Origin of the sequence: Micromonospora sp. NPDC051925, assembly GCF_044548625.1 — a bacterium.
Taxonomy (GTDB): Bacteria; Actinomycetota; Actinomycetes; order Mycobacteriales; family Micromonosporaceae; genus Micromonospora.
The window spans coordinates 1-114,872 of sequence record NZ_JBIUCH010000020.1 but is presented as its reverse complement, the minus strand read 5'-3'; the positions used below and the strand labels follow the sequence as shown (position 1 = coordinate 114,872).

General features: G+C 72.0%; 99 protein-coding genes, 7 pseudogenes and 1 riboswitch (1 of these 107 running past the window's edge). Of the genes and pseudogenes, 66 read left to right on the top strand and 40 right to left on the bottom strand.

The features are described from left to right. Both ACIG87_RS25200 and ACIG87_RS25195 read right to left on the bottom strand, forming a co-directional pair. On the bottom strand, positions 1-169 hold the 5' end (the start) of the coding sequence (locus ACIG87_RS25200; RefSeq protein ID WP_396853718.1) for a futalosine hydrolase. Its footprint begins 482 nt before the window's first position; the window shows 169 of its 651 coding nt (coding positions 1-169); its start codon is at positions 167-169; its stop codon lies beyond the left edge, outside the window. Continuing rightward, positions 166-1,884, bottom strand: coding sequence for an MFS transporter (locus tag ACIG87_RS25195; RefSeq protein ID WP_396853716.1), 1,719 nt, complete (start codon positions 1,882-1,884; stop codon positions 166-168). Before ACIG87_RS25195 ends, ACIG87_RS25200 begins: the two co-directional genes overlap by 4 nt. An 86-nt stretch (positions 1,885-1,970) precedes the next feature. Between ACIG87_RS25195 and ACIG87_RS25190 the strand changes: the two genes are divergently transcribed. Further along, positions 1,971-2,810 carry a DUF3027 domain-containing protein gene (locus ACIG87_RS25190; protein ID WP_396853714.1) on the top strand — a complete coding sequence of 280 codons (840 nt, stop codon included), beginning with the start codon at positions 1,971-1,973 and terminating at the stop codon, positions 2,808-2,810. Between the two features lie 27 nt (positions 2,811-2,837). Here the strand turns inward: ACIG87_RS25190 and ACIG87_RS25185 are convergent, their stop codons facing one another. Then, positions 2,838-3,095: a DUF2530 domain-containing protein gene (locus ACIG87_RS25185; RefSeq protein WP_396853713.1), complete on the bottom strand. Its 258-nt coding sequence runs from the start codon at positions 3,093-3,095 to the stop codon at positions 2,838-2,840. Positions 3,096-3,184: 89 nt separating this feature from the next. Between ACIG87_RS25185 and ACIG87_RS25180 the strand changes: the two genes are divergently transcribed. The 5 genes from ACIG87_RS25180 to thpR all read left to right on the top strand — a co-directional run bounded on the left by ACIG87_RS25180 (position 3,185) and on the right by thpR (position 7,783). Continuing rightward, complete coding sequence (locus ACIG87_RS25180; protein ID WP_396853712.1) at positions 3,185-4,663, top strand: NCS2 family permease; 1,479 nt, start codon at positions 3,185-3,187, stop codon at positions 4,661-4,663. A 121-nt stretch (positions 4,664-4,784) separates the two neighbouring features. Continuing rightward, a complete protein-coding gene (locus ACIG87_RS25175; RefSeq protein ID WP_396853710.1) occupies positions 4,785-5,234 on the top strand; it encodes a MarR family winged helix-turn-helix transcriptional regulator in 450 nt (149 codons plus the stop codon). 66 nt (positions 5,235-5,300) lie between these two features. Next, complete coding sequence (locus ACIG87_RS25170) at positions 5,301-6,605, top strand: MFS transporter (protein WP_396853709.1); 1,305 nt, start codon at positions 5,301-5,303, stop codon at positions 6,603-6,605. 93 nt (positions 6,606-6,698) lie between these two features. Further along, positions 6,699-7,214 (top strand): hypothetical protein, encoded by a 516-nt coding sequence (locus tag ACIG87_RS25165; RefSeq protein ID WP_396853708.1) that lies wholly within the window; start codon positions 6,699-6,701, stop codon positions 7,212-7,214. After that, the gene (gene thpR, locus ACIG87_RS25160; RefSeq protein ID WP_396853707.1) at positions 7,211-7,783 is read left to right on the top strand and encodes an RNA 2',3'-cyclic phosphodiesterase; all 573 of its coding nucleotides are present in this window, start codon (positions 7,211-7,213) and stop codon (positions 7,781-7,783) included. Before ACIG87_RS25165 ends, thpR begins: the two co-directional genes overlap by 4 nt. A gap of 151 nt (positions 7,784-7,934) precedes the next feature. On the opposite strand, the gene ACIG87_RS25155 is transcribed toward thpR, so the two are convergent. The 4 genes from ACIG87_RS25155 to ACIG87_RS25140 all read right to left on the bottom strand — a co-directional run bounded on the left by ACIG87_RS25155 (position 7,935) and on the right by ACIG87_RS25140 (position 12,889). Further along, positions 7,935-8,921: an aldo/keto reductase gene (locus ACIG87_RS25155; protein WP_396853706.1), complete on the bottom strand. Its 987-nt coding sequence runs from the start codon at positions 8,919-8,921 to the stop codon at positions 7,935-7,937. A 59-nt stretch (positions 8,922-8,980) separates the two neighbouring features. Beyond that, on the bottom strand, positions 8,981-10,060 hold the full coding sequence (gene sepH / locus ACIG87_RS25150; protein WP_396853704.1) for a septation protein SepH: 1,080 nt from the start codon (positions 10,058-10,060) through the stop codon (positions 8,981-8,983). A gap of 189 nt (positions 10,061-10,249) precedes the next feature. Next, complete coding sequence (gene serC / locus ACIG87_RS25145; RefSeq protein ID WP_396853702.1) at positions 10,250-11,377, bottom strand: phosphoserine transaminase; 1,128 nt, start codon at positions 11,375-11,377, stop codon at positions 10,250-10,252. A gap of 405 nt (positions 11,378-11,782) precedes the next feature. After that, entirely contained in the window at positions 11,783-12,889 is a 1,107-nt protein-coding gene (locus tag ACIG87_RS25140; RefSeq protein ID WP_396853701.1) for a citrate synthase 2, read from the bottom strand. A gap of 219 nt (positions 12,890-13,108) precedes the next feature. On the opposite strand from ACIG87_RS25140, the gene pdxH reads away from it, so the two are divergent. From pdxH to ACIG87_RS25105, 7 genes are all read left to right on the top strand, one after another. Then, a complete protein-coding gene (gene pdxH / locus ACIG87_RS25135) occupies positions 13,109-13,792 on the top strand; it encodes a pyridoxamine 5'-phosphate oxidase (RefSeq protein WP_396853700.1) in 684 nt (227 codons plus the stop codon). Next, entirely contained in the window at positions 13,789-15,084 is a 1,296-nt protein-coding gene (locus tag ACIG87_RS25130) for an MFS transporter (protein ID WP_396853698.1), read from the top strand. The genes pdxH and ACIG87_RS25130 overlap by 4 nt, the downstream gene beginning before the upstream one ends. Positions 15,085-15,236: 152 nt before the next feature. Beyond that, the gene (locus ACIG87_RS25125; protein ID WP_396853697.1) at positions 15,237-16,166 is read left to right on the top strand and encodes an aldose 1-epimerase family protein; all 930 of its coding nucleotides are present in this window, start codon (positions 15,237-15,239) and stop codon (positions 16,164-16,166) included. A gap of 2 nt (positions 16,167-16,168) precedes the next feature. Continuing rightward, positions 16,169-16,771 (top strand): nitroreductase family protein, encoded by a 603-nt coding sequence (locus tag ACIG87_RS25120; RefSeq protein WP_396853696.1) that lies wholly within the window; start codon positions 16,169-16,171, stop codon positions 16,769-16,771. A gap of 174 nt (positions 16,772-16,945) precedes the next feature. Continuing rightward, positions 16,946-17,251, top strand: coding sequence for a type II toxin-antitoxin system VapB family antitoxin (locus ACIG87_RS25115; protein WP_396853695.1), 306 nt, complete (start codon positions 16,946-16,948; stop codon positions 17,249-17,251). A gap of 32 nt (positions 17,252-17,283) precedes the next feature. Further along, positions 17,284-18,447, top strand: a complete 1,164-nt coding sequence (locus tag ACIG87_RS25110) for an acyl-CoA dehydrogenase family protein (RefSeq protein ID WP_396853694.1) — start codon at positions 17,284-17,286, stop codon at positions 18,445-18,447. A gap of 100 nt (positions 18,448-18,547) precedes the next feature. Next, positions 18,548-19,315, top strand: coding sequence for a DUF4230 domain-containing protein (locus tag ACIG87_RS25105; RefSeq protein ID WP_396853692.1), 768 nt, complete (start codon positions 18,548-18,550; stop codon positions 19,313-19,315). A 104-nt stretch (positions 19,316-19,419) separates the two neighbouring features. Here ACIG87_RS25105 and ACIG87_RS25100 read toward each other — a convergent pair whose 3' ends face one another. Next, the gene (locus tag ACIG87_RS25100; RefSeq protein ID WP_396853691.1) at positions 19,420-19,623 is read right to left on the bottom strand and encodes a PspC domain-containing protein; all 204 of its coding nucleotides are present in this window, start codon (positions 19,621-19,623) and stop codon (positions 19,420-19,422) included. A gap of 297 nt (positions 19,624-19,920) precedes the next feature. Here ACIG87_RS25100 and ACIG87_RS25095 point away from each other — a divergent pair, with 297 nt between their 5' ends. The 9 genes and pseudogenes from ACIG87_RS25095 (at position 19,921) to ACIG87_RS25055 (ending at position 32,211) form a co-directional block, all read left to right on the top strand. Further along, positions 19,921-21,291 carry an L-serine ammonia-lyase gene (locus ACIG87_RS25095; RefSeq protein ID WP_396853690.1) on the top strand — a complete coding sequence of 457 codons (1,371 nt, stop codon included), beginning with the start codon at positions 19,921-19,923 and terminating at the stop codon, positions 21,289-21,291. 59 nt (positions 21,292-21,350) lie between these two features. Next, positions 21,351-22,178 carry an ABC transporter permease gene (locus ACIG87_RS25090; RefSeq protein WP_396853689.1) on the top strand — a complete coding sequence of 276 codons (828 nt, stop codon included), beginning with the start codon at positions 21,351-21,353 and terminating at the stop codon, positions 22,176-22,178. Further along, the gene (locus ACIG87_RS25085) at positions 22,179-22,919 is read left to right on the top strand and encodes an ABC transporter ATP-binding protein (RefSeq protein ID WP_396853688.1); all 741 of its coding nucleotides are present in this window, start codon (positions 22,179-22,181) and stop codon (positions 22,917-22,919) included. Next, on the top strand, positions 22,916-25,003 hold the full coding sequence (locus tag ACIG87_RS25080) for a DUF5941 domain-containing protein (RefSeq protein ID WP_396853687.1): 2,088 nt from the start codon (positions 22,916-22,918) through the stop codon (positions 25,001-25,003). The genes ACIG87_RS25085 and ACIG87_RS25080 overlap by 4 nt, the downstream gene beginning before the upstream one ends. Before the next feature lie 16 nt (positions 25,004-25,019). Next, complete coding sequence (locus tag ACIG87_RS25075) at positions 25,020-27,194, top strand: CDP-glycerol glycerophosphotransferase family protein (protein ID WP_396853686.1); 2,175 nt, start codon at positions 25,020-25,022, stop codon at positions 27,192-27,194. 130 nt (positions 27,195-27,324) lie between these two features. Further along, a complete protein-coding gene (locus ACIG87_RS25070) occupies positions 27,325-28,629 on the top strand; it encodes an ABC transporter ATP-binding protein (RefSeq protein WP_396853684.1) in 1,305 nt (434 codons plus the stop codon). 29 nt (positions 28,630-28,658) lie between these two features. Next, a pseudogene (locus ACIG87_RS25065) lies at positions 28,659-29,009 on the top strand (DUF4442 domain-containing protein); the annotation flags it as partial. Positions 29,010-29,092: 83 nt separating this feature from the next. After that, on the top strand, positions 29,093-29,842 hold the full coding sequence (locus ACIG87_RS25060) for an HAD family hydrolase (RefSeq protein WP_396853682.1): 750 nt from the start codon (positions 29,093-29,095) through the stop codon (positions 29,840-29,842). Continuing rightward, positions 29,839-32,211: a glycoside hydrolase family 65 protein gene (locus tag ACIG87_RS25055; protein ID WP_396853680.1), complete on the top strand. Its 2,373-nt coding sequence runs from the start codon at positions 29,839-29,841 to the stop codon at positions 32,209-32,211. The genes ACIG87_RS25060 and ACIG87_RS25055 overlap by 4 nt, the downstream gene beginning before the upstream one ends. Before the next feature lie 88 nt (positions 32,212-32,299). Here ACIG87_RS25055 and ACIG87_RS25050 read toward each other — a convergent pair whose 3' ends face one another. The 3 genes from ACIG87_RS25050 to ACIG87_RS25040 all read right to left on the bottom strand — a co-directional run bounded on the left by ACIG87_RS25050 (position 32,300) and on the right by ACIG87_RS25040 (position 33,283). Continuing rightward, positions 32,300-32,479, bottom strand: coding sequence for a hypothetical protein (locus tag ACIG87_RS25050; protein ID WP_396853678.1), 180 nt, complete (start codon positions 32,477-32,479; stop codon positions 32,300-32,302). A 94-nt stretch (positions 32,480-32,573) separates the two neighbouring features. Further along, complete coding sequence (locus ACIG87_RS25045) at positions 32,574-32,921, bottom strand: thioredoxin family protein (protein ID WP_396853677.1); 348 nt, start codon at positions 32,919-32,921, stop codon at positions 32,574-32,576. After that, entirely contained in the window at positions 32,891-33,283 is a 393-nt protein-coding gene (locus ACIG87_RS25040) for a MerR family transcriptional regulator (RefSeq protein ID WP_396853676.1), read from the bottom strand. The genes ACIG87_RS25045 and ACIG87_RS25040 overlap by 31 nt, the downstream gene beginning before the upstream one ends. Before the next feature lie 122 nt (positions 33,284-33,405). Here ACIG87_RS25040 and ACIG87_RS25035 point away from each other — a divergent pair, with 122 nt between their 5' ends. Next, complete coding sequence (locus tag ACIG87_RS25035; RefSeq protein WP_396853674.1) at positions 33,406-34,062, top strand: dienelactone hydrolase family protein; 657 nt, start codon at positions 33,406-33,408, stop codon at positions 34,060-34,062. A gap of 138 nt (positions 34,063-34,200) precedes the next feature. Here ACIG87_RS25035 and ACIG87_RS25030 read toward each other — a convergent pair whose 3' ends face one another. Next, on the bottom strand, positions 34,201-35,367 hold the full coding sequence (locus tag ACIG87_RS25030; protein WP_396853673.1) for an AI-2E family transporter: 1,167 nt from the start codon (positions 35,365-35,367) through the stop codon (positions 34,201-34,203). A gap of 254 nt (positions 35,368-35,621) precedes the next feature. On the opposite strand from ACIG87_RS25030, the gene ACIG87_RS25025 reads away from it, so the two are divergent. Together ACIG87_RS25025 and ACIG87_RS25020 are read left to right on the top strand one after the other, a co-directional pair. Next, positions 35,622-36,830: a cytochrome P450 gene (locus ACIG87_RS25025; RefSeq protein ID WP_396853671.1), complete on the top strand. Its 1,209-nt coding sequence runs from the start codon at positions 35,622-35,624 to the stop codon at positions 36,828-36,830. A 19-nt stretch (positions 36,831-36,849) separates the two neighbouring features. Continuing rightward, entirely contained in the window at positions 36,850-37,080 is a 231-nt protein-coding gene (locus tag ACIG87_RS25020) for a ferredoxin (RefSeq protein WP_396853795.1), read from the top strand. A 51-nt stretch (positions 37,081-37,131) separates the two neighbouring features. Here ACIG87_RS25020 and ACIG87_RS25015 read toward each other — a convergent pair whose 3' ends face one another. The 6 genes from ACIG87_RS25015 to ACIG87_RS24990 form a co-directional block, all read right to left on the bottom strand. Then, positions 37,132-37,734, bottom strand: a complete 603-nt coding sequence (locus ACIG87_RS25015) for a hemerythrin domain-containing protein (RefSeq protein ID WP_396853670.1) — start codon at positions 37,732-37,734, stop codon at positions 37,132-37,134. A gap of 199 nt (positions 37,735-37,933) precedes the next feature. Beyond that, positions 37,934-38,359: a pyridoxamine 5'-phosphate oxidase family protein gene (locus tag ACIG87_RS25010; RefSeq protein ID WP_396853668.1), complete on the bottom strand. Its 426-nt coding sequence runs from the start codon at positions 38,357-38,359 to the stop codon at positions 37,934-37,936. 46 nt (positions 38,360-38,405) lie between these two features. Further along, positions 38,406-38,747 (bottom strand): YkvA family protein, encoded by a 342-nt coding sequence (locus ACIG87_RS25005; RefSeq protein ID WP_396853667.1) that lies wholly within the window; start codon positions 38,745-38,747, stop codon positions 38,406-38,408. Positions 38,748-38,873: 126 nt separating this feature from the next. Next, the gene (locus ACIG87_RS25000; RefSeq protein ID WP_396853666.1) at positions 38,874-39,668 is read right to left on the bottom strand and encodes a hypothetical protein; all 795 of its coding nucleotides are present in this window, start codon (positions 39,666-39,668) and stop codon (positions 38,874-38,876) included. A 321-nt stretch (positions 39,669-39,989) separates the two neighbouring features. Beyond that, complete coding sequence (locus tag ACIG87_RS24995) at positions 39,990-40,337, bottom strand: hypothetical protein (protein ID WP_396853665.1); 348 nt, start codon at positions 40,335-40,337, stop codon at positions 39,990-39,992. A 171-nt stretch (positions 40,338-40,508) separates the two neighbouring features. Next, positions 40,509-40,868, bottom strand: coding sequence for a helix-turn-helix transcriptional regulator (locus tag ACIG87_RS24990; protein ID WP_396853663.1), 360 nt, complete (start codon positions 40,866-40,868; stop codon positions 40,509-40,511). 348 nt (positions 40,869-41,216) lie between these two features. Here ACIG87_RS24990 and ACIG87_RS24985 point away from each other — a divergent pair. Beyond that, positions 41,217-41,849: pseudogene (locus ACIG87_RS24985) on the top strand (carbonic anhydrase); the annotation flags it as partial. 362 nt (positions 41,850-42,211) lie between these two features. Here ACIG87_RS24985 and ACIG87_RS24980 read toward each other — a convergent pair. Together ACIG87_RS24980 and ACIG87_RS24975 are read right to left on the bottom strand one after the other, a co-directional pair. Then, on the bottom strand, positions 42,212-43,228 hold the full coding sequence (locus ACIG87_RS24980; RefSeq protein ID WP_396853661.1) for a coiled-coil domain-containing protein: 1,017 nt from the start codon (positions 43,226-43,228) through the stop codon (positions 42,212-42,214). 3 nt (positions 43,229-43,231) lie between these two features. After that, a riboswitch (cyclic di-AMP (ydaO/yuaA leader) is annotated at positions 43,232-43,363 on the bottom strand. 166 nt (positions 43,364-43,529) lie between these two features. After that, positions 43,530-44,873 carry a YibE/F family protein gene (locus ACIG87_RS24975; protein ID WP_396853660.1) on the bottom strand — a complete coding sequence of 448 codons (1,344 nt, stop codon included), beginning with the start codon at positions 44,871-44,873 and terminating at the stop codon, positions 43,530-43,532. A 161-nt stretch (positions 44,874-45,034) separates the two neighbouring features. On the opposite strand from ACIG87_RS24975, the gene ACIG87_RS24970 reads away from it, so the two are divergent. The 3 genes from ACIG87_RS24970 (at position 45,035) to ACIG87_RS24960 (ending at position 48,378) form a co-directional block, all read left to right on the top strand. Further along, positions 45,035-47,200 carry a copper-translocating P-type ATPase gene (locus ACIG87_RS24970; protein WP_396853658.1) on the top strand — a complete coding sequence of 722 codons (2,166 nt, stop codon included), beginning with the start codon at positions 45,035-45,037 and terminating at the stop codon, positions 47,198-47,200. Continuing rightward, positions 47,188-47,670, top strand: a complete 483-nt coding sequence (locus ACIG87_RS24965) for a hypothetical protein (protein ID WP_396853657.1) — start codon at positions 47,188-47,190, stop codon at positions 47,668-47,670. Before ACIG87_RS24970 ends, ACIG87_RS24965 begins: the two co-directional genes overlap by 13 nt. Positions 47,671-47,739: 69 nt before the next feature. After that, positions 47,740-48,378 carry a DUF305 domain-containing protein gene (locus tag ACIG87_RS24960; protein WP_396853655.1) on the top strand — a complete coding sequence of 213 codons (639 nt, stop codon included), beginning with the start codon at positions 47,740-47,742 and terminating at the stop codon, positions 48,376-48,378. Between the two features lie 54 nt (positions 48,379-48,432). On the opposite strand, the gene ACIG87_RS24955 is transcribed toward ACIG87_RS24960, so the two are convergent. Next, entirely contained in the window at positions 48,433-48,732 is a 300-nt protein-coding gene (locus ACIG87_RS24955; protein ID WP_396853653.1) for a metal-sensitive transcriptional regulator, read from the bottom strand. Between the two features lie 96 nt (positions 48,733-48,828). Between ACIG87_RS24955 and ACIG87_RS24950 the strand changes: the two genes are divergently transcribed. The 5 genes from ACIG87_RS24950 to ACIG87_RS24930 all read left to right on the top strand — a co-directional run bounded on the left by ACIG87_RS24950 (position 48,829) and on the right by ACIG87_RS24930 (position 52,631). Continuing rightward, entirely contained in the window at positions 48,829-49,035 is a 207-nt protein-coding gene (locus ACIG87_RS24950) for a heavy-metal-associated domain-containing protein (protein WP_396853652.1), read from the top strand. Between the two features lie 34 nt (positions 49,036-49,069). Next, the gene (locus ACIG87_RS24945; protein WP_396853651.1) at positions 49,070-49,288 is read left to right on the top strand and encodes a hypothetical protein; all 219 of its coding nucleotides are present in this window, start codon (positions 49,070-49,072) and stop codon (positions 49,286-49,288) included. A gap of 14 nt (positions 49,289-49,302) precedes the next feature. Continuing rightward, on the top strand, positions 49,303-51,558 hold the full coding sequence (locus ACIG87_RS24940) for a heavy metal translocating P-type ATPase (protein WP_396853650.1): 2,256 nt from the start codon (positions 49,303-49,305) through the stop codon (positions 51,556-51,558). A 190-nt stretch (positions 51,559-51,748) separates the two neighbouring features. Then, positions 51,749-51,922: a CsbD family protein gene (locus tag ACIG87_RS24935; protein WP_396853648.1), complete on the top strand. Its 174-nt coding sequence runs from the start codon at positions 51,749-51,751 to the stop codon at positions 51,920-51,922. A 196-nt stretch (positions 51,923-52,118) separates the two neighbouring features. Continuing rightward, complete coding sequence (locus ACIG87_RS24930; RefSeq protein ID WP_396853647.1) at positions 52,119-52,631, top strand: hypothetical protein; 513 nt, start codon at positions 52,119-52,121, stop codon at positions 52,629-52,631. A 147-nt stretch (positions 52,632-52,778) separates the two neighbouring features. Here ACIG87_RS24930 and ACIG87_RS24925 read toward each other — a convergent pair whose 3' ends face one another. Continuing rightward, entirely contained in the window at positions 52,779-54,035 is a 1,257-nt protein-coding gene (locus ACIG87_RS24925) for a DUF2786 domain-containing protein (RefSeq protein WP_396853645.1), read from the bottom strand. 168 nt (positions 54,036-54,203) lie between these two features. Between ACIG87_RS24925 and ACIG87_RS24920 the strand changes: the two genes are divergently transcribed. Continuing rightward, complete coding sequence (locus ACIG87_RS24920; protein WP_396853644.1) at positions 54,204-55,079, top strand: DUF3152 domain-containing protein; 876 nt, start codon at positions 54,204-54,206, stop codon at positions 55,077-55,079. 168 nt (positions 55,080-55,247) lie between these two features. Here ACIG87_RS24920 and ACIG87_RS24915 read toward each other — a convergent pair whose 3' ends face one another. Further along, a complete protein-coding gene (locus tag ACIG87_RS24915) occupies positions 55,248-55,676 on the bottom strand; it encodes an ATP-binding protein (protein WP_396853642.1) in 429 nt (142 codons plus the stop codon). Between the two features lie 416 nt (positions 55,677-56,092). On the opposite strand from ACIG87_RS24915, the gene ACIG87_RS24910 reads away from it, so the two are divergent. From ACIG87_RS24910 to ACIG87_RS24880, 7 genes are all read left to right on the top strand, one after another. After that, a complete protein-coding gene (locus ACIG87_RS24910) occupies positions 56,093-57,628 on the top strand; it encodes a glycosyltransferase (RefSeq protein WP_396853641.1) in 1,536 nt (511 codons plus the stop codon). A 381-nt stretch (positions 57,629-58,009) separates the two neighbouring features. Continuing rightward, positions 58,010-58,099, top strand: a complete 90-nt coding sequence (gene kdpF / locus ACIG87_RS24905; RefSeq protein WP_396853639.1) for a K(+)-transporting ATPase subunit F — start codon at positions 58,010-58,012, stop codon at positions 58,097-58,099. Between the two features lie 62 nt (positions 58,100-58,161). Next, positions 58,162-59,817, top strand: a complete 1,656-nt coding sequence (gene kdpA, locus ACIG87_RS24900) for a potassium-transporting ATPase subunit KdpA (protein WP_396853638.1) — start codon at positions 58,162-58,164, stop codon at positions 59,815-59,817. A 20-nt stretch (positions 59,818-59,837) separates the two neighbouring features. Then, a complete protein-coding gene (gene kdpB, locus ACIG87_RS24895; protein WP_396853636.1) occupies positions 59,838-62,075 on the top strand; it encodes a potassium-transporting ATPase subunit KdpB in 2,238 nt (745 codons plus the stop codon). Then, positions 62,075-62,956 (top strand): potassium-transporting ATPase subunit C, encoded by an 882-nt coding sequence (locus ACIG87_RS24890; RefSeq protein ID WP_396853634.1) that lies wholly within the window; start codon positions 62,075-62,077, stop codon positions 62,954-62,956. The genes kdpB and ACIG87_RS24890 overlap by 1 nt, the downstream gene beginning before the upstream one ends. 52 nt (positions 62,957-63,008) lie before the next feature. Beyond that, complete coding sequence (locus tag ACIG87_RS24885) at positions 63,009-65,549, top strand: DUF4118 domain-containing protein (RefSeq protein ID WP_396853632.1); 2,541 nt, start codon at positions 63,009-63,011, stop codon at positions 65,547-65,549. Further along, positions 65,546-66,229, top strand: coding sequence for a response regulator (locus tag ACIG87_RS24880; RefSeq protein ID WP_396853631.1), 684 nt, complete (start codon positions 65,546-65,548; stop codon positions 66,227-66,229). Before ACIG87_RS24885 ends, ACIG87_RS24880 begins: the two co-directional genes overlap by 4 nt. A gap of 63 nt (positions 66,230-66,292) precedes the next feature. Here the strand turns inward: ACIG87_RS24880 and ACIG87_RS24875 are convergent, their stop codons facing one another. After that, on the bottom strand, positions 66,293-66,682 hold the full coding sequence (locus tag ACIG87_RS24875; RefSeq protein WP_396853630.1) for a DUF1304 domain-containing protein: 390 nt from the start codon (positions 66,680-66,682) through the stop codon (positions 66,293-66,295). A gap of 129 nt (positions 66,683-66,811) precedes the next feature. Here ACIG87_RS24875 and ACIG87_RS24870 point away from each other — a divergent pair, with 129 nt between their 5' ends. Next, complete coding sequence (locus ACIG87_RS24870) at positions 66,812-68,023, top strand: PP2C family protein-serine/threonine phosphatase (protein ID WP_396853628.1); 1,212 nt, start codon at positions 66,812-66,814, stop codon at positions 68,021-68,023. 35 nt (positions 68,024-68,058) lie between these two features. Here the strand turns inward: ACIG87_RS24870 and ACIG87_RS24865 are convergent, their stop codons facing one another. Together ACIG87_RS24865 and ACIG87_RS24860 are read right to left on the bottom strand one after the other, a co-directional pair. Then, positions 68,059-68,523, bottom strand: a complete 465-nt coding sequence (locus ACIG87_RS24865; protein ID WP_396853626.1) for a hypothetical protein — start codon at positions 68,521-68,523, stop codon at positions 68,059-68,061. Between the two features lie 492 nt (positions 68,524-69,015). Then, positions 69,016-72,021, bottom strand: coding sequence for a family 16 glycoside hydrolase (locus ACIG87_RS24860; protein WP_396853624.1), 3,006 nt, complete (start codon positions 72,019-72,021; stop codon positions 69,016-69,018). 264 nt (positions 72,022-72,285) lie between these two features. Here ACIG87_RS24860 and ACIG87_RS24855 point away from each other — a divergent pair, with 264 nt between their 5' ends. After that, positions 72,286-72,954, top strand: coding sequence for a DUF305 domain-containing protein (locus ACIG87_RS24855; RefSeq protein ID WP_396853622.1), 669 nt, complete (start codon positions 72,286-72,288; stop codon positions 72,952-72,954). An 82-nt stretch (positions 72,955-73,036) separates the two neighbouring features. Here the strand turns inward: ACIG87_RS24855 and ACIG87_RS24850 are convergent, their stop codons facing one another. Beyond that, entirely contained in the window at positions 73,037-75,514 is a 2,478-nt protein-coding gene (locus ACIG87_RS24850; protein ID WP_396853621.1) for an LVIVD repeat-containing protein, read from the bottom strand. A gap of 395 nt (positions 75,515-75,909) precedes the next feature. Further along, entirely contained in the window at positions 75,910-76,257 is a 348-nt protein-coding gene (locus tag ACIG87_RS24845) for a hypothetical protein (RefSeq protein WP_396853620.1), read from the bottom strand. A 282-nt stretch (positions 76,258-76,539) separates the two neighbouring features. On the opposite strand from ACIG87_RS24845, the gene ACIG87_RS24840 reads away from it, so the two are divergent. Further along, entirely contained in the window at positions 76,540-76,878 is a 339-nt protein-coding gene (locus ACIG87_RS24840) for an STAS domain-containing protein (RefSeq protein WP_396853794.1), read from the top strand. Between the two features lie 7 nt (positions 76,879-76,885). Here the strand turns inward: ACIG87_RS24840 and ACIG87_RS24835 are convergent, their stop codons facing one another. From ACIG87_RS24835 to ACIG87_RS24825, 3 genes and pseudogenes are all read right to left on the bottom strand, one after another. Next, positions 76,886-78,133 (bottom strand): PP2C family protein-serine/threonine phosphatase, encoded by a 1,248-nt coding sequence (locus tag ACIG87_RS24835; protein WP_396853618.1) that lies wholly within the window; start codon positions 78,131-78,133, stop codon positions 76,886-76,888. A 245-nt stretch (positions 78,134-78,378) separates the two neighbouring features. Then, complete coding sequence (locus ACIG87_RS24830; RefSeq protein ID WP_396853617.1) at positions 78,379-78,930, bottom strand: hypothetical protein; 552 nt, start codon at positions 78,928-78,930, stop codon at positions 78,379-78,381. 121 nt (positions 78,931-79,051) lie between these two features. Further along, positions 79,052-79,240 (bottom strand): annotated as a pseudogene (locus ACIG87_RS24825) (sigma-70 family RNA polymerase sigma factor); the annotation flags it as partial. Positions 79,241-79,647: 407 nt separating this feature from the next. On the opposite strand from ACIG87_RS24825, the gene ACIG87_RS24820 reads away from it, so the two are divergent. Both ACIG87_RS24820 and ACIG87_RS24815 read left to right on the top strand, forming a co-directional pair. Continuing rightward, on the top strand, positions 79,648-79,800 hold the full coding sequence (locus ACIG87_RS24820; protein ID WP_396853615.1) for a hypothetical protein: 153 nt from the start codon (positions 79,648-79,650) through the stop codon (positions 79,798-79,800). A 53-nt stretch (positions 79,801-79,853) separates the two neighbouring features. Next, entirely contained in the window at positions 79,854-80,159 is a 306-nt protein-coding gene (locus ACIG87_RS24815) for a MerR family transcriptional regulator (protein ID WP_396853613.1), read from the top strand. 352 nt (positions 80,160-80,511) lie between these two features. On the opposite strand, the gene ACIG87_RS24810 is transcribed toward ACIG87_RS24815, so the two are convergent. Continuing rightward, positions 80,512-83,004, bottom strand: coding sequence for a non-reducing end alpha-L-arabinofuranosidase family hydrolase (locus ACIG87_RS24810; protein ID WP_396853611.1), 2,493 nt, complete (start codon positions 83,002-83,004; stop codon positions 80,512-80,514). A gap of 921 nt (positions 83,005-83,925) precedes the next feature. Between ACIG87_RS24810 and ACIG87_RS24805 the strand changes: the two genes are divergently transcribed. Beyond that, a complete protein-coding gene (locus ACIG87_RS24805) occupies positions 83,926-85,260 on the top strand; it encodes a cellulose binding domain-containing protein (RefSeq protein ID WP_396853610.1) in 1,335 nt (444 codons plus the stop codon). 89 nt (positions 85,261-85,349) lie between these two features. On the opposite strand, the gene ACIG87_RS24800 is transcribed toward ACIG87_RS24805, so the two are convergent. Then, on the bottom strand, positions 85,350-87,644 hold the full coding sequence (locus ACIG87_RS24800) for a xyloglucanase (protein WP_396853609.1): 2,295 nt from the start codon (positions 87,642-87,644) through the stop codon (positions 85,350-85,352). 324 nt (positions 87,645-87,968) lie between these two features. Between ACIG87_RS24800 and ACIG87_RS24795 the strand changes: the two genes are divergently transcribed. From ACIG87_RS24795 to ACIG87_RS24785, 3 genes are all read left to right on the top strand, one after another. Continuing rightward, positions 87,969-88,199 (top strand): nucleotidyltransferase family protein, encoded by a 231-nt coding sequence (locus ACIG87_RS24795; protein ID WP_396853608.1) that lies wholly within the window; start codon positions 87,969-87,971, stop codon positions 88,197-88,199. Positions 88,200-88,252: 53 nt separating this feature from the next. Continuing rightward, positions 88,253-89,152: a GNAT family N-acetyltransferase gene (locus ACIG87_RS24790; protein ID WP_396853607.1), complete on the top strand. Its 900-nt coding sequence runs from the start codon at positions 88,253-88,255 to the stop codon at positions 89,150-89,152. Positions 89,153-89,678: 526 nt separating this feature from the next. Then, positions 89,679-91,100 carry a glycoside hydrolase family 6 protein gene (locus tag ACIG87_RS24785; RefSeq protein WP_396853606.1) on the top strand — a complete coding sequence of 474 codons (1,422 nt, stop codon included), beginning with the start codon at positions 89,679-89,681 and terminating at the stop codon, positions 91,098-91,100. Positions 91,101-91,395: 295 nt separating this feature from the next. Here ACIG87_RS24785 and ACIG87_RS24780 read toward each other — a convergent pair whose 3' ends face one another. Continuing rightward, on the bottom strand, positions 91,396-92,175 hold the full coding sequence (locus ACIG87_RS24780) for an aminoglycoside phosphotransferase family protein (protein ID WP_396853605.1): 780 nt from the start codon (positions 92,173-92,175) through the stop codon (positions 91,396-91,398). 925 nt (positions 92,176-93,100) lie between these two features. Here ACIG87_RS24780 and ACIG87_RS24775 point away from each other — a divergent pair. The 4 genes and pseudogenes from ACIG87_RS24775 to ACIG87_RS24760 all read left to right on the top strand — a co-directional run. Then, positions 93,101-94,276 carry a metallophosphoesterase gene (locus ACIG87_RS24775; protein ID WP_396853604.1) on the top strand — a complete coding sequence of 392 codons (1,176 nt, stop codon included), beginning with the start codon at positions 93,101-93,103 and terminating at the stop codon, positions 94,274-94,276. A gap of 544 nt (positions 94,277-94,820) precedes the next feature. Further along, positions 94,821-95,296 (top strand): annotated as a pseudogene (locus tag ACIG87_RS24770) (ATP-binding cassette domain-containing protein); the annotation flags it as partial. Continuing rightward, a pseudogene (locus tag ACIG87_RS24765) lies at positions 95,293-95,546 on the top strand (hypothetical protein); the annotation flags it as partial. The pseudogenes ACIG87_RS24770 and ACIG87_RS24765, both read left to right, overlap by 4 nt. Positions 95,547-95,557: 11 nt before the next feature. Continuing rightward, a pseudogene (locus tag ACIG87_RS24760) lies at positions 95,558-95,713 on the top strand (IS110 family transposase); the annotation flags it as partial. A gap of 185 nt (positions 95,714-95,898) precedes the next feature. On the opposite strand, the gene ACIG87_RS24755 reads toward ACIG87_RS24760, so the two are convergent. The 3 genes from ACIG87_RS24755 to ACIG87_RS24745 are packed head-to-tail and all read right to left on the bottom strand — an operon-like array spanning position 95,899 to position 99,418. Then, positions 95,899-96,339, bottom strand: a complete 441-nt coding sequence (locus tag ACIG87_RS24755; RefSeq protein WP_396853603.1) for a hypothetical protein — start codon at positions 96,337-96,339, stop codon at positions 95,899-95,901. Beyond that, positions 96,336-97,007: a DUF433 domain-containing protein gene (locus ACIG87_RS24750; protein ID WP_204010765.1), complete on the bottom strand. Its 672-nt coding sequence runs from the start codon at positions 97,005-97,007 to the stop codon at positions 96,336-96,338. Before ACIG87_RS24750 ends, ACIG87_RS24755 begins: the two co-directional genes overlap by 4 nt. 35 nt (positions 97,008-97,042) lie before the next feature. Then, positions 97,043-99,418 carry a TOTE conflict system archaeo-eukaryotic primase domain-containing protein gene (locus tag ACIG87_RS24745; RefSeq protein WP_396853602.1) on the bottom strand — a complete coding sequence of 792 codons (2,376 nt, stop codon included), beginning with the start codon at positions 99,416-99,418 and terminating at the stop codon, positions 97,043-97,045. Between the two features lie 61 nt (positions 99,419-99,479). On the opposite strand from ACIG87_RS24745, the gene ACIG87_RS24740 reads away from it, so the two are divergent. From ACIG87_RS24740 to ACIG87_RS24730, 3 genes are all read left to right on the top strand, one after another. Further along, a complete protein-coding gene (locus tag ACIG87_RS24740; RefSeq protein ID WP_396853600.1) occupies positions 99,480-99,791 on the top strand; it encodes a hypothetical protein in 312 nt (103 codons plus the stop codon). Positions 99,792-99,797: 6 nt separating this feature from the next. Next, positions 99,798-100,943, top strand: coding sequence for a hypothetical protein (locus ACIG87_RS24735; RefSeq protein ID WP_396853599.1), 1,146 nt, complete (start codon positions 99,798-99,800; stop codon positions 100,941-100,943). A gap of 355 nt (positions 100,944-101,298) precedes the next feature. Next, a complete protein-coding gene (locus ACIG87_RS24730; protein ID WP_396853597.1) occupies positions 101,299-102,633 on the top strand; it encodes an IS110 family transposase in 1,335 nt (444 codons plus the stop codon). Between the two features lie 295 nt (positions 102,634-102,928). On the opposite strand, the gene ACIG87_RS24725 is transcribed toward ACIG87_RS24730, so the two are convergent. Beyond that, positions 102,929-104,191, bottom strand: a complete 1,263-nt coding sequence (locus tag ACIG87_RS24725; protein WP_396853595.1) for an ATP-binding protein — start codon at positions 104,189-104,191, stop codon at positions 102,929-102,931. 315 nt (positions 104,192-104,506) lie between these two features. On the opposite strand from ACIG87_RS24725, the gene ACIG87_RS24720 reads away from it, so the two are divergent. Together ACIG87_RS24720 and ACIG87_RS24715 are read left to right on the top strand one after the other, a co-directional pair. Further along, on the top strand, positions 104,507-105,424 hold the full coding sequence (locus ACIG87_RS24720; RefSeq protein ID WP_396853594.1) for an AraC family transcriptional regulator N-terminal domain-containing protein: 918 nt from the start codon (positions 104,507-104,509) through the stop codon (positions 105,422-105,424). A 142-nt stretch (positions 105,425-105,566) separates the two neighbouring features. Next, complete coding sequence (locus ACIG87_RS24715) at positions 105,567-108,332, top strand: ATP-binding protein (RefSeq protein ID WP_396853592.1); 2,766 nt, start codon at positions 105,567-105,569, stop codon at positions 108,330-108,332. On the opposite strand, the gene ACIG87_RS24710 is transcribed toward ACIG87_RS24715, so the two are convergent. After that, the gene (locus ACIG87_RS24710) at positions 108,268-108,870 is read right to left on the bottom strand and encodes a ferritin-like domain-containing protein (RefSeq protein ID WP_396853590.1); all 603 of its coding nucleotides are present in this window, start codon (positions 108,868-108,870) and stop codon (positions 108,268-108,270) included. The two genes, ACIG87_RS24715 and ACIG87_RS24710, sit on opposite strands and share 65 nt — an antisense overlap. 330 nt (positions 108,871-109,200) lie before the next feature. Between ACIG87_RS24710 and ACIG87_RS24705 the strand changes: the two genes are divergently transcribed. Genes ACIG87_RS24705 through ACIG87_RS24690 form a run of 4 tightly spaced genes read left to right on the top strand, consistent with a single transcriptional unit; the run spans position 109,201 to position 112,461 of the window. Beyond that, complete coding sequence (locus ACIG87_RS24705) at positions 109,201-109,506, top strand: putative quinol monooxygenase (RefSeq protein WP_208565702.1); 306 nt, start codon at positions 109,201-109,203, stop codon at positions 109,504-109,506. A gap of 52 nt (positions 109,507-109,558) precedes the next feature. Further along, the gene (locus tag ACIG87_RS24700; RefSeq protein ID WP_396853588.1) at positions 109,559-110,560 is read left to right on the top strand and encodes an alpha/beta hydrolase; all 1,002 of its coding nucleotides are present in this window, start codon (positions 109,559-109,561) and stop codon (positions 110,558-110,560) included. Next, positions 110,560-111,189 (top strand): class I SAM-dependent methyltransferase, encoded by a 630-nt coding sequence (locus ACIG87_RS24695; protein ID WP_396853586.1) that lies wholly within the window; start codon positions 110,560-110,562, stop codon positions 111,187-111,189. Before ACIG87_RS24700 ends, ACIG87_RS24695 begins: the two co-directional genes overlap by 1 nt. 30 nt (positions 111,190-111,219) lie before the next feature. Beyond that, complete coding sequence (locus ACIG87_RS24690) at positions 111,220-112,461, top strand: low temperature requirement protein A (protein WP_396853584.1); 1,242 nt, start codon at positions 111,220-111,222, stop codon at positions 112,459-112,461. Positions 112,462-112,477: 16 nt separating this feature from the next. Here ACIG87_RS24690 and ACIG87_RS24685 read toward each other — a convergent pair. Then, positions 112,478-112,639: pseudogene (locus ACIG87_RS24685) on the bottom strand (IS256 family transposase); the annotation flags it as partial. Between the two features lie 41 nt (positions 112,640-112,680). Between ACIG87_RS24685 and ACIG87_RS24680 the strand changes: the two are divergent. After that, positions 112,681-113,682, top strand: a complete 1,002-nt coding sequence (locus tag ACIG87_RS24680; protein WP_396853582.1) for an XRE family transcriptional regulator — start codon at positions 112,681-112,683, stop codon at positions 113,680-113,682. Then, positions 113,679-114,560 (top strand): PfkB family carbohydrate kinase, encoded by an 882-nt coding sequence (locus tag ACIG87_RS24675; RefSeq protein WP_396853580.1) that lies wholly within the window; start codon positions 113,679-113,681, stop codon positions 114,558-114,560. Before ACIG87_RS24680 ends, ACIG87_RS24675 begins: the two co-directional genes overlap by 4 nt. Positions 114,561-114,872: the final 312 nt, after the last annotated feature.

Here is a 114,872-nt window from a genome sequence, read left to right as displayed (position 1 = left end):
GGTACGGGCGGCCGGCGGCCTCGGCCAGGGCCAGCAGCCGGGCCGTGGTGGCACCGGCCACGGCCGGGCCCACGCCGATCGCCCGGACCGTCACCGTCGGATCGATCAGCCCGGCCCGGACGGCCTCCGCCTCGGCCGGTACGGCGGTCAGCACCAGCAGACCCGTCACGACACCGGCCCCGGTGACTGCCGTCGCTGGTCGTCCTCGGCACCGCTGCCCGGTACCGCCGAGGACGGCCGGTAGATGTGGTAGCCGTGCGGTGCCAGCCCGTCGCCGTGGTGGTGCGGGCCCCCGGCCCCGCTCGGTGCCGGTGAGGTCGGTGCGGCCCGAGCCGCGGCCTCGGCCGCCGCATCGTCCGGATGGTCGGCGGTGGCGTCGGTGTCGGAAGCGGCGTCGGCCGGGTGGTCGGCGGTGGCGTCGCCCCGATCGCCGGCGGTGGGGTCGGCCGGGTGGTCGGCTGCGGCGTCGGCCCGATCCTGGTCGGCCAGTTCCTCGTCGGTGAGGGGCCTGCCCAGCAGTCGCTGGGCGCGGAGCCGGTTGGCGACGACGACACCCCGGGCAGCGGCGAGGACACCCACCCCGGCGGCGACCGCGATGCCGATCCGGCCCTCGAACGGTACGAGACCGAGCCCACCACCGGCGACGAAGGCGAGCATCAGGACGGTCTCCGAGTGGGCGAAGGAACTGGCCCGCAGCCGTTCCGGAATCCGCTCCTGGATCGAGGCGTCGACGGCGAGCTTGGCGATTCCGCTGGACAGGGCTGCGACCAGGCAGAGCAGTGCCACCATCGGCAGCGAGAACTTCAGCACGGCCAGGATTCCCACCCCGGCCACGATGATCATCGTGTTGGACTGGATCGCCGCCGGCCGGTGAATGCGCAGCCGGGTGCCCATCGCGGTGGCCAGGAAGCCGCCGATCGCCAGCGCCCCGCCGATCAGGCCCAGCGCCGCCTGGTCGTTGAGCTGCCGGCCGAAGAGGTCGTTGGTCAGGTCCCCCTTCTTGAGCGCGAAGGCCAGGAAGAGCAGGAGGAAGCCGTAGAGCGCGCGGAGCCCCGCCGCGCCGATCAGGGTGGCGATCACCAGCCGGCCCGCCGGTCGCCCGCGCCCCAACGGTCGGTCGCCACCTCGGCGCAGCGCCCGCAACGGGCGGGGTACCCGCTCGGGTGGGTCGGAGTCCGCCCTGGGCGGCAGCCGCAGCGCGATCACCATGCCGACCAGGAAGATGACCGATGCGACCCGGAGCGGCCACTGCGGCCCGAACCAGAACGCCGCCAGCCCCAGCGGAGCCACCAACGCCCCGGCCACCGTGCCGTAGACGCTGGCCCGCGCCCCCACCTGGGACAGCCCGAGGCCCTCCGGAAGCAGTCGGGGCACGGCGGCGGAGCGGGCCACCCCGTACGCCCGGGAGAGCGCCAGCACCCCGAACGCGGCCGGATAGAGCCCCAGGCTGCCGATGTAGTCGGAGATCAGCCAGGCCAGGAAGGCGCGGCCGAGCATGGTGGTGGCCAGCGCGTACCGGCGGCCGTGCCGGAAGTGGTCGAGCAGCGGGCCGACCACGGGCGCCAGCATCGCGAACGGCACCATCGTGACCAGTAGGTAGAGCGCCACCTTGCTGCGTGCCTCGCCGAGCGGGACGTCGAAGAAGATGGTCCCGGCCAGGCCGATGGCGATCAACGTGTCGCCGGCGCAGGAGACGGCGTGCAGGTCGAAGAGGCGGACCATGCCGGCCTCGCCGCCGGCACCCTTCGCGCGGGCCGACCCGGCCCGCCGGGTCATCCAGCGCCCGCCGTTGACCGAGCCGCGCAGCAACAGGCGGATGGCCCGGATGCCGGTGCCGACGGTCCGTCCCAGCACGGACCGCCCGGAGCGGGAGAACAGCGGCATGTGCACCATCCTTGCCCATCTGCTCCAGGTGCGCCGCACCACGGGGGAAGACTCACTCGGGGAGTGCCTGTCGGCGCGCGTCGTGCATGGGGAACAATGGTTGGGTGACCAGGCCCGCTCCCGCCCGTGCCGCCCGCCTCGACCAGGTCTGCGCCGCCGCCGTCGAGGTGGCCCGCGACGCGATCACCGAGGTGGAACCCTCCGATGTCGGCGACCACCTGCGGGCCGTCGCCGAGGGTGACCGGGTCGTCACCCACTACTTCGAATGCCTGCTCGGTGGTTACCAGGGGTGGCGCTGGGCGGTCACCGTCACCCGGGTTCCGCGCAGCCGGCAGGTCACCGTCTGTGAGACGGTGCTGCTGCCCGGCTCCGACGCGCTGCTCGCCCCCGGCTGGCTGCCCTGGCAGGAACGCCTCAAGCCGGGTGATCTCGGCCCCGGTGACCTGCTCCTCACCCCGTCGGACGACGACCGGCTCGCCCCCGGCTACCTGCTGTCCGACGACCCGGCGGTCGAGGAGACCTCCTGGGAGCTGGGCCTCGGCCGTCCCCGGGTGCTGTCCCGCGAGGGTCGGGCCGAGGCGGCCCAGCGCTGGTACGACGGTGACCACGGCCCGTCCGCGCCGATCTCCGCCGCCGCGCCCGCCTCGGCCCGCTGCGGCACCTGTGGCTTCTACCTGCCGCTGGCCGGCGCGCTCCGGCAGGCATTCGGGGCCTGCGGCAACTTCTACGCCCCGGACGACGGCCGGGTGGTCAGCGCCGACCACGGCTGTGGTGCGCACTCGGAGGCTCTCGTGGAGACCGCCGAGCCGGCGATCGACGAGCTTCCCACGGTGTACGACGACAGCGCGGTCGAGTCGATGACGGTGAGCCGGTCGCCCGGTGCGGTGGAGGCGTCCGAGCCGGTGGAGCCGTACGGCCACTCCTGACCCACGGTCCGGCCCGCCGGGTGGCGGTCAGCCCTGACGGGCGGACTGCCGACGGCGACGGCGGTGGGCGTCGTGCCGCATCATCACGGCCAGACCGGGAAAGCCCCACAGGAACCCGGCCAGGCAGGTCCAGAGCCAGTCCTGGTGACCGTGTTCGGTGAGCCAGTCACGGAAGAAGACCAGCAGCAGCAGGCCGGCCACCGCCCAGGCGATCAGCCCGGCCACCGCGAGCGGGACCATCGGCGGGTCGAGTGGCTCGGGTCGGGGTGGTTGCTCCTGCGGCACGGGCAGAAGCGTACCGCGATCCCCTTTTCCTGCCCGCCGCTGATCTGGGACGATGCGCGCGACAACGGAAGATCACCTGCGAGGACCTGATGGCCATTGCGCCGCCGGACAACGGCATACCCTCCGATCCCGCCCACCCGCGGAACGGTTTCGACCGGTTCTTCGAGATCTCCGCCCGTGGCTCGACGATGAGCCGCGAGGTGCGGGGTGGCCTGGCGACCTTCTTCACGATGGCGTACATCGTGGTGCTGAACCCGCTGATCCTGGGCGGCGCGGCCGACGGCGACGGCAAGAAGCTCTCGATTCCGGCCCTGGCCGCCGCGACCGCGCTGGTGGCCGGCCTGATGACGATCCTGATGGGGGTCGTCGGCCGGTTCCCGATGGCGCTGGCCGCCGGTCTGGGCGTGAACGCGCTCGTCGCGTTCGAGATCGCCCCGGAGATGACCTGGGCGGACGCGATGGGACTGGTGGTGATCGAGGGTGTGATCATCGCGATCCTCGTGCTCACCGGCCTGCGTACGGCGGTGTTCCGTTCGGTCCCGACGCAGCTGAAGACCGCGATCGGGGTCGGCATCGGCCTGTTCCTGACCATCATCGGGCTGGTCGACGCCGGCTTCGTCCGACGGGTGCCGGACGCGGCGAACAGCACCGTGCCGGTGGGGCTCGGCATCAACGGCAAGATCGTCAGCTGGCCGATGCTGGTCTTCGTGGTCGGTCTGCTGGTGACGCTGGTGCTGGTGGTGCGCCGGGTCCGTGGCGCGATCCTGATCGGCATCCTGGCCTCGACCGTGCTGGCGATCATCGTGGAGGCGGTCGCCAAGGTGGGACCGTCGTTCGTCGACGGCAAGCCCAACCCCGAGGGCTGGGCGTTGAACGTCCCGAAGCTGCCCGATCGGCTCGTGGACACTCCTGACCTGTCGCTGCTGGGCAACTTCAACGTGCTCGGCTCGTGGAGCCGCGCCGGTTGGCTGATCCCGCTGATGTTCGTCTTCACCCTGCTGATCACGGACTTCTTCGACACCATGGGCACGATGGTGGCGATCGGCCAGGAGGGCAGCATGCTCGACGAGCAGGGCACCCCACCCCGGACGAGGGAGATCCTGCTGGTCGACTCGATCGCCGCGGCGGCGGGTGGCGCGGCGAGCGTCTCCAGCAACACGTCGTACATCGAGAGTGCCTCGGGGGTCGCGGAGGGGGCCCGGACCGGGGTGGCCAACCTGGTCACCGGCGTCCTGTTCCTGCTGGCGATGTTCCTGTCACCGCTGTCCACGGTGATCCCGTTCGAGGCGGCCTCGACGGCGCTGGTGGTGGTCGGGTTCCTGATGATGACCGCGGTGCGGACCATCGACTGGACCGACTACGAGATCGCCATCCCGGGGTTCCTCACCATCACCCTGATGCCGTTCACCTACTCGATCTCCAACGGCATCGGCGCGGGCATCATCAGCTACGTGCTGCTCAAGCTGGCCAAGGGGAAGGCGCGGGAGATCCACCCGCTGCTCTACGCGGTGGCGGTGCTGTTCGTGCTGTACTTCCTGCGCGGGCCGATCGAGGCCGCGGTGCTGTAGCTCCACCCGTCGGCCTCCGGGCCGGGGCCCGCGCGGACCCCGGCCCGGAGCAGCGGAAAACCCTCGTGAGCATGGTCATATCGCATGTCGTTAGCCAGGCTCATTAGTTAGGCTAACTACTGTGACGGAGCGGACGGTGATGGCGAACCGCATGCCACCGGCGCAGCTGGCACCCCAGCTGCGTGATGCGATCACCCGACTCAACCGGCGGGTCCGGCAGGCCCGCCCGGTCGGCGACCTGACGGTCACCCAGCTCTCCGCGCTCACCAGCCTCAAGCTGGCGGGTGCGCTGACGCCCCGGGAACTGGCCGATGTCGAACGGGTCCAGCCACCGACGATGACCAAGATCGTCGCGAAGCTGGAGGAGCGCGGCCTGGTGCAGCGCACCCCCCACCCGACCGACGGCCGGCAGGTCATCCTGGCGGCCACCGAGGGGGGCCGGGCCGTGCTCGACCAGTTCGAGCGGGTCCGGGACCAGTGGCTGGCCAGCCGGCTGGCCGCGCTCTCGGAGGACGACCGCGACACGCTACGGCGGGCCGCCGAGATCCTCCAGCAGCTCGCCCGCGCCTGACCGCCCCACCGGGTCCGCGCCGTCCGCCGTGGATGACGCGTACCGACCCGAGGAGGCGCACCAAGAGTGCAGGCGAAGCTGAGCACGATGTTCCAGTCCCTGCGAGTCCGCAACTACCGACTCTTCGCCACCGGACAGCTGATCAAACTGATCGGCGTCTGGATGATGTTCATCGCCCAGGACTGGCTCGTCCTTGAGCTTTCGGACAACTCCGCCACCGCGCTGGGCATCGTCACCGCGCTCCAGTTCACCCCGGTGCTGCTGCTCACCCTGCTCTCCGGCCGGCTCGCCGACCGGTACGACAAGCGGATGCTGCTCTTCGTCGCCAACGCCGGCTGGACGGTGCTGGCGCTGGGGATGAGCGTGCTGGTGCTCACCGGCCTGGTCGAGCTCTGGCACGTCTTCGCGTTCGCCGCGCTGCTCGGTACCGCCAACGCGGTGGAGACCCCGGTCCGGCAGGCGTTCGTCAGCGAACTGGTCGGCACCACCCTGCTGCCCAACGCGCTCTCCCTCAACGCGGCGGTGTTCAACTCCGCCCGGATCATCGGCCCGGCCGTCGCCGGCCTGGCCATCGCCGCCTTCGACGTCGGCCCGGTCTTCCTGTTCACCGCCGTCAGCTCCATCGCGCCCCTGGCCAACGTGGTCCGGATGCGCTCGGCCGAGCTGTACCGCAAGGACCTCCTACCGATCGGGGAACGGGACTCGGCGAGGATCGTCGACGGGCTGCGCTACGTGTGGCGTCGTCCCGACCTGCTGCTGCCGATGGTGGTCATGTCGGTCATCGGGATGTCGCTGTTCAACTTCCAACTCACCCTCGCCGCGCTCGCCAAGACGGTCTTCCACACCGGGGCCGCCTCCTTCGGCCTGTTCAGCACCGCGTTGGCGGTCGGCGCGTTGGTCGGGGCGCTGGCCGGCACCGGGCGGCGCAGCCGCCCCTCGGTCTGGCTGGTGCTCGGCGCGGCGGTCGGCTGTGCCGCCTTCGGCACCCTGGTCGGCTTCGCCTCGGCGTACTGGCTGGTGGTGACCCTGCTCCTGCCGACCGGCTTCTTCATGGTCTTCTTCGCCCAGGCGGCCAACCAGCGGGTCCAGCTCGGCGTCGACGCCGCGTTCCGGGGCCGGGTGATGTCCCTGTGGGTGCTGGTGTTCCTCGGCACCAACCCGGTCGGCGCGCCGCTCATCGGCTGGGTCGCCGAGACCTACGGCGCCGGCGCGAGCATCTGGATGGGTGGACTCATCTCGCTGGCCACCGCCCTGCTCGCGCTCACCTGGCAGCTGCGCCGGTCCGGTGCCCGACTGCGCTTCCGGGTCCTGCCGATGCCCCGCTTCTACGTGGTCTCCCGCGCCCGGTTGCTGACCCCGAGTGGACGATGATCATTTACTCACGGTGAGTGAGGTGGCACGGATCGCATCCGAATGGCAACAAAGCGGTGGCGCGCGACCCCTGCCGGGCCTTAGCGTCGAGGTGTGGCAGGCGGGAGCGCGCTGGCGCTGATTCTGGCTTTCCTCGCCGTGGCGTGCCTGCCGTTGGCGTTCGCCCTGCTCTGCTGCCTCGACGAGATAGTCGACCGGGTGGCCTGCGGCTGGTCCGAGTGGCGGGAACGCCACCGGGAACGCCGGACCATCGCCCGCCTAGACCGGGCCATCGAGGCCGACGCGCTCACCCGGGACGTCGACCTGACCGAGCTGGACCGGCCCGACCGCCGGCCCCTCGAACTCCTCGCCGCCGAGCTGCGTCGGCTGGGCCGCCACCGACTGGCCGCCAGCGGTCGCTCGGTGGTCTGGCACAGCTCGGTCATCGAGGCGTACGACGACCGGCTCCGCGCCGCGTGCCGGGCGTTGGGAATCCCCGAGCACCTGGCCGAGCTGACCGGGGTCGACCGGGAGATCGAACGGGTCCGGGTCGAAGGGTTGCTGGCCGGGGCGGGACTCGGGCTGCCCGCCACCCGCGCCGATCGCCGCCCACGCGACCGGCGGGCGTGAAACTCTTCGTCGCGGTCTACCCGCCGCCGTCCGCCGTCGTGGACCTCACCGCCCGGGTGGCCCGGTTGCGGGTCGGGGCGGCCACCGCCGCCGGCCTCGACGTACGCCTGGCCGAGCCGGCGCACCTGCACGTCACGCTGGCTTTCCTCGGCGAGGTCGAGGTGGGCCGGCTGGCCGAGGTGGAGGCGGCCCTCGGATCGGCCGCCGAGACCGCCCGCGCCGGCTGGACGCACCCACCCCGGCTGCGGCTGGGCGGCGGGGGCTGCTTCGGGCAGGACCGGTCCACCGTGCTGTGGGTGGACGTGCACGGGGAGGTGACGGCGCTGCGGACGCTGGCCCGGCTGATCCGCTCCGAGCTACGTCGGGCCGGCCTGCCGTACGACGGGAAGCCGTTCCGCCCACATCTGACGGTGGCCCGCCCCGGCGACCGGCTCGACCCGTCCGACGTGGACGCCGACCGGCTCGCCCTCGACGACCACACCGGCCCGCACTGGCCGGTCACCGACCTGGTGCTGGTCCACAGCCGCCCCGGTCCCCGCCACACCCCCCTCGCCACCTGGCCACTCTGACCCACCCCGACGGTGTGCGCGGTGACGGCGTCGGCGGCTCGGATGCCGCTACCTCGCCCGGACCGGGTGGGTCACCAGAGGGGTGCCGCGGCAGCCGGGCGGGCCAGGTGGGCGGCGGCAGGCCACGCGCCCGGCGCGTTCGCCGGCAGGGTCACCAGGCCCAGGCCTCCGGGCCGGGTCCGCCGTTGCCGACCGGCGGGAACAACTCGTCGAGCCGTTGCTCCGTCGCCCCGTCGATCCGCACGGCGAGCGCGCCCAGGGTGTTGTCGAGCTGTTCGAGGGTGCGTGGGCCGATGATCGGGGCGGTCACCCCGGGCCGGGAGAGCAACCAGGCCAACGCCACGTCCGCCGGGTCGTGACCCAGCTCCGCACAGAACTTCTCGTACGCCTCGATGGTCGGCCGGTGCTCGGCGAGCCCCTCGGCGGCGCGACCGCCGGTGCCCCGCGCGGCACCGCCCTCGGCCATCTTGCGCAGCAACCCGGAGAGCAGCCCGCCGTGCAGCGGCGACCACGGGATGATCCCCAGGCCGTAGTGCTGCGCGGCCGGGATCACCTCCAGCTCGACATGCCGGGTGAGCAGGTTGTAGATGGACTGCTCGGCGACCAGCCCGAGGAAGTTGCGCCTCCCGGCGGCGGCCTGCGCCTGCGCGATGTGCCAACCGGCGAAGTTGGACGACCCGACGTAGATCACCTTGCCCTGGGCGACCAGGGTCTCCATCGCCTGCCAGATCTCCTCCCACGGGGTGGTCCGGGAGACGTGGTGCATCTGGTACAGGTCGATCACGTCGGTCTGCAGCCGGCGCAGCGAATCCTCACAGGCCCGGACGATGTGCCGGGCACTCAGCCCCTGGTCGTTGGGCCATTCGCCCATCTTGCCGTAGACCTTGGTGGCCAGCACGACCCTGTCCCGCCGACCCTCGCCCTGGGCGAACCAGCGACCGATGATCTGCTCGGTGATCCCCTCACCGGTCTGCCAGCCGTACACGTTGGCGGTGTCGAAGAAGTTGATGCCGTGTTCGAGCGCCCGGTCCATGACCGCGAAGCTGTCTGGCTCGGAGGTCTGCATTCCGAAGTTCATCGTGCCGAGGCAGAGCCGGCTCACCGACAGACCGGTGCGTCCCAGATTCGTGTACTCCATGGCACCACCCTGGCATGTGCGGCCCTGGCGTGCCGCACCATGTCAGGGTGGCCCATCGATCAGGATGACTCGCGGGCTGCCGGGCCGCTGCCGAAGAGGACGTCGTCCCAGCTGGGCAGGCGCTTGCGCGGCTTGCCCGAGGCGTCCGTCGACTCGCCGCCCGCAGCCGCCGCCGCACCCGTGCGTCGCGGCCGGAGCACGGCCAGCGAGGGTACGGCCGGGACCTCCTTCGGCGCGTCCGAGTCGTCGTCGAAGGCGGAGCCCTGACCACCGCCGAGCAGTGCGGCGGCCCCACCGCCGACGGCCCGCTGACGGGGTGCGTCGGAGCCGGCCAACGCGGCCGGGGAACGCGGGTCGAGACCCCGCCCCGAGGTGCCGCCGAGTGGACGGTCCAGCGACGCGAGCAGGGCGTCCCGCCCGGCCCGGATCGGATCCCGGCCCGGACGGGCCTGCTCGCTGGCGGCCGGCAGGCCGTGCCCGCCCCGGCTCGGCTCGCCGCGCGACGGGCCGGGCAGCGCGTGGCCGCCCCGTTCCGGCGCCGGCTCCTGGCCGAGGATCGGCGTGGGACGCTCGGCGCACAGGTACTGCGCCATGTCGTCGTGCGGGGTGACGTTCTGCCGGAGCTTGTCGAGATCCCAGACGGCCTGCGCGGTGGCCTTGCCGGACGGCCAGGTGGCGATGATCCGCCAGGTGCCGTCGTCGCGCCGGAAAGCGTCCCAGGAGATCTTCTCGGTGTCGATGCCGTGCTGGGCCAGCCGGCCGTTGACCACCTCGGACAGCGGGGTGGCCTTCTCGGCGCCCTTGAGCCGGGTACGCCGGGCGTGCTGGGCGAGCATGGCCCGCTCCTGGAGCACCGGGCCGGCGTAGCGCAGCACCCGGTCGACCGGGACACCGGCGATCCGGGCGACGTCCTCGGCGGACTCGCCGGAGCGGATCCGGGCCTGGATGTCCCGGGGCGACAGCGACGGGGTCGGGTCGGCCCCGGTGGGGACCACGGCGAGCGGCGGCGCACCGGGCTCCGCGTGCAGCACGGTCGCGATGCGTTCGTCGATGGGGAGGGCGAGCAGGCGCCCGACCTCGTCGGCGAGCACCAGCGCCTGGCCGTCCTCGGAGAGGGCGACGAAGCGTACTGGGCGCATGGCGTAGCCTCCGTCCCGCTTCGCTGGCCGTCACGCCACGAGCCGGCCACCCGGGCGTCCTCGCACCACCGTACGCTCATCTGCCAACAGGTGGGGGATGCGAATCCCGCATGTCGTGACTGAGCTGCGGCGATGATCACGGTGGGTGGTGGCAGCGGCCGCTGCCACCACCCACCGTGACGGCTGTGACTAGAGCCGCTCGACCACGTAGTCGATGGCGGCGGTGAGCGCCTCCACGTCGGCCGGCTCCACCGCCGGGAAGAGCGCGACCCGCAGCTGGTTGCGGCCGAGCTTGCGGTACGGCTCGGTGTCGACGATCCCGTTGGCCCGCAGCACCTTGGCGATCGCGGCGGCGTCCACCCCGTCGGCGAAGTCGATGGTGGCCACCACGTTGGAGCGCAGCGCCGGGTCGGTGACGAACGGGGTGGCGAACCCGGCCCGCTCGGCCCAGCCGTAGACGATCCCGGCGCTCTCGGCGGTGCGCTTGGCCGCCCAGCTCAGGCCGCCCTGCGAGTTCATCCAGTCGGTCTGCTCGGCGGCCAGGAAGATGGTCGCCAGCGCCGGGGTGTTGTACGTCTGCTCCAGCCGCGAGTTGTCGATCGCGGTGACCAGGTCGAGGAAGGCCGGGATGTACCGGCCGGAGCCCTTGATCTCGGTGGCCCGCTCCAGCGCGGCCGGCGACATCAGGGCCAGCCAGAGGCCGCCGTCGGAGCCGAAGCACTTCTGCGGGGCGAAGTAGTAGACGTCGGTCTCGCCGACGTTGACGTCCAGGCCGCCCGCGCCGGAGGTGGCGTCGACCAGCAGCAGCGAGCCCGGGTCGGCGTCGGCGACCCGGCTGATCGGCACCGCGACACCGGTGGAGGTCTCGTTGTGCGGGGTGGCGTAGACGTCCACCCCGGCCTCGGCCTGAAGGCTCGGGGCGCTGCCCGGCGCGGACTTGCGGACCGTCGGCTCGCCGAGGAACGGCGCGTCGGAGACCGACTTGGCGAACTTCGCGCCGAACTCGCCGAAGCTGGCGAACTGGGCCCGGTCGCGGACCAGACCGAAGGTGGCGACCTCCCAGAAGGCGGTGGTGCCACCGTTGCCGATGATCACCTCGTAGCCCTCCGGGAGGGAGAAGAACTCGGCGATGCCCCGGCGCAACCGGGCGACCTCGGCGCGGACGGTCTTCTGCCGGTGCGAGGTGCCCAGGTAGCTGGTCGCCACGTCGGCAAGGGCGGAGACCGCCGCCGGACGGACCTTGGACGGCCCGCAGCCGAACCGCCCGTCGGCGGGCTTGATGTCGTCGGGAATCCGGATGGTCGGTGCGTCAGCCACGGTTTTCTCGATCCTTCCGCATGGGCGAGGGCGGGCCCTTCGACGGGCACGGACCTGTGGTGGACGCGTGCGCGGGTGCACGGCGTGGCCGGGTCCGGGCCCGGTCCGGCGTCACTGCCGGCCTTCATCCTCGCACCCGTAGCGGGCCGGATGCCGGCTGGTCCCAGGCCCGAGCCTGAGGCGTCGGCCACACCGGCCCCCCGCAATGGTGCGGCCCGGACGTGGCCGGACGATGGGGACACCGACGTCCGCGGTGCCGCCGCGCGACCCCGGGCGGGCGCGCCGGTGGCCCCCCTGGGCACGTGCGGGGCCTCGACCGCGACCCGGGCGGGCGGGCCGGTCGACCCCCGGGCACGCGCGAGGGGCGCCGACCGGTCGGTCGACGCCCCTGGACGCGGCGCGGGGTCAGACGCCGTGCGGGATGGCGTCCCAGCCCTCGACCTGCTGCGGCTTGCGGGTGCCCGGCCCGATGTAGCGGGCGGACGGCCGGACCAGTCGCTGGAGCTTCTTCTGCTCCAGGATGTGCGCGGACCAGCCGCCCATCCGGGCGCAGGTGAACATCGAGGTGAACATGTGTGCCGGCACCTCGGCGAAGTCCAGCACCACGGCCGACCAGAACTCGACGTTGGTGGCGAGGACGCGGTCCGGGCGGCGGGCCTGGAGTTCGGCCAGCGCGGCCTTTTCCAGCGCCTCGGCGACCTCGAAGCGCGGTGCGCCCAGCTCCCGGGCGGTGCGCCGGAGCACCCGGGCGCGCGGGTCCTCGGCCCGGTAGACGCGGTGGCCGAAGCCCATCAGCCGCTCGCCGCGGTCGAGGACGCCCTTGACGTACCCCTCGGCGTCGCCGCTGCGCTCGACCGCCTCCAGCATGGTGAGCACCCGGGACGGCGCGCCGCCGTGCAGCGGGCCGGAGAGCGCGCCGATGCCGGAGGAGATGCAGGCCGCGGCGTCGGCGCCGGTGGAGGCGACGATCCGGGCGGTGAAGGTGGAGGCGTTCAGGCCGTGCTCGGCAGCCGAGATGAAGTACGCGTCGACGGCCTTGACGTGCCGGGGGTCGGGCTCGCCCCGCCAGCGCTTCATGAAGCGCTCGACGATCGTCTCGGCCTTGTCGATCTCCTTCTGCGGCACGGCCGGCAGGCCCAGGCCACGGGCGGACTGGGCGACGAAGGAGAGCGCGGTGACCGAGACCCGGGCCAGGTCGGCGCGGGCCTGCTCGTCGGAGATGTCCAGCAGTTGGCTGAGCCCCCAGTACGGGGCGAGCATGGCGACCGCGGACTGCACGTCGACGCGGATGTCGCCGGAGTGCACCGGCACCGGGAACGGCTCGGCGGGCGGCAGGCCGGGGCCGAAGCGCCCGTCGACCAGCAGCGCCCAGACGTTGCCGAAGGAGACCTGACCGATCAGATCCTCGATGTCCACGCCCCGGTAGCGCAGCGCGCCACCCTCGCGGTCCGGCTCGGCGATCTCTGTCTCAAAGGCCACGACGCCTTCGAGGCCCGGTTTGAAGTCGGCCATGTCGTCTCCTGGCTTCTGGCTCGGTGCGCCCCGCCGCGGGCTCGGTCCGGCCCGGTACCTTAGGCGACCCTCAGGGATGTGTTCGTGCCATCTTGCCTGGTGAGTAACCAAGTGCGCGACCCGGTGCGACTGTGCTGCACGCGACATCCCCGCCGCTGGACGCCGGGGCGCTCTCCGTGAGACTGATCAGTGGGCCGACCAGCGTCGCCAGGACGTGGGATGCCCGGCGAGAGGGAGAAAGACGTGACGGGCGACACACCCGCCCTGGCGGCCATGCGTAGTGAGTACGCCGCCGACCTGGGCCTTTCCGAGACGGACCTGGCCGCCGACTGGGCCACCCAGTTCGGCCGCTGGCTCGCCGACGCGCTCGCGGCCGGGCTGCCCGAGCCGAATGCCATGGTCCTCGGCACCGCCGACGCCGCCGGCCGGCCCAGCGGCCGGACCGTGCTGCTCAAGGAGTACGACCGGGAGGGCTTCGTCTTCTACACCAACCACGGGTCGCGCAAGGCCGCCGAGCTGGCCGTCAACCCGTGGGCCAGCCTGGTGTTCCCCTGGTTCGTGATGCAGCGGCAGGTGGTGGTGACCGGCCGGGTCGAGCACGTCGACCGGGCCGAGACCGAGGCGTACTTCGCCGGTCGGCCGCGCGGCTCCCAGCTCGGTGCCTGGGCGAGCACCCAGTCCGAGGTGGTGCCGGACCGGGCCGCCCTGGACGAGGCGTACCGGGCGGTGGCGGAGCGCTTTCCGGCCGGGACGCCGGTACCGGCGCCGCCGCACTGGGGCGGGTTCCGGGTCCGGCCGGAGTCGGTGGAGTTCTGGCAGGGGCGGGCCGGCCGGCTGCACGACCGGCTGCGGTTCCGCCGGGCCGAGGGGGGCGACTGGGTCGTCGAGCGGTTGGCCCCGTGACCGACGTCAGAGCGGCCCGGTCGGGTAGCGCCCGCCGCTGGGCCATCGACCTGCGTCCGCTGCGGGTTCCCGCGTTCCGCCGGATGTGGATCGGCAACACGGTGGCGATGTTCGGGTTCCAGTTCACCGCGGTCGCCGTGCCGGTGGAGATGTACGCGCTGACCCGGGACTCCTTCTGGGTCGGTCTGCTCGGTGTCGCCGGCTTCCTGCCCCTGCTGGTGTTCGGGCTCTGGGGCGGGGCGGTCGCCGACGCCCGGGATCGGCGGCGGGTGCTGCTGGTCGGCTCGGCGCTGCTCTGGGTCTCGATGCTCGGCCTGCTCGGCCACGCGCTGTCCGGGATCGGCAGCCCGGTGCTGCTGCTGGCGCTGGTGACCGTGCACTCGATCGCGTTCGCCATCAGCTCACCGGCCCGGTCCGCGATCCTGCCCCGGCTGCTCCCGCCGGAGCTGGTCCCGGCGGGCAGCACGCTGAACTACACCACCTTCACCGCCGCGTCGGTGGTCGGCCCGCTGGCCGCCGGCCTGATCTTCGCGGCCTTCGGCACCGACTCCGGGCTGCCGATCGCGTACGCGGCCGACGCGCTGCTGTTCACCGCGCTGGTGGTGGCGACGCTGCGGCTACCCGCGATGCCGCCGGCCCCACCCCGCGAGGGCGAGGTGCGGCGGGGCGGCCTGGCCGGCATCCTCGACGGCTTCCGCTACCTCGCCACCACGCCGGTGCTGCTCTCCTCGTTCGCCATCGACCTGATCGCGATGATCCTGGCCATGCCCCGGGCGCTCTTTCCCGAGGTGGCGCAGGAGCGGTTCGGCGGCGGGGCGGCGGTGGGGTGGCTCTACAGCGCCATCGCCATCGGCGCGATGCTGGGCGGCCTGACCTCCGGCTGGATCGGCCGGCTGCGCCGGCAGGGGCTCACCCTGGTGGTGGCGGTGGTCGGCTGGGGGCTGGCCATCGCGGCGGCCGGGCTGGCCCGTCAGCTCTGGCTGGTGGTGCTGCTGCTCGCGGTGGCGGGCGCGGCGGACCTGGTCAGCGCGGTGCTGCGGCAGTCGATGCTGCTGATCTACGCGCCGGACCGGATGCGCGGCCGGCTCCAGGGGGTGAACACGGTGGTGGTCGCCGGTGGACCGCGCCTGGGCGACCTGCGGGCCGGGGCGATGGCCGCCGGGTTCGGCACGGGCGTCGCCTGGGTCGGCGGCGGCCTGCTCGCGGCCGGGCTGGCGGTGCTGCTGGTGGTGAGCTTCCCGGCCCTGCTGCGCTACCGGGCGTCGGCGGCGGCGGAGAACGACCGCGCCTGACCGCCCGCTCGGGCCGCCGGGCGGGGGCCGGTCCGGGTGGGCGACCGCCGGGGTGTGCCCCACCGCCGGGGCGGCCGGTCGGTGGCCGCGCGGACGTGGGACGGGTGCGCCGGGTCCGGTGGGCGGGGGAGGGCACCGACTAAGGTCACGGCATGGACAACGCTGCGCACCGCCCACCCTCGGGGACACAGTGGACCATCGCCGCCGACGGCCACCAGGCCGTCATCGTCGAGGTCGGCGGTGGGGTACGGACGTACCGGCGGGACGGGGTGGACTACCTCGACGGGTACGCCGAGGACGAGATCAGCCCCGGCAGCGCCGGACACGTGCTGGCCCCCTGGCCGAACCGGATCAGGGACGGGAAGTACACCTTCGGCGACCGGTCGTTGCAGCTCGACCTGACCGAACCGGCCCGGGGGGTCGCCCTGCACGGCCTGGTCAACTGGGTGCGGTGGCAGCCGATCGAGGAGTCTCCCGATTCGGTCACGCTCGGTTACGACCTGCCGCCGACCCCCGGCTACCCGTGGCCGCTGCGGCTGCGTACCCGGTGGAGCGTAGGGGCGGACGGGTTGCGGGCCGCGCACGAGGTGACCAACACCGGGGCCGAGACCGCGCCGTTCGGGTTCTCCGTCCACCCGTACCTGCGGCTGGCGGGGGTCGCGGTGGACGACCTCACGATGCGGATGCCGGCCCGGACCCGGCTCCAGGTGGACGCCCGGCTGCTGCCGATCGGGGCGACCCCGGTGGCCGGCACCGAGTTCGACTGGACCAGCCCCCGGCCGATCGGCGACGCGCAGCTCGACCTCTGCTTCGGTGACGTGATCCGGGACGACGACGGCGGCTCGTCGGTCACCCTCGGGGCCCCGGACGGCTCGGACGCCGTGCACCTCTGGGCGGACCGTGAGTTCGGCTGGTGGCAGGTCTTCACCGGCGACGCGCTCACCGGCGAGCGGCACCGCCGTTCGGTGGCGGTGGAGCCGATGACCTGCCCGCCGGACGCGTTCCGATCCGGTCGGGACGTGATCGAGCTGGGCCCGGGGGAGACCTGGCGGGGCACCTGGGGCGTCCGGCCCGGGGTCTGAGCGTGGAGTTCGGCGAGGTGGTCCGGCGACGCCGGATGGTGCGCAACTACGACCCGGACCGCCCGGTGCCGCCGGAGGTGGTGGATCGGCTGCTCGACCACGCGGTCCGGGCCCCGTCGGCCGGCTTCGCCCAGGGCTGGGGTTTCCTGGTGCTGGAGGAGCCGGCGGACCGGGAGCGGTTCTGGACGGCGACCACCCCCGAGGGTGGCGGCCGGGAACGGTGGTTGGCGGGGATGCGCCGGGCGCCGCTGATCGTGGTGCCGCACGCCAACCAGTCGGTCTACCTGGAGCGGTACGCCGAGCCGGACAAGGGCTGGGCGGATCGCTCGGTCGACCGCTGGCCGGTGCCCTACTGGTACGTGGACACCGGCTTCGCCGCGCTGCTGATGCTGCTCACCGCCGTGGACGAGGGGCTGGGGGCGTGCTTCTTCGGGATCCCGCCGCACCGGTTGACGCCGTACCGGGAGGCGTTCGGAGTGCCGGTGGAGTACCACCCGATCGGCGCGATGACGGTAGGTTATCGAGCAATCGACCACCGGTCACCGTCGCTGCGTAGGGGGCGTCGGCCGGTGGACGAGGTGGTCCGGCGCGGCCGATGGAGTTGATGCCGGTTCGTCCGCAGTGGGCGGCGGCGCTGAGGAAACCGACAACGGGGAGCAAAACGCGGTGTGGCAGGGGCGGATAGGCTGGCATCGTCATCGGTGCCGCGCGGTGCGGTGCCTCGGCGTGACCCGGCACCACGCCGAGGGTCGGCCCGGCCACGGGGAGGGGAGCGTGCCGTGATCTTCAGAGCGGTCCGGGACGGGCGTCCCTACCCGGAACACCACCTCACGCTCAAGCAGTGGGCGGAGATCCCTCCGCGCCCGCTGCGGCTGGACCAGCTCATCACCACCAAACGTGAGCTGGCGCTGGACAAGCTCCTCGCCGAGGACTCCACCTTCTACGGCGACCTGTTCCCGCACGTGGTGCAGTGGAACGGCGGCCTCTACCTGGAGGACGGCCTGCACCGGGCGTTGCGGGCGGCGTTGCAGCAGCGCAACCAGATCCACGCCCGGGTGCTGGTCTTCAACGGCCAGCCCGAGTGACGGCTCCCTGAGGAGTCGTTAAGGTGGCGGCCATGGGCACTGCGCTGGACCTGCTGGACGTCGACGCCTCGCTGAGCGAGGAGGAGCGGCAGATCCGGGCCGTGGTCCGCCGGCTCGTCGACGACCGGGTCCGCCCGTACGTCGCCGGCTGGTACGAGGACGGCCAGGTCCCGGCCCGCGAGCTGGCCCGGGAGTTCGGCAAGCTCGGCCTGCTCGGCATGCACCTGACCGGGTACGGCTGCGCCGGTTCCTCGGCCGTGGCGTACGGGCTGGCCTGCCTCGAACTGGAGGCCGGCGACTCCGGCGTCCGGTCCCTGGTGTCGGTGCAGGGTTCGCTGGCCATGTACGCCATCTGGCGCTTCGGCAGCGAGGACCAGAAGCAGCGTTGGTTGCCCGCGATGGCGGCCGGCGAGGCGATCGGCTGCTTCGGCCTGACCGAGCCCGACCACGGCTCCGACCCGGCCTCGATGGTGACCCGGGCCCGCCGCGACGGCGACGACTGGGTTCTCGACGGCGCGAAGATGTGGATCACCAATGCGCCGGTCGCCGACGTCGGGGTGGTCTGGGCGCGTACCGACGAGGGGGTGCGGGGCTTTCTCGTGCCGATGGACGCCCCCGGGGTGGGCCGGCAGGAGATCCGTCGGAAGATGTCGCTGCGGGCCTCACTCACCGGCGAGATCGCCCTCGACGGGGTCCGGCTGCCGGCGGACGCCCGGCTGCCGGAGGCGGTCGGGCTCAGGGCACCGCTGAGCTGCCTGACCGAGGCCCGGCACGGCATCGTCTGGGGCGCGCTCGGCGCGGCCCGCGACTGCCTGGAGACCGCCCTGTCGTACGCCACGACCCGGACCCAGTTCGGCCGCCCGCTGGCCGGGTTCCAGCTCACCCAGGCCAAGCTCGCCGACATGGCCGTCGAGTGGAACAAGGGGCTGCTGCTCGCCCTGCACCTGGGTCGGCTGGCCGACGCGGGGAAGCTCCGGCCGGAACAGGTCAGCGTGGGCAAGCTGAACAACGTCCGGGAGGCGCTGGCGATCGCCCGGCAGTGCCGGACGATCCTCGGCGCGAACGGGGTCTCCGGCGAGTACCCGGTGATGCGGCACGCCAACAACCTGGAGAGCGTGCTCACCTACGAGGGCACCTCCGAGATCCACCAGCTGGTCATCGGGCAGCGGCTCACCGGGTTGTCCGCCTTCGCCTGAGTCCGGCCGTCACCCGTTCGGGTTCCTCGCCGCGCGGGCGTCGCACGGTACCCGTAACGTCATCGACAGGTGCACGTGTCTGACGAGGACGGTGAGGGCGATGGCCCGCGACGGTGAGACCCCCCAGAGTGAGTTCCCCGGCTACCCGACCGCCGACACACTGCCCACCCGGTCGGGCGACCCGACCGACCCCGACGCCCCACCGGCCGGCCCGCCCCGCGCAGCCGGCGGCCCGGCCCGGGGCCTGCTCTGGGTGCTCGGCGCGGCGGCGCTGGTCGTGGTGGTGCTGCTCGGCACCCAGGTGACCGGGATCTTCCCGGACTTCCGCAACCCGTTCGCCAAGGAAGAGACCGACCGCAGCCAGCCGCCGCTGCTCAAGTCGATCCAGGATCTCAGCCGCTACGTCGCGGCGGAGGGCAACTTCCAGGTCGTGGTCGACCTCCAGAACGACCGCAACAACGTGCCGGAGTTCCTGCTCAACCAGCGGACCCTCTTCGTCGGGGCGGGCAGCATCGAGGCGTACGTCGACTTCGGCAAGATCTCCGAGGGGGCGGTGGTGCCGTCCGCCGACGGCAAGTCCGTCGAGGTCAAGCTGCCCGCGCCGCAGCTCGGCCAGACCAACCTCGACCTGGACAAGAGCTACGTCTTCGCGGAGGAGCGCGGCCTGTTCAACCGGATCGGTGAGCTGGTCAAGGGCGACCCCAACCGGCAGCAGCAGGTCTACCGGTTGGCCGAGGAGCGGATCACCGCGGCGGCCCGGGACAGCGGGCTGACCCAGCGCGCCGAGGAGAACACCCGCAAGATGCTGGAGGGCCTGCTCCGCTCGCTCGGCTACGAGAAGGTCACCGTCACCTACACGGCCCCCTGACCCCGGGCGGGCCGGCAGCCGGCTGTGCAGAGTGCCGCCTCCCGATCGGGGAGGCGGCACTCTGGTCGGGATCCGGTTCGGGCGGCCAGGTCCGCCCGCGGGGGTCAGTAGCTGGCGGCGTACCGGTCCTCGTTGGGCATCAGGATCCACAGCACCAGGTAGACGATCACCTGGGTGCCGGGCAGCAGCAGCGACAGCAGGAACAGCAGCCGGACCAGGGTGGCCGAGGTGTTGAACCGGCGGGCCAGGCCGGCACAGACGCCGGCGAGCATGCGCCCCTCGCGGGGTCGGACCAGTTTGCGACTCATCGTCGTACTCCCACTCTGCGGCGATCCGCCGCGCTGCATTCCACGGTAGGAACGGGCGGCCACCCTGCCCTCCGTCCCGAGAGTGATCCGGTGGCCCCGTACCCGTAGGTGGTTACCCGAGTCGGCCTCGGCCGATGCCTCCCGGCGCAGGATGCGGCGGGGCGTGAGCTGGGCGGGTAGGCTCGCCGGTCGACACCGTCCCCACCCTGGACGGGATCAGCAGGTCGCCGGGAACCCCGGGCGGCCACGAACCCGGCCGGACCCGGCACCACCGGGCGACGGCGAGGAAGCGCAGCGATGATCAGTGTCTTCGACCTCTTCAGTGTCGGCATCGGGCCGTCCAGCTCACACACGGTGGGTCCGATGCGGGCCGCGCGCACCTTCGTCGCCGGGCTGAAGGCCGACGGGCTGCTGCACACCGTCACCCGGGTCCGGGCCGAGCTGTTCGGCTCGCTGGGCGCGACCGGCCACGGCCACGGCAGCGACCGGGCGGTGCTGCTCGGGCTGGCCGGCGAGAACCCGGAGACGGTGGACACCGACGGCGTCGGACCCCGGGTCGCCGAGATCCGCGAACAGCGCCGGCTCGCCCTGCTCGGTGGCCAGGAGATCGACTTCGACCCGGACCGGGACCTGGTGCTGCACCGCCGCCGGTCGCTGCCGTACCACCCGAACGGGATGGTCTTCGCGGCCTGGGACGCGGCGGGGGTGGAGGTTCGGGCGCGGACGTACTACTCGGTCGGTGGCGGGTTCGTGGTGGACGAGGCGGCGGCCGGGGCGGACCGGATCAGGCCGGACACCACACCGGTCCGGCACCCCTTTTCCACCGGTGCCGAGTTGCTCGACGTCACCACCGCGACCGGCCTGTCGATCAGCGAGGTGATGCTCGCCAACGAGCGGTCCTGGCGCGGCGAGGCGGACGTGCGGGCCGGGCTGCTGGACATCTGGCGGTTGATGCGCGAGTGCGTGGCCCGGGGTGGCGAGCGGGACGGCGTACTGCCCGGTGGGTTGCGGGTCCGCCGCCGCGCCGCCGAGCTGCGCCGCAGCCTGGAGGCGGACGCCGGCTCCACCGACCCGCTGCGCGCGATGGACTGGGTGACCCTGTTCGCGCTCGCGGTCAACGAGGAGAACGCCGCCGGTGGCCGGGTGGTGACCGCCCCGACGAACGGCGCGGCCGGGATCATCCCGGCGGTGCTGCACTACTACACCCGGTTCGTGCCGGGCGCCTCCGACCAGGGCGTGGTCCGGTTCCTGTTGGCCGCCGGGGCGATCGGGGTGCTGTTCAAGGAGAACGCCTCCATCTCCGGCGCGGAGGTGGGCTGCCAGGGCGAGGTCGGGTCGGCCTGCTCGATGGCCGCCGCCGGGCTGGCCGAGGCGTGGGGCGGCACCCCCGAGCAGGTGGAGAACGCCGCCGAGATCGGCATGGAGCACAACCTCGGGCTGACCTGCGACCCGGTCGGGGGGCTGGTGCAGATCCCCTGCATCGAACGGAACGCGGTGGCTAGCATCAAGGCGATCACGGCGGCCCGGTTGGCGCTGCGCGGCGACGGGGTGCACCACGTCTCGCTCGACAAGGTCATCAAGACCATGCGCGAGACCGGGGCGGACATGAAGGTCAAGTACAAGGAGACGGCACGCGGCGGCCTGGCCGTCAACGTGATCGAGTGCTGAGGGGCGTTCGTTCACCGACTGCTAACCTGTCGTCCGTTGTTGTCAGGCGGGAGGCGACGGTGACCGCAGGCGTCACGACGTTGTGGTCGCACCGCAACTCGCTGCGCATCCTGGTCAAGCGTGATCTCGCGGTGAAGTACCAGCAGTCGGTGCTCGGTTACTTCTGGTCGTTGATCGAGCCGCTGGGGATGGGCGCGATCTACTTCTTCGTCTTCGGGGTGCTCTACTCCGGGCCGACCAACCGGCACCTCGGCGAGGCCGCCGGGTCGTACCCGCTCTTCCTGATCACCGGCATCTTCGCCTGGATGTGGACCAGTTCGGCGCTGAGCGAGGCGACCAACGCGCTGACCGGGCAGTCCCGCCTGATCACCACGATGAACGTGCCCCGGCAGGTCTTCCCGATCGGCCGGGTCACCGGCCGGTTCGCCGAGTACGTCGCCGGCCTGCCGATCCTGCTCGCCGTCGCCGCCGTCTACGCCGCACACGGCCGGATCGACCTCGGTTGGTCGCTGCTGAGCCTGCCGCTGGCCGTGGTCGTGCAGGGCACCCTGCTGGTCGGGCTGTCCCTGCTGCTGTCGGCGGTGAACGTGCTGATGCGCGACGTCGAGCGGTTCATGCGGCTGGTCATCCGGGTGCTCTTCTACGCCACCCCGATCATCTACCCGCTGAGTCTGGTGCGGGAGTCCGGGATGCCGGGCTGGGTGAAGGTGGCGTACGAGCTGAACCCGCTGGTCGGCATCTTCCAGCTCCAGCACGCCATCTGGTACCCGGACGAGTTCCCGGACGCCCGGCTGCTGAGCACCACGGTCGCCGGCAGCCTGCTGGTGCTGGTGGCCGGTTGGTGGGCGTTCCGCCGGCTCGAACCGGCCGTGCTGAAGGAACTGTAGGTGCCGCCGATCATCGAGGCGCAGGGTCTCGGCATCCGCTTCGTCCGCAACCGGCGTCGGCAGCTCCGGCTGCGGGAACTCTTCATCCACCGGGGCCGGGCCGCTGCCGCCGGTCAGTTCTGGCCGCTGCGCGACGTCTCGTTCACCGTCGAGCCGGGCGACACGCTCGGCGTGATCGGGCGCAACGGCACCGGCAAGAGCACCCTGCTGCGGTTGATCGCCGGAGTGCTGATCCCCGACGAGGGGCGGATCAGGGTCTCCGGCGACGTCGCGCCGCTGCTGGAACTCTCCGCCGGCTTCTCCAACGACCTGACCGGGCGGGAGAACCTCTACCTGGTCGGCGGGCTGCACGGGTTGTCCTCGGGCTACCTGAAGCGGCACTTCGACGACATCGTCTCGTTCGCCGGTGAGCAGGTGGAACGGGCCATCGACACCTCGGTCCGGCACTACTCGTCCGGGATGAAGGTGCGGCTCGGGTTCGCGATCATCTCGCACCTGCCGCACCCGATCCTGCTGATGGACGAGGTGACCGCGGTGGGCGACGCGGAGTTCCGCAAGAAGTGCTATTCGACGATCGACCGACTGCTCGCGGAGGGGCGCACCTTGGTGCTGGTGTCACACAACGAGAAGGACCTGACCCGGTTCTGCCGTCGGGGGCTCTACCTCGACGGTGGACGGCTGACCGTGGACGGGACGGTCGCCGAGGCGCTCGACGCGTACCACGCCGTGGTGCCGAGGTGACGCTTGCGATCGTGCTCGCCGCCGGTGCGCCGGCCGGGGGCCTGACCACCGGCACGGGCGAACCCCTCACCGACCGGCTGGCCGACCAGCTGCGCCGCGCCGGGGCGGACCGGGTCACCACCGTCGCCGACCTGGTCGAGCTGGCCGCCCTGGTCGACACCGTCACCGGCCCGGTGCTGGTCACCGGAGCCGACCTGGTCGCGCACACGGCCGTACTGAAGCATCTGGTGACCAGCCCGGTCGGCCCGACGGTGGCCCTGGTGCTCACCGACCCGCCGGCCGCCGGCCGGACGGTGGTCCGCGAGGAGCGCGGGCAGGTGGTCGACGCCGGCCCGACGCTGCCCGACGCCACCGGCGTCTTCGGCGGCGCGCTGCGGGTCGGCGCGGACGACCTGCCGGCCCTGGCGGCGGCGGCCCGCGCCGCGCACGGTGCGGTGCCGGCCCGGACCGCCGGCGTCCTCCCGTCGGCGGGGGGCGCGGCCGGCATCCCGGCCGCCCGGACCGCCGACGACACCCCGGCGGCGGGCGGTGTGGCCGGTACCCCGGTGGCCGGCGGTCGGGCGGCCGGGCCCGCCGTGGACCGGCTCTTCGCCGCGCTCACCGATCTCGGCACGCTGACCTTCGCCCACCGGGTACGCCTGCTCGTGGCGCACCGGGTCGCCGACCCGGCCGGGCTGGCCGAGGCCGAGGCGGCCCTGGCCGGGGTGGACGAGGACCGGGCGGAGCTGCGGCTGTCGGTGAAGGAACGGGACGACTTCTTCACCACCTACTTCGTCAGCACCTGGTCGCCGTACGTGACGAAGGTGTGCGCCCGGCTCGGCCTGACGCCGACCGGGGTCACCATGGTCTCGGTGCTCTTCGCGGTGGTCGCGGCGGTGCTCTTCGGCGTCGGTGGCCGATCCGCCCTGGTGGCCGGCGCGGTCCTGCTCTACCTGGGTTTCGTGCTGGACTGCGTGGACGGGCAGTTGGCCCGCTACACCCGGCACTTCAGCGCGTGGGGCGGCTGGCTGGACACGATGGCCGACCGGGCGAAGGAGTACCTGGTCTACGCGGGTCTGGGCTACGGCGCGACGCACGCCGGGTTCCGCTACGGCTGGGCGCTGGCGATCGCCGCGATGATCCTGCAGACCGTCCGGCACATGACCGACGCCTGGTACGGGGTGCTGCACGACGAGGCGGCCCGGCGACCCCGCCCGGCCACCCCGGCCGCCGGTGGGATCGGCGGGAAGCTGAATGCCGCCTCGACCCGGGTGCAGGCGGACACCGGCTCGGTGTCGTACTGGCTGAAGCGGACGGTGGTCTTCCCGATCGGCGAGCGGTGGGCGTTGATCGCGGTCACCGCCGCGCTGTTCGGGCCGTTGGTCAGCCTGGTCTCGGTGCTGGTGTGGGGGGTGCTGGCGTTCGGGTACACGGGCGCGTTGCGGACCCTGCGGGCGCGCTGGATGTGGGTGCCGGTGCTGGACACCGTCGACGCGACGCTGCACCGCGACGACGGGCCGGTGGCGGCCCGGCTGCCGGTGGTCCGCCCGATGGGTCCGCTGACCCTGGCGGTGATCGGGGTGTTCGGGCCGGCGGTGCTGCTGGTGGCGGGGCTGCTCCGGTCGGCCGGCGACGGCGACCCGGGCGGGCTGCGCTGGTGGTTGCCGGTGGCGCTGGTGGTGCTGCTGGTGGCCGGGCTGGGGGCGGGCGCGGCGCACAACGGTCCGCTGGACTGGCTGGTGCCGGCGGCGCTGCGGGCGGGCGAGTACCTCTTTGCCGCCGTGGTCGGGGTGGTCGGCGGGGTGCCGGCCTGGTTGATCTTCGGGTACGTCTTCGTGCTGACCGTGCACCACTACGACCTGACCGCCCGGTTGGAGAAGCGGCAGGCGGCCCCGCCGCTGCACCCGTGGACGCTGGGCTGGGAGGGGCGTTCGGTGCTGCTGGCGGTGGTGGCGATCGCCGGATTTGCCAGCCTTGCCATGGCTACACTCGGTGCGTACCTTTTTGTGGTTTTCGTGGCGAGTGTCGTCCTGGCCTGGGTCGTCCTGCCGGCCCGCGCCACCCGGGCGGCGGCCGTACCGGCGCGGGGTGGTTCGCCGGGCTGACGACAGGGGCGGCCGGATGACGCTGATCAGCTTCGTCGTACCGGCCTTCCGGGTGCAGGGCTACCTGCGCGAGTGCCTGGACTCGCTGCTCGGACAGCCGTACCGGGACATCGAGGTGATCGGGGTCGACGACGCCTCCCCGGACGCCTGTGGCGACATCCTCGCCGAGTACGTCGCCCGGGATCCCCGGGTCCGGGCGGTACGCCTGCCCGCGAACGCCGGGCTCGGTCCGGCCCGCAACGTCGGGCTGGACCGGGCCACCGGCGAGTACGTCTGGTTCCTCGACGGCGACGACTGGCTCGCCCCCGACTGCCTGCCCGAGGTCGCCGACCGGCTCACCGCCACCCGTCCGGACGTGCTCCTGGTCGACCACGTCCGGGTGCACTGGGACGAGCGCGTCACCGGCAGCGCCCTGCCGGAGGTCTTCCCCGAACCGCCCGGCGCGGCGACCTTCCGGCTGGCGGACCGGCCGCAGACCCTACGGCTGCTGCACACCGCCTGGAACCGGCTGGTCCGCCGGGAGTTCCTGACCGGCCTCGGGCTGCGCTTCGCCCCCGGCTGGTACGAGGACGTCGCGTTCAGCTACCCGGTGCTGCTGGCCGCCGGGCGGATCGGCGTACTCGACCGGGTCTGCGTCAACTACCGGCAGCGCCGGGCCGGCGCGATCACCCGGACCCGGGACGACCGGCACTTCGAGGTCTTCGACCAGTGGCACCGGGTGTTCCGCTTCCTCGACGACCGGCCGGAGCTGGCCGGGCTGCGACCGGTGGTCTTCGAGCGGATGATCTGGCACTACCTGACCGTGCTCGGCAACGGCGACCGGATCGCCCCCGAACTGCGGCCGGCGTTCTTCCACCGGATCACCGCCGACCACCGGCGCTTCCAGCCGGCCGAGGGTTACCCGGTGCCGGACGGGGTGGACGGGCTCAAGCACCGCCTGGTCGCCGCCGGCCGGTGGCGCACCTTCGCTGCGCTGCGCACCGCCCATCAGGCGAAGGAGACCGCGCGGGCGACCCGCCGTCGGGCCCGGCCGGTGGCCCGGCGGACCGCCCGGCTGGCCCGGGACGCGCTGCTGCGCGAGTACTACCGGGCCGAACTGCGTCGGCCGGTCGACCCGACGCTGGCCGTCTACGCCGCCTACTGGTACCGCGGGTACGCCTGCAACCCGGCGGCGATCGCCGCCGCCGCCCGCCGGCTCGCCCCGCAGATACGGGGGGTGTGGATCGTCCGACGGGACCGGATCGACACCCTTCCACCCGGCACCGAGTACGTCGTCGCCGGTACCCGCGACTGTCAGCGGGCGCTGGCGCGGGCCCGTTGGCTGGTCAACAACGTGAACTTCCCGGACTTCGTCCGCAAGCGCCCCGGCCAGGTGCACGTGCAGACCCACCACGGCACCCCGGTCAAGGTGATGGGCCTGGACCAGCAGCGGTACCCGATCGGCGCGGTCGGGACGGACTTCGCCGGGCTGCTGCGCCGGGTGGACCGCTGGGACTACAGCATCACCTCGAACGCCTTCTCCACCCAGATGTGGGACCGCGCCTATCCGGCGGACTACGTCCGGTTGGAGGTGGGCTACCCGCGCAACGACCGGCTGGTCACCGCCACCGCCGAGGAGGTGCGCGCGGTACGGGCCCGGCTCGGGGTCGCACCGGGCGAGCGGGTGGTGCTCTACGCGCCGACCCACCGCGAGCACCTGCCCGGGTACCGACCGCCGTTCGACCCGCACCGGCTGCTGGACGTGCTCGGGCCGGCCGGCCGGCTGCTGGTGCGCAGCCACTACTTCCACGACCGGGACGGTCGGGCCCGTCGGCGTACCGAGGGGCGGGTGCTCGACGTGAGCGACGTCGGTGGTGTCGAGGACCTCTACCTCGCCGCCGACGTGCTGGTCACCGACTACTCGTCGGCGATGTTCGACTACGCGGTGCTGGACCGACCGATCGTGATCTACGCGCCGGACCGGGACGCCTACCGGCTGGCCCGGGGGGTCTACTTCGACGTCACCGTCGAGGCGCCGGGCGCGGTCGCGCTGACCTTCGACGAACTGCTCGAGCTCTTCCGCTGCGGTGCGGTGACCGGGGAGCGGGCCGACCGGGCCCGGCGGGCGTTCCGGGAGCGGTTCTGCCCGTGGGACGACGGGCACGCGGCGGAGCGGGTGGTCCGCCGGGTGTTCCTCGGCGAACCGGAGTGATGCGGCCGGATTGCCGCACTGGCGTAATAGGGCTGTCATCAGCCGAACATGGCACGTTTACCCGATGTGCTAACCCGATGATGCTCGTCACAGTCAACCCCGGGGTTCGGCCAAGCTGGGGGAGGAGACGGTGACCACCGTCGCGCTTAAGGACGTCACAAAGGTTTTCCAGGACGGGACACTCGCCGTCGACAACGTCAGTCTCGACGTCAACGACGGCGAGTTCATGGTGCTGCTCGGCCCGTCCGGTTGTGGGAAGTCGACCGTGTTGCGGATGATCGCGGGTCTGGAGGACCCGACCACCGGGGCGGTGATGCTCGACGGCGAGGTCGCCAACGACCTGCCGCCGCGCGACCGGAAGATCGCCATGGTCTTTCAGGACTTCGCGCTCTATCCGCACATGACGGTCGGCGACAACATCGGCTTCCCGCTGAAGTTGTCCGGCGTCGAGCCGTCACCGCGCGGCGAGCGGGTGCAGGACGTGGCGAGCGCGCTCGGCATCGGCGACGTGCTCGCCCGCAAGCCGAACCAGCTCTCCGGCGGCCAGCGGCAGCGGGTCGCGATGGGCCGGGCGATCGTCCGCCGGCCGGGGCTGTTCCTGATGGACGAGCCGTTGTCCAACCTGGACAGCGGCCTGCGCGCCGAGCTGCGCGCCGAGATCTCCGGGCTCACCCGCGAGCTGGGTGTCACCACCATCTACGTCACCCACGACCAGGCCGAGGCCCTGACCATGGCCGACCGGGTGGCCATCATGCGCAAGGGCGTCCTCCAGGACGTGGGCACCCCCACCCAGGTGTACGGCCGCCCGGCGACCCTCTACGTCGCCGCCTTCCTCGGCAGCCCCCGGATGAACCTGCTGGAGGCGTCGGTCTACGTCCACCTCGACCGGTACGTCACGCTGACCCTCGGTGACCAGGCGCTCTACCTGCCCTGGGACGACATCCGCAGCCGGGCGGTGGCGCACTACCACGGCGAGCGGATCGTGGTCGGGATGCGGGCCGAGGCGCTCACCCCGGTCGCCCCGGACACCCCCGGCGACGTGCTCCAGGGCCGGGTCCGCTACCTGGAGCACCACGGGCACGAGTCGCTTGCCTTCCTCGACATCGGCGCCACCGCCATCATGGTGGACGAGATGAGCGCCCCCGTCGAGGACGCCGCCCCGGGCCAGCGTGGGCTGCGCCGGTTCGGCCAGGTCATGTCCCGGCTCACCGGGCGGGCCGTCGACCCGGAGCAGGCCACCACGACGCCCGGCGGCAACCGGACCAGCGTGCTGAACGACCCCGGCCGGCACCACCGCCGCCCGGCCGAGCTGGCGGTACGGCTGGCCCCGTACCCGGCGATCTCGGCGGGTCACCCGATGGCGGTCGCGGTCCGGATGGACGCCCTGCACTTCTTCGACGAGCGGGGCGACCGGATCGACGTCGGCTGGCGCTGACGGTCCGCCCTGCCGCGGCTCCTGGGCTGGTGGACCGGCTGCCCGACTCGCCGGCCACCCACAACCACGTCGGCGGCCCGCACGCCGGCGCCATGTTCACCCTGGGCGAGACCGCTTCCGGCGCGGTGGTGATGGCCGCGTTCGGGCACGTCCTGGACCGGGTCGTGCCGCTCGCCGTGCGGGCCGGCATCGCGTACCGGAAGCTGGCGATGGGACCGGTGCTCGCCACCGCGCGGCTCGGTCGTACCCCGGCCGAGGTGCTCGCCGAGCTGGCTGCCGGGCAGCGTCCGGAGTTCCCCGTCGAAGTGGAGATCGGCACCCCCGACGGCACCGTCACCGGCACGATGACCGTGCTCTGGACGCTGCGTCCGAACCGCTGACCCGGGTCGCGGCCCGGCCGTCGACCAGGGTGGCGGGTGGGGAAAAGGGTTTGCCCGGCCGGGGCGGTGGATAGATTCGTAGCGTGCTGGGCCTACCTGGTCATGTGACCGCCTGCCTCTTCGACCTCGACGGCGTGCTGACCCAAACCGCCAGGGTCCACAACGCCGCCTGGAAACAGACCTTCGACGACCTGCTGCGCCGGCACGCCGAGGCCAGCGGTGTGCCGTTCCGCCCCTTCGACCCCGGCCCGGACTACCACCGGTACGTCGACGGGAAGCCGCGCGCCGACGGGGTGCGCTCCTTCCTCGCCTCCCGGGGCATCACCCTGCCCGAGGGGAGCCCGGACGACCCGCCGGGCGCGGACACCGTCAACGGTGTCGGCAACCGCAAGAACGTCGTGCTGCTCGACCGGATCCACCACGACGGCGTCGAGGCGTACCCGGGCTCGGTGGCCTATCTGAAGGCGGCCGAGCAGGCCGGGTTGCGCCGGGCGGTGGTCTCGGCCAGCGCCAACTGCCGCGACGTGGTCGCCGCCGCCGGGCTGGAACCGCTGCTGGAGGTACGGGTGGACGGGCTGGTCGCCCGTGCCGAGGGGCTGCGCGGCAAACCGCATCCGGACACCTTCCTCGCCGCCGCCGAACTGCTCGGCGTGGCCCCCGCCGACGCCGCCGTCTTCGAGGACGCCCTGGCCGGGGTGGCCGCCGGCCGGGCCGGCGACTTCGGGCACGTGGTCGGTGTCGACCGGGCCGGCCAGGCCGACGAGCTGCGCGCCCACGGCGCCGACGTGGTCGTCACCGACCTTGCCGAGCTGCTGACCGGGCCGACCGCATGATCCGCGAACGCGCCTACCCGGTCGAGCCCTGGCACATCCGGGAGACCCGCCTCGACATGGACGTGCTGGCCCAGTCCGAGTCGGTCTTCGCGCTCTCCAACGGCCACATCGGGCTGCGTGGCAACCTCGACGAGGGCGAGCCGCACGGCCTGCCCGGCACCTACCTGAACTCGTTCTACGAGCTGCGTCCGCTGCCGTACGCGGAGGCCGGGTTCGGCTTCCCCGAGTCGGGGCAGACCATCGTCAACGTCACCAACGGCAAGCTGATCCGGTTGCTCGTCGACGACGAACCCCTCGACCTGCGGTACGGCGAGCTGATCAGCCACGAGCGGGTCCTCGACCTGCGGGCCGGCACCCTCTACCGGGAGATGCACTGGCGTTCGCCCGCCGGCCGGGAGGTGAAGGTCCGCAGCACCCGGCTGGTCTCCTTCACCCAGCGGTCGGTCGCCGCGATCCACTACGAGGTGGAGGCGGTCAGCGGCCCGCTGCGGCTGATCCTCCAGTCCGAACTGGTCGCCAACGAGAACCTGCCGGCGCAGAGCCGCGACCCTCGGGTCGCCGCCGTGCTGGAGTCGCCGTTGCAGGCCGAGGAGGAGCTGACCACCGACGACGGCGGGCTGCTCATCCACCGCACCAAGGTCAGCGGGCTGCGGGTGGCCGTCGGGATGGGGCACGACGTGCACGCCCCGACCAAGGCCACCTTCGAGTCCGAGGGGTACGAGGACTGGGTGCGGACCACCGTCGGCTGCGTGCTCCAGCCCGGCGAGACGCTGCGCGTGGTCAAGTACCTCGCGTACGGCTGGTCCAGCCGGCGCTCCCTGCCGGCGCTGCGCGACCAGGTCGGTGCGGCGCTCGCCGCCGCCCGGCTGACCGGCTGGGACGGGCTGTACCAGGAACAGCGCAAGTACCTCGACGAGTTCTGGGACGCCGCCGACGTCCGGGTCGAGGGTGACCCGGAGGTGCAGCAGGCGGTCCGGTTCGGACTGTTCCACGTGCTCCAGGCGGGGGCACGGGCCGAGCGTCGACCGATCTCCGCCAAGGGGCTCACCGGCCCCGGGTACGACGGGCACGCGTTCTGGGACACCGAGATGTTCGTGCTGCCGGTGCTGACGTACACCCAGCCCAGCGCGGTGCGGGACGCCCTGTACTGGCGACACGCCACCCTGGAACAGGCCCACGAGCGGGCCCGCACGCTGAACCTGGCCGGCGCGGCGTTCCCGTGGCGGACCATCGAGGGGCCGGAGTCCTCGGCGTACTGGCCGGCCGGCACCGCCGCCTTCCACATCGCCGCCGACGTCGCCGACGCGCTGCGCCGCTACGTCCTGGTCACCGGGGACGAGCAGGTGGAACGGGACATCGGCCTGGAACTGCTGGTGGAGACCGCCCGGCTGTGGCGCTCGCTGGGCCACCACGACCGGTACGGCCGGTTCCACATCGACGGGGTGACCGGTCCCGACGAGTACACCGCCGTCAAGAACGACAACATCTACACCAACCTGATGGCACAGCGGAACCTGCTCACCGCCGCCGACTGCGCGATGCGCCTGCGCGACGAAGCCCTCGACCTCGGGGTGACCGAGGAGGAGGCGGCCGAGTGGCGGGACGCCGCCCAGGCCATGCACGTCCCGTACGACGAGGATCTCGACGTGCACGAGCAGGTGGAGGGCTTCACCCGGCTCCAGGAGTGGGACTTCGAGCACACCCCGCCGGAGAAGTACCCGCTGCTGCTGCACTACCCGTACTTCGACCTCTACCGCAAGCAGGTGGTCAAGCAGGCCGACCTGGTGCTGGCCATGCACTGGCGGGGGGACGCCTTCACCGACGCGCAGAAGCTGCGCAACTTCCTCTACTACGAGCGGCGCACCGTGCGGGACTCGTCCCTGTCCGCCTGCACCCAGGCGGTGCTGGCGGCCGAGGTGGGCCACCCCGAACTGGCCCACAGCTACCTGCGGGAAGCCGCGTTGATGGACCTGCACGACCTGAACGAGAACACCCGCGACGGCGTGCACATGGCCTCGCTCGCGGGGGCGTGGATCGCGTTGGTGGCCGGCTTCGGCGGGCTGCGCGACCACGACGGCGCGCTGTCGTTCGCCCCGCGACTGTCCAGCCGGTTGAGTCGCCTGGAGTTCTCGCTGCAGTGGCGGTCGATGCGGCTGCGGGTGGACGTCCGACCGCACCAGACCACGTACTCACTGCGCAACGGCGGCCCGGACACGATGGTGGAGCTGCGGCACCACGGGGAGACCGTCCGGGTCACCTCCGCCGTCCCGGTGACCGTGCCCGTACCGCAGACCCATGAACAGACTCCCGCGCCGGAACAGCCGCCCGGCCGGGCCCCGCTGCTCCGCCTCCCGGAGCCCCGCGTCTGAGCCGTCCCGACCGGTGTTGCGCCGGTCGGGACGGCTGGTGCCGGCGCTGGTCGGGTCGATCGTGTTGCGCCGGTCGGTCGGCCCGGCGCTAGAACTGGGGGCCGTTGGAGGGGCGGCCACCGGCATCGCGCGGTGCCATCGCCCGCGGGTCGTCCGGGGTACGGGCCTGCGCCGCCTCGTCCGCCCAGTCGGGATTGCGCTCGGCGTCCTGTTCGGGGCGGTCCTGCTCGATGGTCCGGGTCTGCTGACGTGCCTTCCGCTTGGCCATGGCGATCCTCGTGATCCGTGCGGGGCGCGGCTGCGCCGGTGCTGAGGTCGTCCCGCGCCTTCCCCCTCGGCGCACCCGCAAACGACCCACCGACTCAGGCTTCGAGGTGCCGGGTGAAGGCGAGCCGCAGGTGGTTCTTCGGCCGGGCGCCGACGATCGAGCCGACCACCTCGCCGCCGACGAACACCAGCATGGTCGGCAGCGACATCACCCCGTACGACCGGGCGGTGGCGGGGTTCGCGTCGGTGTCCAGGGTGACCACCCGCAGCCGGTCGCCGAACTCCCCGGCCAGTTCGGCGAGGTGCCGGGAGGTCCCGGCGCAGGGCGGGCACCACTGCGCCCAGAAGTCCACCACCACCGGCCGGTCGGCGGCCAGCACCGTGTCGGCGAAGGTGGCGTCGGTGACCGCGGTCAGGGTTGCCGTTGCCGTGTCCTGAGACATGTTTCCTCCCGGTGTGCGATGGCCTGGGTGAGCTGGTCGTGCAACTGCCGCCGTACCGTGCCCAGCCGGTCGAGGTACGCGTCCACCTCGGCCAGCTTGCGGCGCAGCACGGCGACGGAGTCCGGGCAGACGTCGCCGGAGGAGTGGCCGGCCCGCAGGCAGGCCACGAACGGCCGGATGTCGTCCAGGCCGAAACCGACAGCCAACAGCGCCCGGATCTCGTGCACCACCCGTAGCTCCGCCTCGTCGTACACCCGGTAGCCGTTGGCCGAGCGACGCGGCCGGACCAGCCCGTGCGTCTCGTAGTACCGCAGCGTGCGGGTGCTCGTGCCGGCCCGTTCCGCCAGTTCGCCGATCAGCATTCGACCTCCTCGGCCCGTTCCCGGCGTCACGCTAGACCTTGTCGCCGGTGTCAAGGCAACGGGTGAGAGCGGCCACCGGGCGGGTAACCGCCACCGGCCGGACGAGCGGGAAGGGGCACACCATGGGGTTACGCGCCGAGGCGACGGTGTCGCTGCGGAACGCCAGGCTGCCGGCGGACATCGACGGGCCGGACGACGCGACGGGCGTGGTGCTCTTCGCCCACGGCAGCGGCAGTTCCCGGCACAGCCCGCGCAACGTGTCGGTGGCCCGGGTGCTCCAGCGCCGGAGGCTGGTGACCGTGCTGGTGGACCTGCTCACCGCCGAGGAGGACGCGGTCGACGCCCGTACCGCCGAACTGCGCTTCGACATCGACCTGCTCGCCGATCGGCTCGCCGGCATCGTCGACTGGCTCGCTGCCGAGCCCGCGCTGGGCCGCCTGCCGGTCGGCCTGTTCGGGGCGAGCACCGGTGCCGCCGCTGCCCTGGTGGCCGCCGCCGGACGTCCGCAGCGGGTCGCCGCAGTGGTGTCCCGGGGCGGCCGGCCCGACCTGGCTGGCGCAGCCCTGTCCGGGGTACGCGCGCCGACGCTGCTGCTGGTGGGCGGTCTCGACGAGCAGGTGATCGCGCTGAACGAGCAGGCCGCCGACCGGCTCACCGCCCCGCACGAACTGCGGATCGTGCCGGGCGCCACCCACCTGTTCGAGGAGCCGGGCGTGCTCGACCAGGTGGCCGACGCCGCCGCCGGGTGGTTCACCCACCACCTTCCCGTCCCCGCCTGACGGTCCGGTCGAAGGCCGACCCCGGTCCGCTTCCTGCGGATCGGGGGAAGCCGGGGTGGGGTGGCCCGGTGGGCGGGCCGGAGTCGGACAGGTGGGTCGGCCGGGGTGGCGGTCAGGCCGGGGTGGCGGGTGGGTGGGTCAGGCCGGGGCGGCCGGGGGGTCGTCGGGGCGGTGGTGCGGGCGCTCGTCCGGTGGGGTCGCCGCGGCCTGTTCCCGGTGGCGCTGGACGGTGTCGACCACCCGGTAGGCGACCGCCGCGATCGGCACCGAGACGAACGCGCCGGCGATGCCGGCGATCAGGGTGCCCGCCGTGACCACCACCAGGATCACCGCCGGATGGAGCTGCACCTGCCGCTTCATGATCAACGGCTCCAGCAGGTTGCCCTCGATCTGTTGTACGGCGATCACCGCCGCCAGCACCAGCAACGCCGTGGTCGGGCCGTTGGCGGCCAGCGCCACCAGTACGGCGACCGCGCCGGCCACCGTCGCCCCGATGATCGGCACGAAGCCACCCAGGAAGGTGATCAGCGCCAGTGGCAGCGCCAACGGCACCCCGAGCAGCACCAGCGCCAGCCCGATGCCGATCGCGTCGATGGCCGCGATGACCATCGTGCCCCGACTGTACGAGCCGAGGGTCCGCCAGCCGACCCGGCCGGCCTCGGCGGTCACCGTACGGTTGGGGCCGGTCATCCGACGCAGCACCCAGTGCCACATCGACCGGCCGTCCTTGAGCAGGAAGAACAGGAGCACCAGGGCGAGCAGGGTGGAGCCGAACGCCTCGGCGGCCGTCCGGGCCCCGCCGACCGGGTCCGGGGCGCTGCCGCCCAGGCCGTCCCGGACCTGCTGGACCAGCTTGTCGAGCTGGGTATCGCTGACCGGCAGGGTCTCGGTGACGAAGTCGCGGGAGCGTTGCAGCCCCTCGTCGAGCTGCTGGCTCAGCTCCCCGAACTGGGCGGCGGTCAGGTTCCACACCAGCACACCCACCCCGACCAGCACGCCGAGCAGCAGCACGACGGTCAGCAGCGCGGCGGGCGCGGCCGGCACCCGCAGCCGGCGCAGGCCCAGCAGCACCGGGTCCAGCAGTGCGGTGAGGAAGAGGGTGACCGCCATGGCGATCGCCAGTGGCGCCAGCAGCACCGCCACCTTCCCCAGCAGGTAGAACCCGAACACCACGACCACCAGGCAGGCACTCCACACCACCGCCGTGCGGACCAGCCAGGGCAGTGCCGCCCAGGCCTGCCGTGGGGTCGGGCGGGCACCCGCGACCGTCACCTCGGGCGTACGCCCGTCACCGTCCTCGACCACGTCGGATCCTCCTCGGTCTCGGCGGGGTCGATACCCGACCCGGCTGGCCGCGACACCCGGTGGCTCAACGCCACGCCGATCGATCCGTTCCGTCCCCCGGACGGCCCGGCGGTGCTTGGTCAGTAAGTGCTCACCTCTGGTAACCATCGAAGACTCTCGCTACTATCCGCAGTCGGGGCATGACTCACCGTGGAGTCGTGTGGGAGTGGGCCGGCGCGCGGCACTGCGGGCCGTCGACGAGAGGGAGCACCCCGGTGACCGAGACAACGCACGCCGCGATCGCCCGGCCGTATCCGTTCAGCGAGCCGCACCGGCTCGACGTCGATCCCCGCTACGCAGAGCTGCGCCGCGACGAACCGCTGATCCGGATCCAACTTCCGTTCGGCGAGCCAGCCTGGCTGGCCACCCGGCACGCGGACGTGCGAACCGTGTTGGGCGACCCCCGGTTCAGCCGGGCCGCCGCCGTCGGGCGGGACGAGCCGCGCAGCATCCCGTACCAGCGGGAGAGCGGCATCCTCGGCATGGACCCACCCGAGCACAGCCGGCTGCGCCGGTTGACGGCGAAGGCGTTCACCGCCCGCCGGGTCGAGGAACTGCGTCCACGTACCCGGGAGTTGGCCGAGGAACTGGTGGCCGGCATGATCACCGCCGGGTCGCCGGCCGACCTGGTCGCGCACCTCGCCACCCCGCTGCCCATCCGGGTCATCTGCGATCTGCTCGGCGTGCCGGTCACCGACCAGGACCAGTTCCACACCTGGTCGGAGGCGATCGTGTCGACCACGTCGCTCCGGCCGGAGGTGGCACAGAGCTACCTCGACCGGTTGTTGTCGTACATGGCGGGGCTGATCGCCCAGCGGCGGGTGACACCCACCGACGACCTGATCGGGGCGATGGTCCAGGCCCGCGACGAGCACGCCGACCGGCTCACCGAGGACGAGATGGTGCGCCTGGCGGCGGGGCTGCTGGCCGCCGGTCACGAGACCACCGTGACCCAGATCCCCAACCTGGTCTACGTCCTGCTCACCGAGCCGGACATCTGGCAGCGGCTGTGTGCCGAGCCGGGCCTGGTGCCGTCCGCGGTGGAGGAGCTGCTGCGCTTCATCCCGCTCGGTGCCACCGCCGCGTTCGCCCGGTACGCCCTGACCGACGTCGAACTCGGTGGGGTGCTGGTCCGCGCCGGTGAGCCGGTGCTGGTCTCCATCCCCTCGGCGAACCGGGACGAGACGGTCTTCCCGGACGCCGACCGGGTGGACCTCGACCGGCAGGCGAACCCGCACCTCGCCTTCGGGCACGGCCCGCACCACTGCATCGGGGCCCAACTGGCCCGAATGGAACTCCAGGTGGTTCTGGAGACGCTGTTGGCCCGCACCCCGGGCCTGCGGCTGGCGGTGCCCCAAGCGGCGCTGACCTGGAAGAGCGGCCTGTTGGTCCGGGGCCTGACGGCGTTGCCCGTCAGCTGGTAGCGGAAGGGACGTGGGACAGATGGGGGAGCACGGCTGGCGGGTGCACGTGGATCCGACCCGGTGCATCGGGGCAGGGATCTGCGCGGGCTACGCCCCGGCCCACTTCGTACTGGTGGATGGGTTGTCCCGGCCGGTGGCCGAGCGGATCGACCCGGCGGACGCGGTGGTGGACGCCGCCGACTCCTGCCCGATGGAGGCGATCGTGGTGTCCGACGTGGCGGACGACAGCCGGATCGCTCCGGAACCGTGACCGGTGTTGGTCACCTCCGGCGGGGTACCCGGAGGTGACCAACACCCCCGGTCAGTCCTGCTCGCCGTGCAGCTCGGCCATGGTGGTGGGCCGCCCGCTCAGTGCGTCCCTGATCCGGTCGACCAGCCCGGCGCCGGGGTTGAGCAGCCGGTTCGCCGGCGGGTGGTCCGGGGTGCCGGGATGCGGGCGGGTCGGCAGGTGCCGCTTGGCCGCCTGCATCCGGTCGGCCAGCTCGACCAGCTCCTCGCGGGCGACCGCGGCCCGCAGTCGGGGAAAGAGCTCCGCCTCCTCTTCCTTCAGGTGGTGCCGGATGCTCTTCGTCAGGTGGCTGAGCAGCGGTTCGAAGCGAGCTTCGGACGGGTCCAGGGGCTCCAGTTCCTTCAGCGTCCGCTCGGCCGCGGCGTGCTCGGCGATCTCGTGTTCGACGATCTGGTCGCCGTCGGGCAACGCCCGGCGGGCGGTCGGGTAGACGTACATCTCCTCGGCGACCGCGTGCCGGACCAGCTCGGCGATCAGCACGTCGACCAGTCGGCGACGATGTTCCGCAGTGCCCTGCCGGGCCTCCAGCTCCACGAAGATCGCCTCGACCTCGTGGTGGTCGGCGGTCAGGACGTCGACGACGTCCTGACCCGTGGTGGCCTGCGCGTTGCTCATCTCGGTGCCCCTTACCGGTTGCGGACGGATCGGCTCCTCGCGGGGCCTGTACCCGCCCCGGGCCACCCGAACCCATCACCGTCGATGAATCGACGCCCACGCCCACCCCGCCTTCCCGCTGCCGCCGCGGTGCGTTCGCCGCGCCACCCGATCCGGGGCAGGGTTGTCGTTGTGCGGGATCACCCGGCGGTGACCGGCCCTAGAGCGACGCGAGGGGTGGGAGGGCACCCAGGAGACGGGTCACGGTGATCTCGATGACCACGCGGTCCGGGTTCGGGCGCGGCTGCCGGTAGCGCTCGGCGTACCGACGCTCCGCCTCGGCCACCGCCTCGGCGTCCGTGCGCAGCACCGCCCGGCCCTCGACGGTCAGCCACCAGCGGCCGTCGACGTGGCAGGCCGCTACCGGAACCCCTGCCGGACCGGCGGCGGCGACGTGCCGGGCCTTGGTCGAACCACCGGACGTGATCACCCGGGCCAGCCCGGCCGCCGCGTCGTAGGTCAACCCGACCGGTACGACGTGCGGCGTGCCGTCGGCCCGCGGGGTGGTCAGCGTGGCCAGATGCCGTTCCCGGCAGAACGCGAGGACACGCTCGTCGTACGGGTCCAACCGATGTCTGCCGGCCATGTCTCTTCCCCGTCTCGTGGCCGGCGTCGTCGCGGCTCGGCCCTGGTCAGGACACGATCTGGCGGGCCTGGCCCTGGCCCGGCGGGGTGCCCGGTTGGCCGGGCAACCGCCGATCGGCCGTCCGGCGCTGATGGGCCAGACGGGTCAGGTAGATCAGCGCCCCGGCCAGCACGCCCATGTCGTCCAGGTAGATCGGGTCGGGCAACAGGTCGACCGGGAGAATCGTATAGACCAGCGCGCCGTAGAAGGCCACCTTGCCGCTCATGCCGAGCGTGCCCAGCAGCCGTCGGGTGCGGACCACCCGTACCGCCAGCAGGACCGCGCCGACCAGCGTCGCCAGGGCCAGGATGCCACCGACGACGACGAGCACCCACATCTCCCGGGACATGCCCGCAACGCTAGCCCAGCCTGGCCCGTTCCGCCCGGCCGCGTGGCCGCGTGGCGCGGCAGCACGGCCCCGAGCGTGGTGGTCAACGGGGACGGCAGCCAGGTGGAGTGCGGAGCGGCATGGTGGTCAGAGAACGACGACAGCGGCCCGACCACGTGCCACGGGGGTGTTCTCCCGGGTGGACTCCGCCGACGGGCGGTGGCTGTCCGGCATCGGTACCAGATCCGGCACCTCCGGCCGGCGGTCGAGCGCGGCGAACGCCTCGTCGCGCAGGCTGCGGGCGGCCGTGCCGGCGAGGTCGGCGGCCCGCCAGGCCGCCTGCTCCCGTTCGACCGCTGCCCGGTGCCGGGCAGCCAGGTGATCCCGCGTCGCCCGGCGTAGCACCAGTTCCTGCTCGACCGGGTGTCGGCTCGGATCCCAGCCGGCGCGGTGCGCGAACACATCATCGAGCTGGGCGTCCGACAACTCGCCCCGGCCGTGCGCGTCCACGGCCGCCCGGTGCAACCAGCGCTCCCGGTCGGCGTACTCGGCCGGGGTCCGCCCGGTGTGCGGCAGGGGCATGGCTGCGGCGGCGGTGAGCCGGCGAACGTCCGCCTCGACCGCCTGCAGGGCCTGCCAGGCCCCCTCGACCTCGTCCTGGGCGGCCAACCACTCGGCCCGTAGCCGGCCGGAGGTGGCGGCTGCCCGGTCGGCGGCCACCGCGACCTCCTCGGCGTACCGGGCGTACTCCCGGTCCTGCTCGGCCCGGTCCGGGTCGGACGGCAGGGCGGCGTCTCGAAAACGGCGGGCAGCCGCGAACTTCAGCCGGTCGGGCCGGACCACCAGGGTCGCGACGGCGACGGCTGCGACGGCGAGCAGGACCAGCCAGATCAGGGCGGCGGCGGGGACATCGGGCAGGACGGCGGAGAAGACGGTCTGCATCACCAGCACCTCGTGGCGAACGTTGGGGACGGGCGGGAGCCCGGCGGGCGGGGATCGGGTGGGCGGCAGATCCCCGGGCGGTCGGCCGGTCGGATCCGAAACGCCCGGACCGGACCAGGACCGGGACCGTTCGGGTGGCCCGTGCCGGTCGGTCGACTCCGAACGATCGGATCGCGTCGGACCGGGATCGCCCTGATCGACCGATATCGATTGGGTGGTTCGGGCTGGGACCGATCGGGCGGTTCGGACCGGGATCCATCGGATGGTTCGGGCCGGGAACGGTCGGTCCGACGGGGACCGGTACCGAGGGTGCCGCGCGACTCAGCTCTGGGGTGGACCGCGTCGGCCGGTGGCGTCCCGGGCCGGGTCCGGCGTCACCGGGTCGGGACCGGTCGGTCGGGCGACGGGGACGTCGGGACGCGCTGCCGGGACCGGCTGCGCGGGCTCGTCGACGGCCTGCTCGACCTCGGCGCGGGCGGCGGTGGGCAACCCGGCCACCCGGGAGGCCACCACGGGAGAGCGGGCGGCGACAGAAGAGCTGGCCGGGCCTGCGGTGGCGGTGAACAGTCCACCGAGGCCGACGGCGAGCACCAGGGCGGTGACCGCCAACCGGGTCAGGTCACGCAGCCTCGACACCCAGACGGGCGGGGTGGAAGCTACGGGATTCACCTGTCCAACCTATCCCTACTCGACCGTCCGCGCAGCGCCCTGGACTCGACCGGGTGGGTGACCCGGGCCACGAGGTCCGCAGTGGACCGTGACGCGCCGCTGCTGTGGAGCGCCACGGGGGCTGTGGCGGCGGCACGTCGGGTGGCCGTGTCGGGCGTCGGGTGGTCGGGCTCAGGCGTCGGCGGCCGGCGTGAGCTGTCCGTCTTGGGAGCCGGCCGGTTGCGGGGTGAAGAGGGCGAGTAGGTCGCCGACCTGGCGATCGGCCTCGGCGGGGTGCCGGAAGTGCCCGCTCGGGTTGATCGTGTACTCGTTGCGTCGGCCGACCCGGGTACGCCGCAGGTAGCCGCCGGTCTCCAGGTCCGCGACGATCGCCTGGGCGGCTCGTTCGGTCACCCCGACCTCGTCGGCGACGTCACGCAGGCGGGCGGTGGGGTTGCGGGCGATGGCGAGCAGCACATGACCGTGGTTGGTGAGGAACGTCCAGTTCCGGGTGCTCCCGGTGCTGCCTGTCGTCTTCGCCATGACGGTCATCGTATGGCCCGTTCCTGGGAAGCCCACCGTCGGCCGCCACCGTGACGTGACGCCGGCCGGCTGGCCGGGCGTGCCCGCTCCGGGGTCAGCCCGCCGTCGGGGCGCTCGGCCGGCTGGCGCGCTCAGGTCCGTCGATGCGGGGCTGGCGTCGGGGCGTGCCGGGGTCGACCGGCGTGCTCACGTCCGCCCGGTCCGACGTTCGACCCGCCCTCGACATCACGCCGACCAAAGCCTGAAACGTGTATCACGAAATCTTGACGTACCTTTCGCTGCGTGTGACCGTGGGAACACGGCCGTCGTCGCCGCCGGCCGGCGTGACCAGGTGCGATATCGGACCGAGGTGAGGCAATGGCCCCGACCACTCCTACCCAGGCGCTGGCCGAGTTGCACGCCGGCAACCGGCGTTTCGTCGCCGGGGCGCCCCGCCACCCCAACCAGGGTGCCGGCCACCGGGCCGCCGTCGCCGACGGCCAGCATCCCTTCGCGGTCATCGTCGGCTGCTCCGACTCCCGGCTCGCTGCCGAGATCATCTTTGACCGGGGCCTGGGTGATCTCTTCGTGGTCCGGACCGCCGGGCACACCGCCGGGCCCGAGGTGCTCGGCAGCGTCGAGTACGCGGTGACGGTCCTCGGCACCCCGCTGGTGGTGGTCCTCGGGCACGACTCCTGCGGGGCGGTGCAGGCCGCCCGGGAAGCCGCGCGCACCGGCACCCAACCTCCCGGGCACCTCTACTCGGTGGTCGCCGCCGTCGGGCCCAGCCTGCGCCGCGCGGCCCAGGAGGGGGTGCACGACATCGACGGGATCGTCGACATCCACATCGCGCAGACCGTCGAGGTGCTGCTCGGCAACTCCCCGGTGATCGCCGCCGAAGTGGCCGCGGGGCGGTGCGCGGTGGTCGGCATGTCGTATCGGCTCGCCGCTGGTGAGGTGCATCTGGTGGCCCCGACGGGCGGTCCCGCCGTCGCCGTGCCCGGTCCCGCCGTCGCCGTGCCCGGTCCCGCCGTCGCCCCGGCGGGTGCTGTCCCGGCCCCGGCTGGTTCCGCCGTCGCGGCACCCGACTCTGCGGTCGCAACGGACGGCCCTGCGGTCGTGGCACCCCATCCTGCCGTCGCGGCGGCCGGTCAGCCGGCCGGCGTCGCCGGCTGAGGCCGAGTGGCGTCGAGGGCCGGACCAGGCATGCCGGGGCGGTCCTGCAACGGCCGTGATCATCCGGGCCGCGCACTCAAGATCAACTCAGCGGCGGCGAAATGGCGGTGTCCACGCGTTCGGGACACCGCCATTTCGCTGACGACGTGTCGTCCCCGGTCCCCGCTCCCGGGCGGCGCGGGGACCGGGGCGGGGCGCTACAGCAGCGACACGTGCACGTGGTCGGTGTGGTTGGACGGTCCGGAGTACGAACTCCAGCCGTTGGCCGGGAACCAGATCTGCCGGTTCCAGATCACGTAGTAGATGCCCAGCCGATCCGCGTTGCGGATCAGGAACGCGGCGAGGTTGTTGCCGTACATCCGGGTGTCGTTGTTGTGCCACGGGCTGAAGCCGCTGTTCTGCAACGACCAGTCGCACGCCTTGCCCTTCGGGTGCTCCCATGGCCCACCGGGCCGGTAGCAGCCGACGAACCGGCTGAAGCCGGCCCGCTTGACCTCCTTGTACATGTGCAGCGTGCGCGGCGTGATGCAGCCGGACGTGGTCGGGTCGTTCTCGCTGCACGACTCGCCACGCCACCCGCCGTCGGCCGTCTGGCCCGGGGCGATGCGGGCCACCGGCGAGGTGGCGTCGACCAGGCCACCGGTGAAGCCCCGGCCACCGACCAGGGCCAGCGCCTTGTCTGCCTCGGTCTTCTTCTTGGCCATCAGGTTGGCCTGCTTCTGCTGCTCACGCACCTCGGCGTCGAGCGCGAGCTTGGCGTTCTCGGCCCGGCTCTTGGCCTCGTTGGCCTTGGCCAGTTTGCCGGCGTTGACCATGTTCAGCTCGTCCAGGGCGGCGGCCCGTCGGACGAAGGCGTCCGGGGCGTCGCTGTCCAGCAGCGCGGCGACCGCGCCGACCCGGCCCGTCCGGTAGGACTGGGCGGCGATCTCGTTGACCTGTGGAGCCAGCGCCGCCAGTTCCTGCTGTGCCTTCTCCACCTCGATGGCGAGCTGGAGTTGGCGCTTCTTGGACTTCTCCAGCCGGTTCTTCGCCGCCGAGTACTCCCGGTTGGTGGCCTCGATGACGTCGGTGAGCAGCTTCGGCTCCTCGTCCTCCTCGTGCCCCGAGGGGGTGGGTGCCGCCGCCACGGGGGCGGCGGCCGGCCCGGCGACGATCGCCAGGGCGGCGAGCACGGCCACTACCGGAGTCAACCAGCGGCGTAAGGGTGCCGTCACAGTTTTCCCTTCCGTCGACCGCCGACCGGGTTAGCTGACGGGTTCGGGGCGGAAGTGGCCCCTACCGCTGGCGCGGATTCACCCCAGGTGCTCGGTTCCCCGGCTCGCCGTACGGCGATTGGGCGGTGGCCCCGCTGGCACCGGTGGGCGCCTTCGGCGGTGACCGGCAGCGAGGTTACCCGAGAGTCCTCCCGGGGATCTACGTCCCCAACACGACCGAATGTGTATTTTCCCGATAGCGGTGGGTAATCGGTGGCGCGGCCGACAGCTGCGACCTCGCTCCCGGTCACGCAGCGGAGTCTCACCATGCGGTGTCCGTGCTCCTCTCCGGATCTGGCCACCGAGCGGGGGCCGGGGTGGACGGTTCGTCGTGCCGGGAGGCGCTCAGCGCCGCCAGCGCCTCGGCACGGTCGGGGGCGGGACGTGGGGTGGGCGTCGGTCCGGTCGTGCCGGCGTCGGCGGGACCGCGCCCGGCGGTGCTGACCAGTGCGGCCAACCCGGTGGTCAGCGGCACCGCCGCCACCAGGCCGAGGGTCGCCACCGCGCTACGGACGATCTCCTGGGCCAGGAACTCACTGGTGAGGATCTGGCTCACCGGTCGACTGTCGGCGGTGAGCAGGAGCAGCAACGGCAACGAGGCACCCGCGTACGCCAGCACGATCGTGTTCACCGTGGACGCGATGTGCGCCCGACCGACCCGGGTCGCGGCCCGGTAGAGCTGCAACCGGGACAACCCCGGACTGGCGTGTGCCAGCTCGGTGACGGTGGCCGACTGGGTGACCGTGACGTCGTCCAGCACACCGAGCGAACCGATGATGATCCCGGCCAGCAGCAGGCCGTGCAGGTCCACGTCACGCTGGTACATCGACAGTGTGGTGGCCTCCTCACTGCCGTACCCGGTCAGGTGGGTGGCGGCGGTGGCCAACGTGCCCAGGACACCGGTCAGCACCAGGCTGCCCAGCGTGCCGAGCACCGCCACCGAGGTCTGTGCGGTGATCCCGTGGGTCAGGTACAGCACCACGAACATGATCAGCGCGGCCCCGGTGATCGCGATCGGCAGCGGCGCGCCCCCGGCGGAGATGCCCGGCACCACGAAGGTCAACAGGATGGCGAAGCTGGCGCCGAGGCCGGCGAGGGCGGCCAGCCCGCGTAGCCGGCCGAACGCCACGATCGCCGCCGCGAACAGGGCGACCAGCCAGAGCAGCGGCGTGCCCCGCTGGTGCTCGGCGATGTGGTAGCTGCTCGTCGACGGATCGGTGGGGTCGGCCAACGCGACGAGCACCACCTTGTCGCCGACGGCCACCGTCGGCGCGCCCGGCCCCGACGGCACCGGCGTCTCGACCTGCTTGCCACTGTCCGGCCCCTGCTCGACGGTGACCGTCACCGTCCCGCACGGGCCGGCGGCGGCCCCCGACGGCCCGTCCGGGGTCTGCGGGGCGGGCGGGCAGGACTCGGTCACCACCCGGGTCACCGTGCCGTGGTGGCGGGGCACCTGACCGCCCTGGTCGACCTGCCGGGTGTCACCCGGCCAGAGCACCAGCGTGGCGATCACCGTGATGACGATGAGCGGAACCACCGTCACGACGAGTATCCGCCGCACCCCGGGCGGGGTGGACGGAGCGGGACGGGTGTGGTCGGCGCCCATGTGTGCGAGTTCTCCCAACGATCCGGGACGGGATACGTGTCAGCCGGCCAACCGGTTCATCCCACGGGCGGCGGGTCGTCGTCGGACGATGGTAGCCACCGTCCCGGTCCTCCCGCGCGGTTCACCGTGCCCGCAGCACGCCGAAGGAAGAGGGTGGAGGCATGGACCAGCACCGGCCAGCCCGCACGGGTCCGGCAGCCGATCCGCACGCCGGGCACGCGGGGCATGCCGGGCAGGGCGGGCATGCCGGGTACACGGGGCACGCCGGGCAGGGCGGGCACGCGGGGCATGCCGGGCACGATCCGGAGATGTTCCGGCGTCGCTTCCTGGTCTGCCTGGCGCTGACGCTGCCGGTGGTGGCGACCAGCCGGATGGTGCTGGACTGGTTCGGCTACTCGCTGGAGTTCCCCGGCCGGTCCCTGGTCGGGCCGGTGCTCGGTTCGGTGGTCTTCTGGTGGGGTGGCTGGCCGTTCCTGGTGGGTGCCGTACGGGAGGTACGGGACCGTACGCCCGGCATGATGCTGTTGATCGCGATGGCGGTCAGCGTCGCGTACACCGCCTCGGTCCTGACCTTCCTCGGCACCTTCGACCTGGACTTCTGGTGGGAGTTGGCGGCGTTGGTGACCATCATGCTGCTCGGGCACTGGCAGGAGACGAAGGCGATCGGCCAGGCCCGGGGGGCACTCGCCGCGCTGGCCGCGCTGCTTCCCGACGACGCCGAGCGGGTCGGCCCGGACGGTGCCGCCGAGCGGGTGCCGGTGACCGGGTTGCGCGAGGACGACGTGGTGCTGGTCCGCCCCGGCGGCCGGGTGCCCGCCGACGGGCGGATCGTGGCCGGCGTCGCCGAACTGGACGAGTCGATGGTCACCGGCGAGTCCCGGCCGGTGGCCCGCGCGACCGGCGACCGGGTGGTGGCCGGCACCGTCGCCACCGACCAACCGATCCGGGTCCGGGTCGAGGCGGTCGGTGAGGCCACCACGCTGGCCGGCATCCAACGCCTGGTGGCCCAGGCCCAGCAGTCCGGTGGGCGGGCGCAGGCGCTCGCCGACCGCTTCGCCGGTTGGCTCTTCTACGTCGCCACCGGTACCGCCGTGCTGACCGCGCTGGTCTGGACCGCGCTCGGTGAGCCGGACCAGGCGGTGGTGCGTGCCGTCACCGTGCTGGTGATCGCCTGCCCGCACGCGTTGGGGCTGGCGATCCCGCTGGTGATCGCGCTCTCCACCGCGCTCGCGGCCCGCGGCGGGGTGCTGGTGCGGGACCGCCTGGCGCTGGAACGGATGCGGACCGTCGACGTCGTGCTCTTCGACAAGACCGGCACCCTCACCCGGGGTGAGCACGCGCTGGTCGGGGTGGCCGCCGCGTCCGGCAGCACCGAGGACGACGTGCTGCGGCTCGCGGCCGGCGTCGAGGCGGACAGCGAACACCCGCTGGCCCGCGCGATCGGGTCGGCCGCCGCCGACCGGGGTGGGGCGGTCCCGGCCACCGGGTTCCGCTCGTTGCCTGGCCGCGGCGTCCGCGCCGAGATCGACGGTACGCAGTACGCCGTCGGCGGTCCGGCGCTGCTGGGCGAGCTGGGCCGGGACCTGCCGCCCGAACTGGCGACGGCGGCGGCCCGGTGGGCCGGACGCGGCGCGGCGGTGCTGCACCTGGTCCGGCTGCCCGACACCGTCGTCGGCCTGCTCGCCCTCGCCGACCAGGTGCGTCCGGAGGCGCGTGCGGCGATCGACGCGCTACGCGCCGAGGGCGTCCGGACCATCGCGATGATCACCGGGGACGCCCGACCGGTGGCCGAGGCGGTCGCCGCCGAACTGGGCTTCCGGCCCGGCGTGGACGAGGTGTTCGCTGAGGTGCTCCCGGCGGACAAGGACCAGCAGGTGACGGGGTTGCAACGGCGGGGTCTGCGGGTGGCGATGGTCGGTGACGGGGTGAACGACGCCCCGGCCCTGGCCCGGGCCGACGTCGGCATCGCCATCGGTGCCGGCACCGACGTGGCGATCGAGTCGGCCGGGGTGGTGCTCGCCTCGTCCGACCCGCGTGGGGTGGCCGGGGTGCTCCGGCTCTCCCGGGCGGCGTACCGCAAGATGCTCCAGAACCTGGCCTGGGCGGCCGGTTACAACGTGGTGGCGTTGCCGCTCGCCGCCGGGGCGCTGGCCGGGGCGGGGATCACGCTCAGCCCGGCGGTCGGCGCGATCCTGATGTCGGCCTCCACCATCGTGGTGGCGCTCAACGCCCAACTTCTGCGCCGGGTACGCCTCGGCGTCGGTGACCCACCCGTCCCGGCCCGCCGACCGGCCGGGGCGGCTAGCGTGGAGTCGTGCGGCGGGTGAGGACGGTGACGACGACCGGGCGGTGGCTGCGGTTGCTGCTGCTCGCCGGCACCCTGCTGGGGCTGTCCGCGATGCACACCCTCGGCCACGGTGCGCACCTCGACGGCGGTCACCCCGCCGGCCACGGCACCTCGGCGGAGCGCCCGCACCGGGCGTCCGCCGGCATGCTGGCGGCGGAAATGCCCGGTGACGTGTGGCGCGTGACGGAGGTGGCCCTGGCCGTCGGGGGGTGCGGGAACGGCTGCCGGGCGGCGTTGCCCGACCGGCCGTCCGAGATGCCGGCGACGGCCTGGAGCGTCTGCCTGGCGGTGCTGGGCGCGCTCACCGTGGCGCTGCTGGTGCTGCTCCTCGTCGTACGGACCAGACCGGCCGCGGTGGCCCGTCCGCCGTCCCGGCCCCGGGAGCCGCGTGCCCCGCCACCCCGCCCGTTCGGGCTCCGGCTCGCCTCGGTGTCGGTACTGCGCAGATAGGACGCCCCGGCGCGGTTTCGCCGCGTCCACCGTCCGTCGCGTACGTCCCGTCCACCGAAAGGTCTGCTCGTGTCCACTCGTACTCTCGCGCGCCGTGCCGCCCTGGCCGGCGTCGGCCTCACCGCCGCGTTCGCCCTGGCCGCCTGCGGCGGCGACCACTCCACCGACGGCGGTCACGGCGGTCACGGCGGTGCGCCGGCCGGGGCCGTCTCGGCGGGCGGCTCCGCCGCTGCGGCCGACTCGGCCGACGTGATGTTCGCCCAGATGATGATCCCGCACCACCAGCAGGCGGTACGGATGTCCGAGCTGGCCGGGAGCCGGGCCGACGATCCCGAGGTCAAGCAGTTGGCCGAGCGGATCAGGGCCGCCCAGGCCCCGGAGATCGCCACCATGACCGGCTGGCTCACCGCGTGGGGGCGGCCCGTCCCGTCCGGCAGCCCGGCCGGCGGTCAGCCGCCCGGGATGGACCACGGCATGCCGGGCATGATGTCCGACGCCGACCTGGTCAGGCTGGAAGGCGCGGCCGGTCGGGAGTTCGACCGGCAGTTCCTGACCATGATGATCGCCCATCACGAGGGAGCGATCACCATGGCCAGGGAGGAGTTGGCCGACGGCCGTGACGCCGGGGCCAGGGCCATGGCGCAGCAGATCGTCACCAGCCAGCAGAGCGAGATCGACCTCATGAGGAGGATCCTCGCCCGTCGCTGACCCGTACCCACGGGTCCTGCCGCCCCGGCCGACCTGAGGTCGGCCGGGGCGGGGTCAGCCGCGCTTCAGCAGGCGGCCGACGGCGGCCATCATCTCGGCGGACATCTCGTCGGCCCGGCCCCCGGCGGCCCCTTCGCGCATGCAGTGCCGGGCGTGGCCGTCGAGCAGGCCGAGGGCGACCTTGTCCAGGGCGGCCTGGACGGCGGAGATCTGGGTGAGCACGTCGATGCAGTACCGGTCGTCGTCGACCATCTTCTCGATGCCCCGGACCTGCCCCTCCACGCGGCGCAGCCGCGCGAGCAGTTGATCCTTGCTGGCGGTGTAGCCCCGGACCGGGGTGCTCGGTGTGGTCATGGCGACAACGATAGCGTACCCCCGGGGGGTATGCTACGGTCGCCGGGCACCGTACCCCTGGGGGGTATGGTGGGAGAAACCGGGAGGGAGAGCTTCATGATCACGAATTACCAGGTGAAGGGCATGACCTGCGGGCACTGCGTCAGCGCGGTGAGCGGCGAGGTGGGCGCGCTCGACGGCGTCACCGACGTCCAGGTGGACCTGGCCTCCGGCGGGGTCACCGTCACCAGCGACGGCCCGCTGGACACCGAGGCCGTGCGTGCCGCCGTCGACGAGGCCGGCTATGCCCTCGTCGAGGCGTGACGGGCCACCGGCCCGTCGGAAACCGAGGTGACCGATGAACACGGCGACCAAGCTGAGCGGCTTCGCCCTCGGCCTCGCGGTGGTGTTCGGCGCGGCGTACGGGGCCGGCCAATTGGCCGGCCCCGACACCCCGGCTGCCGAGACCCGGCACGACCCCGCTGACGCCCCGGACCCCACCACCGGCGACGTCCCCGAACCCGCTGCCGACCCGACGTCGACCGTGACCGGCGGCCCCGGTCACACCCACGGCTGACCGGAGGTGCCGCGATGACCCCGACCACGAAGACCCTGCCCACCGCCCCCCACCTGATCGAACTCGCCATCGGCGGGATGACCTGCGCGTCCTGTGCCGCCCGGATCGAGAAGAAGCTCAACCGGATGGACGGCGTCGAGGCGAGCGTCAACTACGCCACCGAGAAGGCCACCGTCCGGTACGTCGGCGAGATCACCCCGGGCGACCTGATCGCCACCGTCGAGAAGACCGGCTACACCGCCGTCGTACCGCCGCCGCCCGTCCCCGCCGGGGCGGAACCGGCCGGTGAGCCGGTGGACGAACTGCACGGCCTGCGTACCCGGCTGCGGGTGTCCGCCCTGCTGACCGTGCCGGTGATCGTCCTGGCGATGGTGCCGGCCTGGCAGTTCACCTACTGGCAGTGGCTGTCGCTGACCCTGGCCGCCCCGGTGGTGGCGTACGGCGGGCTGCCGTTCCACCGGGCCGCCTGGACCAACCTGCGGCACGGCGCGGCGACCATGGACACCCTCGTCTCGCTCGGCACCCTCGCCGCGTTCGGCTGGTCGCTCTGGGCGCTCTTCCTCGGCGACGCCGGGATGCCCGGGATGACCCACCCGTTCCGGCTGGACATCACCCGTACCGGTGGCGCCGGCAACATCTACCTGGAGACCGCCGCCGGGGTGACCGTGTTCCTCCTGGCCGGCCGCTACTTCGAGGCCCGGTCCAAGCGGACCGCCGGGGCGGCCCTGCGCGCCCTGCTGGAGCTCGGCGCCCGCGACGTCGCCGTGCTGCGCGGCGGCGTGGAGACCCGGATCCCGGTCGACCGGCTCGTGGTGGGCGACCGGTTCGTGGTCCGACCGGGCGAGAAGATCGCCACCGACGGGCGGATCGAGGAGGGCACCTCGGCGGTCGACGCCAGCATGCTCACCGGCGAGTCGGTGCCGGTCGAGGTCGGACCCGGCGACGTGGTGGCCGGTGCCACCGTGAACGCGGGCGGCCGGCTCGAAGTCACCGCCACCCGGGTCGGCGCGGACACCCAGCTCGCCCAGATGGCGAAGCTGGTGGAGGCGGCGCAGACCGGCAAGGCGGCCGTGCAGCGGCTGGCCGACCGGATCTCCGGGGTGTTCGTGCCGATCGTCATCGCGCTGGCCGTCGGCACGCTCGGCTGGTGGCTGGGCAGCGGGGCCGGTCCGACCGCCGCCTTCACCGCTGCGGTGGCCGTGCTGATCATCGCCTGCCCGTGCGCGCTCGGCCTGGCCACCCCGACCGCGCTGCTGGTCGGTACCGGTCGGGGCGCCCAGCTCGGCATCCTGATCAAGGGGCCGGAGGTGCTGGAGTCCACCCGGCAGGTCGACACGGTGGTGCTGGACAAGACCGGCACGGTCACCACCGGCCGGATGACCCTGGTCGACGTCCGCCCGGCCGAGGGGCAGGACCGGGCCGAGCTGCTCCGGCTCGCCGGGGCGCTGGAGGCCGGCTCGGAGCACCCGATCGCCCGTGCCATCGCGGCCGGCGCGGCCGAGGCCGGCGAACTGCCGCCGGTCACCGGGTTCGCCGCCACCGAAGGGCTGGGCGTCACCGGCACCGTCGACGGCCGCGAGCTCGTCGTCGGGCGGCCGAGACTGCTCCGTGAGCGGGGTCTGGACGTACCCGGGGAGGTCGTCCGGGCGGTGACCGAGGCGGAGGCCGCCGGTCGTACGGCGGTGGTGGCGGGCTGGGCCGGGCGGGCCCGGGGCGTCCTCGCGGTCGCCGACGTGGTCCGGCCCACCAGCCGGGCGGCGATCGCCGGGCTGCGTGACCTGGGCCTCACCCCGGTGCTGCTCACCGGGGACAATGCCACCGTCGCGCGGGCGGTGGCGGCCGAGGTCGGTATCGACCAGGTGACCGCCGAGGTGCTGCCGGCCGACAAGGTCGACGTGGTCCGGCGGCTCCAGGCGCAGGGGCGTACGGTCGCCATGGTCGGTGACGGGATCAACGACGCCCCCGCCCTGGCCCAGGCCGACCTGGGGCTGGCCATGGGCACCGGCACCGACGTGGCGATCGAGGCGTCCGACCTGACCCTGGTCCGGGGTGACCTGACCGCCGCGGTGGACGCGATCCGGCTCTCCCGGCGCACGCTCGCCGTGATCAAGGGCAACCTGTTCTGGGCGTTCGCCTACAACGTGGCTGCCCTGCCGCTGGCCGCCGCCGGCTTGCTCAACCCGATGATCGCCGGCGCGGCGATGGCGTTCTCATCGGTCTTCGTGGTCGCCAACAGCCTGCGCCTACGCCGCTTCCGGTCCGCCCCCTGACCTCCCACCCCTCAGCACGTCCCCCTCCCGTGGGCATCGGCGTTGATCAAGAGGTTTGCGTCACCGGGCCGGTCGCTGGTGACACAAACCTCTTGGTCAACCCGGGGAAGCGGCGGGGTGGGGTGTTTTGCGGGTTGGGGGTGGGGGTAACAGATGGGGGTCGGAGGAACTGCTCATTCAGGAGGCTCCCATGGGGTTCGACGATAAGATCGGCAACACGACCGAGAACGCCGCCGGCAAGGTCAAGGAAGGCGTGGGTCGGGCGACCGACAACGAGCGCCTGGAGGCCGAGGGTCGCAACGACCAGGCCAAGTCCAGCCTCAAGCAGGCCGCCGAGAAGGTCAAGGACGCTTTCAAGAGCTGAACCGCGCCACTCGTCACGCCGGACCGACGCTCGTCGGCCCGGCGTGGCGCGCGTCGGGGGTGCAGCGATTCCGCGGTGCAGCGATTCCGCGGTGCAGCGATTCCGCGGTGCAGCGCACCGCACGCCGATTCGATTTCCAGCCGGGTCGTGCGGCATCGTGTTCGCGGTACGGCCGACACACCGAACGGGGAAGTCGATGCACCGCAGCTCCGCCACCGTGCTCACGCTCACCGTCCTCACCGTCCTCGCCGCGGGCTGCTCGGACGGCGGGAACGACACCGAGGCCGCGCCCAGCCCGCCGGCCAGCGTCACCGGCGCTCCCGCCGAGGAGCCCACACCCGACGCGGTGACGACCACCGCCACCGCCACCCCGACCGCGGGCAGCGCCGCGAACACCGCACAGGTCTGTCGCGCCGTCGACCAACTGATCATCGACGGCAGCCGGCAGATCGTCGCCGACTCGACCGACGCCACCCGTCAGGAACTCACCCCCGAGCAGCTCAACGACAAGCTCAAGGGGCGGCTGAACCGGCTCGCCGACGACGTCCGCGAGCAGGCCCGCCGGGCCCGGGACGCCCGGATCAAGAAGCTGGTCAACGAGACCGCCGCGCGGATCGAGGACGGGGCGGCGGCGAAGAGCCCGGCGAGCTGGATGGGCAGCGACTTCGTCGACATCCCGCCCCGGCTCACCCGCGACTGCCACGTCTGAGGCGGTCCGGGGCCTGCTGAGCGATCTCCGTCCCGACCCCGTGCCGGTCCCGGCATCGTCCGGCCGGTCCTCTCCGGCCCGAGGCTCTCCGGCCCAGCTGTCCTCTCCGGCCCAGCTGTCCTCTCCGGCCCGGCCGTCCCGGCGTGGTCAGCGGCGGCCGGGCAGCGGGCGGGCCGGCGGGGCGGCGGCGGCCAGCGAGGCGTGGTCCGCGGCGGAGGTGCCGGACTGCCAGCCCTCGGTGTCCCGCACGGTCAGCCGGGCCCGGGTGACACCGGGGAAGAGGGTGTCCATCCGCTCGCGTACCGCGCCGGAGCGGGCGGCGAGCACCGGCAGCAGCCGGTCCGGCCCGGCGGCCTCCGTCGCCTGCCGGTTCGCCTCGTCGGTCGCGGCCCGCAGCCGCTCGCCGATGCGCCGGGCGAAGGCGTGCAGAAACGCCTCGTCGTACGCCTTCGTGCGTCGGCCGCCGCCCCGGCGTTCCCGGCGTCCGCGCAGCATCGCGGCGGTGGCCTGCACCAGCAGTGAGGTGTGCAGCAGTTCGACGGCCTCCAGATCGGCGGGGAAGCCGAGCACGGTGGCGAAGCCGAGGTCGTCCGACCAGACCGACTCGCACCGGTTCGCCGCCGCCACCTCCTGCACCAGCAGCGCCTTCGCGCCCGCGTACGGGGCGTCGGTGCTGATCCGGACGCCACCGGGCCGGTCCGGGTGGGCGGCGGTCGCCTCGACCAGCGCCCGTTCCAGGCTGTGCCGGGCGATCAGCTCCTGTGCCTTGCCGGTGAACGCCTCCGCCTCGGCCGGGAAGGTGGTGGACTCCGCCTTGGCCAGCAACGCCCGTACCCGGTCGAGGACGCGGGATCCGCTCGGCCCGCTCGGCCCGCTCGCGGTCGGACCGCCGGAGCCGCCGGGCGGTGGGCGGAGCACCGCGACCGGCGGCAGGCCGGTCAGCAGTGCCAACACCTCGATCGCGTCGCGCAGCGCGGTGATCCGGTCCGTACCCTCCCGGGCTGCCCAGTCGCTCAGCCAACCGGCGTCGTCGGCCCAACGGACCCGGGCCTCCAGGCCGGCCAGTTGGTCGTCCCACCACTGCGGCACCGGGCCGGACTGGGTCGCCCGGCCGGCGGCGAGGGCGTCGGTGGCCAGTCGGCCGGGGCGTGCGCCGAGTCGGCGGGCCACGATCCGGGCCACGTCGGTCGGCTGCCAGCCGCGTGGCCAGAGCCGGTGCAGGGCGGCAACCAACCGGCCGAGCAGCGCGGCGTCCACCGACGGAGGGCCGGCGGTGGCATCGGCGGTGCCCAGGCCGTCCGCACTGCCGACCACCAGCAGGTCCAGCTTCCGCTCCGCGTCGCGTACGTCGGTGCCGCGCACCGCCGCGACCGCGGCGGTGATGAGGGCGTCGGCGTCCGGCACGGTTGGTCCTTCCTCGGGGGGTCGACGGCCGGGTAGTGTCCGGATCGTCGGGAGTGTCTGCCCGGCAACGGTACCCGGACCCGGATTGCCCACCCGGGCACTCATCCGTACGCGTCCCGCGCCCGTACTCCTGCCCGGAGTGGACCGAGGTGGACGGGGAGGCGAACGGTGAGCACCCTGACGATGAGCGAGTCCGTCGATCGGGGTCGGCACCGGGGGCGACGCCGGGGCGTGACCCCGGCCGGCGTCCTGACGGCGGTGCTGGTCCTGGCCGGGTTGGCCGCCGGGGGTGCCGTGGTGGCCCAGCGGCAGGGCGTCGACCTGGGCGCTCTCGTCGGCGACGTACGGCGGAGACCGGTCCCACCAGCCGCCGCCGCGGTGCCACCGGCGTCGCCCCGGGCGGCGGCACCGGTCCCGCTCGCCTCCGCCGCGCCCACCGCGCCGGTGCTGCGCTACCCGCAACGGGGAACCGGCACCTGGCGGACGGCGACCGCCCAGGGTGCGGTCGCCGGACGGGGCGGCCAACTGCTGCGCTACCGGGTGGCGGTGGAGGGCGGCATCGACGACGTCGACCCGGAGCGGTTCGGTCGGGACGTGGCGGTGGTGCTCGCCGATCGCCGGGGCTGGACCGCCGACGGCCGGTGGCGGCTGCAACGGGTCGGTGCCGACGCCGCGGCCGACTTCACCGTCCTGTTGACCACCCCGGTCACCCGAAGCGAGCTGTGCGGGGACACCTCGGACCGGTACACCTCCTGCCGCAACGGCGACCGGGTGGTGATCAATGTGGCCCGCTGGGCGCGCGGCGTACCGGACTTCCGGGGTGACCTCGGCACCTACCGGTCGTACGTGCTGAACCACGAGGTGGGGCACCGGCTGGGGCGGGGTCACGAACGGTGCCCGGCGGCGGGCGGGCCGGCGCCGGTGATGCAGCAGCAGACCCTCGGCCTGCACGGCTGCCGGCCGAACGCCTGGCCGATGGCGGGTGGCGCCCTGTTCACCGGCCCGCCCGGCGAGTACGACGATCCGGTCCCGGCCGGCGACTGAGTCGACCCCGGACCACCGGCCGGCGTTCGCCAACTGAGCTGGGTCGGTACGGCGGTGTTCTCTCTCCGGGAGACCGCCATGTCGCCTCAGCGTTGGCCGGCCGTGCGACGGCGTCCGCTGTGGCCCTCCGGGTCTCCGTCCGGCCGAGGGCGGGTGAGATCGGAGCGGTCAGCGACGGGGGAAGGACGCCCAGATGTTCTTGGTGCGGTCGGTGGCGTACCAGCCGACCTCCAGGGAGACCGCCATGGCGATCTGGAGTCCCCGGCCCCCGGCCCCCATCGGCCGGGTGTCGGCCAGTTCGGGGATGGTGCTGAGGTCGTGGTCGGCCACGTCGAGGATGAGCGAGTCGTCGACGGCGAGCAACCGCACAATCGTGGGTGGAATGCCGTGTTTGAGGGCATTGCTGGCCAGTTCGGTGGCGACCAGGGCGATCAGCTCGGGGATCTCGTCCAGGCGCTGTCCGTCGAGGAGCTGCTCACCGGTGAGGGCCTCGTGCAGGGAGGCTCGCAGGGCCCGTAGGCCGGCGGGATCGGCCAGCTCCCACCGCCGCAACTCGGTGGCCTGTGGCGGGGGTGGTGAGGTGAGAAGCTGCGCCATGATCTCGGTTTACCCTGCGTAGTGGTCTCCTATGCCGCGCGGGCTGTCGGGGATTCGTCGTTGCGTGACACCCCTGCGACGTCCGCCGTGCCGGTGCGCCCCGGGTCGGTGGGCGTCGGAGCCGGCGCATGGCGGAGCCGGTGGGCGTCGGGTCGGTGGGCGTCGGTTCGGGGTGGGTGGAGTGTGGTTCGGGACACTGTCGAGGGTGGTGTTCCAGGCGGGAGCAGGCCACCGTCCGCCGCTACGCCGAGGCTCGAGGAGATCGTCCGATTCGGGGCCTGCGTCAGCGCCCGCGTTCGCGTAAAGTCCGCAAACTGGACGGGCCATGTCGGCGACGGAACGCCCCGCTGACGGGTGCCCGTCCGCACGGTTGGGCGCACCCCCGCGCCAGCTCCCGGACCGCCTCAGGAAGAGCCATGACCGCCAGTACGAATGCCCCCAAGGTGACCGTCGTGGTCCCGGCGTACAACTCCGGGCCGCACATCGAGAAGCTCGTCACCTCGTTGCTGAGTCAGTCGCTGCCAGCCGGCGAGTTCGAGGTCATGTTCGTCGACGACGGGTCGACCGACTCGACCGGAGCCCGGCTCGACGAACTGGCCGCCGCCCACCCGCATTTCCGGGTGCTGCACATCGACAACTCCGGCTGGCCGTCGCGGCCCCGCAACCTCGGCGTCGAGCACGCCCGGGGCGAGTACGTCTTCTTCGCCGACGACGACGACTGGTTCGGCGAGGAGGCGCTGGAACGCCTGTACGCCTGCGCGACCGCGCACGACGCGGACCTGGTGGTCGGCAAGATGGCCGGGCACCGGCGTTCGGTGCCGCGCGAGCTGTTCCGGCGCAACCGGTTCGACGCGACGCTGGAGAACGCGCCCCTGATCGACAGCCTCACCGCGCACAAGCTGTTCCGGCGGTCCTTCCTCGTCGAGCACGACCTGCGCTTCCCGGAGGGCAAGCGGCGGCTGGAGGACCACGTCCTGGTCACCCGGGCCTACTTCCTGTCCCGGCACACCTGCGTACTGGCCGACTACGTCTGCTACCACCACCAGCGGCGGGTCGACGCCGGCAACGTCACGGCGACCGCGCTGGAGCCGGCCGGGTACTTCGTCAACCTGCGCGAGGCGCTCGACATCGTCGACGCGCACACCGAACCCGGCCCACTGCGGGACCGGCTGCACCGGCGCTGGTTGCGCAACGAGATGGTCGCCCGACTGCGCGGCCGACGGCTGCTCGACGCCCCTGCCGACTGGCTGGACCAGTTGGTGGGCGAGGCGCAGCGGGTGATCCGGGACAGGTTCGCCCCGGGCGTCGCTGCCGGGCTGCCGCCACTGCAACGGATCATCACCCGGCTCATCGAGCAGGGCCGTACGGCCGATCTGCGCCGGCTCGCCCAGTGGGAGGCGGCCGTCCGGGCGGAGGCCACCGTGCAGCGGGTCAAGCGGGACAGCACCACCCTGACCGTCACCCTCACCGCCGAGCTGTGCTTCGGCGACCGGCCGCTCACCCTCACCACCGACGGTGAGCAGCGGTTGCTGGTGGTTCCGGTGGACGACATCCCGACCGAACTGCGGGACGCGACGACCCGGGTCAAGCAGTCCCGGCTCGACGTGATCGCCCGGCGGCGGGACACCCGGGAGGAGTTCTTCGTGCCGGTCTCCGGCACGGTCGAGCTGGTCCCGTCGGCCGACGACTCGATGCGGCTGGTCCAGCGCGGCATCGCCCGACTCGACGTCGGCGCGCTCAACGGTGGCCGGAGCAAGGGCACCTGGGACCTGAAGGCCCGGGTCACCAGCTGCGGCTGGACCGAGGACGCCGCACTCCCGGTGGCCTTCCGCTGCGTGACCGACGGCGCCCGGCCGGTCGCCGTGCCGTACGTGGGCAGCCTGCGCTTCCGGCTGCGCCGGGCGGTGGCCCGGCGGGTGCCCGAGTCGATCCGGCGGGCCATCCGCCGCTGATCCCTCCCGCCACCACCGGACGGGGTGACCCGCCCGGCACTGCCCACCCACCGGACCACCAGCACCCCACGATTCCCCGGTCTCGTCGGCCGGGCTGATCACTGCGTCCGCCCACCTGCGCGCCGTGACGCCGTGACCGCCGTCACCGGTCCGGTGTCCGGCGTGAAGAACGCGTCAAGAAACCGTGCCCCGCCGTCACGGTCGCGTTATGGCCCCTGTCCCACCGGACGCCACCGCGTTGTGATTGCCCGGCGCGGCCGGAAGGCGGTCGCGGCGTTCGGTTCCGGTTGAGGGAGTCCGCGTGTCTGACGTGGTGTTCGTGCTGGTGACGGTGGTGCTGTTCGCGGTGCTCGCCCTCGTGGTGAGGGGCGTGGAGAAGCGGTGAACGCCGTCAATGCCGTCGGCCTGGTGCTGGCGATCGGCCTGGGTGTGTTCATGATCGTCGCGCTGCTGTTCCCGGAGCGCTTCTGATGACCGCGACCGCGAGCACGGCCGTGACCGCGTCGGCCACGGCCGTCGGTACGACGACAGCCGTGAGTACGACGACAGCCGGCGTCATCTTCGTGTTGTCCCTGGTGGCGGCGCTGGTCGCCGTCCATCGTCCGTTCGGTGACCACATGTACCGGGTGGTTGCCGGCACCCGGCATTCCCGGGTCGAGCGCGGGCTGTTCCGACTGGTCGGGGTGAACCCGGCCACCGAGCAGTCATGGGGCGTCTACGCCCGCAGCCTGCTGGCCTTCTCCGCCGTCTCGGTCCTGTTCCTCTACGCCTTCCAGCGGTTGCAGAACCACCTGTGGCTGTCGTTGGGCTTCGACCCGGTCGTCCCGCACGGGGCCTGGAACACCGCCGTGTCGTTCGTGACCAACACGAACTGGCAGTGGTACGCGGGTGAGTCGACCATGGGCCACCTGGTGCAGATGGCCGGGCTGGCGGTGCAGAACTTCGTCTCGGCGGCGGTCGGCATCGCCGTGGCGGTGGCCCTGGTCCGGGGGTTCGCCCGTAGCCGCACCGGCGAGCTGGGCAACTTCTGGGTCGACCTGGTCCGGATCGTCCTGCGGATCCTGCTGCCGGTCGCGGTGCTCGGCGCGCTCGCGCTGATGATCGGCGGCGTGGTGCAGAACCTCTCCACCGGCACCGACGTGACCACCCTGACCGGCGGCGGTCAGACCGTCACCGGTGGTCCGGTGGCCAGCCAGGAGGTGATCAAGGAACTGGGCACCAACGGTGGTGGCTTCTACAACGCCAACAGCGCCCACCCGTTCGAGAACCCGACGGCCTGGACGAACTGGATCGAGCTGTTCCTGATCCTGCTGATCCCGTTCAGCCTGCCCCGGGTCTTCGGCCGGATGGTCGGCCAGCGCCGGCAGGGCTACGCCATCGTCGCGGTGATGGCCATCCTGGCGATCGGCAGCGTCGCCCTGACCAACGTCTTCGAGCTGACCGGGCACGGCACCGTCCCGCAGGCGGTCGGCGCGGCGCTGGAGGGCAAGGAGGTCCGTTTCGACGTGTCGAACTCGGCGACCTTCGGCGCGGTCACCACGCTGACCTCCACCGGCGCGGTGAACTCGTTCCACGACTCGTACACCGCCCTGGGCGGGATGATGACGTTGGGCAACATGATGCTCGGCGAGGTCGCCCCCGGCGGCGTCGGCGCCGGCCTCTACGGCCTGCTGGTCCTCGCGGTGATCACGGTGTTCGTGGCCGGTCTGATGGTCGGCCGCACCCCGGAGTACCTGGGCAAGAAGATCGGCGCCCGCGAGATCAAGTTCGCCTCGCTGTACTTCCTGGTCACCCCGGCCCTGGTGCTGATCGGCACGGCCGCCGCCTTCGCCAGCGGCAACGACTCGACCGTGTTGAACACCGGCCCGCACGGACTGTCCGAGGTGCTCTACGCGTTCACCTCGGCGAGCAACAACAACGGCTCGGCGTTCGCCGGCATCACGGTGAACACCCCGTGGTGGAACACCGCGCTCGGGCTGTGCATGCTGCTCGGCCGGTTCCTGCCGATCATCTTCGTGCTCGCCCTGGCCGGCTCGCTCGCCCGCCAGACACCCACCCCCGCCTCCGAGGGCACCCTGCCGACCCACCGACCACTCTTCGTCGGGATGGTCGTCGGCGTCACGGTGATCCTGGTGGCGCTCACCTTCCTGCCCGTGCTCGCCCTCGGCCCGCTGGCCGAAGGGCTGTGACCAGCATGAGGAACGAGAACATGTCCGCCACGTCCGTGACCACCGGCGGCGACCAGCCGACCACCGCCACCCCCGACACCCCTGACACCCACGCCGCCCTCGACAGCCACGCGGCCCTCGGTAGTCCCGGCAACCGGGGCGACCGGGCCGGTGGCGGCCTGCTCGACCCGGGGCAACTGGTCCGGTCCCTGCCGGACGCGCTGCGCAAGCTCGACCCGCGCACCCTGTGGCGCAACCCGGTGATGTTGATCGTGGAGATCGGCGCGGCCTTCACCACCGTCCTCGCGGTGGCCGATCCGTCGGTGTTCGGCTGGGCGGTCACCGGCTGGCTCTGGCTCACCGTGGTCTTCGCCAACCTCGCCGAGGCGGTCGCCGAGGGCCGGGGCAAGGCGCAGGCCGCCACCCTGCGCCAGGCCAGACAGGACACCATCGCCACCCGCCTGGTGGGCTGGGCCCCGGGCGCTGCCGCCAACACCTACACCGACGAGGCGGTCGGAGCGCCGGACCTGCGCCAGGGGGATGTCGTCCTGGTCTGCGCCGGCGGGATCATCCCGGGCGACGGTGACGTCGTCGAGGGCATCGCCAGCGTCGACGAGTCCGCGATCACCGGGGAGTCGGCACCGGTGATCCGGGAGTCCGGCGGCGACCGCAGCGCGGTCACCGGCGGTACGAAGGTGCTCTCGGACCGGATCGTCGTACGGATCACCCAGAAGCCGGGGGAGAGCTTCATCGACCGGATGATCGCCCTGGTCGAGGGGGCGAACCGGCAGAAGACGCCGAACGAGATCGCGTTGAACATCCTGCTCGCCGCGCTCACCCTGGTCTTCCTGCTGGCCGTGGTCACCCTCCAGCCGTTGGCGATCTTCGCCAAGGGATACCAGGCCGCCGCGCCCGACACCGGTGCGATCACCGACGCCGGGGTGACCGGGGTGGTGCTGGTGTCCCTGCTGGTCTGCCTGATTCCGACCACCATCGGCGCGCTGCTGTCGGCGATCGGCATCGCCGGCATGGACCGGCTGGTCCAACGCAACGTCCTCGCGATGAGCGGTCGGGCCGTGGAGGCGGCGGGCGACGTCAACACCCTGCTGCTGGACAAGACCGGCACCATCACCCTGGGCAACCGGCAGGCCGCCGAGTTCGTGGCCGTCGAGGGGGTCACCGCCGCCGAGGTGGCCGACGCCGCGCAGTTGTCCAGCCTCGCCGACGAGACACCCGAGGGCAGGTCGGTGGTCGTCCTGGCCAAGAACGGGTTCGGCCTGCGCGAGCGGGAACCGGGGCTGATGCCGCACGCCACCTTCGTGCCGTTCACCGCACAGACCCGGATGTCCGGCGTCGACCTGACGCCGGAGACCGGCGCGACCCGGCGGGTCCGCAAGGGCGCGGCCACGGCGGTGCTGACCTGGGTACGGGAACACGGCGGCCAGCCGACCGAGCAGGTCGGCCGGGTGGTCGACGAGATCAGCGGGCTCGGTGGCACCCCGCTGGTGGTGGCCGAGCACGTCGACGGCGAGCCGGCCCGCGCGCTCGGCGTCATCCACCTCAAGGACGTGGTCAAGGCCGGGATACGGGAGCGGTTCGACGAGATGCGCCGGATGGGCATCCGGACCGTGATGATCACCGGGGACAACCCGCGTACCGCGAAGGCGATCGCCGACGAGGCCGGCGTGGACGACTTCCTCGCTGAGGCGACCCCGGAGGACAAGCTCGCCCTGATCCGTCGGGAGCAGGAGGGCGGCCGGCTGGTCGCGATGACCGGGGACGGCACCAACGACGCCCCTGCCCTGGCCCAGGCGGACGTCGGCGTCGCCATGAACACCGGCACGTCGGCCGCGAAGGAGGCCGGCAACATGGTCGACCTGGACTCCGATCCGACCAAGCTGATCGAGATCGTGGAGATCGGCAAGCAACTGCTGATCACCCGGGGCGCGTTGACCACCTTCAGCATCGCCAACGACGTGGCGAAGTACTTCGCGATCATCCCGGCCATGTTCGCCGGCATCTACCCGAGCCTGGACAGGCTCAACGTGATGCGGCTGGCCAGCCCCGAGTCGGCGATCCTCGCGGCGGTGATCTTCAACGCCCTGGTGATCATCGCGCTCATCCCGCTGGCGCTGCGCGGCGTGCGCTACCGACCGGCCGCCGCGTCGAAGCTGCTCAGCCGCAACCTGCTCATCTACGGCCTCGGCGGCATCGTCGTGCCGTTCGTCGGCATCAAGCTCGTCGACCTGCTCGTCCAGTTCGTCCCGGGGGTCTCGTGATGCGCCTACCCAGCTGGCTCGCCCAACACCTCGCCGCCCTGCGCGCCCTGCTCGTGTTCACCGTGCTGCTCGGCGTGGCCTACCCCCTCGCCCTGGTCGCCGCCGGACGGCTCCCCGGCCTCGACGCGAGGGCCGACGGGTCGCTGCTGACCGTGGACGGCCGGACCGTCGGCAGCGCCCTGATCGGGCAGTCCTTCACCGACGCCGACGGCGACCCCGTCCCGCGCTACTTCCAGTCCCGCCCGTCGGCGGCCGGCGACGGCTACGACCCGACCGCCACCGCCGCGTCCAACCTCGGTCCGGAGAGTGTGGTGGACACCCTCGCCGTCGACCCGGAGTCCACGACGCAGAGCCTGCTCACCCAGGTCTGCGCGCGCAGCCGGGCGGTCGGCGCGCTCGACGACGTCGACGGGCGGCGGCCGTACTGCACCCCGGACGGGGTGGGGGCGGTGCTCGCCGTGTTCCGCGCCGACGGGCTGACCGGCCGGATCACCCGGGTGGTCAGCGTCAACCAGACCGCCCCGGCCACCCCGTTCGTGCCCTCCTGGCAGGGGGTGCCGGTGGAGTTGGCGAAGCCCGGCGAGGACTACGTCGCCGCCGGGGGGCTGGTCACTCCGGTCCGGGGGGACGCCCCGGCGCAGCCCGCCGTCCCCGCCGACGCGGTCACCGCCAGCGGCAGCGGCCTCGACCCGCAGATCAGCCCGGCGTACGCCGACATCCAGGTGGCCCGGGTGGCGCGGGAGCGCGGCGCGGACCCGGCGGAGGTCCGGCGGCTGGTCCGGGAGCACACCACCGGCCGGGCACTGGGCTTCATGGGCGCCCCGGGGGTGAACGTGCTGGAGCTGAACCTGGCCCTCGACCAGCGGTACCCCGCCCGCTGACCGGGCCGGTGGTCGTGGCCCCGTGCGGTCCGCACAGCGAGAGGATGGTCCCGTGCCACGTGGAGAGCTGCGTATCTACCTGGGAGCCGCCCCCGGTGTCGGCAAGACGTACGCGATGCTGGAGGAGGCCCAGCGGCGTGCCGAGCGCGGCACCGACGTGGTGGTCGGCCTGGTGGAGACGCACGGCCGCGCGCACACCGCGGCGATGATCGGCGACCTGGAGGTGTTGCCCCGCCGGACGCTCGGCTACCGGGGCCTCGAGTTCACCGAGATGGACCTGGACGCCGTGCTGGCCCGTCGGCCCGGGATCGCGGTGGTCGACGAGCTGGCGCACACCAACGTGCCCGGCTCCCGGCACGAGAAGCGCTGGCAGGACGTCCAGGAACTCCTCGACGCCGGCATCTCCGTGTTGTCGACGGTCAACGTCCAGCACCTGGAGTCGATCAACGACGTGGTCGCCCGGATCACCGGCACCACCCAGCGGGAGACCGTCCCCGACGCCGTCGTACGCGCCGCCGAGCAGGTCGAACTGGTCGACATGACCCCGGAGGCGCTGCGCCGCCGGATGGCGCACGGCAACGTCTACCGGCCCGACAGGATCGATGCGGCGCTGGGCAACTACTTCCGGGTCGGCAACCTCACCGCGCTGCGCGAGCTGGCCCTGCTGTGGCTCGCCGACAAGGTCGACGACCAACTCGACCGGTACCGGGCCCAGCAGGGCATCTCCGCCACCTGGGAGGCCCGCGAGCGGGTCGTCGTCGCCCTCACCGGCGGCCCCGAGGGGGAGACGCTGATCCGCCGGGCGGCCCGGATCGCCGCCCGGAGCAAGGGGGCCGACCTGCTCGCCGTGCACGTGGCCCGCAACGACGGGCTGGCCGGGGCGGATCCGGCCCAGCTGGCCCGGCAGCGGGTCCTGGTGGAGAGCCTCGGCGGCACCTACCACCAGGTGCTCGGCGCGGACGTCCCGGCGGCCCTGCTCGACTTCGCCCGGGGGGTGAACGCCACCCAACTGGTGCTCGGCGCGAGCCGGCGCGGCCGGTTCGCGCAACTGTTCGCGCGGGGCGTCGGGGTCACCACCACGGCCCGGTCCGGGGCGATCGACGTGCACCTGGTCACCCATCCGCAGGCCGGCCGGGGTCGGCAGGGCGTCGGGGTGCCGGCGGCGCTGTCCCGGCGGCGTCGACTGCTCGGGTTCGCGCTCGCCGGGCTCGGCATGCCGCTGCTCACCCTGCTGCTGTCGACGCTGCCGGACCTGACCCTGACCAACGACATCCTGCTCTTCCTCGCCGGGGTGGTCGGGGTGGCGCTGGTCGGCGGGCTGTGGCCGGCGCTGGTCGCCGCACTCGGCGGGTCGCTGCTGCTGAACTGGTTCTTCACCCCGCCCTTCCACACGCTGACCATCGCCGAGGCGGACAACCTCCTCGCGCTGGGCGTGTTCGTCGGGGTGGCGGTCGCGGTGAGCTGGGTGGTGGACGTGGCGGCCCGGCGTACCCGGGAAGCGGCACGCGCCGCCGCCGACGCGCAGACCCTGGCCACCGTCGCCGGCAGCGTGCTGCGCGGCGAACGGCCGTTGCCGGCGCTGCTCGACCGGCTCCGGGAGACCTTCGCGCTGCGCGCGGTCAGCGTCCTGGAGCTCGTCGACGACGCGCAGGGGCGGCCCGGTCGGGCCCACGAGGAGGGCGCCTGGCGTCGGGTCGCCAGCGTCGGCGACGCGCCGGCGGGCAGCCCCAGCGCGGGGGAGACCACGGTACCGGTCGACGACCGGCTGACCGTGGTGCTCAGCGGCCGTCGGCTGGAGGCCGCCGACCGGCGCATCGTCGAGGCGTTCGCCGCGCAGGCCGCCGTCGCGCTGCGCCAGGAACGCCTCGCCGAGGAGGCGGCCACCGCCCGGCCGCTCGCCGAGGCCGACCGGATGCGCACCGCGCTGCTCGCCGCGGTCAGCCACGACCTGCGTACGCCGCTGGCCTCGGCGAAGGCCGCGGTGAGCAGCCTGCGCAGCCCCGATGTCGACTTCGACCCCGAGGACCGGGCCGAGCTGCTCGCCACCGCCGACGAGTCGCTGGACCGGCTCGGCCGGCTGGTGGCGAACCTGCTCGACATGAGCCGGCTACAGGCCGGCGCGCTCGGTGTCGTCCGGAGCGCGATCGGGCTGGAGGACGCCGTACCCCGGGCCCTGGACGAGCTGGGGCCGGTCGCTGCCGACGTGCGCACCGACATCCCCGCTGACCTGCCGGCGGTCGACACCGACCCGGGCCTGCTGGAACGGGTGCTGGTCAACATCGTCGCGAACGCCCTGCGGCACAGCCCACCCGGGCGACCACCCACGATCACCGCCAGCGCCCATGCCGGGCAGGTGGAGCTGCGGGTCATCGACACCGGCCCGGGTATCCCCGAGGACCGGTGGGAGCACGTCTTCCTGCCGTTCCAGCGGCTCGGCGACCGGGACAACCAGACCGGCGTGGGGCTCGGGCTCGCGCTGTCCCGGGGGCTGGCCGAGGCGATGGGTGGCAGCATCACCCCCGAGACCACTCCCGGTGGAGGGCTGACCATGGTGCTGCGGCTGCCTGCCGCCGACGAGAGGCCGGACCGGTGACCCGCATCCTGGTCGTCGACGACGAACCACAGATCCTCCGCGCCCTGCGGATCAACCTGCGCGCCCGGGGGTACGACGTCGAGGTCGCCGGGACCGGCACGGCAGCCCTGAAGGCCGCTGCCGCCCACCCACCGGACCTGGTGGTGCTCGACCTCGGCCTGCCCGACCTCGACGGCACCGAGGTCATCCGGGGCCTGCGCGGCTGGACCACGATCCCGATCATCGTGCTCTCCGGCCGGGCCGGCAGCGCGGACAAGGTGGCCGCCCTCGACGCCGGTGCCGACGACTACGTCACCAAGCCGTTCGGGGTGGACGAACTCCTCGCCCGGATTCGCGCCGTCACCCGCCGCCTCGCCGCCGTGCCGGTCGACGCCACCGCCGAGGCCCGGGTGGGCCGACACACCGTCGACCTCGCCGCCCGCACCGTCACCCGCGACGACGGCACCGAGGTCCGGCTCACCCCCACCCAGTGGGCGATGCTGGAGAGGCTGCTGCGCCATCCGGGGAAACTGATCAGCCAGCGCCAGCTCCTGCACGAGGTGTGGGGCCCGGAGTACCAGCACGAGACCAACTACCTGCGGCAGTACATGGCGCAGTTGCGGCGCAAGCTGGAGGACGACCCGGCCCGGCCCCGGCACCTGATCACCGAGCCGGGCATGGGCTACCGCTACCGCCCCTGAGCCCGGGGTGAGGCAGGTGTGCCCGGTGTCCGCAGGCCAGGTGGTGATCGCCGGGCGTCCGCCCTAGCCGAGGCCGGTCCCGATCGCCAGGGCGACGACGGCGAGGAGCGGGGGGACGAGCTGCTTGAGCGCCGCGCCGGCCTTCGAGGGCGCCGAGACGAGCAGCACCAGACCGGCGGCGACCATCGAACCGGCCCCGACGAAGACGAGGGTCGCGCCGACGGTCTGCGCGCCGACACCGTAGGCGACGATGCCGACGGCGATCGCGATCGCCAGGAAGAGGTTGTAGAAGCCCTGGTTGAAGGCGAGCGCCCGGGTCGTCTCCGCCTCTTCCCGGGTGGTGCCGAAGATCGAACGTGCGCGGTCGGTGGTCCAGGCGATCGACTCCAGGTAAAAGATGTAGACGTGGATGAGGCCGGCGACCCCGGCCAGTACGAGTCCCGCGACGACCACGACGCTGTTCCTTTGTTCGACAGAGATGTCCGCCGTCATTCTCCCTGTCCACCGTGCTCCGAATCGCATGGTGGCGGGTTTCCCGCCGGCCTCCTACGGTGGGGGGAGACACGGGGGAGGCTCAGCTTGATGGACGCGGGCGACGCGGTGCGTTGGCTCCAGCTCGCCGCGCCCCGTGGTGGGCCGGACGACCTGTCGCTGCTGGTGAACCGGGCCGCGCCGGCGGTCGGCGCCACTGAGATCGTGATCTATCTGGCGGACTACCAGCAGGCCAGCCTCGTGCCGCTGCTCGGTGCCGGCCTGGTCCGCGAGGAGTTGTTGATCGAGACCACCCTCGCCGGCCGGGCGTTCACCACTCTCGACGTGCAGCGCGCGGCCGACAACCCGGACCGGATCTGGGTTCCGCTGCTCGTCGGGTGCGAACGGATGGGTGTGCTGGAGATCGTCTCGTCGGCCGCCGGGGACGGGGCCATGGACGAGCCGGCCTGGGAGCTGGCGACCTGCGTCGGTCAACTCGTGGTGAACCGCCGACCATACGGCGACGTCGTCGAGCGGCTGCGGCGTCGGCTGCCCATGCAGGTCGCCGCCGAGATCGTCTGGGGCCTGCTACCGCCGCTGACCTTCGCGACCGACGACATGGTGCTCACCACCATCCTCGAACCGTGCTACGACGTCGGCGGGGACATCTTCGACTACGCGCTCAACGGTGACGTGCTCAGCGTCGGGCTGTTCGACACCTGTGGGCACGGCATCAAGGCGAGCACCCTGGCCTCCCTCGTGGTGAGCGCCTACCGCAACGCGCGCCGCTGCGGCCTCGACCTGGCGGACACGGCGACCAGCATCGACAGGTGGGTGCGCTCCGAGCACCCGCACATGTTCGCCACGGCGTTGCTCGCCGAGCTGGATCGGAGCACCGGTCGGCTCCGCATGATCAACGCCGGTCATCCCGGTGCCCTGCTGCTCCGCGACGGCAAGGCGATCCGGGAACTGCCGGGCCCGACCGCGCTGCCGCTCGGCCTGGGCCACCTGTCGCCCCGCCGCCCCCAGGTGTACGAGGAGGACCTGCACCCGGGCGACCGCATCCTCGCCTACACCGACGGCATCACCGACGCGCGCAGCGTGGACGGGGAGCGGTTCGGGCTGAAGCGCCTCGTCGACTTCGTCAACCGGGCCCTCAACGACCGGTTGCCCACCCCGGAGACGATGCGCCGGCTGGTGCGCGCGGTCGTCGCGTACCAGGACGATCAGCTCGACGACGACGCGACGGCGATGTTCCTGGAGTGGCGTCCCCCGCGCGCACCGCTGGCCCACCTGCGCGACCTGCGGGCGACGGCCCCCTGAGCCGGCCGTCGCCCGGCTCCCGGCCGACGGCCCCGTCAGGGGGTCAGGATGACCACCCGACCGTCGACGTTGAGGATATGACCGTCGCCGAGGCGGGCGAGGGCCTCATCCCAATGGACATGGCCGCACACCGTCAGCGCTGGCGGGTGGCCGTGTAGGCGCACGGCGATACCAGGGTTCCCGGCCTGTCCGGCACCGCCCGGCGGTCCTTCGTGCAGGACGAGCACGTCGGGATCGCCGGCGAGCACCGCGTCGATCGACGCGAGCTGGCGGCTCGCATGGTGGCGTCCCTGCCGGCTCGGGTCGCCGATGATGCCGCTCACGCCAGCGAAGCGGACGCCTCCGCGATCGACCCACGTGCCGTCCAACAGCGCTGCGGCCGGGCCGAGGTCGCGTATCCCGACGGTCGACACGACATCATGGTTGCCGGCCACGCCGACGACCAATGGGCATCCGGCCGCAGCGAACGCCAGCCACACGTCGTCGACCTCGCCGGACACCCCCGAAGATCAGCACCGGGCGACGAGTACAGGTCACCGGCGAGGACCACCGCGAGGCGATGCGGGGGTGGCAGGAGCCCCTGCTCGGCCCAGACGTGCAGATAGTCGGCCAACGCGACACCCAGCAGCACCGGCGGGCCGCCCCACGGCGACGGGGCCACACCCTGCAGATCGCCGGTCACCAACACCGCGTCACAGCCGTCCGGCACGGCGGCCACCCCCAGGCGACCCACTGTCAGCCGCACCGTCTCGGTCCCGCCGCCGCGACGCGCCTGTTGGTACGCGAGTTCGGTGACGGTCGTGACCTCCGAACCGGTGATACGCACGCCGACACCGTAGCCGCGCCGTCCTGATCCGTCGCGCCGGACCAAGGATCAGAGCTCGCGGGGTCGATCCCGCGACCCCGGCCCGCGCCCGCGTCACCCGCCGGGACGCGTACGTGCCGGGTGGCCGGGCCGCCGAAGCGGGCCCGGCCACCGCGCACCGGTGGAGCTACCGGTCGAGCGGCTTGATCCAGATCTTGCGGTACTGGACCGGGTTGCCGTGGTCCTGGAGCCGGATGGCACCGGCCGCCGGGCCCTCGGGCCGGCTGCCGCCGGTCGGGCCGAGGATCTCGACGTCGTCGTGCACCGTGACGCCGTTCCACACCACGGTGACCCGTGGGTTCTCCACCTTGTTGCCGGCCGCGTCGTAGCGGGCCTGCCGGTATTCGATGTCGTACGTCTGCCAGGTCTCGGGCGGCCGGGCCGCGTTCACGTCGGGCGCCTTCTGGGTGTAGATGGCGGCGGCGTCGTTGGCCTGCGGCGGGTCGATGCCGAACGAGTCCAGCACCTGGATCTCGTAACGGTCCTGGAGGTAGACGCCGCTGTTGGCGCGGTTCTGGCCGGTCACGTCCGACGGGTAGAGCGGCAGCTTGAACTCCACGTGCAGGCGGAAGTCACCGAAGGCCTGCACCGTGCGCAGGTCGCCGTTGCGTACCGTCATGGTGCCGCCCGAGACCGCCCACTCCGGCTCGCGCCCGTCGGTGTGCTGCCATTCGGTGAGGTCGCCGCCGTCGAACAGGGTGATCCGCTCGCCGCGTGGCCGGACGGCGAGCACGTCGAGGTTCACGTGCCCGGAGTCGGCGGCCTCCTTGCGGTACTCGACCACGTTGCGTCCCCGCTTGAGGTGCGCCTTGGTGGTGACGGTGCCCCACTCGTCCCAGGTGACGGTGGAGGGGAAGACCGTCTGCTCGATCCGCTTGCCGTTCACGTGGAGGCTGAGCTGTTTCGGGCCGGAGAACGGGTTCGGGCCGTTGCTGTAGCGCATCGACAGGTCGTAGTTGCCGGCCTCGGGGACGTCGACGGAGATGCGGGTCGACGAGCCGTCGTCGGCGAATCCGGCGGCGAAGCCGGCACCGGAGTAGGCGGCGTGATCGGTGGCCATCCCGACGTCGACGGTACGACCCTCCTCGGCCTCGAAGAAGGTCTGCGGCTGGGACACCCGGCCCGGGATCTCGTTGAGCGTGTACCAGGCCTCGGTGTTCCACAGCTCCTCGCCGTCGGCGGAGGAGAACGGGCGCGGGGAGCGTACGTGCACGACCCGGTTCTCCTTCAGGCCCGGGATGCTCAGTCGGACGGTGCGGCCGTTGGCCGCCAGCACCGCCTTGGACACCCTGAGCGTCTCCAGGTCGAGCTTGGGGCCGCCGTACTGGCTGGTCGCGCCGTAGCGCCACTGGGTCACCTGGTACGCCTCGGCGAGCCGCTGCGCGGTCTCCGGCGACAGCTTCTCGGTGTACTCCAGGTCGAACCCGTTGGCCGTGGCACGCATCTGCTTGACCTCGAAGGTCGAGGTGCCGTTGGGGGTGAGCTTCTGCAACCCGTAGCTGAGCTTGCCCTCCTGCCCCCAGTTGCCGCCGGCGCCCAGGCCGCCCACGTAGAGCGCGCCGTCGGGGCCGAGGGTGACCTCGTTGACCCCCGCCTCCAGGCCCTGCGTGTGCCGGAACACCGCCCCCTGGTACTGCCCCTCGACCTCGTCGAGGAACACCCGCTGCAGGCCGCCGTAGGTCACGTCACCGACGACGAGCTGCCCGGCGTACGGGCCCTGCTGCAACAGCACCGGAGTGGACGGTGAGTTGCCGATCTCGTTCTGCGGGAACCAGACGATGGGCCGGGTCACGGCCTTGTCGTCGTACGGCCCGTCGGGCGTGGTGTAGTGGTTGTAGAACGCGCCCTGCTGGATCTGGACCAGCTTGGACGCGGGCAGCCAGCCGCCCTGGTTGTCGGTGACGAGGACCTCGCCGCGCGGACCCCAGCCGATCCCGTTGGGGGTACGCAGCCCGCCGGCGACGTAGGTGATCTTGCCGGTCCTGGCGTTCACCTTGATCGAGGTGCCCCGGTCAGACGCCGGCTGCGGCACGGTGGTGGCCCCGCCGAGGTTGATGGCGACCGACAGGTTCAGGTAGAAGAACCCGTCCCGGTAGAGCAGGCCGAACGCGAACTCGTGGAAGTTGCCGCCCCAGGGCCAGGTGGCGACCGTGCGACGGTCGTCGGCGACGCCGTCGCCGTCGGTGTCGCGCAGGGCCGTCAGCTCGTGCTTCTGGCTGACGTAGACGGTGCCGTCGACCACCGCGACGCCCTGCGGTTCCCGCAACCCGTCCGCGAACCTGCGGTAGGTCACCTGCCCGGGGCCGGTCTGGCCGGTGACGCCCTCGGCCACGTAGATCTCGCCGGTCGTGTTGTCGGTGCCGCCCCAGGTGCTCAGGACCAGGTCGCCGTCGGGGAGGAACGCCATCCCGGTGACCTGCGGCTGGAACCCCTCGGGGCGCAGGTCGGTGAGGGTGTAGCCGGGGTGCACCCGGTCCAGCGGCAGGCCGTCGCCGGCCGAGTCGGTGGCCCCCTCGCAGTACTTCCAGCCCGGCGCGGTGACCCGTACGACACCCGCGTCAGTGCTCAACGCGGAGTTCGGCACGAGCTCGAAGTCGGTGCTGCCCGGCCGTCGCCATTCGAGCCGCAGCACCTGGCCGCCGCCGTCCTCGAAGTACTCGATGCGCAGCGGGTGCAGGCCGGCGCTGAGGGTGGTCGTCCCTTCCTTGGCGGTCTCGCCGTGCAGCCCGTCGTGGTCGACGACAACCTGGTCGCCGATCGTCAGCCGCGATCCGTCGTCGCTGGTGAGCCGGAAGGTGTAGTCGCCGTCGGCGGGGGCGGTGAGGTTGGCGACGACATGGCTGATGAACCGGTCGGAGAGGCCGAACTCGTCGGTGGTGGTCCAGTTGACCTGCGGCATGAGCTTGTCGACGTTCGGCGTCTGGGCCGGCTTGAGGGTGCACAGCGCCGACAGCGGGGTGCCCATGTCGTACGAGCGCAGGGTGACGCCGGGTTCCTGCGGCGGGACGTCGGCGAGGTGGGGCGCGGCCGTGGCCGGGGCCACGAACGCGGTGGCGAACATGGTCGTCAGGGCGGTGACCGCGGCCCCGAGCGCGGGTCGGCGGCGCCAGCGCCGCCGATTCGAGGTGGTCATGGTTCCTCCTGTGGGTGCGGGCCCGGCCTGGAGGACCGCGCCACTTTCTCCCGGCGGCTGGTTAGTACGATCTCGACACACGAAAGATTGATCGCAGACGCTAGCACTTTTCATCGATGCGGGGAAACTTTTTGATGCACGAGCAAAAGTCTCCCCGGGGTGGCCGTGATTCCGCCGGTTCGTGGGCTGGTGGGGCTGCCGGACCTGAGGCACTATCTCCATGGACTCCGCGCAGCTCAGGCCCAGATTGGTAGGTGAGTCGTGGTGCTGCCCCGTCGCGTGGTCGTTTCCGGTGTGATCGCCACGGTCGTCCTCGGCTCGGCGGTCGGCGTGGCCCTCTGGGCGAGCCGGGAGGACCCGTCGTACCAACCGCCGGCCTCGCATGTGGTGCAGCCCGGAGCGCCCGGTCAGCCGGGCCGGTCGCTGTCCGGCAGCGACCTGTCGCAGGTCTCGCCGCCCGGGTTCACCGCGGCCGACAGCCTGTTCATCCAGGGCATGATCCCGCACCACGCGCAGGCCCTGGAGATGACCGCCCTGCTGGCCGGGCGCACCACCAGCCCTGACGTGACGCTGCTCGCCAAGCGGATCGAGGTGTCACAGAGTGACGAGATCGCGCGGATGCAGCGCTGGCTCGCGGAGCGGAGCGTGCCGAGCGCCGCTCCGCACGGCGGCGCGGGGCACGACGCGCTCATGCCGGGGATGCTCACGCCCGCGCAGTTCGATCAGCTCAAGCAGGCGCGCGACGGGGAGTTCGACCGGCTCTTCCTCACCTCGATGATCCGTCACCACCAGGGCGCGCTGACGATGGTGGAGCAGTTGTACGCCACCGGTGGCGGGCTGGAGCCGGCGAGCGACCAGTTCGCCCGTGAGGTCAACGCCGACCAGAGCATCGAGATCCAGCGGATGCAGCAGATGCTGGCCAAGCTCGGTTGACGCAGCGAAGCCGGGGCCTGTTCAGCACTGCTGAACAGGCCCCGGTCAATGCCTGGCCCGCCGATCCGCCGGACCGGGCGGGTCAGCTGCCGAGCTGGCCGATCAGCGCCTGGGCGTCGCGGACCAGCAGGTTGCGTGCGCCGACGGCGTTGAGTGCGCCGGCCTGGTCGAGGAAGGTGGTCAGGTGCGTGACCGCCTCCGCCCGCTGGCCGCCGGAGGCCGCCGCGCTGGCCTTGCCGAGGCTGGTGGTCAGCTTGTCGGCGTTGCCCGCGCTGACGGTGCCGGCGGACCGGTAGCCGTCGACGAGCGCCTGGAGGTCGGCGAAGGACGTCGTGGTGGTGAACGTGACGGACCGGGCGGTGGTGTTCCCGGCCTTGTCCTTCGCGGTCACCACCAGGGTGTGGCTGCCCAGCGGGAGGCTGGACAGGGCGATCGTCGCTCCCCGGGTCACCCGCTTGCCGTCCAGCAGCGCGCTGTCCGGGTTGATGCCGGGCCCGGAGCCGGCGTCGGTGATCGTCCAGTCCACCGTCACCGCGCCGGAGTCACCGTACGACGTCCCGTCGGTCAGCCCGGACACCTGCACCTCGGGCGCGGTCCGGTCGACCTTGAGCCACAGGCTCCCCTCCCGGGAGGTGTTCCCGGCCCCGTCGATCGCCCGGTAGCGCACCGTGCCCTTGACCTCGGCGCTGATCGTGGCGACGCCGCTGGCCGGCACGTCCACCCAGGTGGCCCCGTCGTCGACGGAGTACTGGCCGGTCCAGAGGCCGGCGATCAGGCCGGTGAGGGTGAGCGTGACGTCACCGGTGTACCAGCCGTTGCTGCCGGTCGGCTCGGCCGGGCCCACCGTGGCGGTGACCTTCGGGTTGAAGGTGCCCGCCAGGTCCAGGACCGCCTGCTGGAGGGTCCGGTACGCCGGCGCGTCCAACTGGTTGGCCAGCGTCCGCAGCTGCGCCTCGGCGGCGAACCGCTTGCCGTCGGCGGCGAAACCGCTGGCCCGCCGCAGGACCTTGTCGACCTCGGCACGCAACGGCTCGTCGATGGCGTCCGCCCGGACCAACTGGTCGTAGTAGGCGCGGGCGACGGCGAAGCTCGGCGTCCAGGTGATCTTCGGCTGGCCCTGCGCGTTGAACCCGGCCAGCTTCACCTGGGCGGCGGCGTCGATCTCGGCCGCCGACAGGTGCGCGCTGGGGGTCAGCGCGAACACGTCGAAGCCGCGGGCGATCTCGTTGCCGTAGAGGTTGCCGTTGTACCAGTACGCCGACCAGAAGCCACCGAGCACGAGCGAGTTCGCGTTGACCGGGCCACGGTCGAAGTACGCGATCTCGCGCGGGTGCTTCGAGTCGGTGAAGTCGAACACCGAGATGCCGCCCTGGTACCAGGCCTGCATCATGATGTCGCGGCCGGGCACCGGGATCAGCGAGCCGTTGTGCGCGACGCAGTTCTCCTGCAGCGACTGGGGCACCGGCAGCTTGTAGTAGCTGGCGAAGGTCATCTTCCGGTCGACGATGTCGAAGATGGCGTTGGCGCCCCACTCCGGCAGGTCGGTGTCGCGGCAGCGGGCGCCGCTGCCACCGCCCCACTCGTCGGTGAAGATCACCTTGGTGCCGTCGTTGTTGAACGTCGCCGAGTGCCAGTACGCGAAGTTCGGATCGGCCACCTCGTCGATCCGCTTCGGGTTCGCCGGGTCCGAGATGTCGATCAGGATGCCGTTGCCCTGGCAGGCACCGGCCGCCAGCCCGATCTCCGGGTACGCGGTGATGTCGTGGCAGGCGTTGGTGTTCGGCGAGGGCGACCAGGTCGACCCGGACGGGTGCCGGGGCGTCACCGGGCCGTTCTGGAGGCCGTCGATCCGGCCCGTGTTCGGGTCCTTGAACAGCCTCGGCTGGTTCACCACGGCGGCATCCTGGGGGGACGCCAGCGGCACCTTGATGACGTCGATCCGCCACCGTGACGGGTTGTCACCGTCGGCGGCGTTGTTGTTGCAGCCCTCCATCGTGGTCGCCGGACGCACCGAGGTGGTGCCGGAGACGTAGACGTAGATGTTGTCGGCGTCCCGGGGGTCGGTCACCACCGTGTGCGTGTGCGAGCCACGGCAGAGCTGGACGCCCGCGACCTGCACCGGGTTGCGTACGTCGGTGATGTCGAAGACCCGGACGCCCTGGAACCGGGTGCCGACGTTGGGGTTCGTGCCACAGTCGACCCGTCCGCGGGTCTCCTCGACGGACATGAAGAGCAGATTGCCGTGGACGGAGAGGTCACCCTGTCCCCCGGGGCACACGACGCTGGTGACCAGCGTCGGGTCGGTCGGGTTGGCGACGTCGACGATGGTGAACCCGTTGTAGTTGCCCTGGAAGGCGTACCTACCGCCGAAGGCGAGGTCCGAGTTGTAGTACGAACCGTTGCCCGGGTTCGTCGGGTCGACGAAGCCTGCCGGCTTGTCGCGGTGCGCCACCTGCTCGAGGTTGCTGATCGCGGACTGTGCGTCGAGCCAGCCCGCGCCGAGGCCGACGCGCGGGTCGGGCTCCGCCGCCGAGGCCGTGCCGGGGATCGCGCCGACCATGAGCAGACCTGCGGCTATCAGGCCGAGTGCTCGTCGGCCGCCGCGTGTTCTGGGGGTTGATGAAGATGTCATGTATCGCCTTCCGATCGAAGGACCTGACGCGACGTCCACATTGAGAGAAACGCGTCGCGTGAGTAGGGACCGTACCGGCGATCGGTGGTTGGTCAAGAAGTCCATGTGACGTATGCCCGTGTTTGTCCAACGGGCCGTGAGTCTTTACCTTCACGTGATCGGGCAGGTCACGACAGTCGTAGGAGCAGGCGGCCCGCTCCTTGCGCCACTCGTCGAGTCCTCGCCCGCACAGGTGGTGCCGACCGGGGTGACCCGGGCGTCCCGGACCCGGGGCTCTGCCGTACTCCCGGTGGTCGTCCGCGGACGACCACCGGGTGCCCTGGTCAGCTGGCCCGGTAGGTGAGGTAACGGCCCTCCGGCCAGCTGTGGAAGTTGTTGAGTTCGGTCGCCGGACCGCTGCAGTCGGTGGTCTGGTAGCCGGGGACGGAAGTGAAGCCGCCGCTCCAGGTGAGCATCCAGGCCGCGTCGGCCGGGACCTGACGGCAGACGCCGTCCGGCGTGGCCTGCCTGCCGACCACTTCGGTCGGGTAGGTCGAGTAGAAGACGAGGCCCGTGTCGGGGTTCTGGAACGGCTCGCCGGCAGCCGCCGGCGACGCCGGTAGCGTCACGGTCAGCGTGGTGGTCAGGGCGGCGGCGAGACCTGCGGCGATTCGGTGGGCGGATGTGCGCATGGGTGTCCTTCCGGGACGGCGTTCAGGGAAGGGGCCAAAGCTCGGTCGAGCTCGGGTCCACAGTGATACACATCGATTTCACCATCTAGCTGGAAAGTCCCTGTGTCAACCAAGTGAGTGCGGAATCCGGACGTCAGCCCCGTCGACCGTCAACGGAGACCCCGTCGCCGCTGCCCGGCAGACCGTCGACGAGCGTCCGGGGTCGATTTCTGGCACCGTGGACATGGTGCAGGACGTCGCCGGGATGACGGTGCACCGGATCGAGGGGGTTTCGTGGAGTTCATGCTGTCGACCCGACAGGAGGGCACCGGCACGGTGGTGGAGGTCGCCGGCGACCTGGACATGAGCACCACGCCCCAGCTGCGCGACCGGCTACGCGAGGTGATGGAGGGCGGCAGCCGGGTCGTGGTGGTCGACCTGACCGACGTCGGGTTCATGGATTCGAGCGGCCTCGGCGCGCTCGTGGTCGCCTACCGGGACCTGCGGCAACGGGACGGCTGGCTCGGGCTGGCCGGGGTCCGCCGGTCGGTCCGCACGGTGCTGTCGATCACCTCGGTGGACCAGGTCATCGGCATCTTCGACACGGTGCGGGACGCCGAGGAGGCGGCACCGGTGTCGTGAGGCGTCCTCACCGGGGCGGGACGCTGGCCCGGGTGGCGTCGGCGCCGGCGGTGCTGCGGCGCGGCCCGTGGCTGCCGTACCAGTCGATGATCAGCAGGGTGGCGTCGTCGGCCAGGACGGGTCCGGTGATGGCCAGCACCGCGTCGGACAGCGCCCGAACCGCCTCGCGCGGGTGCAGGTGCGCGATGCTGAGCAGCGCGGCGGGCAGGTCGAGATCGGCCGCGTTGCGTTCGCGCATGCCGTCGGTGACGACGACCAGCCGGTCGTCGGGCCGGAGGGAGACCTCACCACTGCGGAAGCGCTCGTCGGGAAACATGCCCAGCGGGAAGTTGGCGGGCAGTTCCAGCGGCATGACCCGGCCGTCACGGACCAGCATCGGCGGGATGTGACCGGCGTTGAGCAGCTCGCACCGCCCGGTCGGCAGGTCGATCCGGCCCAGCACGGCCGTCACGTACGCGCCGCGTACGTTGGCGTGCTCGGCGATGGTGGCATTGGCCTCCTCGGCCTGTGCGGTGAGGCCCATCCCACGGCGGCGGGTGTTGCGCAGGCTGCCCACCCCGAGGGTGGCGGTCAGCGCGCTGGCGACCCCGTGACCCATCGCATCGGTGACACTGACGTGCAGCACGTCACGGGCGACGCTGTAGTCGAAGGTGTCCCCGCCGACGCTCGCGGCCGGCTCCAGCCAGCCGGAGAGGGTGAACGCGCCGGCCTCGCAGGTGAACGAGGCGGGCAGCAGGCGGCGTTGGATCTCGGCGGAGAGGGTGAACGGGGTGGTGCGCTGCCCCCACTCGAACAGGTCGGTGTGCCGCTGGTTGGCGATTATCACGAACGCCAACGCATGCGCGGTACGGGCGACCCGGGCGATCACCTCGGCGTCCGGCTCGTCGGGCAGATCGATCTCCAACAGGCCGATGGCCTCGCCGCGTTCGGTGACGGGTGCGAGCAGTCGCCACCGGCCCTCGCCGGGGAGCACCAGGGTGGCCTGCTGGCGCACCGCCTGCTCGTAGGGCCCGCCGTCGAAGGGCAGCACCTCGGCGACCTCCTCGTCCCGGAGGTGGCCGGGGCGGTCGGCGGCCGGTTGGTGGGTGAGCCGCACCAGCGCCCGACCGCTCAGATCGGCGATCAGCAACGAGACGCCGAGCGCGTTCAACGCCGTGGCGATGCCCCCGGTGACGGCCTCGACCGCCTCGACCGGCGCGGCGTCCTCGGCCGACTGCAGCATTTCGGCCAGCACGGTCCGCTCGCTGTCCTCCACCTGTCGAGCATATGCACTCCCGGTGCCCGACGCCTGCGGGGACGACCGTGCGGCGGCCGGGCGTCGGGACCACCCGGCTGGCCGGTCAGGCCGACGAGCGCACGGATCTCGGCGACGAACGGCCGGTCGGGTGGGGCCCCCGGTTCGTCGTCACCGGCCAGGATGACGTCCACCAGGTCGGCGAGCAGTTGCCGCTTGCTGCCGAACATCGCGTACAACGGCTGGCCCGGTGTCCTGCCCGGTCGTCAGCGGCGGTCCAGCTCCGACTCCAGGCGTCGGATGAGCGTCTTGCGGCCCTTCCCCTCGCGCTCCGCGCGGAGCGTCGCCCTGAGCCGGCGGGTGTCGAGATCGCGGACGTGCCGGATCGCTTCGGAGACCGGCAGGTCGGTGAGCGACCCGGCCGACACGGCGGCGCGGCGTGCGCGTCTGGCCGGCCCGGTGTTGGCGACGTACTGCCTGCCGGTCGTCGACTCCTTGCGCTTCTTGGCGTCGGTCGCGCGCCGTTGCTCCGGGGAGAGCTGCTTCCATGCCTGCTCCGGCAGGTAACGGTCGGTCCCGCCGCCGTGGCGTGCGCGGGTGGTGCCCTGCCGGGTCTGCCACTTCTGGTCGCCCCAGCGCCGCAGGGAGTTCTGCCGCTCGTCCCTCGGGCCCTGGTAACCGCCGCCGTGCTGCTGGTACTCCCTGGTCAGCAACTGGGACTTGCGGGCCGACCACTGTCCCGGTCTACCGCCCCGGTCGGACGCCCTGATCTCTTCCTTCAGCTTCTCCCGCAGCTCGGGTTTCGTGTACCGCGCCATGCGGGCTGGATACCCGTGCCTGCTCCCCGTACTCACCGGCGCGCACGGCGTCGCTGGTCGAACTCCGATGAGCGGGTGCGGTCGGGGAACCCGGTGGGCGTTGTCCGGCCCCGGGGGCCGCTCATCCGCAGTCGTCGGTGAGCCGGCCGCGTAGCGTGGCCAGCGCCCGGGTGATGAGCCGGGAGACATGCATCTGTGACACGCCGACCCGATCGGCGATCTCCGCCTGGGTCAGGTTGCCGTGGAACCGCAGGGCCAGGATCTGTTGTTCGCGTTCCGGCAGGGTGGCGAGTGCGGGGCCGGGGGCGACGGACCAGGTGCGGTCACCGAGAAAATCTATGCCCGAAACGCTAGACAATCTGGTCGTGGCTAGCTAACGTTCCTGTAGTAGACAGCAGAGATCGTCGAAGACGCCGACGAAGTGACCGAGCATTGCTCAGGGCCCCGGACTCATGTCGTGGTCCGCTCGGCACAGTGGTGAGAGTTCTGATATCGCACCTGGCAAGGCAAGACCCTGACGTCATTCCAGGTCAGGGCGGCGGGTGGGCCGATGCTGGTTCAGGGCTCGCCCGGCAGGACAGTCCGTCGCACGTGGATGGGGCCATGAAGTCGCGTGGGGCTCCGACACCGGCGGGCAGCACGACGAACATCAGGAAGTTGAAGCAGAGGAAAGGGAGGGCCCGGACACCGTTGGATCGCCCGCCTCCAGGACGCAGTGTGAACCTGGAGCCGGACACCGCAGTTTCCATCGAACGAGAGGTGGTCTCCGGTCACGCTTATGCGATCCTCGCGCCCCAGGCCGCCGAAGGCGGCGGGTGCGGATACGACAACCCGACGAACCTGTCGGTAGATGGTGTTTTTGACCCGTAAACCCAGGGCCCCGGCGCTTCCGCGCCGGGGCCCTCGTCATGAGAGGCGGATGGATGGCCCCACCCGACGACATGTTCGATGACGACGACTACCCCGCCTACACGATGGGCCGTGCCGCAGAGATGACCGGTGCCTCGCAGGACTTTCTGCGTCGACTCGACGAGGCGAAGCTGATCATCCCGGTCCGGTCGGCTGGCGGCCACCGCCGCTACTCCCGTTACCAACTGCGCCTTGCCGCGCGGGCGCGGGAGATGGTCGACCAGGGCACCGCCCTGGAAGCCGCCTGCCGGATCATCATGCTCGAAGACCAACTCGAAGAGGCCCTCCGGCGCAACCAGCACCACCAGCGCCCGAGTTGACCGCAGAGCCCGGTTGCCCGCGGCGGGTGCCTGGACCACCGGCTTCCTGGCAGTTCACCCCCACCTGCACGGCGCGCGCCGACGGATCAACCGCCACTCGTCGTCGAGGTGCACACCGCCGGGCTCGCCGCTGCCGACGTGCCGGCGACCGGGTACGAGACACCCTTTCCCCGTACGCCCCGTCCTGCTGCGCAGCCCCGGTGACCCGCGGTGGGCTCGGCACAGGGCCGAGCCCACCGCTTGCCCACTCACCCGATCCTGGCCGCCGGCCGGGCCACCGGGTGCCGGACGCGGCACCCGGTGTTGCCCGCGACCTTCGGGTGCCCCCGGGCCGGGAACTGGATCACTGCGCTCAGCGTTGCCGGGTCAGCAGGCCGGGTCGGTAGGGCAGGAGGCCGTAGTCGACGCCGTCGGAGCTGGGTGAGCGGCCCTGGTAGAGCAGTTGCAGGTTGCACGGGTCGATGGTCATGGTCTGGTCGGCGCTGGTGCGCAGCAGTTCGCCGTGGCTGATGTCGTTGGTCCAGGTGGCGCCGCTGTTGGCCTTGCCGGCGAAGGGGTTGCTCTCGGTGGCGGCCTGCGGGGTCCAGGAGCCGCCCAGGCTGGTGGCGGTGAACGAGCGGAAGTAGCGGCCGTTCGCGCCGATCGCCTCGACGATCATGAGGTACTGGTTCTGGCCCTGGACCTTGTAGACCTGCGGCGCCTCGAACAGGTTGTTCGTGGTGTCGCTCATGATGGTCGTGTAGCTGGAGCCGAAGTTGCCCGGGAAGTTCCCGATCGGCATGCTGGCCCGGTAGATCTTGCCGTTGTCACCGGCGAAGAACAGGTACATGTTCGTGCCGTCACCGATCACCGTCTGGTCGATCGGACCGGTGTTGGAACCGGTGATGCTCCCCGAGAACAGCGGCTGCGCCGCGGACCAGCCGTTCGGGTTGGTCGGGTCGGACGACGTGCGGTAGGAGAACGCGGTCGCGCCCCACTGGTAGGTGAGCACCCAGATGTTCTTCGGCGCGAAGTAGAACAGCGACGGCGCCACCGTGCCGGAGGACATCCCGTTCTGGCTCGCCGACGCCATCTCCGACCAGTTCGTGAACAGCCCGAAGTTCATCGACCCCCAGCTCGAACCGAAGTCGTGCGTGGTGGCGTAGACGAGCTGCTTGCCGTTGTACGGCGCGACGGTGAAGTCCTTCAGCGACACCCAACCCGACTTCGGGGTGGCCAGCGAACCCGTCGACGACCACCGGTACGACGACGGCAGGGTGCAGTTGCCCGGCGGCGGCGTGGTGGTCGGCGGTGAAGTGGTGGTCGGCGGCGGGGTGGATCCGTCGACCCGGACCAACTGCCACTGCTGGTTGGTGCCGTTCCAGTCGGCGTACTGCACGACGGCCCCGCCGTCGGCGGTGGACGCGCCCTGCACCTCGACGGCCTTGCCGCTGTTGCGGTTGATCAGCTTGACGTAGCCGCCCGTGTCGGCCACCCGGAACTGCTGGTTCGTGCCGCCGTGGTCGCCGTACTGCACGATCGCGGCGCTGTCCGCGGTCGAGGCGTTGGACACGTCGAGCACCTTGCCCGAGTGCCGCGCCCGAACCCGGTAGTAGCCACCACCGGAGTCGACGAACTGCCACTGCTGGTTCTGCCCGCCGGACCGGGTGTACTGCTGGATGCAGGCGTTGTCGGCCGTGGACACACCACACACGTCCAGCGCCTTGCCGCTGTTGCGGTTGAGCACCTCATACCACGCGGACGTGTCGATCGGGCCCGACGTGGGGTTCGGCGTCGCGGTCGGCGGGGTCGTGGTGGGGGTGGGGCTCGGGGTGACGCTGTTCAGCGCGCTCAGGGTCGCGTCGTACGCCTGCTTCTTGTTGCCGTTGCCGTCGAAGAGCAGCGGGGTGCCGCTGGCCCGCCAGGAGTCGGTGTCCCGAATGCCCCAGACGGTGATGCCGTTGCAGCGGGCCACGGCCAGGCAGTCGTTGGTCACGTTGCGGAACGCGGTGGCCTGGCTGCTGCCCGAGCCCTCGATGTCCAGCTCGGTGATCTGGACGTCGACGCCGAGCGCGGCGAAGCTGGACAGGGTGGTGCGGTAGTTGCTCGGGTACGGCGAGTTGGCGTTGAAGTGCGACTGGAACCCGACGCAGTCGATCGGCACGCCGCGGGACTTGAAGTCGCGCACCATGTTGTAGACGGCCTGCGTCTTGGCGTCGTTCCAGTTGTCGGTGTTGTAGTCGTTGTAGCAGAGCTTGGCGTCCGGGTCGGCTGCGTCGGCGGCGCGGAAGGCGGCCTCGATCCAGTCGTTGCCGGTGCGCTGCAGGTTCGAGTCACGTCGGGCGCCGCTGGTGCCGTCGGCGAACGCCTCGTTGACCACGTCCCAGGAGTAGATCTTGCCACGGTAGTAGCTGGCTACCCGGGTGATGTGGTTCAGCATCGCCGAACGCAGGGCGCTGCCGGACATGCTCTGCATCCAACCCGGCTGCTGCGCGTACCAGGCCAGGGTGTGGCCGCGCACCCTCATGCCCCGGCTGGTGGCGTGGTTGACGATCCGGTCCGCGTTGGTGAAGGTGAACTGGTTCTGCTGTGGCTCGGTCGCGTCGATCTTCATCTCGTTCTCGGGAGTCACCATGGTGAATTCCCGATTCAAGATCGTTGTGTACGTGCCGTCGTTCAGCCGGTTGGCGGCGACGGCGGTACCGAAATAGCGACCCGACTGGGCTGCGGCGGCACCCAGGGTGCTCTCGGCCGCCTGGGCGAGGTTGGGCAGCAGGGACACGACCAGAGTCGCGGCGACCGCGGCGATTCCGGAGAACGAGAGCGTTCGAAGTCGACGCCCAGGGGGACGGGTCCGGGAGACCATGTCGATCCTTCCAGGATGGGTGGGAACTCGGAGCTTGCGGTGGGTGGTCCAGCCGCCGAGGCAGGCATGGTGGTGGCTACCGGCGTTGGTCACCCGGGTTGATCGACGCGAGTACCTCCCGGAATCGTGGTTGATCGTTTACGGCCGGGCGCGGACCGATGGCCGTCGGGACGCGTCGAAGCGGTGATCATGGATCGCTCCGGACGCAGGGGCCGGGCGCGATCGTGTTAACGGTCACACTCATCGATGAATCCAGATTTCCAGAAAGTTGCGAATTTCTCAAGCGATAGTTTCGACGGCGTCGGTCGGCCGACGGCGTCGTCTTGCCCCACATGGGGCGGCTGCGACCCCCGACCATCGCCGGTGTGCGCGGCGGTGCGGGTGGCCTCCGTGGTCGGCTCGGCCGTCCTGGTGGCGACCCGGAAATGCGGCTACCACCAGGGCGGATGTGCCTGCGTTGCCGACCGTGGCCCGGTGTCCCCGGTGGCGCTCGCGGTGCCCGGTGCGCCACGGTCGGCCAGTCGTCGGTCCCCGGATGCCGGTGCGGTCGGGGTGGGATGACCGACCCGCCACGGTCGCTGCCGAAGCTCGGCCGGTTGAGCATGTTATCGATAACCTGCTATCTTTCGCCGCAGGAGCGAAGGGCACGCTCCTGGTCACCTCAGTCAGTCGGCAGCGGCACCCGAGGCACCGCCTCCCGCCGCTGCGTCGATCGGTGACCAGTCCGGGCCGCACCGAGCCGTCGTGCCGCCTGCGCCGAATGGGCGCGTCCGCCTACCCGAATCGACTCGCCGACGGCGAGGAGATGGGTGCGAGTCGTCAGCCGCATCCTGCTGTCCCTCCTGGGGTGCAGCCGGCGCTCGCCGGGTCGACTTCGCGCACCACCACCGGGACAAAAGACCCATGGCAAGGAGCCAAGCAATGGTGAAACACAGACACCTACTCCCGACCCTCGCCGCCGCGGCGGTTCTCCTCGCGGCGACCGCCGGCGGCACGCTGAGCGGCGGCTTCGCCGCAACGGCGGAGGCCGCGACGAACGGCACGCTCGCGGCGACCGCAGGCTGCGGCAAGGCCCCCACGCTGACCAACGGGACGCGCACGATCCAGAGCAGCGGACAGAACCGCAGCTACATCCTGCGGATCCCGGACGGGTACGACCGGAACCGCCAGTACCGGCTGATCGTCGGCTTCCACTGGTTGAACGGCTCGGCCCAGAACGTCGCCTCGGCCGGCTACTACGGGCTTCAGTCGCTGTCGAACAACAGCGCGATCTTCGTCGCCCCCCAGGGCATCGACGCCGGTTGGGCCAACACCAACGGTCGGGACCTGACCCTCTTCGACGACATCACCCGGCAGGTCGAGAACGACCTGTGCGTCGACACGACCCAGCGTTTCGTGCTGGGCTGGAGCTACGGCGGAGCGATGAGCTACGCGGTGGCCTGCGCCCGGCCCACCGTGGTCCGGGCGGTCAGCGTCCTGTCCGGCGCCCAACTGAGCGGATGCAGCGGCGGCACCCAGCCGGTGCCCTACTTCGGCATCCACGGCACCCATGACAGCGTGCTCAACATCTCCATGGGTCGTACGCTGCGCGACACCTTCGTCCGGAACAACGGCTGCACCGCCCAGAGCCCTCGCGAGCCGGCCCTGAACAGCTACACCCACATCACCACGACCTACTCCGGTTGCCGCTCGGGTTACCCCGTGCAGTGGGCCGCGTTCGACGGGGACCACACCCCCAGCCCGGTCGACGGGTCGGGCACCCCCAACGACTCCCGGACCTGGACGTCGGGGGAGATCTGGCGCTTCTTCAGCCAGTTCCAGTCCACCACGCCCCCCACCACCGCCCCGCCCACCACTGCGCCGCCGACGACCGCCCCGCCGACGACCGCGCCTCCGACGACCCCGCCGCCCACGACCGCTCCGCCGACCACGCCCCCGCCCACCAGCGGGCCCGGCAACTGCACCGCCACCTACAAGGCGGTCAACAGTTGGCCCGGCGGCTTCCAGGGTGAGGTCACCGTGGCCAACACCACCGCCGGCACCATCAACGGCTGGACCGTCCGGCTGACCCTGGACAGCGGCCAGGCCCTCAGCAGTGTCTGGAACGGCGTCAACACCGGCACCACCGGCAACGTCACCGTCCAGAACGCCTCCTACAACGGCACGTTGGCGGCCAACGGGTCGACCACCTTCGGCTTCACCGCCACCGGCAACGGCACCCCGCCACCCAGCAACGTCACCTGCACCAACTCCTGACCGGGGCAGCATGAGGGCCCGGAGCCGACCGGCTCCGGGCCCCTCGTGACGGTGGGCCGGGCCCGGCACTGCGCCGGGCCCGGCCGATCTCATCGACGCGCCGGGTCGCCGTGGATGATGCCCCGCCCGTAGCCGCTGAGGTAGACCCGACCGTAGACGTCCGGGTCGCCGGTGAGCGTCTCGGGGAGTCCGCCGTACTGGTGCCGATCGTCGTTGATCCGCACCCAACTGCGGCCGGCGTCGTCGGAGCGGAAGACCCCCCGCTGGCCACGTACCTGCGCGGCCACGTAGAGCGCCGGGTAGGTCCGGCCCGGCGCCGCCTTGCCGAAGCCGATGTTGTCGGCGGTCTCCACACTCGACACCCGGTGGAACGTCGCGCCGGAGTCGGTCGAGCGCCACAGCCCGTACGAGGTCCAGGTCGCGCCGCCGGCCACCCAGATCTCACCCTGGTGGCCGGGCACCGCCTTGAGGCGCACCCCCCAGTTGGTCGCCGGTAGGCCGGTGGCCGACGAGGCGGTGAAGCTGGCACCGCCATCGGTGCTGACGTACAGCGTGCCGTTGGAGTACGCGTAGAACTTCAGCGGGTTCACCCGGTCGGCGATGATCATCGCGTTGGCGGGCACGCCCGTGGACGGCGACCACGAGGTGCCGAACCCGACCGAGTGGACGACCGGTTGGCCGGAGTCGCCCGGGGCCCAGACGAACCGGCTGCCGTCGGCCGAGGCGGCGATGCTGCCGCCGGTGTTGATGCCGTCCGGCTCGGTGCCCTGGAACCAGGTGGCGCCGCCGTCGGTGGAGAACGCCGCATGGCTGTCACCGGGCCGGTCGGCGTCGTTGAAGTCACCGGCCCGCACGATCACCCGGGGATTGCGCTCGGCGTAGTCGATGCTGCGGGTGGTGGTGAAGACCGGATTGGTGAAGATCGTCTTCGGGGCGGTGTCGAGGTCGTCGTGGCGGAAGCCGCCGACGTCGCCCATCGCGCTGACCAGCGGGCCGCCGGGGGGCTTGATCAGGCCCTGCACCGCGCCCTCCTCCAGGCCGTCCACCACCGGGGTGATGGTGAAGGTGTCGCCGGAGTCCCAGGCGGTCAGGTTCGTGGTGCCGGCAATGCCGGGGCCGCCGTTGAACAGCAGGCGATCGGAGTCGAAGGGGTCGATCTCCAACGAGGAGATCACCTGACCGATGTTGGGGGAGTAGAGCGGTGGGTCGTCCTGCCGGCCCATCGTCATCCACGGGGTCTCGCTGCTGTCGATGGTGTAGCGCAGCTTGCGGTTGGGCCAGGCGTCCCAGTCCCAGATGCGCGTCCAGGTAGCCCCGCCGTCGGTGCTACGCCAGATGACGCCGTCCGGCCACCAGGAGACCTGGGAACCGACCATGATCGTGTCGGGGTCGTTGCGGTCGACGGTCAGGCCCGAGTAGCCGAAGTAGTTGTCGCCACTGCTCGACGGGACCGGGCTGATCTGCGTCCAGGTGCCCGGGGTGGCCGCGTACTTCCACACGTCGCCCTTGCCGCCACCGAACGGGCCGATGTCGTCGGCGGTGGTGACGTAGAGCAGGTGGTTGACCGGGTCGACCACGCCCCGGTGCGGGAAGTACCCCTTCGGCGCTCCGGCCAGCGGGCTCCAGGTCGCTCCGCCGTCGGTGCTGCGGTAGACCGGGTCGTTCGGGTCGGCGACTCCGACATAGATCGTCTTCGTGGTCTTCCCGTGCCGCCCGGTGTTCCGGTCGAACGCCACCCAGACCAGGCCGGGGTCCTCGGCGGTGCCGGCCGTCTGCGGGTTGTCCCCGGTGTGGGGGAAGCTGGTCACCCGTGACCACCGGGCACCGCCGTCGGTGCTGCGCCACAGGCCGTTGCCGCTGGGTGCGCCCAGGTACAGCACCTTGTCGTCGGCCGGGTCCACGGCCAGCCGCTCGCCCATGCCGCGACCGCTCATGTTGCCGCCCAGCGTGAACGGCAGCTCCGTGGTCTGCCACGAGTCACCCCGGTCGCGGGAACGCAGGATCGCACCGTTGTGGGGGTCCACGCCGTTGGTGTACATCCCGACCGCCGCCCAGACCCGGTCGGCGTCGGACGGGCTGGCGGCGACGCTCGCCACCCCCATGTAACCCCAGTGGTCCCAGCCCACCCAGTCCAACAGCGGCTTCCACGTACCGGTCGCCCCGTTCCACCGGTACATGCCGCCGACGTCGGTGCGTGCGTACGCCAGGTTCTTCCGGGCCTGGCTGAACACGATCCCGCTGACGAACCCCGTACCGCCGATCTTCACGTTCGTGAAGGAGTACCGCGCTGACGCCGGAGGGCTCACCCCCGCGGCCGTCGCGGCCGTCGGGGTCACCCCCGGTGCGAAAGCGCCGAGCGCAGCCACCAGCAGGATGCTGGTCATCCTGCCGATCCCGCGTCGCCGATCCACGTTCGTACCTGACATGTGTCGGTTCTCCGTTCCACCGTGTCGTCGCTGGTGGTCCTCCTGCGATCGCCGTCGCGGCGACCCGGGGACAGACGCTGGGGGCGCTCCCGATCAGGGGGTGATGGGGAAGCGGAACCAGTCGTCGGTGAGTGCGCCGGAACGCCGTCCCGGCGGCGCGGTCGTCGCACCCCGGCGTCCGGTCCAGGTCGGTGGCCCGCCGTCCCGCCACGGCGCCACCGGAGGTACGGCCAGCACGGCTCGCCCGGTGAGCCTTGGCTGCGGTCGCCTCGTGCATCGACGATGAACGATCACATGGGTGTCGTCAAGCTGCTGTGCCCGATCACCGAACGACGGTTCGACGAGTACGCTCGCGGCTCACGTTTCGAGGTCTGCGCGCCGCACGGCCTCGACGACCTGCTCGACGGGGTGTGGCGGCGCAACCCGGCCAGGGCCGGCGCGGAGATCTCCCGGCAGCGACTCGCCCGCCACCGCCCTGCCGAACGCTGGCCCGGGGTCCGCGTGGTGACCTGAGCAGCCCTCGGTGGCTCTTGCCGCACGGCATCTTATCTGACTAAGGTCAGAGAATGCAGGGTGTGCAGATCGACCAGGTACGGCAGTTCAACCGCATCGTCACCCAGCGGGTGGGCGTGCTGCACGACCACTACCTGGGCCGTGACCGGCCCGTCGGGGAGGCCCGGCTGCTCTGGGAGATCGACGGGCCGGGCCAGGACGTGCGGCGGCTGCGTGAGCGCCTCGGGCTCGACTCCGGATACGTCAGTCGACTGCTGCGCGCACTCGAGGCCGACGGTCTGGTGACGGTGGAGCCGCAGCCCCGGGACCGCCGGGTGCGCACCGTCCGGCTCACCGATGCGGGCCGCGCGGAGCGGGCCGTGCTCGACCGCCGCAGCAGTGAGCTGGCCAGTTCCCTGCTCGAACCGCTCAATGTCGCCCAACGCGCCCGCCTGGTGGCGGCCATGGCCGAGGTCGAGCGGCTGCTGACTGCCGCGACGGTCACGCTGGACGACGTCGACCCGGGCCACCCCGACGCCCAGCGCTGCCTGCAGTCCTACTTCGACGAGCTGGGGGAGGACTTCGACACCGGGTTCGACCCCGCCCGGAGCCTGCTGCCCGACGCGGGTGAACTCCGGCCGCCGCGCGGCCTGTTCGTGATCGCCCGGCTGCACGGGGAAGCGGTGGGCTGCGCCGGCCTGAAGCTGCCGCCGGACGCTCCGGCCGAGATCAAACGCATGTGGGTCGCACCCGAGGCCCGGGGCCTCGGCCTCGGTCGCCGGTTCCTCTCCGAGCTGGAGGGACGAGCCGCCCAGCATGGCCGTGACCTCCTGCGGCTGGACACCAACAAGGCCCTCACCGCCGCGATCGGCCTGTACCGCTCCTACGGCTTCCAGGAGGTCGCCGCCTTCAACGACGAGCCCTACGCCCATCACTGGTTCGAGAAGCGGACCACCAGACCGCCATCGGACTGACCTACGGCGTACCGACAGCGGTCGTCCGGTGCTCCCTGTCCGGCCTGCCCGGGGTGCGGCGACCGGGGAGCGGGCCGGTCAACGGCGTGGCGCGGTGGGGCCGGCCGGTCCAGCCCTCCGGCGTCCTGACCCACCACCGCGAGCTTCGCCCTCGGCGCTGCGACGGTGACAGCGGGGCAAGATTGTTGTCGATTCCGGTCAGCTCAGACGCGCGACCTCCTCTGCCCGGCCGACGGCCCGTCCTCGGGTGCGGCGTCCCGATGGCTTTCGGGGTGGCCGGCAACGTTCCACCCGGTGGCCTGAGGTGATGCCGGTCCATTGTGCGGACGTGCGGACGGCGGGGGTCCGCCGCAGCTTCGTACCTCGCCGCCGGCCGCAGGAGCGCCGATCGGGAGGAAATCGCCGACACGGCCACTGCCGCAACGGCGGGTCTTCACATCTTGGCAGCGGTGCGCGCCTCCGCTACCGTCCATGGGAACGCTCCCACAAACTTAGAAACATCTATGTGATTCGGAGGCAACACGTCGTGGCTACCCTCTCCTCGCTCCGCCGTAGATCGGCGGCCATCAGCGTGGCGGCCGTCGCGGGCGCCGCCGCCGTCGCCGTCGGCCTCGCCGGCGGCAGCGCCTCCGCCGGTACGGTCTCCGGACCGCTCTACCGCGACCCGAGTTCGGCCGTCGTCCGCTGGGTCGCCGCCAACCCCGGCGACTCGCGTGCCGCCGTCATCCGCGACAAGATCGCGAGTCAGTCACAGGCCCGCTGGTTCGCCAACTTCAACCCGTCCACCGTGCAGTCCGAGGTCTCCGGGTTCATCAGCGCCGCCAACGCGGCGCAGCAGATCCCGGTGCTCTCGGTGTACGAGATCACCAACCGGGACTGCGGCGGGGCCAGCGCCGGTGGGGCGCCCGACCTCAACCAGTACCAGACATGGGTGTCCAACTTCGCCAGAGGGCTGGGCAACCAGACCGTCATGATCATCCTGGAGACCGACTCGCTCGCCCTGCTGACGTGCCTGAACAGCGGCGAGATCAACGCACGCAACCAGGCGATCTCGACGGCCACCCGGACCATCAAGTCGGCCAACCCCAACGCCAAGGTGTACCTCGACGGCGGACACTCCACCTGGAACAGCGCGGGTGAGACGGCCAACCGGCTCCGGGCGGCCGGCGTGCAGTACGCCGACGGCTTCTTCACCAACGTGTCGAACTTCAACTCCACCTCCAGCGAGGCGAACTTCGGCCGGTCGGTCATCTCCGCCCTCAACGGCATGGGCATCTCGGGCAAGCGCCAGGTCATCGACACCAGCCGCAACGGGGGCGCCAGTGGGGACTGGTGCGGCGACGACAACACCGACCGGCGCATCGGGACGTACCCGACGACCAACACCGGCGACGGCAACATCGACGCGTACCTTTGGGTGAAGCCGCCGGGAGAGGCGGACGGCTGCCGCTACACGGCCGGTTCGTTCCAGCCCGACCTGGCCTACAGCCTGGCCAACGGCGCGCCCAACCCGCCTACTACGGCCCCGCCCACTACGGCCCCGCCCACCACCGCGCCGCCCACCACCGCCCCGCCCACGACTGCGCCGCCGACCACGGCCCCGCCCACCACCGCGCCGCCGACCACGGCTCCCCCCACCACGCCGCCGCCGGCGGGTAACGGCTGCTCGGCGTCGGTGTCGCTCAACCAGTGGTCCGGCGGTTTCACCGCGAGTGTGACGGTCACCGCCGGCTCTGCGGACATCAACGGCTGGACCGTGACCGTCACGCTACCCGGCGGCACTGCGGTCACCGGCGTCTGGAGCGCCCAGGCCAGCGGCACCAGCGGCACCGTCCGGTTCACCAACGTGAGCTACAACGGACACGTCGGCACCGGGCAGTCGACCAACTTCGGCTTCCAGGGCACCGGCACCGGCCCGGGCGCGACGGCCACCTGCGCGGCCGGCTGACCCCACCCGAGGTCGCGGCCCGGCGTGGAGGATCACTCTCCGCGCCGGGCCTGTCCCGTCCTTCGGTACGGGCCGGACCGACCGGTGCCGGAACGACGGATGAGCAAACGTCACCATGCGGCGGTCCGGGGCGACGGCCGCGACGGCCAACCCGAGGCTTGTGGCTGGCCAGGCCGATCGTGCCAGCGCGGGTGTCCCACTCGCACTGGCGGCAGCCGTCGGACGCCCTGATCGGACGGCACCGCGGCACGCGGTGATCGCGCAGGGCACTCGTGTCAGGCGGGCTCGTGCGGCCTCACATCCGGGATCTCAACACGTCGATCTCGCAGCCCGGCGCGGCTGGGTCGAAGCCGTGTTCCACCAGCCAGCGGATCGCCAGCAGGCTTCGCACAGACCACCACGCGCGGATGATGTCGAGGTCGACGTCGGTGCCGTAGCCGGCGAGGACGTCATCGAGGTGCTCCTCGTGCCCGAGCGTCAAGCTGGCGAGGTCGTACAGGGCGTCGCCCTGGCCCGCCTCGGACCAGTCGAGCACGCCGGTGATCTCGTCGTCGTCGACGAACACGTGGGCGATCTGCAGGTCGCCGTGCATGAACACCGGAGTCCACGGCCGAAGCGCGGCTTCGGCAACCCGGCGGTTGCGGGTGACCAGGTCAGCGGGAAGGACGTAGTTCGTGACGAGCCACTGGCACTCGCCGTCGAGGTGTGATGCCCACTCGTCGAGGCGGCGACCGGGCCACGGCGGCACCGGCGCGTCGTGCAGCATCCGTGCGGCGGTACCGGCCGCGGCCCACGCCGCCGAAGACGCGGTCGACGGTTCGCCGAGGCGGCCGAGTGCCCTCCCGGGGAGGGCTGCGAGCGCGAGTACGGGCGGCTTGCGCCACAGGATCTCCGGCGTGGGGATCGGTGCCATGGTCATCGCCTCGACCTCGACGTCGGTACGGGTCTGATCGGCGTCGATCTTCAGGAACACGTCGCCGACGCGCAGGGTCGCGCGCTCGTGATGGGCGACGACGACCTCGACCTCTTCCACGTCGGCCAGTGTCGCGGAGATGACCATCGACGTCACCGGCATTTGTTGCATGCCATCGCGCGGACGACCGCAGCCCGCTGCCCGGTCGCATGGCCGACTCGCTCACGTCGGCTCTGAGCGACGCATGGTGACCTCGCACTCGGCCTCACAGCGGGTCCAAGTGACCCCCCCGGAGAACGCACCGAGGTTCGCCGGTGGCGGCGCGTACGGTAGGTAGGCGGTTGGACGCCGGTGATCTTCGATGGTGTTCGCGGTGTGTGTTCTCCAGCGGATGCCAACCCGGGTCAACCGGTGCCAACGCGGGTCACTGCAGCCGACCGCCGGTCGCAGACCGGGGTCAGTGTGCGCCGGTGTGCTCCCGGGCTGGGGGGAACACGGGTCCGGGTGGAGGTGGGCCACTCCCTGCCACCCCAGGTGAACCCGCAGGTCGCGAGACTAGGCGTTCGCGCCCTCGTAGCTCAGGGAATAGAGCATCGGTTTCCTGCTCAGGTCATTCTTCGGTTGGTCCGACGGGTCCTTGCCGAGATCCTACGAAGCTGTTGCGCCGCGCGATTCTACGGTGCCGCAAGAGCTTGGGCCAGCAGCGTGGCGAGTCTGGCTGGCGCTACACCGACGGCGCCCGCGAGGCAGCGCCTGACGCGATTCAGGTCACCGATCGGTGGCACCTCCTGAAGAACCTCAGCGACGCGGTCGAGAAGGTAGTCCGGGGGCATCGCCGGTGCTGCGGGAGCACACCAACCCGACACCCGCCGTCGCGGCGCCGATCGCGGATTCACGGTGCCCCCGGGGCTGCCGATCAACACGTGGGAGACACCGTGGCGGTGGCAACCGTGCGCCCGGTGCCGTCGTGTGCGGTAGCCGTCGGCGGCCGGCGAGAGCCTACGGGCCGGATCCGTCCCGGTTTTCCGGCGTGGTCGATCCAGCCCGGATCGTGTCATGCTGCACGGACCCCGACGGGAGGACGACGATGGCTGCTGGCGATGCCGTACAGGTGCGGCCGGCGCGAGGGCTGCTGCGACCGCTGGTGTCCGGGGCGACGCTGATCGCGGTCCTGGCGTTGCTGTTCGGGCTGCCGTGGTGGACGTTGACGGTGGCGGCGCGGTGGCCGGCGCCGGTGGTGGCCGCCGGCACGGCCGTGTTCGTCGTCGCGGTGGTCGCGTTTCCCGTTCTGATGTATCTCGGGCACGGCCGCCGGCGGCTGGACTCGGCGGCCCGCGCGGGGGACACGCTCCTTGGCCTGGTCTGGATCCTGTTCGTCTGGGCGCTGCTCGGCAACGTGGCCCGGCTCCCGCTGGCCGCCGCAGGGGTCGCCGATCCGGTCCGGTCCCGATACGTGGCGGTCGGTGCGGCGGTCGTCTCGGTCGTCCTGGCCGTCTGGGGGTACGCCGAGGCGATGCGGGTGCCCCGGGTCCGGCGGGTGGACGTCACCGTCGACCGGCTGGGTGCGGGTCTCGACGGGGTCCGGGTGGTGCTGCTGACGGACACCCACTACGGCCCGATCGACCGGGCTCGCTGGTCCGCCCGCACGATCGAGGTGGTCAACGGCCTGGCCCCCGACATCGTCTGCCACACCGGCGACATCGCCGACGGCACGGTCGACCAGCGCCGGGCGCAGGCAGCGCCGCTGGGCACTGTGCAGGCCCGGCTGGCCCGGGTGTACGTGACGGGCAACCACGAGTACTACGGCCAGGCGCAGGGCTGGGTCGACCATATGCGGGCCCTCGGTTGGGAGCCCCTGCACAACCGGCACCTCGTGGTGGAGCGGGGCGGCGCCCAGCTCGTCGTGGCCGGGGTCGACGACGTGACCGCCGCTTCGTCCGGCGTGGCCGGTCACCGCGCCGACCACGCCGCGGCGCTGGCCGGCGCCGACCCGCGGCTGCCCGTGCTGCTGCTGGCGCACCAGCCGAAGCAGATCGGCGACGCGGTCGCGGCCGGCGTGGATCTGCAACTGTCCGGGCACACCCACGGCGGCCAGATGTGGCCGTTCCACTACCTGGTCCGGCTCGACCAGCCGGTCGTGCAGGGCCTTAGCCGGCACGGCCGGACCCAGCTCTACACGAGCCGGGGGACCGGTTTCTGGGGCCCGCCGTTCCGGATCTTCGCGCCGAGCGAGATCACCCTGCTCACCCTCCGGACGGGTTAGCCCGACCGGGCCGGCACCCACGCCCCACCTGATCGTGGCCGGGGATGCCTCGGTCAACTCTGTTGGCCATCCCGGCCCCAGGATCCGCCCGCATGTACCCGATGCCCAGGCTTCGTGGGTCGCGGGTATGTGGCGGTGTGGTCGCAGGCGCGGTGAAGACGTGCAGTGCCACTCTCGGAGCGATGGACGGCAGCGGTTGCGCGTGTCGACCCTGACTCAGGGGTGCTCCGAACTACTCCGGCCGAACGTCATGAGTCTCTCGAACACCTTTGCGGCATCCCGGCGGCGCTTCTCGTCCGGATGGGCTGCCGCGACAAGGGCAATGCTCGATCGGGGAGCACGCTCAGCACGTTGTCCAGGGTGTTCACCCCCCGCAGGCGAGGAGGTCGGTAGGTCGAGCAGCAGGATCAGCCGCCGTGCCGGCCGTGGGGTTCGGGCGCCCCGGTGAGCCATCCGGGTCATCGCCTGCCACACCACGATCAGCCTGATGACGAACCCGGTGATTGTGCCGGCGAGCACGCCGCTGGGCTCGATCGGGTAGGCGCCGCGCTTCACCGTCCGGGAGTTCGTCGAGTACTTCGCCTGGCTGAAGGTGATGCCACCGGCGCGGATTCCGCTGGCGGTGACCGGGCGATCGAGCGGGTCGGCCTGCTGGAGCGCGCCGACGACCGCATGAAGCACCTCTCCGGCGGGATGCTGCGCCGCGTCGGCGTCGCCCAGGCCATCGTGAACGACCCGCGGCTGCTGTTGTTGGACGAGCCGACTGCGGGTCTGGACCCGGAGCAGCGGTTGCAGTTCCGGGCGCTGGGCCTGGATGCCGTCGTCCTGGTCGGCACGCACCTGATCGAGGACGTCGTGGCGGCGTGTACCCGGGTGAACCTGGTCGACGGCGGGCGGCTGGTCTTCACCGGCCTCCCCGATGAGCTGATCGCCGCCGGTGGGGACGGCGACAGCGGCGACTCCCCCATGGAACGCGGGTACCCGGCGGTGCTGCGCGGCGCTCGAACGGCATCGCGGTGAGGCGCGCGCTGAGGGCGGAACTCCGCCGGGGTACGGTGCCCTTCGCCGCTGTGGCGATGTTCAGCGCCGGAGTGTGGATGGTGGCCGTGCATCCGGACGACTGGGCGGGCGGTGGGCGGGCCTCGCGAACTACCTGCGAATGTCGCTGTTGATCCTGTGCGCTCTCATGATCGCTGCCGGGGCGTGGCAGTCCGGCCGGGAACGGCTGCGGCTGCGGCACATTCTGTGGATGGCCGCACCGCCGCCAGGGAATGCCCCACCTCCCGCGCGTACTACGAGAAGAAACGCGCCGAAGGCAAGAACCACCGGCAAGCCATCCTCGCCCTCGCGCGACGACGCGTCGACGTCCTTTGGGCACTCGTACGCGACCGCAAGACCTTCACCCGACCGGCACCGGCGGTCCGCGCCGCAGCCTGAACAGCACGCTTCAGGCCGACGGAACCCGGTCCCGCCGGCTGCTCGACCCTTGCCCACCAAGATCAACCGGAGTCACATGGAGACTCCGCTTGGTGAAGATCAGAAGAGTAGACGAAAGTCCTGTTCAGACCGTACTTGGGGCATCCGTCATGTGCTTGCTGGGATCTAGCGAATTCACGCAACAGTTAGGTCAGCGAGATCTGCCTCATCGTGGTTCGGGTAGCTGCGTAGATGAAGGGCGGCGGCTCGGCGAGGCAGCGCTCGATATCGCGCCAGCGACTCATCACGACCTCCAACTGGCCGAAGACGCTACCCGCGTCGGCGGCTGTGAGGGCGACCATCTTGGCTCGGTGCTCTCGTACGGCGGCGATTTCCAGTCGGTGCTCCTGGATGTGGCGGTCCCGGGTGATGATCAGCCAGCCGCGGCCCGCGACCTGCGGGATCCACTCTGAGTCCTTCACCGCAGGCGAGGCGATCGGGCACGGCGGGCGTTGGCGTTTGTGTATGACCGTGCCGGGGTCGCCGGGATAGGTGATGTCGGAGCGGAGTCCGGCGAGGACGCGCGCGAGGCCGAGGAGGTCGGCATCGATGTAAAACCGGACCTCGGCAGGCTTGATCCTGCTCACGCCGCGCGCTGGGAGTTCTCGTACGCCAGCGCCCACCGCACGTCGGGCACGTCGAGCTGGTACGTCTCGGCGATCTCCTCGACGTCCAGCCCTGCCTCGTCCTGCTCCCAGAGCACCTCGGTGCTGATCCCCTTGATCGACGGCCGACCGAACCGGACATCCGGCAGGATACGCACCGGTGACTGGGGGTTGGGGTCCGGTCGCCAGCCGGCGGCGACGTCGCCGTCCCAGGTGACCCGCTCGACGAACGCCGCCGACGGAGGAGTGAGCAGCAACTGATTACCGACTGCGGCCACCAGGCAGTATTCCGGGTCGAGACCGGCCTCCGCCTGGGCTTGCAGCACGAGTTTCTTGCCGGCGACGTACGGTCGGCGGTCGGCGAGTGGGTAGGGCACCCCGAACTGCTCCCGGAGCAGGTCGATGAACGCCCGCAACTCGACCATCGGCACCCGGTGGGTACGGCGGTATTCCCGCAAAAGCCCGGCCTCGACGAACTCGGCCCACGTGACCGAACGGGCGCCGCGCGGCTCCGTGCGTAGCACGGGTTTGTGTCGGCGTCCCTTACGCTCGTCGCCCTCCAGCCAGTAGTGCAGCGTCGACTGCGCCACCCGCAGAAGCCGGGCAGCCTCCGCCTCCGAGAAGACCTCACGCTCCAGGACGCTCACCACAGCGCCAGTCTCCCATGCGTTGACTCCTTCGCGGGTCACGGCAGACCCCCACGCGGTGCCTTCATGTCCGGGGTGAAGCCGAGTGTCCGGTATCCGGGCATGCGGCGTGGGAGTGAGGCGGCGAGGATGGGGGTGGCCGGGTCGTGGTAGTCGTGGACCTCGGCGAGGTCCTTGCCGGGCGCGGCGCGGATGACGCGGCCGGCGCACTGGACGAGTAGGCCGTCGTAGGAGATCGGGCCGGCGAGGAAGAGGGTGTCGAGGGCGGGGGCGTCGAAGCCTTCACCGATGAAGGGTGTGGTGCCGATGACGAGCAGGCCGTCGCCAATCTTGGCCTGGTCAAGCCGGTCGACGACGGTCCGTCGGTTGGTGGTGCTCATCGTTCCTTGCAGCACGAGCGCCTGATGTCCTCGTGCGGAGAGCAGGGCGGTGAGAGCTTCGACCTGGGCGACCCGTCGGGTCAGGACCAGACAGTTGCGACCGCGTGTCAGGGCTACGGCGACATCGTCGGCGATCTGGGTGTTGCGGGGCTCGTCGAGGGCCAGTCGCCGGTGTACCTCGGCGAGCGCGCCGGGGGCGTCAAGGTCGATGTCGCCGGGCTGGAAGGTGGTCTCGTGGATGAACAGCGTTCGACGTGGTCCGGCGTCGGTGTGCATCGCTGCGGCGAGGGTGCCTTGTTCCTCGTCGGTAAGGGTGTGGCGGACGGGTCCGAGTTGCCAGGTGACGAGTTGGCCGAGGCCGTCGCGTCGGGTGGGGGTGGCGGTGAGGCCGAGCCAGAACTGCGCGGCGATCCGTTTGACCGAGTGCTCGTACGCGGCGGCGCCGAGGTGGTGGCATTCGTCGACGATGACGTGCCCGTACCCCTGGGTCAGGGTGGCGACGTCGTCGCGCCGGGCCAGAGAGGGCAGCAGCGCGATGTCCACCGTGCCGGTGAGTTTGCGTCGGCCGCCGCCGAGTTGACCGGGCTTGATGCCGAGGAACTGCTCGACGCGGGTGCGCCATTGGTCGGCGAGGGCTTTGCGGTCGACGAGGACGAGGGTGGAGGTGTTGCGTTCGGCGATCACGGCGCAGGCCATGACGGTCTTGCCGGAGCCCGGTGGGGCGACCAGGATCCCGTCGTCGTGGGCGAGAAGCGCGCCGACCGCGTTGGCCTGCCTGCTGGTGAGTTCGGCGGTGAACGCGGCGTCGATCTCGCTCCCGGAGTTTCGTGCGTCCGTGACGGCCAGCCGTGACCCGGCATGTTCGACGATGGTGGTGATGGTGTGCCGCAGGCCCCGCGGGAGGACTAGGCGGTCATCGAGGGTGAGATCGTAGCCCTGGATGAAGCGTGGGGTGTCCCAGGTGGACTTGCGGAGTCGCTGCAGCTCGTAGAATTTCGGGTTGGCCATGGCGGCGGCGTGTTTGAGTGTCGCCAGTGCGGCGGGGGTGAGCTGTCCGGCGTCGATGCTCAGCCCGGCACCGACTTCCGCGTGGACCACCGGAGGGAGCGGTGGGTGGACCTGGGTCGCGGCGGACCGGCTCATCGTGGCGACATCGGCACCGGTGACGGCCTGCTTGGCCTGCCGGGCGATCCGTTCGGCGTCGCCGGGGCTGAGCCGATCAAGGGTCGACAGGAACGCCCACTGATCGGCGTGCGGCTCGAGGGTGCCGAGGTCGAGGAACGTGGTCAGCCCGTCCTTGCGGCGGCGTCCCTGTAGCGGTGCGGCGATGAGGTTGCCGAAGCCGCCCTCAGGAAGGACGTCCTGGTTGGGGAACAGCCGGTCGTACGACCGCAGGTCCATCGACCCGCGCAGCACCATCGCCTCACGCAGCAGGACCGTGCCGACGGCCCGCGCGGTGGCCGCGGGAACAGCGCCGGTGAAGAAGATCCACACGTGGGCGCCGCGGCCGGACTGGGAGATCTCCATCGCGGCGGGCACCGCGCTGGCTCGTGCCGCTTTCACGTAGGCGAGGGCGTCGAGCATCGCCGTTGGCCCGTCGAAGTCGGCCACGACGAAGTGGCAGGTGTTGCCGGGCATCAGTGGGTACAGGCCCATGAACACGTCGCCGACCAGATGCGCCGCGACGACCTCCGTCGTGCGGGGCAGGTAGGCGGCACCGCGCCGGTCCATACCCTTACGCCAACCGCCGGCGACCGCGGGCATCCAACCGGCCCCGCCGGTACGGGCGTTGCTCCACCGCACGGCGTACACGTCGGCCCGGGCCCGGAACCGGTCGGCGAACAACGCCAGCTTGTCCCGAGTCGGCGAGGTCATGGTGACCAGCCCTGGCGGCTCGACCGGCGCGGACAACTGCTCCGGCGCCGCAGTCGTGTCCTGGCCGCGCAACTCCAGCAGACGTCCCAGCCGGGCGTTCTCCGCCCGTAGCCGCTCCACCTCCCGCCGGAGATCGACGAACTCGGCCACCGAACCCATGCCGACCATGCTCGCGCATCGGGCTCCGAGCACCCCGACACCGGTCCGGTATCCTCCGCCGATGGCATCGAAGGGAAGCGTCGCGCTGGAGGCGATGATCGAGGAAGCCACCATCGACGCGTACGGCGACGACGAACAGCTCACCGGCCTGTTCGCCATGATCGAGGAGCACCTGGCGGTGCCATTCACCACCACCGTCCTCGGCGTCGAGGTGACCGTGCGCAAGATCGACCTGACCGCGGACACCATCGCTGCGGTCTGCGCCCGAGGCCACCACCGGCAGAGGATCGACCTCCTCGACCTGCCGCTACCCACCCCGCCACCGGACGGCGCCGCGTGGATCGACGCCTACCGGCACTGGGCCGGAAGGTAGGCCACGGTGAGCGAGTACCAGTACTACGAGTTCACCACCGTCGACCGGCCCCTCACTGCCCGGGAGCGGGCCGAGCTGCGGTCGCTGTCGACCCGCGCCGACATCACCGCCACCAGCTTCGTCAACATCTACGAGTGGGGCAACTTCAAGGGCGACCCGCGCAAGCTGATGGAACGGTACTTCGACGCGCACCTGTACCTGGCGAACTGGGGCACCCGCCAGCTCATGCTGCGGCTACCGAAACACGTACTCGACCCCGCCGTGGTGGCCCGGTACTGCCAGAGTGACAGCGCAACCGCTTGGACCGCCGGCAGGCACGTCATCGTCGACCTCCATGACGAGGACGGCACCGACGAGTGGGACCTCGACGGCCACGGCCTGCTCACCTCGATCATCCCGGTTCGGGCCGGCCTCGCCGCCGGTGACCTGCGCCTGCTGTACCTGGCCTGGCTGCGCTGCGTACAGTCGCAGGAGATTGCCGACGACGAACCCGAACCGCCCGTCCCGGCAGGCATGGGCACCCTCGACGCGGCCCTCACCGCCGTCACCGAGTTCCTGCGCATCGACCCCGACCTGATCGCGGCCGCGGCCGCCGGGTCGACGCCGGCCGCCTCCGGTGAACCGACCGCTGCGCAACTACGCACCTGGGTCGTCGGGCTGCCCGCCCGGGACAAGGACGCCATTCTGGTCGACCTGATCACCGGCGGCGACAGCCACCTACGCGGCCGACTGCTGCGCCGCTACCGCGACGCACACCGCTCCGAGACGCCCACCCCGGCAGCCGCCCGCACCGCCGGGGAACTACTCGCCACCGCCGCGGACCTGCGCGCCGTGCGGGAACGGCGGGACGCCGAGCAGCGCGAACGCGACCGGGTCCGCCGGGAACGGTCCGCCGCAGCCGCCCGGCAACGGCACCTCGACACCCTCGCGGTTGACCAAACCGCCGCATGGCAGCGGGTCGACGAACTCATTGCCACGAAGAAACCCCGCGAGTACGACACCGCCGTACAACTCCTCGTCGACCTGCGCGACCTCGCCGAGCGCGACGGGGGCAGCTCATCGTTCCGGAAGCGGCTGGCCGAGCTACGGGTGGTGCACGCCCGCAAGCCCAGCCTGCTCGAACGCCTCAACCTCGCAGCCCTCGACACCTGACGCTTGGTTCGCCGCCCGGTGACCGCCACCGAGGCGCGCAAGATCGTGGACAGCTCGGCGTTCCGCCGCGACGCCCCTGACCGCGGCGGCTTGGACTCCGAGTGTCCGTCGGGACCCGCAACCGGACATCGAGCTGTGTCGTTTGCTGGGGTGGACCCGGAGGGTCGGGTGACTGCCTGGGTGTGTGCTGCCGATGTCATGGCCAGCTTGGAGTAGGACGCCCCGGCCCTCGCTGATGACCGCTGTATCAGCACTGGATGGAGACTTGCGACCGATCGCCCTTTCCGAAGTTGTGGCTACTGAACCGCGGCGGGTCCACGCCCCCTCACCAGACAACCGAAGAGGGTGATGCCCGATGGGCAGCCTGTGGGCCGGCGTCGATGTCGGCAAGACCCACCACCACGTGTGCGTCATCGACGACGACGGCACCGTGGTGATGTCCGAGAAGATCCCCAACGACCAGCAGTCCATCTCCGGCATCGCCGGGCGGCTCGGTAAGCGCCGTAAGCCGATCCGCTGGGCCGTCGACCTACGCGGTGGACCCGTGTCACTGCTGTTGGCGGTCCTGTTCGACCGTGGCGCGGATGTGCGCTACGTCAGCGGCACGGTCACCTCGCGGATGGCCGAGGCGTTCCACGGGGAACGCAAGACCGACGCGCACGACGCCTACGTCATCGCCCAGACCCTGCGCATGCGCGGCGACCTACCGACCCTCACCGTGGCCGACGGGGTGCAGCAGCAGCTGAAGCTGCTCGTCTCCCGCCGCCTCGACCTGGTCGCCGACCGGGTCCGCATCACTGCCCGCCTCCAGGACCTCCTGACCGTGATCAGCCCCGCCCTGGAGAAGTCGCTGAACCTGCGCAGCCGGGGTGCGCTCCGGCTCCTCGTGCAGTGCCAGACCCCGGCAGGGCTGCGGCGCGCCGGCGAGGCCCGCATCCTGGCCTACCTACGCCAGCACGGCGTGCGGGCCGCCAAGGCACTCACCGCCAAGGCCCTCGCCGCCGCACGGACACAGACCGTCGCCGTCACGGGAGAGGCCACCGCAGCCGGGATCGTGGGCCAGATGGCCACCGACTTGGAAGTGGTCAACGACCGCATCACCGCCATCGAGGAAACCATCGCCGCGGTTGTCGCCGAGCACGAGCTGGGCGAGATCGTCACCAGCCTGCCCGGCATCGGCACCACCCTCGCCGCCGAGTTCCTCGCCCACGCCGGCACCCTCAGCACCTACCCCAGCGCTGCGGCGCTCGCCGCGCACGCCGGCCTCGCCCCGATCTCCCGCGACTCCGGACGACGGCAGGGCCACCAGGTCCGGCCCCACCGCTACCACCGCGGCCTACGCCGGGTGTTCAGCATGTCCAGCTTCACCGCGCTGACCCACTGCCCACGCTCCCGCGCCTACTACGACAAGAAAGAGCCGAAGGAAAGACCCACCGCCAAGCCACCGCAGCCCTGTCCAGACAACGCCTCAACGTCCTCTGGGCCTGCATCCGCGACAAGACCCCCTACCAGCCCAAACAGCCAAGATCAGCAGAGGTGGTGCCATGCGAACTCGCGTAGAGACTCGCCAGCGGATGCCGCCCCGGGTCAACCGGTGCCGACGCGAGTCACCACAGCCGCTCGTGGTCGCAAACGGGGGTTCGTGTGCTCGAGGTGTGCTTCTGGGCTGGGCGAACAGGGGTCCGGGTGACGTGGGTGGACGTGGGCCACTCCCTGCCACCCCAGGTGAACCCCCAGGTCGCTAGACTAGGCGCTCGCGCCCTCGTAGCTCAGGGGATAGAGCATCGGTTTCCTAAGACTGGCCTCCGCCGGTGTTCGCAGGCCGATGACCTGCGGCTTCTTACTTCTTGGCCTCGTGTGCCGGTCGCTGCGGGGCCCTGCTGGGATCGCTTGCTGAGGATCAGCAGGGCCACGCCCTTTCGGACCTCGAAACCCTTTCAGTCCTCAATGGCCCTGACCGGTTGAGGAATAACCTGCGGGCGAGGTCAGTCTGCTGTCGGGGCGGGAGCCTGCCACAGGGTACTGACCGGCATGGCGCGGAGTTTGTCGCCGAACGGCAGCGTGGAGGTTCCGGTGTGGAGGACGATGCCGGCGACGAAGTCATTGCCGAGGCGGTCGGCGAGTCGGCGTAGCCCGCGGAAGTCGTCGGGTCCGACAGTGGTGGCTGCTTTGACCTCGATCCCGACCACCTGCCCAGCTCGGTTTTCGAGCACCGCGTCGACTTCATACCTGCTCTGGTCGCGGTAGTGGGACAGATCGACGAACTGCTCGGACCAGGTGAGCTGCCGGGACAGTTCGGACAGGACAAATGATTCGAGTAGCGGGCCGAACGGTGCACCAGGCCGGAGCAGTGCCCGGGCGTCGGTCGCGATCTCGTTTGCGGCTATACCCGAGTCGATGAAGATCAGTTTCGACGCGGCGGTGGCCCGGGTGCCCAGGTTGCGGGACCAGCCCGGGATCCGTTTGATCAGGAAGATCTCTTCCAGGGCCTGGAGGTAGCGGGCGATCGTCGGCCGGCTGAGTCCGAGGGTGGACTCGAGGGAGTTGGCGGCGATGACGGTCGCGGATCGGGCCGCAAGCAGGCGTACCAGTTTGCGTAGCTCGCCCTTGTGCTGGATGTCGGACAGTTGCCGGACATCGCGGTCGATGAGTGCCTGGACGTAGGCGTCGAGGAACCGTTGGCGGCGGCGCGGGTCGGTACGGGTGGTGGCCTCGGGTAGGCCCCCACGCACTATCCTGGCCGCGTAGTCGGCACGGGTGACGTCCGACTCGTGTCGCAGGTCCGGACCGAGCGTGAAGACGGCGTCGATGAATCCGTCCGGCTCAGCGTCGAGTTCTCCTTGAGAGAACGGCCAGAGTTCCACGGTCTCCATCCGGCCGGGCAACGCGTCCGGGGCGGCAACCATGCCGAACAACCGTGACGAGCCGGTAAGCAGATACCGGCCCGGACGGGGGTCCTCGTCGACTGCTGCCTTGATGGCCAACAGGAGTTCCGGAGCACGCTGAATCTCGTCGATGACCAGGAGCTCGGCGGAGTCCACGAATCCGCCCGGGTCGGCGATCGCCGCCGCCCGGTCCTGGGCCCGATCAAGATCGCGGCGCTCGGCTAGACGATCGCCGGCAACAAGGCGGACCAGGGTGCTCTTGCCTGCTTGCCGTGCTCCGTTGATCAAGACGACGCGGGTGTCCGCCAGGGCGGCATTGACCTGCGCGGCGGCGCGGCGGGGGATCAGCTGCGGTGTGGGCACGGCGTCATCTTAACGGCCAAATTTTCGATCTGCGGGGGCACTAGATTTCGATTTGCGGGATGGTGTGTGTTCGTTATGCGGTCATCTGGTGTTCGATCTGCGGGCCCCGTCAGCGGGGCGGCCGTGGAAGAGATCCATGGCTACGTCGCATTACTGCCGGTTGCGACGAGTTCGGGGAAGGTGCCCTCCCGGCGCTGGCGGAGTGGGGATGGCAGCCAGAGGGTGGGCCAGAGCCGTCGGAGGAGGTCGGCGTCGAGCCCGCCCGACGGTGTCCGCCAGGATCGGCCGGGCCCTGGTCATGGCCGTGGTGCTTCAATGGTGGGCATGCCGCTCGACGAGTTGCGCGTTCTGCTGGGCCGGCATGCCCGGCCCGAACTGGGCACGAGCATCGCCGACGTGCGCATCTTCCGTGCCGACCGGCCCGACCCGCCGACGCCGACCACCTACGGCAGGGTGCTGGCCCTCGTAGCTCAGGGCACGAAGCGGTTCGCACTCGGCGACCGCGTGTACGAGTACCAGGCCGGCGACTATCTCGTCGCCTCGGTCGACCTGCCGGTGACCGCGCACTTCGCCCGCGCCAGCCCGGAGGAGCCGGCGCTCGGCTTCGGCCTGACCCTCCACCCGGCCGCCGTCGCCGAGGTGCTGCTCCAGGCCGACCCGGCGGACCTGCCGGCACCCGCCACCGACGTGCCGGCCGGCCTGGCCGTCAGCAGGGCCCCCGTCGAGCTGCTCGACGCCGCCGTCCGGCTGCTGCGCCTGCTCGATCAGCCCCGCGACATCCCCATGATCGCGCCCCTGATCAAGCGGGAGATCATCTGGCGGCTGCTCACCGGCGAGCAGGGCGGCGTGTTGCGCCAGTTCGGCCTGCCCGACAGCAGCCTCAGCCACATCGCCCGGGCCGTCCAGTGGATCCGCGACAACTACGCGCGGCCGTTCCGCGTCGAGGACGTGGCGCAGCAGGCGGGAATGAGCGTCTCCGCGTTCCACCGCAACTTCCAGGCCGTCACCTCGATGAGCCCGATCCAGTATCAGAAGCAGATCCGCCTGCAACGCGCCCGGCTGCTGCTCGCCGCGAGCCCCGGCGACATCGCCGGGGTCAGCCGCCGCGTCGGCTACGAGAGCCCCGCCCAGTTCAGCCGCGAGTACCGCCGGCAGTTCGGGGGCCCGCCCCGCCAGGACGCGGCCCGCCTGCACGCCCGCACCGCCGCGCGGGTCACGCCCCGCGACAGTTGACCGGAACTCGCGTTCTCTTGCCCGATCCTGCCCGCCTGCGCCGACGGACGGCCGGGTGGCTGATCACCGCCGGTAGCCTGCCCGAGCAGAGGGCCGAGATCGGCCGGGGGCCGACGGACAACGATGGGCGCGTGAGGTACGGGTGGCCGGTAGCGAACTGTTCGGACGCCACGACGACCTGGCGCAGCTCGCCGAGTTCCTCGACGGGGTGCGCCAGGGCGGCGGCGCGCGGCTGATCTGCGGCGAGCCGGGGGTCGGCAAGTCCGCCCTGATGACCGCCGCCATGGAGTTTGCCCTCGCGGACGGGATGCGCGTGCTGCGGGCGTCCGGGTCGGAGTTCGAGGCCGACGTCAGCTACTCCGGCCTGCACCAGCTGCTGCTGCCCGCGCACGCGGCTCTCGACCGTCTCCCGCCCGGTTCGCGCGAGGCGCTGTCGGTGGCGCTCGGCTTCGGCGTCGGCACGCCCCCGGAAGTCCTCCTGGTCTGCAATGCCGCCCTGCTGCTCGTCACGGAGCTCACGGTCGACGAGCCGGTCCTGTTGGTGGTCGACGACGTGCACTGGCTCGACCGCGCGAGCGCCGTCGTCCTCGGCTTCATCGCCCGGCGGCTGGCGGGTGTCCGGGCCGGGCTGCTGGCGTCGACCAGGGCGGGATCGGTGAGCTTCCTCGACCTGCGGGGGCTGTCCGAACACGCCGTCGGGCCGCTCGACGACGAGGCCGCGGGGCGGCTGGTCGACGCCCGCCACCCGCAACTGCCGGCGCGGGTACGCCGACGCCTGCTCGACCTCGCCCAGGGCAACCCCCTCGCGCTGATGGAACTGCCCGCCTTGCTGCTGGGCTCCGTGCGGCGCACGGAGACGCAGCCCGAGGTGGTCCCCCTCAGCGACCGGTTGCAGGCGATCTTCGCGGCCCGGTTGACCGGGCTGCCCGAGGCGACCCGGCGGGTGCTGCTGCTGGCCACCTTCGAGGGCACCGGCGACGTCCGGGTGCTCCGCGCCGCGCTGCCCGACCAGTCCAGCCTGGCCGACCTGGCCCCCGCCGAGCGGGCGCAGCTCGTCCGGGTGGACGACGCCACGGCCCGGATCGCGTTTCGGCATCCACTGATCCGCTCGGCGATCGTGGCCATGTCCACCCACGAGGAGCGCCGCACCGCGCACGTCGCCCTCGCCGGAGCCCTGGTCGACGACGAAGAACGCCGCGCGTGGCACCTCGCGGCGGCCGCTGTCGGCCCGGACGAGGCGGTGGCGGAACTCCTGGAAGAGGCGGCGCACCGGGTGATGCGGCGCGGGGACGGGTTCGCGGCGGTGGCGGCCCTGGTCCGCGCCGCCGAGTTGAGCGCCACGAGCGCCGGCCGGGGGCGGCGGCTCGCCGAGGCCGCGTACATCGGCGCGGAGGCCAGCGGCACCATCGACGACGCGAAGATCCTGCTGACCGACGCGCGTCGGGCGGCTCCCGACTCGGCCGGTTCGCTGCACGCGGCCAACGCGACCGCCTTCCTCATGATCAACGGCGACGGCGACGTGAACACCGCCCACCGGCTGCTGGCGGGTGCCATCGAGACCGGCGACCACGGCTACCGGGCCGACGACCCCGCGCTCGTCGAGGCCATGCACACCCTGCTGCTGCTCTGCTGGTACGGCAGCACGCCGGAGTACTGGGAACCGTTCTTCGCGCTGCTGCGCCGGATCCGGCCCCGGCCGCCGGACGTGCTCGCGCTGGCGAGCGACAGCTTCGCCGACCCGGTGCGCACCGGGAAGGCCGCGCTGGGCCGGATCGACGCGGTGCTCCGCACGCTGACCGAGAACGAGGACCCCACCCGCATCATGCGGATCGGCACGGCCTCGGTGTACCTCGATCGTCTCGGCGACTCGCGGGAGGCGTCCTGGCGGCTGGTCGAGCACGGGCGCAACGGTGGGGCGCCCCGCCGGCACCTCGGAGCCCTGATGCACCTGTGCCTCGAAGACTTCCTGACCGGCCGGTGGGACGAGGCCGAGGAACTCGCCGTGGAGGGCCAGCGGACCTGCGACACCAGCGGCTTCTCGTTCTTCGCGTGGTACTTCCGGTACAACCGGGCGATCCTCGCCGCCGGCCGGGGACGGTTCGACGAGGCGTACGCGCTCGCCGACGAGATCACCCACTGGGCGCTGCCCCGTGGCGTCGCCGCCGCCGCGCTGTTCGCGCAGCATCCCCGGGTGCTCGCCGCCATGGGGCAGGGCGACTACGACGCCGCCTTCGGCCACGCCGTCGCGATGAGCCCGCCCGGCGTGCTCGCCTCCCACGTGCCGCACTGCACCTGGGTCATGTTCGACCTGGTCGAGGCGGCCGTACGCACCGGGCGGACGGCCGAGGCCCGGGTCCACGTGCAGGCGATGCGGGACGCGGACGTGGCTGGCTTGTCGCCCCGGATGGCCCTGCTCCAGGCCGGCGCGGAGGCTCTCGTCCTCGACGACGACGAGTCGGTGACCCGCGTGGAGGCCCTGCTGGCCGACGCCGCGACGCGGCGGTGGCTGTACGACGGGGCCCGGGTGCGGTTGGCCCTCGGTGAGCGGCTGCGGCGGACCCGGTCGCCGGTGGAGGCCCGGCCGCACCTGCTCGCCGCACGGGACGGATTCGCCGCCCTGGCCGCAGAGCCCTGGCTGGACCGGGTGGAGGGGGAACTGCGCGCCTGCGGCCACCGTCCGGCCCCCCGGCAGCGGGGTGACCTGACCGCGCTCACAGCGCAGGAACACCAGATCGCGGGGCTGGCGGCGAGCGGCCTGACCAACAAGCAGATCGCCGAGCGCCTGTACCTGTCCCACCGGACCGTCGGCGCCCACCTGTACCGGATCTTCCCCAAGCTGGGCGTCACGTCCCGGGCGGCGCTCCGGGACGCGCTGTCGCCGCCTGCTGCTGGGCAGACTGCGCGCTGAGCTCGTCGGCCTGCGTCTCCTTCGCTTCGAGCAGCCGCTCCAGGAGCCGCCGGGTGGTGGGGTCGTCGTCGCCGATCCAACGCACCGCCTCCTGCAACGTCTGGACGAGGATCCGCGCCCCGACGAGGTTCTGCGTCACGATGCCGACGACGTCACCGTCGGGGAACGCCCGGAAGGCGACCCGGGACCGGGCGCTCAGGTGTTGCGGGTCGTAGTCGCCGGCGCACCCGAGCTGCCGGATCCGGGTCGCGACCAGCCGCGCGTCACCACGGTCGCGGTCGGCCCCGGCGAACAGGAGCTCCGCGAGCGGCCGGGCCGACGGGGCGCGGACGGCCAGCGCGTGCTGCTCGTACTGCAACGAGGACACGACCAGGCTCGCCAGCAGCACGTTGAGCAGGCGCGTGGTCGCCGAAAGGTCGGCCCGGTTCGACGGCGTGACCGGCCCGTCGTCGAGGTCGAAGAGGGCCCGGTCCCGGACCTCGCGCATCCGCAGCACGGTGGGCGGCGATGCGGGGTGTTCCCGTCCTGATGGCGTCACGCCGTCGATGGTGCGGCGCGGCTCTCGACCCGCGCATCTGTCGAATGACCTAACCCAGGGACGAGGTGCCGGCGGCGGAGGGTCCTCGCGGCCCCGGGCCGGTGCACCAGGAGGCGGCGCGGGCCGGCGGCTCCGCTCACGTCACCGGCCCCGCCCGGCCGCCGGCCTGCCCGGTTCCGGCACGACCGGCTAGGTCATCGGTCGCCGGCGGCCCGGATCTCGGAAGTCGGATGACTGATGAAGGCCGGCCCGGCGGCCCCGAAGGTAGAGCCCAGCCAGGCAATACCGTCGCCGCCGACATCCGGCGGCAGCCGCCGAGGAGAGTGCCCGATGACCATCAGTTACGGCTTCCACGCCACCATGACCGCCCGCCCCGGCAAGGGCGACGAACTCGCCGACTTCCTGCTCGCGTCGCCGTCGCTGACGAACGAGGACTGCGTCGTCTTCCTGATCGGCCGTTCCGCCGCCGACTCCGACACCGTCCACGTCACCGAGGGCTGGACGACCGAGGAGGCGCACCACCGGTTCTTCGCCACCGACGAGGCGCAGGCCCTGTTGGCGCAACTCCAGCCGCTGATCGTCGGCGAGCCGGCATACCTCGACGAGGTGCCGGTCGGCGGCAAGGCCGCCATCTGAGATCCCGCACGGCAATCCGTCCTTCCGCATCGAACACGACAGGAAACCCCTCATGGCACTGACACGTCCCCCCTTCGACCCCGAGCTGCGCGCGCTCCTGGCCGACATGCCGCTCGTACCCGAACTCAACCGCGACGTGCTCCCGCAGATCCGGCAGTTCTCGTCGACGCCCGTGGAGCCGCTGCTCGAAGGCCGGGCGATCGACCGGCGCGAGATCAGCATCGCGGGCCCGGACGGCACGGACATCCCGCTGTCCGTCTTCAGCCCCGCCGGCCCGGAACACACCGCTGCGGCCCCCTGCGTCTACTGGATGCACGGCGGCGGCATGGTGATGGGCGACCGCTTCTCCCAGATCGACATCCCCCTGGAATGGCTCGACCGGTTCGGCGCCGTCGTCGTCTCCGTGGACTACCGGCTGGCACCCGAGGCCACCGGCACCAGCCTGCTCGACGACTGCTACCACGGTCTGCTGTGGGTGGCCGAGCACGCCGACGAGCTGGGCGTCGACCCGAACCGGATCATCGCCGCCGGGGTCAGCGCCGGCGGGGGCCTCACCGCCGGGATCGCCCTGCTGTCCCGCGACCGCGGCGGCCCGGATCTCGCCGCCCAGGTGCTGATCTGCCCCATGCTCGACCACCACAACGACACCACCTCCAGCCGCCAGTACGCCGGCGAGCCCGGCGTGTGGACACGCGAAATGAACGAGTTCGCCTGGCGGTCGGTGCTCGGCGACCTGGCCGACGACGCCGTACCCGATCACGTCTCCCCCGCGACGGCCGACGACCTGTCCGGCCTGCCGGACACCTACGTCGACGCCGGCACCGCCGAGGTGTTCCGCGACGAGGCCGTCGCCTACACCACCCGCATCTGGGCCGCCGGCGGCCAGGCCGAGCTGCACATCTGGGCCGGTGGCTTCCACGGATTCGACGCCCTGTACCCGCAGGCGCGGATCTCGGCCCAGGCCCGCCGCGCCCGCACCGACTGGCTCGCCCGCATCCTGACCCCGGCCGCCGGGCCGACCCGGCCGCAGCTCTCCGGGCAGCGGGCCGGCTGATGAGCGACAACCACCGGGCGGAGTTCCTGCGCGAGTTCCTCCGCGACCCGTTCACCGTCGCCGCGGTCGCCCCCAGCGGCCGGCCGCTGGCCGACCTCGTCACCGCGCCCGTCCCCGGCGCCGGCGAGCCGCTGGTCGTCGAACTCGGCCCCGGCACCGGAGCGTTCACGGCCGCCATCCAGCACCGGCTCGCCGGCCGGGGCCGTCACCTCGCGGTCGAGGTCAACGAACGGTTCGCCGGCCTGCTGGCCGCCCGGTACCCCCGGCTCGACGTCGCCGTGGCCGACGCCCGCGACCTCGGCGACGTGCTGGCACAGCGGGGCCACGGCCGGGCGGACGTGATCGTGAGCGGGCTGCCGTGGGCGGCGTTCGCCGGGGGCCAGCAGGACGAGCTTCTGCACGCCGTCACCGACGCGTTGACCCCGAACGGCGCCTTCACCACGTTCGGCTATACGTTCGCCCGCTGGACGCCGCCTGCCCAACGGCTGCGGCGGGCACTGGGCGACCGGTTCGAGGAGGTCGTGACCGGCCGCACCGTGTGGGCCAACGTGCCGCCGGCGTTCGTGTACTCCTGCCGGCGCCCCCGCGTCACCGCGCGACCGCGCGCGCTGGTGTCCCTGTCCCGCTGAGAACGGCACCCCGAGAGGAGGGTTGGCCACATGGGAAAGCCCCAGGGCCCCGGTCCAGCCGTACATCCGGTCGGCCAGGACCATCGCGCGACGCCGTTCGAGCTGCTCTTCGACCTCGTGTACGTCTTCGCAGCGACCCAGATCACCGCCTACCTGGCCCACGAGCACAGCCCGTACGGTGTCCTGCAGGGTCTGCTGATCCTCGCCCTGCTGTGGGGAACGTGGTCCGGCTACACCTGGCTGGGCAACCACTCCCGGGCCGACGAGGGCCTGATCCGGGCGGGAATGGCCGGCGCGATGGCGGCGATGTTCGTGGTCGCCCTGGCCATTCCCGAGGCCTGGCGGGACGCCCCCGGCGGCCTGCCAGGCCCCGTCGTCCTGGTCTGCGCCTACTTCCTCGTCCGGTGGGTGCACCTCGCGGTCTACGCGGTGGCCGCAACCGGCGACGCCGGCCTGCGGCAGCAGATCGTGATCACCTGGTTCCCCCTGCTGGCGGGCGCGGCGCTGCTCCTGTTCGGGGCGCTGCTGGGCGGCTGGGCCCAGGCGCTGCTGTTCGCCGTCGCGTTGCTGGTGGACTGGGCCGGCATCTACCTCACCGCCAAGCGCGGCGCGTGGCGACTGCACAGCCCGACGCACCTCACCGAACGGCATGGTCTGTTCATCATCCTGGCCCTCGGCGAGTCGACCGTCGCGATCGGCGCGGGTGCCGCCGGCCAGCCCATCGGTGTGCCGCTGGTGAGCGTCGCCGTCCTCGGCATCGGCACCGCCGTCTGCCTCTGGTGGCTGTACTTCGACGCGGTGGCGCCCGCGGCCCGGCGTCGCCTCGTCGAAGCGCACGGCACCGCCCGGGTCAGCCTGGCCGTCGACGCGTACACCTACGGTCACTTCCCCCTGGTCGCCGGCATCGTGCTCACCGCGCTCGGCGTGGAGGGCGTGGTGGCACACGTCGGCGAGGGCGGGCCGTTGGGAGCCTTCTACGCGCTGTCCCTCTTCGGCGGTGCGGCGCTCTACCTCGCCGGGCACCTGCTGTTCGAACGGCTCGTGCACCGTACGACGAGCCTGCCGCGCCTGGTGGCGGCCGGCGTGCTCGTCGCCGCCGGCCCGGCGGCCGCCACCCTCGCGCCGCTGGTCGGTCTGGCCGGTCTGGTCGCCGTCCTGATCGTCCTCATCGTCGTCGAGACCCGCCAGCACCGACGGAACTCACGTCCGACGACGCCACCGGTCGATGCGACGGCGAGAACGCGGAACGGGTCTGTCAAACGAACGGTCTAACCCGGCTTGTTGAGGGTTACTTTCGGTCTGCGGTCAGGCGTCCTTCGAAGGCCATCTCGAAGGCGTTCAGGGCGGGTTTCCAGCGCATGCTCCATCGTCGGCGGCCCTGCCCGGTGAGGTCCGGGCTCATCACGGCGAGGTAGACGCATTTGAGGGCGGTGCCCTCGTTGGGGAAGTGAGGAGCACCGTGACGGCGTCGCCGCGGCTACCCTTGAGGTCATGTCCGACGGGCAGGCGATGTCATTCCGGGTGACCCGGCGGGCACTGCTGGAACTCGCCGCCGGTCTCACTGCCCTGAAGGCTGCCGGCCCTGCTGGAGCGTCCCGCCCGACAGCCGTCGACCCCGCTGTCGTGGACCACTTCGCCGAACTCCGCGCCCTCCTGGTGCAGGCCGACGACAAGCTCGGCGGGCGCACCATCTTGGCTACCGTCGAGCAGCAGATCACGCAGATCGCCGCCCTCCGCCGACAGGCTCGGGGGCAGCTTCGCGACCGGCTTCTGAGCACCGAAGCCCGCTGGAGCGAGTTCGGTTGCTGGCTCAGCGACGACCTCGGCGACCGGGCAGCCGGCGACCGCTGGCTCGACCGCGCGTCCGGCATGGCCCAAGAGGCCGACGACCGGGAATTCAGCTCCTACGTGCTGGCACGCAAGGCGCAACGCATTGTCGGCACCGGTGACGACGACCGCGTCGTCGGGCTGGCCCGTGCCGCCTTCCGCCACCCCGACGTGCCCCCGCGCGTCCACGCCTTCGCTGCGGTGCAGGAAGCACGCGGCAGCACCCTCGACAACGACGCCACCGGCTTCCAGACCGCGATGGAGCGCGCCCACACGCTCGTCGCGACCGACCCGGCCACCGACGACGAGCACGCACTCGGGTCCTTCTGCACACCGCCGTACCTGGCCGCCCAGGAAGGCGAGGGATGGCTCCGCCTCAACCAACCACACCGGGCCATCACCAGCTTCACCACCGCCGTCAACCACTGGCCTGACCGGTACCGGCGGGAACGCGGCATGTACCTCTCCCGGACAGCACACGCCTACCTGGCCGCCGCCGAACCGGAGCAGGCCGCGACCACCGCCGACGAAGCGCTGACCCTCGCCACCACGACCGGCTCAGCACGCGTCCACCGGGACATCCTCGCCCTGACCCGACAGCTCAAGCCCTTCTCCCACCACCAGCAGGTCCGGGAACTCCTCGACCGGGTCGCCGCCACCGGATGACCGACCACCAGACCGACGAGACGTCCCCACCGCCACCGCAGGTGATCGTCGTCGGCCGCGCCAACATCGACATCACCGTCCGGATCCCCCGACGACCACAGCCTGGCCGTACGACATTCGCCTCGGCACCCGCCACCACCACAGCCAGCGGCAAGAGCCTCAACCAGGCCAGAGCCGCTGCCGGCGCAGGTGCCCGAACCACCCTGGTCGCCAACGCCGGCACCGACGAATGGGGCACCTTCCTGCGACGCGCCCTCACCGACGCGGGCGTCGACGTGTCGTTCTTCCAGCTCATACCGTCGGCGCCGACCGGCGTGGCGATCGTGGAAGTCACCCCCGACGCCGAGAACCACATCGTCCTCGCACTGTCTCCCGCCACAGAGTTCACCGCTCAACAGGTACGCGACGCGCTACGGCGGCTGCACGCACCCACCATGCTCACCCAGTTCGACCTTCCACCCGACGCCGTCAACGCCGTCCTCCAGCACCACCGGGCCGAGACACTCATCGGCAACCTCATACCGCATCCCACGCTCGGGTCAGCCGTGCTCACCGCCCTCGACCTCTTCGTCTGCAACGAACACGAGGCCGCCGCGATCCTCGGCCGGCACCATGCCGATCCGACGATCGCGGCTCAGGAACTTCGTGGGCTGGGAACACGGGCAGCCGTGGTGACCGCAGGCGCTCGCGGTGCCGCCTACAGCACCGCCGAACACACCAAGCTGCTCCCCGCACCACAGGTCCACGCCATCGACACCACCGGCGCAGGTGACCAGTTCCTCGGCACCCTCGCCGCCCGACTCACCCAGAACACCCCGCTGGGGCAAGCCATCACCGACGCGGTCAACGCCGCGACGGAAGCGGTAGTACGTGCGTAGCACGGAGCCGTCGCCTGCATCTCGATTCGCCCGGTGACCAAGAACCTGGGTGCAGCGCACGAGTCGAATGGTCGGCCGGACCCTGACGGTCACTGCCGTCTGCGGCGGGAGCGTCAAGTGCTGGCGGCTGATCTTGGTTTGTTGAGGCGGCCGGGGTTAGCCGGCCCTCGAAGGCGGTTTAGAAAGTGTTCAGGAGTAAACTCTCGGGGAGTCCTAGTAGTGCTTTGTTAGGTTGTTCCGGTGTGTCGCTTGTAGGGCTTTTTGGGTTGTGTTTGGCTGCCCTGGTGGACGAGCGAGGACTCACACGGGTGC

Excerpts from the sequence above, each read along its gene's own strand:
- ACIG87_RS24955 (WP_396853653.1), bottom strand. The coding sequence starts at position 48,732 with ATGACCACACCGAGCACCCCGGTCCGGGGCTACACCGCCAGCAAGGAT.
- ACIG87_RS24675 (WP_396853580.1), top strand. The coding sequence starts at position 113,679 with ATGACCGACCACCAGACCGACGAGACGTCCCCACCGCCACCGCAGGTG.
- ACIG87_RS25005 (WP_396853667.1), bottom strand. The coding sequence starts at position 38,747 with ATGTCCCGGGAGATGTGGGTGCTCGTCGTCGTCGGTGGCATCCTGGCC.
- ACIG87_RS24870 (WP_396853628.1), top strand. The coding sequence starts at position 66,812 with ATGGACGCGGGCGACGCGGTGCGTTGGCTCCAGCTCGCCGCGCCCCGT.
- ACIG87_RS24810 (WP_396853611.1), bottom strand. The coding sequence starts at position 83,004 with ATGGTCTCCCGGACCCGTCCCCCTGGGCGTCGACTTCGAACGCTCTCG.
- ACIG87_RS25180 (WP_396853712.1), top strand. The coding sequence starts at position 3,185 with ATGGCCATTGCGCCGCCGGACAACGGCATACCCTCCGATCCCGCCCAC.
- ACIG87_RS24945 (WP_396853651.1), top strand. The coding sequence starts at position 49,070 with ATGAACACGGCGACCAAGCTGAGCGGCTTCGCCCTCGGCCTCGCGGTG.
- ACIG87_RS25050 (WP_396853678.1), bottom strand. The coding sequence starts at position 32,479 with ATGGCCAAGCGGAAGGCACGTCAGCAGACCCGGACCATCGAGCAGGAC.
- ACIG87_RS24940 (WP_396853650.1), top strand. The coding sequence starts at position 49,303 with ATGACCCCGACCACGAAGACCCTGCCCACCGCCCCCCACCTGATCGAA.
- ACIG87_RS25010 (WP_396853668.1), bottom strand. The coding sequence starts at position 38,359 with ATGGCCGGCAGACATCGGTTGGACCCGTACGACGAGCGTGTCCTCGCG.
- ACIG87_RS24890 (WP_396853634.1), top strand. The coding sequence starts at position 62,075 with ATGCGCCTACCCAGCTGGCTCGCCCAACACCTCGCCGCCCTGCGCGCC.
- ACIG87_RS25055 (WP_396853680.1), top strand. The coding sequence starts at position 29,839 with ATGATCCGCGAACGCGCCTACCCGGTCGAGCCCTGGCACATCCGGGAG.
- ACIG87_RS25190 (WP_396853714.1), top strand. The coding sequence starts at position 1,971 with ATGGGGAACAATGGTTGGGTGACCAGGCCCGCTCCCGCCCGTGCCGCC.
- ACIG87_RS24790 (WP_396853607.1), top strand. The coding sequence starts at position 88,253 with ATGCAGGGTGTGCAGATCGACCAGGTACGGCAGTTCAACCGCATCGTC.
- ACIG87_RS25075 (WP_396853686.1), top strand. The coding sequence starts at position 25,020 with ATGACGCTGATCAGCTTCGTCGTACCGGCCTTCCGGGTGCAGGGCTAC.
- ACIG87_RS24850 (WP_396853621.1), bottom strand. The coding sequence starts at position 75,514 with ATGGTCGGCGCGATCCCCGGCACGGCCTCGGCGGCGGAGCCCGACCCG.
- ACIG87_RS24705 (WP_208565702.1), top strand. The coding sequence starts at position 109,201 with ATGACCATCAGTTACGGCTTCCACGCCACCATGACCGCCCGCCCCGGC.
- ACIG87_RS25035 (WP_396853674.1), top strand. The coding sequence starts at position 33,406 with ATGGGGTTACGCGCCGAGGCGACGGTGTCGCTGCGGAACGCCAGGCTG.
- ACIG87_RS25000 (WP_396853666.1), bottom strand. The coding sequence starts at position 39,668 with ATGCAGACCGTCTTCTCCGCCGTCCTGCCCGATGTCCCCGCCGCCGCC.
- ACIG87_RS24720 (WP_396853594.1), top strand. The coding sequence starts at position 104,507 with ATGGTGGGCATGCCGCTCGACGAGTTGCGCGTTCTGCTGGGCCGGCAT.
- ACIG87_RS24990 (WP_396853663.1), bottom strand. The coding sequence starts at position 40,868 with ATGACCGTCATGGCGAAGACGACAGGCAGCACCGGGAGCACCCGGAAC.
- ACIG87_RS24935 (WP_396853648.1), top strand. The coding sequence starts at position 51,749 with ATGGGGTTCGACGATAAGATCGGCAACACGACCGAGAACGCCGCCGGC.
- ACIG87_RS25105 (WP_396853692.1), top strand. The coding sequence starts at position 18,548 with ATGGCCCGCGACGGTGAGACCCCCCAGAGTGAGTTCCCCGGCTACCCG.
- ACIG87_RS24775 (WP_396853604.1), top strand. The coding sequence starts at position 93,101 with ATGGCTGCTGGCGATGCCGTACAGGTGCGGCCGGCGCGAGGGCTGCTG.
- ACIG87_RS25155 (WP_396853706.1), bottom strand. The coding sequence starts at position 8,921 with ATGGAGTACACGAATCTGGGACGCACCGGTCTGTCGGTGAGCCGGCTC.
- ACIG87_RS24860 (WP_396853624.1), bottom strand. The coding sequence starts at position 72,021 with ATGACCACCTCGAATCGGCGGCGCTGGCGCCGCCGACCCGCGCTCGGG.
- ACIG87_RS24975 (WP_396853660.1), bottom strand. The coding sequence starts at position 44,873 with ATGGGCGCCGACCACACCCGTCCCGCTCCGTCCACCCCGCCCGGGGTG.
- ACIG87_RS24805 (WP_396853610.1), top strand. The coding sequence starts at position 83,926 with ATGGTGAAACACAGACACCTACTCCCGACCCTCGCCGCCGCGGCGGTT.
- pdxH (WP_396853700.1), top strand. The coding sequence starts at position 13,109 with ATGCCCGGCGAGAGGGAGAAAGACGTGACGGGCGACACACCCGCCCTG.
- ACIG87_RS24830 (WP_396853617.1), bottom strand. The coding sequence starts at position 78,930 with ATGGCGCGGTACACGAAACCCGAGCTGCGGGAGAAGCTGAAGGAAGAG.
- ACIG87_RS25045 (WP_396853677.1), bottom strand. The coding sequence starts at position 32,921 with ATGTCTCAGGACACGGCAACGGCAACCCTGACCGCGGTCACCGACGCC.
- ACIG87_RS25040 (WP_396853676.1), bottom strand. The coding sequence starts at position 33,283 with ATGCTGATCGGCGAACTGGCGGAACGGGCCGGCACGAGCACCCGCACG.
- ACIG87_RS24970 (WP_396853658.1), top strand. The coding sequence starts at position 45,035 with ATGGACCAGCACCGGCCAGCCCGCACGGGTCCGGCAGCCGATCCGCAC.
- ACIG87_RS25095 (WP_396853690.1), top strand. The coding sequence starts at position 19,921 with ATGATCAGTGTCTTCGACCTCTTCAGTGTCGGCATCGGGCCGTCCAGC.
- ACIG87_RS25020 (WP_396853795.1), top strand. The coding sequence starts at position 36,850 with ATGGGGGAGCACGGCTGGCGGGTGCACGTGGATCCGACCCGGTGCATC.
- ACIG87_RS24840 (WP_396853794.1), top strand. The coding sequence starts at position 76,540 with ATGCTGTCGACCCGACAGGAGGGCACCGGCACGGTGGTGGAGGTCGCC.
- ACIG87_RS24915 (WP_396853642.1), bottom strand. The coding sequence starts at position 55,676 with ATGGCGCAGCTTCTCACCTCACCACCCCCGCCACAGGCCACCGAGTTG.
- kdpB (WP_396853636.1), top strand. The coding sequence starts at position 59,838 with ATGTCCGCCACGTCCGTGACCACCGGCGGCGACCAGCCGACCACCGCC.
- ACIG87_RS24800 (WP_396853609.1), bottom strand. The coding sequence starts at position 87,644 with ATGACCAGCATCCTGCTGGTGGCTGCGCTCGGCGCTTTCGCACCGGGG.
- ACIG87_RS24910 (WP_396853641.1), top strand. The coding sequence starts at position 56,093 with ATGACCGCCAGTACGAATGCCCCCAAGGTGACCGTCGTGGTCCCGGCG.
- ACIG87_RS24930 (WP_396853647.1), top strand. The coding sequence starts at position 52,119 with ATGCACCGCAGCTCCGCCACCGTGCTCACGCTCACCGTCCTCACCGTC.
- ACIG87_RS25015 (WP_396853670.1), bottom strand. The coding sequence starts at position 37,734 with ATGAGCAACGCGCAGGCCACCACGGGTCAGGACGTCGTCGACGTCCTG.
- ACIG87_RS24695 (WP_396853586.1), top strand. The coding sequence starts at position 110,560 with ATGAGCGACAACCACCGGGCGGAGTTCCTGCGCGAGTTCCTCCGCGAC.
- ACIG87_RS24740 (WP_396853600.1), top strand. The coding sequence starts at position 99,480 with ATGGCATCGAAGGGAAGCGTCGCGCTGGAGGCGATGATCGAGGAAGCC.
- ACIG87_RS25195 (WP_396853716.1), bottom strand. The coding sequence starts at position 1,884 with ATGCCGCTGTTCTCCCGCTCCGGGCGGTCCGTGCTGGGACGGACCGTC.
- ACIG87_RS24730 (WP_396853597.1), top strand. The coding sequence starts at position 101,299 with ATGGGCAGCCTGTGGGCCGGCGTCGATGTCGGCAAGACCCACCACCAC.
- ACIG87_RS25100 (WP_396853691.1), bottom strand. The coding sequence starts at position 19,623 with ATGAGTCGCAAACTGGTCCGACCCCGCGAGGGGCGCATGCTCGCCGGC.
- ACIG87_RS25110 (WP_396853694.1), top strand. The coding sequence starts at position 17,284 with ATGGGCACTGCGCTGGACCTGCTGGACGTCGACGCCTCGCTGAGCGAG.
- sepH (WP_396853704.1), bottom strand. The coding sequence starts at position 10,060 with ATGCGCCCAGTACGCTTCGTCGCCCTCTCCGAGGACGGCCAGGCGCTG.
- ACIG87_RS24680 (WP_396853582.1), top strand. The coding sequence starts at position 112,681 with ATGTCCGACGGGCAGGCGATGTCATTCCGGGTGACCCGGCGGGCACTG.
- ACIG87_RS24700 (WP_396853588.1), top strand. The coding sequence starts at position 109,559 with ATGGCACTGACACGTCCCCCCTTCGACCCCGAGCTGCGCGCGCTCCTG.
- ACIG87_RS25125 (WP_396853697.1), top strand. The coding sequence starts at position 15,237 with ATGGACAACGCTGCGCACCGCCCACCCTCGGGGACACAGTGGACCATC.
- ACIG87_RS24745 (WP_396853602.1), bottom strand. The coding sequence starts at position 99,418 with ATGGGTTCGGTGGCCGAGTTCGTCGATCTCCGGCGGGAGGTGGAGCGG.
- ACIG87_RS24815 (WP_396853613.1), top strand. The coding sequence starts at position 79,854 with ATGGCCCCACCCGACGACATGTTCGATGACGACGACTACCCCGCCTAC.
- ACIG87_RS25140 (WP_396853701.1), bottom strand. The coding sequence starts at position 12,889 with ATGGCCGACTTCAAACCGGGCCTCGAAGGCGTCGTGGCCTTTGAGACA.
- ACIG87_RS24950 (WP_396853652.1), top strand. The coding sequence starts at position 48,829 with ATGATCACGAATTACCAGGTGAAGGGCATGACCTGCGGGCACTGCGTC.
- ACIG87_RS24845 (WP_396853620.1), bottom strand. The coding sequence starts at position 76,257 with ATGCGCACATCCGCCCACCGAATCGCCGCAGGTCTCGCCGCCGCCCTG.
- ACIG87_RS24780 (WP_396853605.1), bottom strand. The coding sequence starts at position 92,175 with ATGCCGGTGACGTCGATGGTCATCTCCGCGACACTGGCCGACGTGGAA.
- ACIG87_RS24690 (WP_396853584.1), top strand. The coding sequence starts at position 111,220 with ATGGGAAAGCCCCAGGGCCCCGGTCCAGCCGTACATCCGGTCGGCCAG.
- ACIG87_RS24795 (WP_396853608.1), top strand. The coding sequence starts at position 87,969 with ATGAACGATCACATGGGTGTCGTCAAGCTGCTGTGCCCGATCACCGAA.